The 110,100-nt window shown below is 66.0% G+C and carries 120 protein-coding genes, 2 tRNA genes and 1 pseudogene (1 of these 123 running past the window's edge); 54 read left to right on the top strand and 69 right to left on the bottom strand.

Going from position 1 to position 110,100, the window contains the following annotated elements:
* The first annotated feature begins 96 nt into the window (after positions 1–96).
* A complete protein-coding gene (locus BM167_RS10595) occupies positions 97–924 on the top strand; it encodes a hypothetical protein (protein WP_143095494.1) in 828 nt (275 codons plus the stop codon).
* A gap of 392 nt (positions 925–1,316) precedes the next feature.
* On the opposite strand, the gene BM167_RS10590 is transcribed toward BM167_RS10595, so the two are convergent.
* Positions 1,317–1,391, bottom strand: a tRNA-Val gene (locus BM167_RS10590).
* 282 nt (positions 1,392–1,673) lie between these two features.
* On the opposite strand from BM167_RS10590, the gene trpD reads away from it, so the two are divergent.
* The 4 genes from trpD to trpG are packed head-to-tail and all read left to right on the top strand — an operon-like array spanning position 1,674 to position 5,658.
* The gene (gene trpD, locus BM167_RS10585) at positions 1,674–2,711 is read left to right on the top strand and encodes an anthranilate phosphoribosyltransferase (protein WP_092892238.1); all 1,038 of its coding nucleotides are present in this window, start codon (positions 1,674–1,676) and stop codon (positions 2,709–2,711) included.
* A gap of 3 nt (positions 2,712–2,714) precedes the next feature.
* A complete protein-coding gene (locus BM167_RS10580; RefSeq protein ID WP_092892236.1) occupies positions 2,715–3,401 on the top strand; it encodes a phosphoribosylanthranilate isomerase in 687 nt (228 codons plus the stop codon).
* On the top strand, positions 3,398–5,041 hold the full coding sequence (trpE, locus tag BM167_RS10575; RefSeq protein WP_092892234.1) for an anthranilate synthase component I: 1,644 nt from the start codon (positions 3,398–3,400) through the stop codon (positions 5,039–5,041). Before BM167_RS10580 ends, trpE begins: the two co-directional genes overlap by 4 nt.
* On the top strand, positions 5,038–5,658 hold the full coding sequence (gene trpG / locus BM167_RS10570) for an anthranilate synthase component II (protein WP_092892232.1): 621 nt from the start codon (positions 5,038–5,040) through the stop codon (positions 5,656–5,658). The genes trpE and trpG overlap by 4 nt, the downstream gene beginning before the upstream one ends.
* A gap of 25 nt (positions 5,659–5,683) precedes the next feature.
* Here the strand turns inward: trpG and BM167_RS10565 are convergent, their stop codons facing one another.
* Positions 5,684–6,505: a phosphatase PAP2 family protein gene (locus BM167_RS10565; RefSeq protein ID WP_143095493.1), complete on the bottom strand. Its 822-nt coding sequence runs from the start codon at positions 6,503–6,505 to the stop codon at positions 5,684–5,686.
* Between the two features lie 129 nt (positions 6,506–6,634).
* On the opposite strand from BM167_RS10565, the gene BM167_RS10560 reads away from it, so the two are divergent.
* On the top strand, positions 6,635–7,183 hold the full coding sequence (locus BM167_RS10560; protein WP_092892228.1) for a metal-dependent hydrolase: 549 nt from the start codon (positions 6,635–6,637) through the stop codon (positions 7,181–7,183).
* A 290-nt stretch (positions 7,184–7,473) separates the two neighbouring features.
* On the opposite strand, the gene BM167_RS10555 is transcribed toward BM167_RS10560, so the two are convergent.
* Positions 7,474–7,716 (bottom strand): DUF8029 family protein, encoded by a 243-nt coding sequence (locus BM167_RS10555; RefSeq protein WP_245781341.1) that lies wholly within the window; start codon positions 7,714–7,716, stop codon positions 7,474–7,476.
* 514 nt (positions 7,717–8,230) lie between these two features.
* Between BM167_RS10555 and BM167_RS10550 the strand changes: the two genes are divergently transcribed.
* The 3 genes from BM167_RS10550 (at position 8,231) to BM167_RS10545 (ending at position 12,744) form a co-directional block, all read left to right on the top strand.
* Positions 8,231–11,350 carry an adenosylcobalamin-dependent ribonucleoside-diphosphate reductase gene (locus BM167_RS10550; RefSeq protein WP_092892226.1) on the top strand — a complete coding sequence of 1,040 codons (3,120 nt, stop codon included), beginning with the start codon at positions 8,231–8,233 and terminating at the stop codon, positions 11,348–11,350.
* Positions 11,351–11,439: 89 nt separating this feature from the next.
* Positions 11,440–11,556 carry an HVO_2523 family zinc finger protein gene (locus BM167_RS18925; protein ID WP_342708171.1) on the top strand — a complete coding sequence of 39 codons (117 nt, stop codon included), beginning with the start codon at positions 11,440–11,442 and terminating at the stop codon, positions 11,554–11,556.
* Positions 11,557–11,706: 150 nt separating this feature from the next.
* Positions 11,707–12,744: a phytoene/squalene synthase family protein gene (locus BM167_RS10545; protein ID WP_092893072.1), complete on the top strand. Its 1,038-nt coding sequence runs from the start codon at positions 11,707–11,709 to the stop codon at positions 12,742–12,744.
* A 7-nt stretch (positions 12,745–12,751) separates the two neighbouring features.
* Here the strand turns inward: BM167_RS10545 and cruF are convergent, their stop codons facing one another.
* The 4 genes from cruF to BM167_RS10525 form a co-directional block, all read right to left on the bottom strand.
* A complete protein-coding gene (cruF, locus tag BM167_RS10540; protein ID WP_092892224.1) occupies positions 12,752–13,609 on the bottom strand; it encodes a bisanhydrobacterioruberin hydratase in 858 nt (285 codons plus the stop codon).
* Positions 13,602–14,444, bottom strand: a complete 843-nt coding sequence (locus BM167_RS10535) for a prenyltransferase (protein WP_092892222.1) — start codon at positions 14,442–14,444, stop codon at positions 13,602–13,604. The genes cruF and BM167_RS10535 overlap by 8 nt, the downstream gene beginning before the upstream one ends.
* Before the next feature lies 1 nt (position 14,445).
* The gene (locus BM167_RS10530; RefSeq protein ID WP_092892220.1) at positions 14,446–15,948 is read right to left on the bottom strand and encodes a phytoene desaturase family protein; all 1,503 of its coding nucleotides are present in this window, start codon (positions 15,946–15,948) and stop codon (positions 14,446–14,448) included.
* A gap of 62 nt (positions 15,949–16,010) precedes the next feature.
* Positions 16,011–16,862, bottom strand: coding sequence for a hypothetical protein (locus BM167_RS10525; protein ID WP_092892218.1), 852 nt, complete (start codon positions 16,860–16,862; stop codon positions 16,011–16,013).
* Positions 16,863–16,964: 102 nt separating this feature from the next.
* On the opposite strand from BM167_RS10525, the gene BM167_RS10520 reads away from it, so the two are divergent.
* Positions 16,965–17,666: an SDR family oxidoreductase gene (locus BM167_RS10520; RefSeq protein ID WP_092892216.1), complete on the top strand. Its 702-nt coding sequence runs from the start codon at positions 16,965–16,967 to the stop codon at positions 17,664–17,666.
* A 78-nt stretch (positions 17,667–17,744) separates the two neighbouring features.
* Entirely contained in the window at positions 17,745–18,566 is an 822-nt protein-coding gene (locus BM167_RS10515; RefSeq protein ID WP_092892214.1) for a ZIP family metal transporter, read from the top strand.
* Here the strand turns inward: BM167_RS10515 and BM167_RS10510 are convergent, their stop codons facing one another.
* The 3 genes from BM167_RS10510 to BM167_RS10500 all read right to left on the bottom strand — a co-directional run bounded on the left by BM167_RS10510 (position 18,567) and on the right by BM167_RS10500 (position 21,284).
* Positions 18,567–19,883 (bottom strand): hypothetical protein, encoded by a 1,317-nt coding sequence (locus BM167_RS10510; protein WP_092892212.1) that lies wholly within the window; start codon positions 19,881–19,883, stop codon positions 18,567–18,569.
* A 61-nt stretch (positions 19,884–19,944) separates the two neighbouring features.
* Positions 19,945–20,265 (bottom strand): DUF8060 family membrane protein, encoded by a 321-nt coding sequence (locus BM167_RS10505; RefSeq protein ID WP_092892210.1) that lies wholly within the window; start codon positions 20,263–20,265, stop codon positions 19,945–19,947.
* A complete protein-coding gene (locus tag BM167_RS10500; protein WP_092892208.1) occupies positions 20,262–21,284 on the bottom strand; it encodes a DUF7490 domain-containing protein in 1,023 nt (340 codons plus the stop codon). Before BM167_RS10500 ends, BM167_RS10505 begins: the two co-directional genes overlap by 4 nt.
* Before the next feature lie 107 nt (positions 21,285–21,391).
* Here BM167_RS10500 and BM167_RS10495 point away from each other — a divergent pair, with 107 nt between their 5' ends.
* On the top strand, positions 21,392–21,796 hold the full coding sequence (locus BM167_RS10495) for a universal stress protein (RefSeq protein WP_092893071.1): 405 nt from the start codon (positions 21,392–21,394) through the stop codon (positions 21,794–21,796).
* 1 nt (position 21,797) lies between these two features.
* Here BM167_RS10495 and BM167_RS18495 read toward each other — a convergent pair whose 3' ends face one another.
* From BM167_RS18495 to BM167_RS10475, 5 genes are all read right to left on the bottom strand, one after another.
* Positions 21,798–21,962, bottom strand: a complete 165-nt coding sequence (locus BM167_RS18495) for a hypothetical protein (protein ID WP_177213333.1) — start codon at positions 21,960–21,962, stop codon at positions 21,798–21,800.
* A 65-nt stretch (positions 21,963–22,027) separates the two neighbouring features.
* A complete protein-coding gene (locus tag BM167_RS10490) occupies positions 22,028–23,365 on the bottom strand; it encodes an ornithine cyclodeaminase, nickel-pincer nucleotide-dependent (protein WP_092892206.1) in 1,338 nt (445 codons plus the stop codon).
* 103 nt (positions 23,366–23,468) lie between these two features.
* Entirely contained in the window at positions 23,469–23,963 is a 495-nt protein-coding gene (locus BM167_RS10485) for a hypothetical protein (protein WP_092892203.1), read from the bottom strand.
* Positions 23,964–24,097: 134 nt separating this feature from the next.
* On the bottom strand, positions 24,098–24,964 hold the full coding sequence (locus tag BM167_RS10480) for an alpha/beta hydrolase (RefSeq protein WP_394327241.1): 867 nt from the start codon (positions 24,962–24,964) through the stop codon (positions 24,098–24,100).
* Between the two features lie 137 nt (positions 24,965–25,101).
* The gene (locus BM167_RS10475; protein ID WP_092892199.1) at positions 25,102–25,449 is read right to left on the bottom strand and encodes a DUF8159 domain-containing protein; all 348 of its coding nucleotides are present in this window, start codon (positions 25,447–25,449) and stop codon (positions 25,102–25,104) included.
* Positions 25,450–25,940: 491 nt separating this feature from the next.
* Here BM167_RS10475 and BM167_RS10470 point away from each other — a divergent pair, with 491 nt between their 5' ends.
* Together BM167_RS10470 and BM167_RS10465 are read left to right on the top strand one after the other, a co-directional pair.
* A complete protein-coding gene (locus tag BM167_RS10470; protein WP_092893070.1) occupies positions 25,941–26,735 on the top strand; it encodes a CBS domain-containing protein in 795 nt (264 codons plus the stop codon).
* Between the two features lie 500 nt (positions 26,736–27,235).
* A complete protein-coding gene (locus BM167_RS10465) occupies positions 27,236–29,851 on the top strand; it encodes a PAS domain-containing protein (protein WP_245781340.1) in 2,616 nt (871 codons plus the stop codon).
* Between the two features lie 409 nt (positions 29,852–30,260).
* On the opposite strand, the gene secY is transcribed toward BM167_RS10465, so the two are convergent.
* The 25 genes from secY to BM167_RS10335 are packed head-to-tail and all read right to left on the bottom strand — an operon-like array spanning position 30,261 to position 44,570.
* On the bottom strand, positions 30,261–31,727 hold the full coding sequence (secY, locus tag BM167_RS10455) for a preprotein translocase subunit SecY (RefSeq protein WP_092892195.1): 1,467 nt from the start codon (positions 31,725–31,727) through the stop codon (positions 30,261–30,263).
* Positions 31,728–31,730: 3 nt separating this feature from the next.
* On the bottom strand, positions 31,731–32,237 hold the full coding sequence (locus BM167_RS10450; RefSeq protein WP_092892193.1) for an uL15m family ribosomal protein: 507 nt from the start codon (positions 32,235–32,237) through the stop codon (positions 31,731–31,733).
* Positions 32,234–32,698, bottom strand: a complete 465-nt coding sequence (locus BM167_RS10445; RefSeq protein WP_092892191.1) for a 50S ribosomal protein L30 — start codon at positions 32,696–32,698, stop codon at positions 32,234–32,236. The genes BM167_RS10450 and BM167_RS10445 overlap by 4 nt, the downstream gene beginning before the upstream one ends.
* Positions 32,698–33,345, bottom strand: coding sequence for a 30S ribosomal protein S5 (locus BM167_RS10440; protein ID WP_092532628.1), 648 nt, complete (start codon positions 33,343–33,345; stop codon positions 32,698–32,700). The genes BM167_RS10445 and BM167_RS10440 overlap by 1 nt, the downstream gene beginning before the upstream one ends.
* Positions 33,342–33,896: a 50S ribosomal protein L18 gene (locus BM167_RS10435; protein WP_092892189.1), complete on the bottom strand. Its 555-nt coding sequence runs from the start codon at positions 33,894–33,896 to the stop codon at positions 33,342–33,344. The genes BM167_RS10440 and BM167_RS10435 overlap by 4 nt, the downstream gene beginning before the upstream one ends.
* Before the next feature lie 2 nt (positions 33,897–33,898).
* A complete protein-coding gene (locus BM167_RS10430; RefSeq protein WP_092892187.1) occupies positions 33,899–34,351 on the bottom strand; it encodes a 50S ribosomal protein L19e in 453 nt (150 codons plus the stop codon).
* Positions 34,348–35,055, bottom strand: a complete 708-nt coding sequence (locus BM167_RS10425) for a 50S ribosomal protein L32e (RefSeq protein ID WP_092892185.1) — start codon at positions 35,053–35,055, stop codon at positions 34,348–34,350. Before BM167_RS10425 ends, BM167_RS10430 begins: the two co-directional genes overlap by 4 nt.
* Positions 35,056–35,592, bottom strand: coding sequence for a 50S ribosomal protein L6 (locus BM167_RS10420; RefSeq protein WP_092892183.1), 537 nt, complete (start codon positions 35,590–35,592; stop codon positions 35,056–35,058).
* A 4-nt stretch (positions 35,593–35,596) separates the two neighbouring features.
* The gene (locus tag BM167_RS10415; protein ID WP_092892181.1) at positions 35,597–35,989 is read right to left on the bottom strand and encodes a 30S ribosomal protein S8; all 393 of its coding nucleotides are present in this window, start codon (positions 35,987–35,989) and stop codon (positions 35,597–35,599) included.
* 3 nt (positions 35,990–35,992) lie between these two features.
* Positions 35,993–36,169 (bottom strand): 30S ribosomal protein S14, encoded by a 177-nt coding sequence (locus BM167_RS10410; RefSeq protein WP_092532646.1) that lies wholly within the window; start codon positions 36,167–36,169, stop codon positions 35,993–35,995.
* The gene (locus BM167_RS10405) at positions 36,166–36,687 is read right to left on the bottom strand and encodes a 50S ribosomal protein L5 (protein ID WP_092892179.1); all 522 of its coding nucleotides are present in this window, start codon (positions 36,685–36,687) and stop codon (positions 36,166–36,168) included. The genes BM167_RS10410 and BM167_RS10405 overlap by 4 nt, the downstream gene beginning before the upstream one ends.
* Positions 36,684–37,394, bottom strand: a complete 711-nt coding sequence (locus BM167_RS10400; RefSeq protein ID WP_092892177.1) for a 30S ribosomal protein S4e — start codon at positions 37,392–37,394, stop codon at positions 36,684–36,686. Before BM167_RS10400 ends, BM167_RS10405 begins: the two co-directional genes overlap by 4 nt.
* Positions 37,391–37,753 (bottom strand): 50S ribosomal protein L24, encoded by a 363-nt coding sequence (gene rplX / locus BM167_RS10395; RefSeq protein WP_092892175.1) that lies wholly within the window; start codon positions 37,751–37,753, stop codon positions 37,391–37,393. The genes BM167_RS10400 and rplX overlap by 4 nt, the downstream gene beginning before the upstream one ends.
* Positions 37,754–37,756: 3 nt before the next feature.
* Positions 37,757–38,155 carry a 50S ribosomal protein L14 gene (locus BM167_RS10390; protein ID WP_092532658.1) on the bottom strand — a complete coding sequence of 133 codons (399 nt, stop codon included), beginning with the start codon at positions 38,153–38,155 and terminating at the stop codon, positions 37,757–37,759.
* On the bottom strand, positions 38,155–38,481 hold the full coding sequence (locus BM167_RS10385) for a 30S ribosomal protein S17 (RefSeq protein ID WP_092892173.1): 327 nt from the start codon (positions 38,479–38,481) through the stop codon (positions 38,155–38,157). Before BM167_RS10385 ends, BM167_RS10390 begins: the two co-directional genes overlap by 1 nt.
* Complete coding sequence (locus BM167_RS10380; RefSeq protein WP_092892171.1) at positions 38,472–38,888, bottom strand: ribonuclease P protein component 1; 417 nt, start codon at positions 38,886–38,888, stop codon at positions 38,472–38,474. The genes BM167_RS10385 and BM167_RS10380 overlap by 10 nt, the downstream gene beginning before the upstream one ends.
* Before the next feature lie 44 nt (positions 38,889–38,932).
* Positions 38,933–39,148: a 50S ribosomal protein L29 gene (gene rpmC, locus BM167_RS10375; protein ID WP_092892169.1), complete on the bottom strand. Its 216-nt coding sequence runs from the start codon at positions 39,146–39,148 to the stop codon at positions 38,933–38,935.
* A 3-nt stretch (positions 39,149–39,151) separates the two neighbouring features.
* Entirely contained in the window at positions 39,152–40,090 is a 939-nt protein-coding gene (locus BM167_RS10370) for a 30S ribosomal protein S3 (RefSeq protein WP_092892167.1), read from the bottom strand.
* A complete protein-coding gene (locus BM167_RS10365) occupies positions 40,090–40,551 on the bottom strand; it encodes a 50S ribosomal protein L22 (RefSeq protein WP_092892165.1) in 462 nt (153 codons plus the stop codon). Before BM167_RS10365 ends, BM167_RS10370 begins: the two co-directional genes overlap by 1 nt.
* A 3-nt stretch (positions 40,552–40,554) precedes the next feature.
* Positions 40,555–40,980: a 30S ribosomal protein S19 gene (locus BM167_RS10360; RefSeq protein WP_092892164.1), complete on the bottom strand. Its 426-nt coding sequence runs from the start codon at positions 40,978–40,980 to the stop codon at positions 40,555–40,557.
* Positions 40,981–40,983: 3 nt separating this feature from the next.
* Positions 40,984–41,712: a 50S ribosomal protein L2 gene (locus BM167_RS10355; protein ID WP_092892162.1), complete on the bottom strand. Its 729-nt coding sequence runs from the start codon at positions 41,710–41,712 to the stop codon at positions 40,984–40,986.
* Positions 41,713–41,714: 2 nt separating this feature from the next.
* Positions 41,715–41,966, bottom strand: a complete 252-nt coding sequence (locus BM167_RS10350; protein ID WP_092892160.1) for a 50S ribosomal protein L23 — start codon at positions 41,964–41,966, stop codon at positions 41,715–41,717.
* Positions 41,963–42,709, bottom strand: coding sequence for a 50S ribosomal protein L4 (rpl4p, locus tag BM167_RS10345; RefSeq protein WP_092892158.1), 747 nt, complete (start codon positions 42,707–42,709; stop codon positions 41,963–41,965). The genes BM167_RS10350 and rpl4p overlap by 4 nt, the downstream gene beginning before the upstream one ends.
* Before the next feature lie 3 nt (positions 42,710–42,712).
* Positions 42,713–43,729 (bottom strand): 50S ribosomal protein L3, encoded by a 1,017-nt coding sequence (locus BM167_RS10340; protein ID WP_092892156.1) that lies wholly within the window; start codon positions 43,727–43,729, stop codon positions 42,713–42,715.
* Between the two features lie 4 nt (positions 43,730–43,733).
* Positions 43,734–44,570 carry a putative RNA uridine N3 methyltransferase gene (locus BM167_RS10335; protein ID WP_092892154.1) on the bottom strand — a complete coding sequence of 279 codons (837 nt, stop codon included), beginning with the start codon at positions 44,568–44,570 and terminating at the stop codon, positions 43,734–43,736.
* 232 nt (positions 44,571–44,802) lie between these two features.
* Here BM167_RS10335 and BM167_RS10330 point away from each other — a divergent pair.
* Positions 44,803–44,873, top strand: a tRNA-Gly gene (locus tag BM167_RS10330).
* Between the two features lie 58 nt (positions 44,874–44,931).
* Here the strand turns inward: BM167_RS10330 and BM167_RS10325 are convergent.
* From BM167_RS10325 to BM167_RS10310, 4 genes are all read right to left on the bottom strand, one after another.
* Positions 44,932–45,672, bottom strand: a complete 741-nt coding sequence (locus BM167_RS10325; RefSeq protein WP_092892152.1) for an acetoacetate decarboxylase family protein — start codon at positions 45,670–45,672, stop codon at positions 44,932–44,934.
* A gap of 115 nt (positions 45,673–45,787) precedes the next feature.
* The gene (locus tag BM167_RS10320; protein ID WP_092892150.1) at positions 45,788–46,882 is read right to left on the bottom strand and encodes an ATP-binding protein; all 1,095 of its coding nucleotides are present in this window, start codon (positions 46,880–46,882) and stop codon (positions 45,788–45,790) included.
* A 128-nt stretch (positions 46,883–47,010) separates the two neighbouring features.
* Positions 47,011–47,286 carry a hypothetical protein gene (locus BM167_RS10315; protein WP_092892148.1) on the bottom strand — a complete coding sequence of 92 codons (276 nt, stop codon included), beginning with the start codon at positions 47,284–47,286 and terminating at the stop codon, positions 47,011–47,013.
* A 117-nt stretch (positions 47,287–47,403) separates the two neighbouring features.
* A complete protein-coding gene (locus BM167_RS10310; protein WP_092892146.1) occupies positions 47,404–47,601 on the bottom strand; it encodes a hypothetical protein in 198 nt (65 codons plus the stop codon).
* Between the two features lie 127 nt (positions 47,602–47,728).
* Here BM167_RS10310 and BM167_RS10305 point away from each other — a divergent pair, with 127 nt between their 5' ends.
* The 3 genes from BM167_RS10305 to BM167_RS10295 all read left to right on the top strand — a co-directional run bounded on the left by BM167_RS10305 (position 47,729) and on the right by BM167_RS10295 (position 49,569).
* On the top strand, positions 47,729–48,046 hold the full coding sequence (locus BM167_RS10305) for an MTH1187 family thiamine-binding protein (protein ID WP_092892144.1): 318 nt from the start codon (positions 47,729–47,731) through the stop codon (positions 48,044–48,046).
* Between the two features lie 70 nt (positions 48,047–48,116).
* Positions 48,117–49,061, top strand: coding sequence for a methenyltetrahydromethanopterin cyclohydrolase (gene mch, locus BM167_RS10300; protein WP_092892142.1), 945 nt, complete (start codon positions 48,117–48,119; stop codon positions 49,059–49,061).
* A gap of 4 nt (positions 49,062–49,065) precedes the next feature.
* Complete coding sequence (locus BM167_RS10295) at positions 49,066–49,569, top strand: double winged helix-containing putative transcriptional regulator (protein ID WP_092892140.1); 504 nt, start codon at positions 49,066–49,068, stop codon at positions 49,567–49,569.
* Here BM167_RS10295 and BM167_RS18785 read toward each other — a convergent pair.
* From BM167_RS18785 to BM167_RS10265, 5 genes and pseudogenes are all read right to left on the bottom strand, one after another.
* A pseudogene (locus tag BM167_RS18785) lies at positions 49,552–50,098 on the bottom strand (RNA-guided endonuclease InsQ/TnpB family protein); the annotation flags it as partial. The gene BM167_RS10295 and the pseudogene BM167_RS18785 sit on opposite strands and share 18 nt — an antisense overlap.
* Positions 50,099–50,292: 194 nt before the next feature.
* The gene (locus BM167_RS10280; protein ID WP_092892136.1) at positions 50,293–51,489 is read right to left on the bottom strand and encodes a M14 family zinc carboxypeptidase; all 1,197 of its coding nucleotides are present in this window, start codon (positions 51,487–51,489) and stop codon (positions 50,293–50,295) included.
* A 324-nt stretch (positions 51,490–51,813) separates the two neighbouring features.
* Positions 51,814–52,641, bottom strand: coding sequence for a DUF7662 domain-containing protein (locus tag BM167_RS10275; protein WP_092892134.1), 828 nt, complete (start codon positions 52,639–52,641; stop codon positions 51,814–51,816).
* An 81-nt stretch (positions 52,642–52,722) separates the two neighbouring features.
* A complete protein-coding gene (locus BM167_RS10270; protein WP_092892132.1) occupies positions 52,723–54,342 on the bottom strand; it encodes a GTPBP1 family GTP-binding protein in 1,620 nt (539 codons plus the stop codon).
* A 171-nt stretch (positions 54,343–54,513) separates the two neighbouring features.
* On the bottom strand, positions 54,514–55,023 hold the full coding sequence (locus tag BM167_RS10265; RefSeq protein WP_092892130.1) for a J domain-containing protein: 510 nt from the start codon (positions 55,021–55,023) through the stop codon (positions 54,514–54,516).
* 81 nt (positions 55,024–55,104) lie between these two features.
* On the opposite strand from BM167_RS10265, the gene BM167_RS10260 reads away from it, so the two are divergent.
* On the top strand, positions 55,105–55,302 hold the full coding sequence (locus BM167_RS10260; protein WP_092892128.1) for a hypothetical protein: 198 nt from the start codon (positions 55,105–55,107) through the stop codon (positions 55,300–55,302).
* A 33-nt stretch (positions 55,303–55,335) separates the two neighbouring features.
* On the opposite strand, the gene pyrF is transcribed toward BM167_RS10260, so the two are convergent.
* Positions 55,336–56,151, bottom strand: a complete 816-nt coding sequence (gene pyrF, locus BM167_RS10255) for an orotidine-5'-phosphate decarboxylase (protein ID WP_092892126.1) — start codon at positions 56,149–56,151, stop codon at positions 55,336–55,338.
* 89 nt (positions 56,152–56,240) lie between these two features.
* On the opposite strand from pyrF, the gene BM167_RS10250 reads away from it, so the two are divergent.
* The gene (locus BM167_RS10250; RefSeq protein ID WP_092892124.1) at positions 56,241–57,761 is read left to right on the top strand and encodes a sensor histidine kinase; all 1,521 of its coding nucleotides are present in this window, start codon (positions 56,241–56,243) and stop codon (positions 57,759–57,761) included.
* 3 nt (positions 57,762–57,764) lie between these two features.
* Here BM167_RS10250 and BM167_RS10245 read toward each other — a convergent pair whose 3' ends face one another.
* Positions 57,765–59,297, bottom strand: coding sequence for an amidohydrolase (locus BM167_RS10245; protein ID WP_092892123.1), 1,533 nt, complete (start codon positions 59,295–59,297; stop codon positions 57,765–57,767).
* Positions 59,298–59,397: 100 nt separating this feature from the next.
* Here BM167_RS10245 and hmgA point away from each other — a divergent pair, with 100 nt between their 5' ends.
* Positions 59,398–60,633: a hydroxymethylglutaryl-CoA reductase (NADPH) gene (gene hmgA / locus BM167_RS10240; RefSeq protein WP_092892121.1), complete on the top strand. Its 1,236-nt coding sequence runs from the start codon at positions 59,398–59,400 to the stop codon at positions 60,631–60,633.
* A 13-nt stretch (positions 60,634–60,646) separates the two neighbouring features.
* On the opposite strand, the gene BM167_RS10235 is transcribed toward hmgA, so the two are convergent.
* The gene (locus BM167_RS10235) at positions 60,647–61,006 is read right to left on the bottom strand and encodes a hypothetical protein (protein ID WP_092892118.1); all 360 of its coding nucleotides are present in this window, start codon (positions 61,004–61,006) and stop codon (positions 60,647–60,649) included.
* A 105-nt stretch (positions 61,007–61,111) separates the two neighbouring features.
* Positions 61,112–61,645 (bottom strand): DUF5817 domain-containing protein, encoded by a 534-nt coding sequence (locus BM167_RS10230; RefSeq protein WP_092892116.1) that lies wholly within the window; start codon positions 61,643–61,645, stop codon positions 61,112–61,114.
* Between the two features lie 96 nt (positions 61,646–61,741).
* Here BM167_RS10230 and BM167_RS10225 point away from each other — a divergent pair, with 96 nt between their 5' ends.
* Complete coding sequence (locus BM167_RS10225; RefSeq protein ID WP_092892114.1) at positions 61,742–62,095, top strand: cupin domain-containing protein; 354 nt, start codon at positions 61,742–61,744, stop codon at positions 62,093–62,095.
* Positions 62,096–62,242: 147 nt separating this feature from the next.
* Here BM167_RS10225 and icd read toward each other — a convergent pair whose 3' ends face one another.
* Together icd and BM167_RS10215 are read right to left on the bottom strand one after the other, a co-directional pair.
* Positions 62,243–63,505 carry an isocitrate dehydrogenase (NADP(+)) gene (gene icd, locus BM167_RS10220; RefSeq protein WP_092892112.1) on the bottom strand — a complete coding sequence of 421 codons (1,263 nt, stop codon included), beginning with the start codon at positions 63,503–63,505 and terminating at the stop codon, positions 62,243–62,245.
* 187 nt (positions 63,506–63,692) lie between these two features.
* Entirely contained in the window at positions 63,693–64,400 is a 708-nt protein-coding gene (locus BM167_RS10215; RefSeq protein WP_092893069.1) for a hypothetical protein, read from the bottom strand.
* 124 nt (positions 64,401–64,524) lie between these two features.
* Here BM167_RS10215 and BM167_RS10210 point away from each other — a divergent pair, with 124 nt between their 5' ends.
* The 3 genes from BM167_RS10210 to BM167_RS10200 all read left to right on the top strand — a co-directional run bounded on the left by BM167_RS10210 (position 64,525) and on the right by BM167_RS10200 (position 67,128).
* On the top strand, positions 64,525–65,412 hold the full coding sequence (locus BM167_RS10210; RefSeq protein ID WP_092892110.1) for an isoaspartyl peptidase/L-asparaginase: 888 nt from the start codon (positions 64,525–64,527) through the stop codon (positions 65,410–65,412).
* Positions 65,413–65,473: 61 nt separating this feature from the next.
* Positions 65,474–66,409 carry an oxidoreductase gene (locus tag BM167_RS10205; protein ID WP_092892108.1) on the top strand — a complete coding sequence of 312 codons (936 nt, stop codon included), beginning with the start codon at positions 65,474–65,476 and terminating at the stop codon, positions 66,407–66,409.
* An 86-nt stretch (positions 66,410–66,495) separates the two neighbouring features.
* Positions 66,496–67,128, top strand: a complete 633-nt coding sequence (locus BM167_RS10200; RefSeq protein WP_092892106.1) for a DsbA family oxidoreductase — start codon at positions 66,496–66,498, stop codon at positions 67,126–67,128.
* A 43-nt stretch (positions 67,129–67,171) separates the two neighbouring features.
* On the opposite strand, the gene BM167_RS10195 is transcribed toward BM167_RS10200, so the two are convergent.
* The 5 genes from BM167_RS10195 to BM167_RS10180 all read right to left on the bottom strand — a co-directional run bounded on the left by BM167_RS10195 (position 67,172) and on the right by BM167_RS10180 (position 71,289).
* A complete protein-coding gene (locus BM167_RS10195) occupies positions 67,172–68,317 on the bottom strand; it encodes an NAD(P)/FAD-dependent oxidoreductase (protein ID WP_092892104.1) in 1,146 nt (381 codons plus the stop codon).
* A gap of 1 nt (position 68,318) precedes the next feature.
* Positions 68,319–68,483, bottom strand: coding sequence for a hypothetical protein (locus BM167_RS18490; RefSeq protein ID WP_177213332.1), 165 nt, complete (start codon positions 68,481–68,483; stop codon positions 68,319–68,321).
* Positions 68,484–68,485: 2 nt separating this feature from the next.
* Positions 68,486–69,868, bottom strand: a complete 1,383-nt coding sequence (locus BM167_RS10190; protein WP_092893068.1) for an aspartate aminotransferase family protein — start codon at positions 69,866–69,868, stop codon at positions 68,486–68,488.
* A gap of 78 nt (positions 69,869–69,946) precedes the next feature.
* Positions 69,947–70,837, bottom strand: a complete 891-nt coding sequence (locus BM167_RS10185; protein ID WP_092892102.1) for a dimethylarginine dimethylaminohydrolase family protein — start codon at positions 70,835–70,837, stop codon at positions 69,947–69,949.
* A complete protein-coding gene (locus BM167_RS10180; protein ID WP_092892100.1) occupies positions 70,834–71,289 on the bottom strand; it encodes an Lrp/AsnC family transcriptional regulator in 456 nt (151 codons plus the stop codon). The genes BM167_RS10185 and BM167_RS10180 overlap by 4 nt, the downstream gene beginning before the upstream one ends.
* A 179-nt stretch (positions 71,290–71,468) precedes the next feature.
* Here BM167_RS10180 and BM167_RS10175 point away from each other — a divergent pair, with 179 nt between their 5' ends.
* The 9 genes from BM167_RS10175 to BM167_RS10135 all read left to right on the top strand — a co-directional run bounded on the left by BM167_RS10175 (position 71,469) and on the right by BM167_RS10135 (position 83,097).
* Positions 71,469–72,485, top strand: coding sequence for an ABC transporter permease (locus tag BM167_RS10175; RefSeq protein ID WP_092892098.1), 1,017 nt, complete (start codon positions 71,469–71,471; stop codon positions 72,483–72,485).
* Entirely contained in the window at positions 72,485–73,312 is an 828-nt protein-coding gene (locus BM167_RS10170; RefSeq protein WP_092892096.1) for an ABC transporter permease, read from the top strand. The genes BM167_RS10175 and BM167_RS10170 overlap by 1 nt, the downstream gene beginning before the upstream one ends.
* Before the next feature lie 186 nt (positions 73,313–73,498).
* A complete protein-coding gene (locus BM167_RS10165) occupies positions 73,499–74,668 on the top strand; it encodes a polyamine ABC transporter substrate-binding protein (RefSeq protein ID WP_092892094.1) in 1,170 nt (389 codons plus the stop codon).
* Positions 74,669–74,671: 3 nt separating this feature from the next.
* A complete protein-coding gene (locus BM167_RS10160) occupies positions 74,672–75,805 on the top strand; it encodes an ABC transporter ATP-binding protein (protein WP_092892092.1) in 1,134 nt (377 codons plus the stop codon).
* Positions 75,806–75,854: 49 nt separating this feature from the next.
* Entirely contained in the window at positions 75,855–77,363 is a 1,509-nt protein-coding gene (locus BM167_RS10155; RefSeq protein WP_092892090.1) for an aldehyde dehydrogenase family protein, read from the top strand.
* A 113-nt stretch (positions 77,364–77,476) separates the two neighbouring features.
* Positions 77,477–78,904: an aldehyde dehydrogenase family protein gene (locus BM167_RS10150; RefSeq protein WP_092892088.1), complete on the top strand. Its 1,428-nt coding sequence runs from the start codon at positions 77,477–77,479 to the stop codon at positions 78,902–78,904.
* Positions 78,901–80,055 (top strand): saccharopine dehydrogenase family protein, encoded by a 1,155-nt coding sequence (locus BM167_RS10145; RefSeq protein ID WP_092892086.1) that lies wholly within the window; start codon positions 78,901–78,903, stop codon positions 80,053–80,055. Before BM167_RS10150 ends, BM167_RS10145 begins: the two co-directional genes overlap by 4 nt.
* Entirely contained in the window at positions 80,055–81,527 is a 1,473-nt protein-coding gene (locus BM167_RS10140; RefSeq protein WP_092892084.1) for a CoA-acylating methylmalonate-semialdehyde dehydrogenase, read from the top strand. Before BM167_RS10145 ends, BM167_RS10140 begins: the two co-directional genes overlap by 1 nt.
* A 4-nt stretch (positions 81,528–81,531) precedes the next feature.
* A complete protein-coding gene (locus BM167_RS10135; protein WP_092892082.1) occupies positions 81,532–83,097 on the top strand; it encodes an amidohydrolase in 1,566 nt (521 codons plus the stop codon).
* A 7-nt stretch (positions 83,098–83,104) separates the two neighbouring features.
* Here the strand turns inward: BM167_RS10135 and BM167_RS10130 are convergent, their stop codons facing one another.
* Positions 83,105–83,533, bottom strand: coding sequence for a winged helix-turn-helix transcriptional regulator (locus BM167_RS10130; RefSeq protein WP_245781353.1), 429 nt, complete (start codon positions 83,531–83,533; stop codon positions 83,105–83,107).
* A 103-nt stretch (positions 83,534–83,636) separates the two neighbouring features.
* Here BM167_RS10130 and BM167_RS10125 point away from each other — a divergent pair, with 103 nt between their 5' ends.
* The 3 genes from BM167_RS10125 (at position 83,637) to BM167_RS10115 (ending at position 86,008) form a co-directional block, all read left to right on the top strand.
* Positions 83,637–84,575: a ring-cleaving dioxygenase gene (locus BM167_RS10125; protein ID WP_092892078.1), complete on the top strand. Its 939-nt coding sequence runs from the start codon at positions 83,637–83,639 to the stop codon at positions 84,573–84,575.
* A complete protein-coding gene (locus BM167_RS10120; protein WP_092892076.1) occupies positions 84,575–85,231 on the top strand; it encodes an alpha/beta hydrolase in 657 nt (218 codons plus the stop codon). Before BM167_RS10125 ends, BM167_RS10120 begins: the two co-directional genes overlap by 1 nt.
* 129 nt (positions 85,232–85,360) lie before the next feature.
* Positions 85,361–86,008: a metallophosphoesterase family protein gene (locus tag BM167_RS10115; protein WP_092892074.1), complete on the top strand. Its 648-nt coding sequence runs from the start codon at positions 85,361–85,363 to the stop codon at positions 86,006–86,008.
* Positions 86,009–86,053: 45 nt separating this feature from the next.
* Here the strand turns inward: BM167_RS10115 and trpB are convergent, their stop codons facing one another.
* Positions 86,054–87,208, bottom strand: coding sequence for a tryptophan synthase subunit beta (gene trpB, locus BM167_RS10110; RefSeq protein WP_092892072.1), 1,155 nt, complete (start codon positions 87,206–87,208; stop codon positions 86,054–86,056).
* Between the two features lie 137 nt (positions 87,209–87,345).
* Between trpB and BM167_RS10105 the strand changes: the two genes are divergently transcribed.
* Both BM167_RS10105 and BM167_RS10100 read left to right on the top strand, forming a co-directional pair.
* A complete protein-coding gene (locus tag BM167_RS10105) occupies positions 87,346–87,936 on the top strand; it encodes a hypothetical protein (RefSeq protein ID WP_092892070.1) in 591 nt (196 codons plus the stop codon).
* Positions 87,937–87,992: 56 nt separating this feature from the next.
* Positions 87,993–88,571 carry a DUF2238 domain-containing protein gene (locus tag BM167_RS10100; protein WP_092893067.1) on the top strand — a complete coding sequence of 193 codons (579 nt, stop codon included), beginning with the start codon at positions 87,993–87,995 and terminating at the stop codon, positions 88,569–88,571.
* Between the two features lie 37 nt (positions 88,572–88,608).
* On the opposite strand, the gene BM167_RS10095 is transcribed toward BM167_RS10100, so the two are convergent.
* Positions 88,609–91,671 (bottom strand): PAS domain-containing sensor histidine kinase, encoded by a 3,063-nt coding sequence (locus BM167_RS10095; RefSeq protein WP_092892068.1) that lies wholly within the window; start codon positions 91,669–91,671, stop codon positions 88,609–88,611.
* 143 nt (positions 91,672–91,814) lie between these two features.
* On the opposite strand from BM167_RS10095, the gene map reads away from it, so the two are divergent.
* Positions 91,815–92,705: a type II methionyl aminopeptidase gene (gene map, locus BM167_RS10090; protein WP_092892066.1), complete on the top strand. Its 891-nt coding sequence runs from the start codon at positions 91,815–91,817 to the stop codon at positions 92,703–92,705.
* A 54-nt stretch (positions 92,706–92,759) separates the two neighbouring features.
* On the opposite strand, the gene BM167_RS10085 is transcribed toward map, so the two are convergent.
* Complete coding sequence (locus BM167_RS10085; protein ID WP_092892064.1) at positions 92,760–92,957, bottom strand: DUF7835 family putative zinc beta-ribbon protein; 198 nt, start codon at positions 92,955–92,957, stop codon at positions 92,760–92,762.
* Positions 92,958–93,060: 103 nt separating this feature from the next.
* Here BM167_RS10085 and BM167_RS10080 point away from each other — a divergent pair, with 103 nt between their 5' ends.
* From BM167_RS10080 to BM167_RS10070, 3 genes are all read left to right on the top strand, one after another.
* On the top strand, positions 93,061–93,627 hold the full coding sequence (locus BM167_RS10080; RefSeq protein WP_092892062.1) for an HIT family protein: 567 nt from the start codon (positions 93,061–93,063) through the stop codon (positions 93,625–93,627).
* A gap of 65 nt (positions 93,628–93,692) precedes the next feature.
* Positions 93,693–94,670: a cation diffusion facilitator family transporter gene (locus tag BM167_RS10075; protein WP_177213331.1), complete on the top strand. Its 978-nt coding sequence runs from the start codon at positions 93,693–93,695 to the stop codon at positions 94,668–94,670.
* 101 nt (positions 94,671–94,771) lie between these two features.
* On the top strand, positions 94,772–95,230 hold the full coding sequence (locus tag BM167_RS10070; RefSeq protein ID WP_092892060.1) for a response regulator: 459 nt from the start codon (positions 94,772–94,774) through the stop codon (positions 95,228–95,230).
* A gap of 43 nt (positions 95,231–95,273) precedes the next feature.
* Here BM167_RS10070 and BM167_RS10065 read toward each other — a convergent pair whose 3' ends face one another.
* Positions 95,274–95,870 (bottom strand): S24/S26 family peptidase, encoded by a 597-nt coding sequence (locus BM167_RS10065; protein WP_092892058.1) that lies wholly within the window; start codon positions 95,868–95,870, stop codon positions 95,274–95,276.
* A gap of 96 nt (positions 95,871–95,966) precedes the next feature.
* Here BM167_RS10065 and BM167_RS10060 point away from each other — a divergent pair, with 96 nt between their 5' ends.
* The 3 genes from BM167_RS10060 (at position 95,967) to BM167_RS10050 (ending at position 98,254) form a co-directional block, all read left to right on the top strand.
* On the top strand, positions 95,967–96,374 hold the full coding sequence (locus BM167_RS10060) for a GNAT family N-acetyltransferase (RefSeq protein WP_092892056.1): 408 nt from the start codon (positions 95,967–95,969) through the stop codon (positions 96,372–96,374).
* Positions 96,375–96,423: 49 nt separating this feature from the next.
* On the top strand, positions 96,424–97,368 hold the full coding sequence (locus tag BM167_RS10055; RefSeq protein WP_092892054.1) for a zinc-binding dehydrogenase: 945 nt from the start codon (positions 96,424–96,426) through the stop codon (positions 97,366–97,368).
* Positions 97,369–97,495: 127 nt separating this feature from the next.
* A complete protein-coding gene (locus BM167_RS10050) occupies positions 97,496–98,254 on the top strand; it encodes a ZIP family metal transporter (RefSeq protein ID WP_092892052.1) in 759 nt (252 codons plus the stop codon).
* Positions 98,255–98,275: 21 nt separating this feature from the next.
* Here BM167_RS10050 and BM167_RS10045 read toward each other — a convergent pair whose 3' ends face one another.
* Positions 98,276–99,529, bottom strand: a complete 1,254-nt coding sequence (locus BM167_RS10045; RefSeq protein ID WP_092893065.1) for a tRNA (N(6)-L-threonylcarbamoyladenosine(37)-C(2))-methylthiotransferase — start codon at positions 99,527–99,529, stop codon at positions 98,276–98,278.
* A 111-nt stretch (positions 99,530–99,640) separates the two neighbouring features.
* On the opposite strand from BM167_RS10045, the gene BM167_RS10040 reads away from it, so the two are divergent.
* Positions 99,641–100,864: a PQQ-binding-like beta-propeller repeat protein gene (locus BM167_RS10040; protein ID WP_092892050.1), complete on the top strand. Its 1,224-nt coding sequence runs from the start codon at positions 99,641–99,643 to the stop codon at positions 100,862–100,864.
* A 36-nt stretch (positions 100,865–100,900) separates the two neighbouring features.
* Here BM167_RS10040 and deoC read toward each other — a convergent pair whose 3' ends face one another.
* Positions 100,901–101,539, bottom strand: coding sequence for a deoxyribose-phosphate aldolase (gene deoC, locus BM167_RS10035; protein ID WP_092892048.1), 639 nt, complete (start codon positions 101,537–101,539; stop codon positions 100,901–100,903).
* 56 nt (positions 101,540–101,595) lie between these two features.
* The gene (locus tag BM167_RS10030) at positions 101,596–101,826 is read right to left on the bottom strand and encodes a hypothetical protein (protein WP_092892046.1); all 231 of its coding nucleotides are present in this window, start codon (positions 101,824–101,826) and stop codon (positions 101,596–101,598) included.
* Between the two features lie 57 nt (positions 101,827–101,883).
* Between BM167_RS10030 and BM167_RS10025 the strand changes: the two genes are divergently transcribed.
* The 5 genes from BM167_RS10025 to BM167_RS10005 all read left to right on the top strand — a co-directional run bounded on the left by BM167_RS10025 (position 101,884) and on the right by BM167_RS10005 (position 107,028).
* Complete coding sequence (locus BM167_RS10025; protein ID WP_092892044.1) at positions 101,884–102,723, top strand: DUF63 family protein; 840 nt, start codon at positions 101,884–101,886, stop codon at positions 102,721–102,723.
* 205 nt (positions 102,724–102,928) lie between these two features.
* Complete coding sequence (locus BM167_RS10020) at positions 102,929–103,792, top strand: ATP-dependent ribose-1-phosphate kinase (protein ID WP_092892042.1); 864 nt, start codon at positions 102,929–102,931, stop codon at positions 103,790–103,792.
* 49 nt (positions 103,793–103,841) lie between these two features.
* Positions 103,842–104,354 carry a hypothetical protein gene (locus BM167_RS10015; RefSeq protein WP_092892040.1) on the top strand — a complete coding sequence of 171 codons (513 nt, stop codon included), beginning with the start codon at positions 103,842–103,844 and terminating at the stop codon, positions 104,352–104,354.
* 496 nt (positions 104,355–104,850) lie between these two features.
* Positions 104,851–105,579 carry a guanosine phosphorylase gene (locus BM167_RS10010; protein WP_092892038.1) on the top strand — a complete coding sequence of 243 codons (729 nt, stop codon included), beginning with the start codon at positions 104,851–104,853 and terminating at the stop codon, positions 105,577–105,579.
* Complete coding sequence (locus BM167_RS10005; RefSeq protein ID WP_092892036.1) at positions 105,580–107,028, top strand: universal stress protein; 1,449 nt, start codon at positions 105,580–105,582, stop codon at positions 107,026–107,028.
* 21 nt (positions 107,029–107,049) lie between these two features.
* Here the strand turns inward: BM167_RS10005 and BM167_RS10000 are convergent, their stop codons facing one another.
* Positions 107,050–108,255, bottom strand: a complete 1,206-nt coding sequence (locus BM167_RS10000; RefSeq protein ID WP_092892034.1) for an NAD-binding protein — start codon at positions 108,253–108,255, stop codon at positions 107,050–107,052.
* A 98-nt stretch (positions 108,256–108,353) separates the two neighbouring features.
* Here BM167_RS10000 and BM167_RS09995 point away from each other — a divergent pair, with 98 nt between their 5' ends.
* Positions 108,354–109,583, top strand: a complete 1,230-nt coding sequence (locus BM167_RS09995) for a DUF8167 domain-containing protein (protein WP_092892033.1) — start codon at positions 108,354–108,356, stop codon at positions 109,581–109,583.
* Positions 109,583–110,100 carry the beginning of a DUF8167 domain-containing protein gene (locus BM167_RS18485; RefSeq protein ID WP_092892031.1) on the top strand. 688 nt of this gene lie beyond the right edge of the window, so the window shows 518 of its 1,206 coding nt (coding positions 1–518); its start codon is at positions 109,583–109,585; the stop codon falls past the right edge of the window. Before BM167_RS09995 ends, BM167_RS18485 begins: the two co-directional genes overlap by 1 nt.

The raw sequence follows: 110,100 nt of genomic DNA, 5'->3' as shown, positions 1-110,100 counted from the left end.
TAGAAACTGACCGTCAGAAGGCATACGAGACAGCACAGCCGACAGTCGCCGCTACATGGCCAGAGCGTTATGTGTCTCTGACGTGTCACTACGGCCATGCCACAAACACACACACCCACCCGACGGCGATTCGGGCAGGGTGTCGTCGGTGTGGGCGTCCTCGGGAGTCTGGGGACGCCTACCCCGGCGACTGCGTCGGCGACGACGGACGAGGGCGACCTGCATACGCTCACGATTACCGCGAACGGGCCTACCGACTACGCGTTGAGCGTCGCGGGCGCGCTCGAAGCCGACCGGACGGGCGGGGACTTCCGCGCTGACGATGAGACGGCCGCCCGAGTCGCGGACACAGCGGTCGGCGAGTGGGTTACCGAGACACTCACCCCCGAGACGGCGGGCGGGCCCATCTACGTGGGCGACCGGTTTTTGGTCGGGTGTGGCGGCGCGCCGATGTGTCTCGACGTCCAGCCCGACCCCGAGGCGGCGAGTGGCGCGGGCGGGCATGCCGATTCAGATATCGATATCGACGTCCACGTCTACGTGAATGGCGAGCGCACCGGCGACGAGAACGTGACGGCCGTCTGCGGCGACACCACGCCGTATTCGGTGACGATTGCCGCCAACGGCCCCCTGGAGTACCAGCTCAAAATCCCCGGCGGAGGCGTCGCCGCCGACACGCGGTGGGGGGACTTCCGCGCCGACGACGAGGTGTCGATTCGCGAGATTCGGGGTGTCCGGCACGTCTCCGAGGGAGTGGGCCCGCCGCGCGAGCAGATGGGTGACCAGCACTTTCTCGGGCATCGATACCGGTTCTGTGGTAAGGTGGAGACGTTTTGGGTCGAAGCGCACCCCTTCGCCGACGCGAATGTGTACGTCGATGAAGGAGTGGGGGTGCTTCGGGAGAGTGCGTGTGGGTCCGAGTGAGAGGAGAGACGCGGAGCGTTACTGCGGCGAGACGCGCCCGGGGATGTTGGCTCGGACCACGATTTCACTCTTCAAGGTCCCCTCGTGTTCGAGGAGAGCCTGTGGTCGAGAGCCGGACACTGCTGGTCCGGGTCGGTAATGTAGCACCCGCAGAAGTCGCAGATGGGGGGCTCCAGTTCGACGGTCCGGCTCACGCCGACCACCCCCTACTCTCGAAGTGGTTAGTTGAAAGAGAATTGACTAAACAGCCGATATCACGTATAAGAGAGTGGGTTGGGGCAGATTTGAACTTTGGTCGCTCTGCTCGCGTCGCTCCCGAGTTCAAAATCTCCCGTACCGTCTTCAATTCCACGGACTCCTCGCTTCGCTCGTCGTTGCGAGGAATCAGAAAATGGGTTGGGGCAGATTTGAACTGCCGGCCTCCTCCATGTCAAGGAGGTGTCATAACCAGACTAGACCACCAACCCGTCCGGTTCGTGCGTGCTGACGCGCCCTGTCTGAGCGCATTAGTTCGTATCCCGGGGACGTAATTGAAGGTTTCGGATTGGATGTCCGTCTCCCGATTTCGCCGATCGAGAACCGCACGGTGGACCGAGACGGCGATTCCGTGCTTCGAACTCACACCGAGATTCGTCACCGTTCCGCACGAATTTGGCGTCTCCTCGCCGCCTCCCTTCACCTCCGACACGCTTAAGCCGATGAACGAATTTGTACATTGTATACCGAACCAGTACATCGGTGGTCACCACATGACGCTTCAGGATTACATCGAACGCGCGACGGAGGGCGAGGACCTGACGCTCGAACAGTCTCGCGAGGCCGCACGCCTCGTCTTCGAGGACGCGACGGAGGCGCAGATCGGTGCGCTTCTGACGGCGCTCAGATCGAAAGGCGAGACCGAGAGCGAGATTGCCGGATTCGCACAGGGGATGCGCGACGCCGCGCGGACCATCGAACCCGACCGGAAACCGCTGGTCGACACCTGCGGCACCGGCGGCGACGACTACAACACCATCAACGTCTCGACGACCAGCGCGATAGTCGCCTCCGGGGCGGGCGCGGCCGTCGCAAAGCACGGCAACTACTCCGTCTCCTCCTCGTCGGGGAGCGCGGACGTTCTCGACGTCGCGGGCGTGAACGTCGAGGCCGAACCGCCGTCCGTCGAGGAGGCCATCGAACGCGACGGCATCGGCTTCATGCTCGCACCGGTGTTTCACCCCGCGATGAAGGCCGTCATCGGCCCGCGAAAGGAACTCGGCATGCGCACTCTGTTCAACGTCCTCGGCCCCCTGACGAACCCCGCGGGCGCGCAAGCGCAGGTTGTCGGCGTCTACGACCCCGACCTCGTCCCCCTTCTGGCGCGCGCACTCTCGCACATGGACGTCGAACGCGCCCTCGTCGTCCACGGATCCGGCATGGACGAGATCGCCCTCCACGACGAGACGGTGGTCGCCGAAGTCGACGGCGACACCATCGAGGAGTACACGCTCTCGCCCGTCGATATCGGGCTGGACTCCGCGCCCGTCGAAGCGGTCGGCGGCGGCACCCCCCAAGAGAACGCGGCGGACCTGCGCGGCATCGTCCGCGGCGACGTGACGGGTCCAAAGCGGGACATCATCCTCGCGAACGCGGGCGCGGCGGTGTACGTCGCCGGACTCGCAGACTCCATCGCGGAGGGCGTCGACGTCGCCGCCGAGGCCATCGACTCCGACGCGGCGGCGGCAAAACTCGAAGACCTCCGTGCGGACGCGGACGACGCCGACGCCGAATCCGAGGTGGAGGCGTAACCCGTGGTGCGGGTGAAAGTCTGCGGCGTCACGACCGAATCTGACCTCCGCGCCGTCGACGACGCCGGTGCGGACGCCGTCGGCGTCATCTCCGAGGTGACCGTGGACACGCCGCGCGAGGTGTCGCTCTCGCGCGCCTCGACGCTGTTCGACGCCGCACCGCCGTTCCTCACGACGACGCTCGTCTCGATGCCGTCGTCCGCGACCCGAGCGGTCGAACTCGCGGCGGCCGCCTCGCCCGACGTCCTACAGTTGCACGGCGATTTCGAGGCGGACGAGTTCCAGCGAATCAGCGCGCAGACGGACGCCCGCGTCGTCGCAGTCGTCGACCCGGACTCGTCCGCCCGCGCCCGCGCCATCGCGCACGTCGTCGACGGCGTCCTCGTCGATTCCGTCTCCGACGACGGCGCGGGCGGGACGGGCGAGACCCACGACTGGGCGGCGACGGCCGAGGTGGTCGAGACGCTCAACGCGCCCGTGACGCTCGCGGGCGGGTTGACGCCAGACAACGTCGCCGAAGCGGTCCGGACGGTCCGACCCTACGCCGTCGACGTGGCCAGCGGTGTCGAAGCCGAGGGCGGCGTGAAGGCCCACGACGCGGTCCGAGCGTTCGTCCGAAACGCGACGGCGGCGGGCGACGCCCTCGAACGACGCGACGGGCGAGACGAGAGAGAGGAGGCCACGTCGTGAGCGACGACCCTCCTTCGACCGTCTCGCTCTCTCGGTCGCGCGAGGAGTTCGCGACGCTCCTCGATGACCGGGACGACCGAGTCGTCGCGCACCTGACCGCGGACCTGCCGACCGCGTCGCCGCTTGCGGCCTACGCCGCCCTCTCTGACCGAAGCGACTACGGCTTCCTCCTGGAGAGCGCCGAGAAGACGCCCTCCTCGGACCCCGACGGCGCGTTCGCGGCCGACGGGGGCGCGGACACCGACAGACACGCGCGGTACTCCTTCGTCGGCTACGACCCCGAAGCCGTCGTCACCGTCGGCCCGGACGGAACCGACGTAGAGACCCTCGGCGGGCGCGCCGCCGAAGTCGTCGAAGAGGCCTGTTCGGACGCTCGGCGCGAGGACGAGGCGAGCGACGACGTCCTCGACCACCTGCGAACCGCGCTCCCGAACCTCCCGCGCGCTGGCTTTCCCGAGGACGAACGGCAACGGCTCCGAGGCGGACTCGTCGGATTCCTCGCGTACGAGGCGGTGTACGACCTCTGGCTCGAAGAAGTGGGCGTCGAACGCCCGGACTCGCCGGTCCCCGACGCAGAGTTCGTCCTGACGACGCGGACTGTCTCGTTCGACCACGCCGAGGGGACGGTCAGACTGGTGTTTACGCCCGTTGTCGGTCCCGACGACGACGCCGACGCGGTGTACGACGAACTGCTGTCTGAGGCGCGCGCCGTCGCCGAAACGCTCGCGGCGGCCGAAGAGCCCGAGACGGGCGGGTTCGTCCGGTCGGGCGAGACGGCCGGCCCGCAAGCGGAGTACGAAGACGCCGTCCGGCGGACGAAACAGCACGTCCTCGACGGCGACATCTATCAGGGCGTCGTCTCCCGCGTGCGCGAACTCCGCGGTTCCGTCGACCCGATGGGACTGTACGAGGCGCTTCGGGAGGTCAACCCCTCGCCGTACATGTATCTGCTCCGCCACGACGACCGAGTCGTCGTCGGTGCGAGTCCGGAGACGCTCGTCTCCGTGCGGGGTCGGCGCGTCGTCTCGAACCCCATCGCGGGGACGTGCGCCCGGGGGACGAGTCCGGTCGAGGACCGCCGCCTCGCCGGCGAGATGCTCGCGGACGCGAAGGAACGCTCCGAGCACACGATGCTCGTGGACCTCGCGCGCAACGACGTGCGCCGCGTCTCGGAACCCGGAAGCGTCCGCGTCGAGGAGTTCATGAACGTCCTGAAGTACAGCCACGTTCAACACATCGAATCGACCGTCACCGGGCGGTTGGCGGCCGAGAACGACGCCTTCGACGCCACCCGGGCGACGTTCCCCGCGGGGACGCTCACGGGCGCGCCGAAGGTGCGCGCCATGGAGATAATCGACGAGCTCGAACTGACGCCCCGCGGCGTCTACGGCGGCGGCGTCGGCTACTACTCGTGGTCCGGCGACGCCGACTTCGCGATCGTCATCCGCACCGCGACGGTCCGACGAGGGGCCGACGAGGACACCATCACGGTCAGGGCGGGGGCGGGCATCGTCGCCGACAGCGACCCCACCTCCGAGTACGAGGAGACAGAACAGAAGATGCGGGGCGTCCTCGCCGCAGTCGAGCGAATCGAACGCGAACCCGACGAGTCCGCGGCGGCCGGGGGGGTCCCCCGATGACGCTGCGACTTCTCGTCGTGGACAACTACGATTCGTTCACGTACAACCTCGTCGAGTACTTCTCCGAGCGCAGAATCGATGGCGACCCCGTCGAGGTGGTCGTCCGGAAGAACACCGCCTCTATCGAGGAGATTCGGAGCCTCGACCCGGACGCGATAGTCATCAGTCCGGGGCCGGGCCACCCGAAGAACGACCGCGACGTGGGCGTGACGACGGAGGTGTTGACGACGCTCTCGACGGAGGTTCCGACGCTCGGCGTCTGTCTCGGACTCGAAGCCGCGGTGTACGCCTACGGCGGCACCGTCGGCCACGCGCCGGAACCCATCCACGGCAAGGCGTACCCCGTCGACCACGACGGACGCGGCGTCTTCGCGGGTCTCGAACAGGGCTTTCAGGCGGGACGATATCACTCGCTGGTCGCCACCGAGGTGCCCGACTGCTTCGAGGTGTCCGCGACGACGGACCACGAGGGAGTCGACTTGGTGATGGGTATCCGCCACCGCGAGTACCCGATAGAGTGCGTGCAGTTTCACCCCGAGAGCGTTCTGACCGCCGTCGGTCACGACGTCGTCGCCAACTTCCTGCGAACCGTCGTCGCAAACCGGGTCGTCGCCTGAAATCCGACAGAGCGGTCGCCCGGCACTACGCGACGCGTTTGACGAGTTTCGGAGCCGAGAGTATCGCCGACGTCACGACGCCCGCGAGGATAACCACCGCGACGGGCGGGGGACTGAGTCGCGTCGCCACGTACCCGACGACTGCGAGGAGGGGGAGGACGCCGACGACGAGGACGGCGCGACCGCGGCGCGACCCGACAGACGGGTAGCCATCGAGAAGTTCCCACGTCAGGGCCCCGCCGACCGACGCGCCGAAGACGGCCAGTCCGTCTCCGCTGCCTCCGCTGACGGCGAGGGCGACGGTGCCGACTGCGGCGGCCAACCAGAACGCCTTGCGCGGGACGTGTTTCGTCAGCGATAGCCCGCCGAGCAGGAACAGCGACCCGAACAGGACGCCCGCGACGACGTCTCTCACGTAGTGAACGCCCAAAACGACCCGAGAGAGCGAGATGAGAGAGACGACCACTGCGGCGGCGGCGAACCGCACGCGCCACGTGCTCTTCCGCAGGTCGTACGCCAGCAGGCCGTAGGCGACAGTCGACATCGTCGCGTGTCCGCTCGGGAACGCGAACCCGGACGCGGGGATGGCCGCGACGTCCACCGACGGCCGCGGTTCGCCGAAGAACGCCTTCAGAGCGACGACCAACCCGGCACCGGCGACGGCCACTCCGAGCGAGTGCGCGCCGCGTTTCGCGTCGAGGAACCAGTAATCGAGGGTAAACGCCACGAGCAGGAAGCCGACGCCGCCGAAGAACGTGATAACGAAGAAAACGGGTAGTAGCTCCGACGGAATCAGCTGACGGATAGTGTGGCCGATCTCCTGTCCGACGACTCCAGTCTGACTCATCTCGGTCACGGTATGGCTGAGACGTCCTTGTAGGTGGTGGCTTTGCCGTCCCGAGCGTCGCCGCCGCGGGAGCCGACCCCGCGAACCTGCCACCAACTACATCCTGCTTCCGCGTCCTATCGGGACTGCATGGTGGACATCATCGGTCACATCGGAATGGGGCTGATATGGCTCGTCGTCGTCGGCTGGCTCGTGTACGACGACCGAACCGCGCTCGGATTCGTGGCGCTCGGCGTTCCGTTCTCGCTCTTACCGGACGTCGATCTCTGGCTGTCACAGGCGTTTGCGGGAGTCAAACACCACGGCGTCGTTCACACGGTGCTTTTCGTGAGCGTCGCCGCCGTCGCCATCGGCGCGGTCCTCGGTAAGTGGGTCGTTCCGTGGCTCGAAGACAACTATATCTCGGCGACCGGCGTCGGGAACCGCTACGCCTACGGCATCGGCGCGGTGTTCGTCGCCGGTCTCGCCCATCTTTCGGCCGACATCCTCTCGGCGCCCGACATCGCCGACTCCATCGAGCCGTTCTGGCCCCTCTACCGGCAATCGCTCGGAATCGACGTGATCTGGTACAACAGCCCCGTCGCCAACTGGGGGCTGTTCCTGGGCGGACTGGCGTTCGCGGCCGCCCTCTGGTGGCAGGCCGACCACGACGACACTCGCTCGGCGACCCGAACGTGAGGGTCGGTGGTCCGGGCACGAGGCTCGGTGATTCGTCCGATACCGCGGCGTCGGTGCGGGTGGGCTACCCTCTCGCTGGGTTCGCTCGGCGCGTTCGACGCCGTCGGACCGCGTAAAACTGTGGTAACGTCTGCGGCGAGAACGGCACCCGCTATCGACTGGTACGTGCGTGTACGTTCACGACGACTCGGTTCGGAACTGTCGCGACCGGAACGGCCAGGCGTGGTCGGAACGTCCGGTCGAGTCGGAACAGCGAAGCGGCCGAATTCGCCGCGTGACGGGCTTCGGGTTCAGAGGACGTTGATGCCCAGCGTCGAGAGGAGAAACAGGAGGGCGATGATCACGACGGCTATCGTCACGAGTCGCCACGCCACCTTGAGGACGATGCGTCCGACGAGGACGACGACGCCGATGGCGACGACGGCCACGAGCAACTGACCGAGTTGGGTCTCTAACAGTCCGCCCAGTTGGAGGGGGAGCGTCGCCCACGCGGCGAGCATCTGACCGAGGACCGACGCGAACGGGAGAGACATATCGAACATTTCGACGTGAGAGAGAATAAGTCTGTGGGAGTATGTATACGCGTCCCGACTGACCGGCGAACGGACGGTTTCGCGGCCGCCGCCGGAGAACTCTCCGGAACCTATCAGCTGTTCGACCTCTGGTTCTTCGACGGGGGTACATATACGAACTCGCGTCGCGTGCTCGCCGGTCGTCGGAGTCGAAACCGGGCACCGAACCCCCCATCTGTTCTTCTGGACGCGGCGGTCCCGTCTCCCGATTTCGTTCTCCACGAGACTACTTTCACCCCGGTCTGAATACTGTTATGTCCGGCCGGGCCGTACGGACGTACCGTACTGTGGATGCGGGCGAGCGGGGTTCGGAACGCGTGACAGATTTGTGAGGCTTTCTGTCCGCCAGTGCCTGATACCGAAGCCTTAACGGACGCGCCTCCATTCACAAGCCATCGTTACAATGAACGGAACTGAGTTAGCCATCGGATTCGAAATCACCCGGCACCGGGGTGCTGGGACGGGGGTACAGTAGATGAGTCGCTCGGATATCTCGGCGGACGAGCTGCAGTTGCCGATAAAGCGCACCGAGGGGGAGACGCTCGAGGACCGCCTGACCGCCAACGCCTACCACAACATTCTGCCGGCGCGCTATCTCCGAAAGGACGCCGACGGCGAACTCGTCGAGTCCCAAGAGGAACTGTTCGCTCGCGTCGCGAAGAACATCGCACTCGCGGAAGCCGTCTACGAGGCGGACCGGCGCGACACCGACGTCACCGTCACGCCCGACCAACTGAAGCCGGGACACCCGCGGCGCGACGAACTCGCCGCGGAGGTGTTCGGGACGGGGACTACCGCAGAAGACGACGCGGAGACGACGCTTTCTGTCTACAACGTCAACAAGTTCGCGTACGACACCATCGTCCCCGAACTCCCCGACGAGATTCGCACCGAAGTCGAAGCAAAGCGCGAGGAGTTCCAAGAGATGATGGAGTCGCTCTCTTTCATGCCGAACTCGCCGACGCTCATGAACGCGGGCGACGAACTGCAGCAACTCTCTGCCTGTTTCGTCGATTCGCCCGGCGACGACATCACCGACATCCACCAGACGGCGAAGGAAGCCGCCGAGGTGTTCCAGTCCGGCGGCGGGATGGGGTACGCCTTCTGGAAACTTCGCCCGTACGGCGACGCCGTCGGTTCGACCGGTGGCATCGCCTCCGGTCCCATCACGTTCATGCGGACGTACGACCAGATGTGCGAGACCATCGCACAGGGCGGCGCGCGCCGCGGTGCCCAGATGGGCGTCATGCGCGTCAGCCACCCCGACGTCATCCAGTTCATCCACTCGAAGAACAAGGACGTCTCTCTCGCGCACTCGCTTCGCCTGAACGACCCCGACGACTTCACGCACAACTCCTTTGCGGACGCACTCGAAGAGGCGCGCGAACTCATAGACGAGGAGGGGCGCGTCCCCAAGCATCTCCGCAACGCCGTCGAAGGTCACCTCTCTAACTTCAACATCTCCGTCGGCGTCACCGACGACTTCATGGACGCATTGTTCGAAGGCGAGGAGTTCACCTTCACGAACCCGCGAACCGAGGAACCGCACGTCGCGACGCCGGAGACCAAAGAGATATACGACATGTTCGGTCTCGGCGAACACGTCGAAGTCGGCGAAGTTCTCTCCGTTCCGGCCGAGGAACTGTGGGACCACATGGTCGAGGGCGCGTGGGAGAACGGCGAACCCGGCGTCATCTACCTCGAACGCGTCAACAAAGAGCACTCCTTCGACGTGGAGGAGCACCCCGACCACCGAATCTTGGCGACGAACCCCTGCGGGGAACAGCCGCTCGAAGAGTACGAAGCCTGCAATCTGGGTCACATCAACCTCTCGACGGTCGCGGGCGGCGACGCGCCCGACTGGCGCGTCTGGTACGACGACCACGGCGACGATTACGACACCTTCGACGACGCCGTCGACGCCTTCCTCGAAGAGGCCATCGACTGGGCGGAGTTCGACCACCGCATCGAGTACGGCACGCGCTTCTTGGAGAACGTCGTCACGATGTCGGACTTCCCCGTCGAGAAGATAGAACAGAAGGTGCGCGACATGCGCAAGATCGGCCTCGGCATCATGGGGCTGGCGCAACTGTACATACAACTCGGCATCGAGTACGGCTCCGACGCCGGAAACGAAGTCGCAGAGCAGTTGATGACCCACATCAACCACGAGTCGAAGTGGGCCAGCCACGAACTCGCGGAGGAACGCGGCAACTTCGCCGACTGGGGCGACTCGAAGTACGCGAACCCCACGGAGTACCGCGAGTGGTTCGAAAAGCAGACCGGCCTCGACGCCGACGACTGGGCGGAGGGCTTCGCGCTTCGGAACCACAACACGACGACCATCGCGCCGACGGGCACCACCTCGATGATCGGTAACACGACCGGTGGCTGTGAGCCCATCTACAACGTCGCCTACTACAAGAACGTCTCCGACGACGTGCAGGGCGACGAGATGCTCGTCGAGTTCGACGACTACTTCCTCCGCGTCTTGGAGGCCAACGACATCGACGTAGAGGAGGTAAAGCGGGAGGCCCAAGAGCAGATGTCGAAAAACGAGTTCGACGGCGTCTCCTCGCTTTCGACCGTTCCGGCGGCCATCTCCGAACTGTTCGTCGTCACCTCGGACCTGACGGGCAAACAGCACGCCGCCGTGCAGTGCGCCTGTCAGAACGGCGTCGACTCCGCCATCTCGAAGACCTGTAACTTCCCGAACTCCGCGACGCGGGAGGACATGGACGAGGTGTACCGCTACATCTACAAGAACGGCGGCAAGGGCGTCACCGTCTACCGCGACGGCACCCGCTCGAAGCAGGTGCTGACGACGCGCGCGAAGAACGCCGACTTCGCCGACGAGGGCGAGGCCGCGGAGACTCTCGTCGAACAGATGGAAGAGGTGTTCGGCGGTCTGGAGGGCTTCCTCGACAACGAGAACGTCCGCGCCGCACTCGACGGCGAAGTCGAACGCCTCCTCGCGGAGGCCGACGGCGACGTGGAACTCGGCTCGAAGCGTCCGCGTCCCGACGTCCTCTACGGCGTCACCCAGCGCATCGACACGGGCTACGGGAAACTGTACGTCAACATAAACGAGGACGCGAACAACCAGCCGTTCGAACTGTTCGCCAACATCGGCAACTCCGGCGGTTTCACCGCGTCCTTCACGGAAGCGCTCGCAAAGACCATCTCGACTGCGCTCCGGACGGGCGTGGACCCGAGCGAAATCGCGAGCGAACTGCAGGGCATCCGCAGCCCGAAAGTCGCCTGGGACAAAGGCGAGCAGATAAACTCCATCCCCGACGCCATCGGCACGGCGATGCGCCGCTATCTCGACGGCGAGATAGACGAGGGGTACCCACAACAGCAGAACCTGACCGAACTCTCCCGCGACGCCGGCGCCGGCGACACCGAACCCGAAGCCGACGGCGGCGCGGCAGTCGCGGACTCCCCGGACGCCGCCGAGGGCGCACAGGCCGACGCGATGGACGACTTACTCGCGGCGGGCGAGAGCCCCGAGTGTCCCGAGTGCAGTAGCATGACGCTGTACTACTCCGAAGGCTGCAAGACCTGCGAGTCCTGCGGCTGGTCGGAGTGTTGAACTGAGCGAGACGCCGTCGTTTTTCTCTCTTCTTCTCTTCCCGACGCCGGAAAGAAACAGTGACGTGCGGCGCGCCCGTCGTCGTCGGTATGGACCCGTCGGGCCGCCCCTGCCCACTGTGCGGCGAATCGATGCACCGTCGCCACTGCAAGTACGTCTGCCCGCGACACGGCGTCGTTTACGACTGTAGTGACACGTTCTGGTAATTTCGAGACGACCGCGCAGTCGTCCGATCCCAGTCTCAAGAACGTTTCGATCCGACACCAACTGTTATGTCGTTGTAATCACTAGACAGGTAGTACCATGTCTGAGGGGACGAGTGTTCAGGGAGACGTGTGGCCGCGACTACGTCGACGATGGTGAGGCGTGACCACGTCCGACAGAGCAAGGAGATACAACGCAAGACGGGAAAGACGTTTCATCTCGCGACGCGCGTCCTCCCGCGGCGAGTCAGGCGCGCGACGTACGTACTGTACGCGTTTTTTCGCGTCGCGGACGAAGTCGTAGACGACGCCGACGGCGCGACGCCACGAGAGCAACGGGCCGAGTTAGAGCGCCTCCGAGAGGCGGCTCTCGGACGGCGAGAAACGGACGACCCGGTGCTCTCGGCGTTCGCAGAGTTGTGTGCTGAGTACGACGTGCCCGACTCCGACGTGGACGTGTTCGTCGACGCGATGCTGTCGGACATCGAGACGAGTCGATACGAGACCTACGAGGAACTGGAAGCGTACATGGACGGGTCGGCGGCGGCGGTCGGTCGGATGATGACCGCCATCATGGACCCCGGCGACGCGGCCGAACGGAAGGCGCTTCCGCACGCGACGGCACTCGGCGAGGCGTTCCAGATGTCGAACTTCCTGCGCGACGTGCGCGAGGACATCGTCGAACGCGACAGAGTCTACCTCCCCGGAGAGACGCTCGAACGACACGGCGTGACCGAAGCGCAACTGCTCGCGTTCGACTGCGACGAGAACTTCCGCGCGGCGATGCGCGAGGAACTGCGCCGCACGGAGGAACTCTACCGACGGGGGGTCGCCGGTATCCGACATCTGCCGGACGACTGCCAGTTCGCCGTCTTGCTCGCGGCGGTGTTGTACGCGGACCACCACCGAGAGATTCGCAAACGTGACTACGACGTGCTCTCTACGACGCCGTCTCTCTCCACCGATCGAAAACTCCTGTTGCTCGCGAAGACGCGGCTCTACTGGGCGGTCGAACGCGACCCGGAAACCGTCTTCCGGAAGGTGAGCGACGTTCCGTACCCCCGAGAGACCGCTCGCGGGAGGCGCGAGCACGGCCCCTCGGGTCGGGAACCGTCGTGGTCGCTCGCCGCGCCCGCCGTCGTCGGCAGGCGCGTCTCCGATTGGCTTCGGTACTTCACGCGAGGGGAGTAGCGACCGTTTACCGTCCGATATCGAGAAGTCGCGAGTCGAACCGGTCGGTCGAAAGCAGTCCGACGCCGAACAGCGCGGCGACGGCCACCGGAATCCAGTTGCCGAACCAGGCGTTGATGCCGCCCCAGAGGATGACGAAAGAGACCATGTCGTCGAGCATGAATTCGCAGCGTTCGAGCCGGGCGACGAGTGCGCGTCGGTCGTACGCCCAATCGAGGACGGCGACGGCGACGCTCGCGCTCAACAGCCATCCCGCGTAGTTCGAGAGCGGGACGCCGTAGAACGCGCCGCCCCCGGGGTAGACCCAAAAGCCGAGTCCGACCGCTCCGGGGTCTAAGACGAGGTCCATCGCCAACACCGTCGCGACGACGGTGAGGAGTCGAACCGCCCCGTTCCGCGCGCGTTCTCCGAGCAGTAACAGACAGAGCAGATAGGCGTTCATCACCAACGGCAGGAAGAACACGGGCAAGCCGAGGGGGATGCCGCCGAGCGTCGGTCCCAACTCCACGCCGTAGAAGAACTCCCCGTAGGGAAGTCCCGTGCGGACGCCGACGTACTCGATTCCGTAGGCGTACAGCGCCAGAATCGACACGCCCGTCGCCGCCCGCCGGTCGGTCAGCGGAAACGCACCGACGACGAGGGGAGCGCGCATGACGAGCGTTCCGAACAACACGAGCGCGGGGTTGAACGCGAGCGGGTCCGGCAAGAGTCCCTCGGCGCTCGCGACGAGCAGTATCGCGCCGTTCAGCGGGAAGACCACCGCGACGGTAAAGCGGTTCTCGCGGACGAGTCGGTCCAGTGTCCGCTCCCACTCCGCGCGCGTCTTCGGGAGTCGGTCGGCCAACGCCGTGTCTGACTCACCCATTGACCAGCCTCCAAAGCGCGCCGAGGGTGAGCGTCGCCCCGACGACGGTGTTCAACACGGGGTACCACCAGTACGCGCGTTCGACGTCCACGTCCGACCGGAAGACGGCCGCGACGGCGACGGGGTACGCAGACAGCACCGCGCCGAGGCGCACGTCGACGAGTGCGAAGCCGACGGCGGCGGCGGCCCAACAGCCGAAACAGTACGCGTACGTCCGTCGCTCGCCGAGGAACGTCGCGGTCGTTCGGATTCCGGCCGCGCGGTCCGGTTCGACGTCGGGAATCGCAGAGAACGTGTGCATCCCCATCGCCCAGAACCACGCGCCCGCGAGGGCGGCGGCCGGGGGGTGAGAGCCGGAGACGGCAGCGTAGGCGGCGGCACCGGGGAGGATGTACAGGCCGTTCGAGAGGGAGTCGAGAAACGGCGTCGTCTTGAACCGAAGCGGGGGTGCGCTGTACTCCGTCGCGAGGAAGAGAAAGCCCGCGAGGTACGGCCACGCTAGCGACGGGAGCACGGCGAACGGTACCGCACCGAGCAGTCCGCAGGCGACGACGACTGCCCTGACGACGCCGTCGTCTCGCCACCGCGCCTCCTTCCGCTCTTTCTTCGGGTTCGACTCGTCTATCTCGGCGTCGAAGGCGTCGTTGACGCCGTAGAGGTAGACGTTCGCCGGGAGCAGGAAGTACGCGACGGCGACGGCGACGCCGGGGTCGTACAACTCGGGGACGGTTTCGGCGGCGAAGGCGACGCCGACGAGCATCGGCCCCGCGAGGTAGAGCCAAAACCGGGGGCGAGAGAGCGTCAGGAGGTATCTGAGTCGTCCGGCCGCCGCCATCTCAGTCGATTCGCTCCGCCATCGCCTCGGCGGTCAGTTGCCCGCTTATCAGACACATCGGCACGCCGATGCCGGGCGTCGTGAACGACCCGGTGAAGTAGAGCCCCTCTACCTCCTTCGAGTGGTGCGGCGGGCGGAAGAGCGCGGTCTGTCGGAGCGTGTGCGCCAATCCGAGCGCCGTCCCCTGCGTGCTGTTGTAGCGGTCGGTGAAGTCGTCGACGGAGAACGTCTCCTCGACGACGATTCGGTCTCTGAGCTCCACTCCGGTGTTCTCCTCGATGTCGGAGAGGACGAGTTCGCGGAACTGCTCGCGCCTCTCGGGGGTGTCTTCGAGTCCGGCGGCGACGGGGACGAGCGCAAACAGGTTGCTGTGACCCTCGGGCGCGACGGTGTCGTCGGTCTTCGAGGGGACACAGAGGTAGTACGCGGGGTCCTCGGGCCACGACGGCTCTTCGAATATCGTCTCGAAGTGGTCGTTCCAGTCCGTCGGGAGAACGAGCGTGTGGTGTTCGAGGGGTTCGACGTCGCCTTCGACGCCGAGATAGAGGAGGAAAGCCGAGGGGGCGTACGTCCGCGAGTCCCAGTAGTCGGCGTCGTACTGGCGCTTTTCGGGCGGAAGCAGGTCCATCTCCGTGTGGCGGTAGTCCGCGTCGCTGACGACGTAGTCGGCGTAGAACTCCTCGTCTCCTTCCGTCCGCACGACGAACGCGCCCTCCCGTCCTCGAATCTCCGAGACGGGCGTGTCCGTCCGGAACGTCACGCCGAGTTCCTCGCCCAGTTCGGCGATGCCGTCTACGACGCCGCCGATGCCTCCCTCGGGGTAGTAGACGCCCATGTTGAAATCGACGTGGCTCATCAGGTTGTAGAGCGCGGGCGTGTTGTTCGGCGCGCCCCCGAGGAAGACGAGAGTGTACTGCATTATCTGCTGGAGTTTCGGGTGGTCGAAGTAGCGTTCGACGTGGTCCTGCATCGACCCGATGAGAGAGAGCCCCCACGCGTTCTTCGCGACGGTGAGGTCCAGAAAGTCCGAGAGCGTCGTCCGGTCCTCGTAGACGAAATGCTCCATCCCGAGTTCGTAGTTTCGCTTCGATTTGCGGAGGTAGTCGTCGAGTTTCTCTCCCGCACCGGGTTCGTACGACTCGAACGTCTCCTTGTTCACCTCCAAATCGGGGACCATATCGACCCTGTCGCCGTCTTTGAAGAAGATGCGGTAGTTCGGGTCGAGTCTCGTCAGTTCGTAGTAGTCCGAGGGAGTCCGATCGAACCGCCCGAAGAAGTCCTCGAACACGTCGGGCATGAGATACCACGACGGACCCATGTCGAACCGAAAGCCGTCCCGTTCGAGACGACTGGCCCGCCCGCCGAGTTGCTCGTTTTTCTCCACGAGAGTCACGTCGGCACCGGCGTCGGCGAGGTAACACGCCGTCGAGAGGCCGCCGAACCCCCCGCCGACGACGACGACGGTAGCGTCCGCGAGCGAACGCAGGTCAGATAGAGAGTTCACGTACCGGGTTACGGACGTGGAAAGTATAAAGGAACTGACTACAGGCGGGCGGAGTCCGTGACTTACGCCGCGACTCGATAACCGTTCGACCGTCGGCCGGACTCGAAGAGAGCGACGTAGGGAGCGCCCGTCTCCTCGTCCGGACAGTCGGCGGTGGTTCGGACGGGGAACGTCTCGCCCGTGAGGTTCGCGCCGCGGATGTGGAGTCGAACGGGGTACGTCTTCGTCTCGAACCCGAGGACGTGGTCGTTGTAGCCGTCGTCTACGTACGCGTCGATATCGGCGTCGCGTTCCGGTCGGCCCGGTTCCGACGGCGGCGCGAACTCGCTCCAGTCGCCCGCGGCGCACACCCCGTAGTTCGGCGTCTCGACGCGTTCCGGAAGCGGCGTCGGGTTCGTCACGACGACGGACGCGACTCGCATCTCCTCCTCGTGAGATTCCGTATACTCGACGTCGCTCGCCGGGCGCAGTTCGTACGTGAGACCGCCGGTTGCGACGTCGACGACGAGGACGACGGCGACGCACGCCGCGACGACGCCCACCGCGTACGTCGCCTGCCGCCCCGTGACGAAGCGGTCGTCCTCGTCGAGGCGGGTGCGGGCGAAAAACAGGAGGCCCGCGGCGACCAACAGGCCGAGAACGGTCGAGAGGTCGCCCACGTCGAACGTGCTCACCGCGTCGAAGAACAGGCCGACGCCGGAGACGACGAGGACGCCGTACCCGAGGAGCGTCAGTTGGTAGTCGTCGGTCCGTTGAGAGAGAGCGAACACGCCCGTCAGAAACAGCAGTACGAGCGCAGTCTTCGAGACGGGCGAGTACCCCACCTCGACGTTGAAGACGAAAAACAGCACCGCGACGGTGGCGAGAGCGGCCGCCGCGGCGTTGAACAGCGTTTCCGAGTCGATATCGACCATACGCGTTCGTTCAGTTCGACGGACAAATAGCTCGCGTTAGGACAAACGGCCGTTTCAGCCTCGGCGGACTGGTTTTACCTCCTCCGCGACCGAATCGGGCGTATGGACGTACTCGGGGAGACTGTCGTCGTGACGGGAGCGAGTCGGGGCATCGGCGAGGCGGTACTGCGGGAGTTCGCGGCGGCGGGCGCACACGTCGTCGGGTGTGCGCGCGACGCGGACGAACTCGGGGATGTCGTCGAATCCATCGACGAACCGGGGTCGGCGACGGCGGTTCGCGCGGACGTCCGCGACGAGTTCGACGTAGAGCGACTGATGGCGACGGCCGCCCGAGCGAACGACGGAAACGAAATCGCCGTCGTCGTCCCGTGCGCGGCCGTAAATCACGGGTCGCCCGGGTCGATGCCGGTCGGCGAGGAACCCTACGCGCGGTTCGACGACACGATGCGGACGAACGTCCGCGGCGTCTTCGCGGCCGTCAAAGAGTCGCTCCCGCACCTCCGCGAGAGCGGACGCGTCCTCGTGCCGTCCGGCTCCATCGCCGCCGACCCGAAACCGGGGATGGGGACCTACGGCGTCTCGAAAGCGGCCGTCGAGGGGGTTGCCCGCCAGTTCGCCGCCGACACCGAGGCGGCCGTGGGCGTCCTCGACCCGGGGTTCGTCGCGACGGACCTCTCGGGCGGGCAGGGCAGAGACCCGAGCGACGTCGCGCCGATGTTCTCGTGGGCGGCGACGGACCTCCCGGCCGAGGAACTCGACGGAGAGCGCATCGACCTCCGGACGTGGAAACGGGCGTCGCGGTGACGAGTCGGTCCGACGGCCGACTCCCGCCTCGAACTCGACAGCGTGACTGTTATTAACCTCAATGCTCAAGTTCACATAGTGAACCGGATATCTCGTCTCGGCTTGGTAATCACCGGGGTGTTGGCGGCGTTCTCCGTGTACGCGGCCGTCTCGGGGTCGTGGAAACTCCTCGGCATCTCGTGGGTCGCGTTCCTCGCGATGGCGCTTGCGGCACCCCTCGGCGCGCGTGCGGTCGGCGAACAGGCCAACGCGTTAGTGTGGGGGTACGGACTCGCGAGTGGCGCGATGGTGACGAGCGCTGCGGTGTTTCTCGTCCCGCAGGCCGTCGGACAGCACCCGCAGTGGGGCGGGTTCGGCATCGCGTTCGGACTGCTCGCGGGATTCGCCTCGCACACCGTCGGTCACCGACTCGCGCACATGGACCTCCCGATGGACCGCACCGTGGCCGAACTGACCGCGCACGCGTTCTCCGCGGGCGCTATCATCGGTATCATCTACGGAAACATGCCCGAACTCGGTCCGCTTCTCGGCGTCGCCATCGTCTCGCACAAAGGACCCGCGGGGTACGCCGCCGCGCGACGCCTCGCCGCGGACGCGCGCCCCGTCTCCGTCCTCCTCGTCCCGGCGTCGGGCGTCGGCATCGCGGCGATTCTGTCGAGTACCGTCGCCATCCCAGCCGCCCCCCCGATTCGGGGACTCGTCTTCGGGTTCGCCGCGGGCGTGTTCCTCCACGTCGCGATGGACTTTCTCCCCCGGTGCGAAATCGGCAGCGAGATTCACGACCTGTTGACGGTGAACGGCGACGCGCACGCCCTCTTGGACAGACTTCGAATCCACGCCGTCGCCAGCACCGCCGTCGGCGGCGTCGTCGTCCTCCTCGCGTGGTTGGCGGTCGTCTGATTACCGCCGAGACCGCGGCCCGAGATAGCCCCACGCCTGCAGTCTGTCGCCCTCGCCGTCCGTCCACCGTTCGCCGATGTCGTCCCGGTAGTAGAGGTTGGGGACGATGATGTCGTCTATCCGCCCGTAGCACTGCGCTCTCGCCTCCCGCATCGTCTCTCCTTTCCCCGTCACGACGAGAGGCATGCCGCTCTCCCCGGCGACGCGCCACTGCCCGTCGAGCCTTTTTGCGTCTTCCAGATGGATTCCGTCGCGGCTCTCGGTGTCGAAGACGACCGCGGCGTTCCGAGAGTTCTCGTCGTACGTCTTTTCGTCGTCGAACGGGAACGGCGGGAGGACGACCCTGACGCCGACTTGGAACCCCCGGTGAACCTCCAGTTCGGGGTCGTTGCCGTGCGCGAGGTCGTAGAAGAACCGCCCGGTGTCGGACTCGAACGACTCCTCCTGCAGGGCGATGGTCGGGTAGCCGAACCGCGGGGTGAACTCCAAGGGGTAGATACCGGTCTCGTTGACGATGCAGTTCACGTCGATACTCCCGACGTACCCCTCCGCCGCGAGCCAGCGTTCGAGTCTCCCGAGGGTCTCTTCGAACAGTCTGTTCCGACCGCCCCAGAACATCGAGGTGCCCATCTCACCCGTCGAGGGGCCGATGTTCCCCGGAAACAGTTTCTTGTGCTCGAAGTTGAAGTTGACCTGGTCGATGAACCGGTCGCCGTCGAAGAACCCGCAGATGGCGATTTCCACGCCCTCGACCTTCCGCTGTAACTGAAAGCCCTTCATCCGGTGTCCCCACGCTTTCTTGTAGGCGCGGAGGACGTCCACGACGTCGCTGCCGTCGTCCTCGTTGCCGACGTAGAGGAGTCGCTTGACGTTTTGTACCTCTCCAAGCGGCTTGATAACGTACGGCGCGGGGTTCTCTTCGACGTGCTGGATGCCGGCGTCGAAGTCCTCGAAGACGTGGTGGTCGATAGTCTCGACGCCGTGGTCTTCGAGGATGTCCATCGCGTACCCGCGGTCCTCCTCTAAGCGGTCGGTGTTCGGCGTCCCGCCGACGACGGCCTTGCCCTCCGCGCGGAGGTCCCGCGCCAACCGGCCGGTACCGACGTCGGACCCGACCCAGACGTCGTCGAAGATGATGACGTCGGCCCACTCCACCTCCGCGCGCCAGTCGTCGGTCTTGGGGACGAACCCGTCGCCGATTTCGCGGTCGCTCTCGGCTTCGATGTAGTACTTGACGTCGTGGCCCTCTCGGTGAACCTGCCACGCGAGGTCGGTTATCAACGCGGCGTCGGCGGAGACGAAGAGGAAGTCTGCCATGTGGCCTCCGACGCGAGGCCGTGTGAAAAGCGTGTGCAGTATCGTCGGCAGTCCGTCGCCGTCAGCCCTGCAGTCGCTTCAGTTGGAGCGAGACGCCCAACGCGGCGACGAGCAAGACGACGAGGTTGAACGCCGCGAGAAACGGCGCGCGGTACTCGGGGGTGACGAAGGTGTGTATCGTCCGCGTCACCGCCGAGTACAACTGGAAGACCGAAACCAGCGCGACGAGTATCAACCCCGCGAGAACGGCGTAGTTGAGGTACCGCTTCAGCGTCTCCGCCGTGGACCGGTCGTCCTCCGCTGCGGCGGCCTTCTCTCGCGCGTTGCCGTTCGGTTGGGTGTCGGTGCCGTCGCGGTCTGAGTCTGCGTTAGTATCCGTCATTGGGTCCACCTCCGAGCGAGAAGCGCCGACGCGAGGAGTGCGACGAGGGCGGCGACCGGGCCGAATCCGGGCGTGGACGTCTCCGTTCCGTACGCCGGCGATTCGGTGTACTCGCCGCGGCCGTCGCTCCCGCCGCCTTCGAAGTCCTCCACGCGGAGTTCGACGTCCTCTTCGGTCTCGTTGACGCTGATTCGCTTCGTCGGGTCTAAGTTCGCCGCCGTGCGGGCGGTATCGACGACGACGCCGTCTTTCAGCAACACGGCGTCGACGTAGTAGTTGTAGTTCCGCGGGACGGTCACCCGCGTCGTCGTCGTCGCCGTCCGCCCGGGACGAATCGCGCCGACGTCCGTGGCCGTCTGGGCGGCGACGATGTTCGAGTCGGCCTGCCGGAGGACGAACCGCACTCGAAGGTCCTCCGACCGGCCGTCGCCACTGTTCGTCAGCGACGCGGCGAGTTCGAGCGTCGTCCGGTTGTTACCGGCGTCGGCTTCCGCGACGGAGAACGAGAGTGGCGGGAGCGCGTCGCCCTCCGAGAACCGGACGTCGGTCTGGGCGTACGCGGGCGTCAACGCCTCCAGACCGCTCACCGTCTTGCCGTCCTCGTCCACGCGGCGGTCGTCCTGATAGAGCACCGTCTCCACGTGGTAGCCGCCTTCGCGTTCGACGGTGACGTTCGCTGTCACGGAGGTTTCGGCCTCGTCGCGGAGGGTGCCGACGCGTACGGTCTGGGTCGTCTCGACGAGGCCCGACTCCGCGTCGACGGCGCGGACGAGGAGCGTGACGTTCTCCGTCGGGTTCCCGCGGTGTTCGATTCGCGTGTCCACCGAGAGGGTGACCGTCCCTCCGCGGACGTCTGCGTCGTCGGCCCCGATGTTCACCTCCGAGATGCGGACCGGTCCCGGTCGGACCGGGTCGTCTTCCGTCGGGTCGGCGAGGACGCCGGGGAAAGCCACCGAAGCGAGGAGGGCAACGAGGACTACCCCGACGGCCGCGCCTGCCAGGGCGGCGTCGCGGTTCATACGACGACCGACAGGAGTTCGTGGTATATATCTTGTGTACGTTCGGTCACGGGAGAACGACCGCCGGCGACGACGTACTTATCACGTATCTGGACGACCTGACCAGTATGACCACGTACGTACTCGGGACGAACTCGGTCCACCGAAGCGCGAAACTCTGTGACTACCTCGACGGGAGACTCGACGACGGCGACACCGTCCACGCGGTAAACTCCCACGTCGGGGGCGACCAGACGGACGGCAAAGACACCCGAGACGGCAACGACGCGCTCAACGCGGTCAGTTCGCGCCTCGGCGCTATCTGCACCGTCGAAACCCACCAGTTCGTCCGCGGCAACGACCCGGCGACGGACCTCATTCAGTGCGCAGAGGAGGTGGACGCGGACGAACTCGTCATCGGAATCAGAAAGCGCAATCCGACGGCGAAGATAGTGTTCGGAAGCACGGCACAGGACGTCCTCCTCAACGCGAACGTTCCGATGGCCGTCGTTCCGCTGGAGACGGTGGAGTGAGTCACGCGGCCGGTTCGACGGCCGCCTCTCCGCAGTGCGGACAGTGCTCGTACCGTTCCGTCAGCCGTTTCTCGCAGGCGCGACAGACGTACTCGTCGCCGTCCCCGCCCGTGAACGACCGCTTCGTCTCCTCGAACTTCTTTCCGGCTTCCCTGAACAGGCCCATCCCCTCAGAGAGGGTCGGAACTCGAATAAGCGTTGGGCCGACCGCTCGCGGGCCGACGACGGTGGTCAGTTCCCGCCGCAGGGGTGTCCGCCGCCGTGGTCGGAGTCGTCATCGGCACCGCCGTCGGTCTCGTAGTAGCCGTCGCCGTCCGTCTCGCCCTCCGCCGCGGGACCGAGAATCTTGTCCGCCAGCGTCGGGACGAACGTGCCGATGTCGGTCACCATGCCGATGGCTTGGGAACTCCCTCGGTCGAGAAGTTGCGTCACCGTCGCGGGGTTTATGTCCACGCAGACGACGCGGACGTCCGACGGGAGGCAGTTGCCGACGGCGACGGAGTGAAGCAGAGTCGAAAGCATCAACACCATGTCGGCCTCGTGGGCCTGTTCGCGGATGGCGTTTTGCGCCTCCACCGCGTCGGTGATGGTGTCGGGGAGGGGACCGTCGTCGCGAATCGACCCCGCGAGGACGTACGGCACGTCGTTTTCGACGCACTCGTACATCACGCCCTCTTCGACGAGTCCCTCGTCTACGGCCTCCGCGATGCCCCCGGCGCGGATGACCTCGCTTATCGTGTAGATGTGGTGTTTGTGGCCCTTCCGGGGGTGTTCCATCGTCTCCATGTCCATGCCCAGAGAGGTGCCGTAGAGGCCGTGTTCGATGTCGTGGGTGGCGAAGCCGTTGCCCGCCGAAAGCATGTCGACGTACCCCTCGCGGATGAGGCGCGCGAGGTCCAACGCCCCGCCCGAGTGGACGAGTGCCGGGCCGGCGACGACTAACACCTTCCCGCCCTCGGCTTTCGTCTCCTCTATGGCCTCTGCGACCTGTTCGATGAGCGATTCGGAGGGTCGCTCGGAGGAGACGCCGCCCTGCATGAAGCCGAACGGACCCGAGGAGTCGCGGGGGCGTTCGGGCGGTTGCACGCGGATGCCCGCCTCGTCCGTGACGACGAGGTCACCCTCCTCGATACCGTTCAGCACCTTCGTGTACGCTCGCGGTTCCTCTCTCCCGTCCGGGTCGGGTTCGAGAACTATCGCGCAGTCCATCTCGATGTTCTCGACGCCGATCCACTCGCCGTCGTATCGGACCTCCGTGGGGTGGTTGGTCGTGGAGTAAAAGCCGTGCGGGACGACTCTGTCGGCGGGCGCGGGTTCGACGTGCGCGTCCACCGGGTCGGTGAGGTTCGCCCCGTTTTGGTGCAGTTCGTGGAGAATCTCCTGCAACGTCTCCTGCGTGTCGGCGCTTATCGACATCCGACAGTACGACGTCTTGTCTTTGTGCTTTCCCACATCGAACTCCTCGACTTCGAACGACCCATCGAGGTCCATCACGATACCGAAGGCTCGTTGCATCATCCCCGAGTCGATGATGTGGCCTTCGAGTTCGACAGTTCGCGTCGCGGTCATCGGTTGAGGGTCGCGCCCCGCGGTCAAGAAGGTCACGCACGCGTCCGAATCCGCCGAGACAACGGAGGGCGTCGAAACCGCCGCCGGGGTCCGCTTCGGACGCTCAGAACAGGAAGCCCTTGAGCACGTTCGCGACCGACCAGACGAGTTGCGAGACGACGTTCCCGGATTCGCCCTCGATCCTGATGTCGTCGTTCACTACGGCGGTGCCGAACGCGTCGGCGGGGTTGGGCGACTCGACGATTCGCTCGACTGTGGCGCGGTCGGTTTCGAAGCGGACCGTCGCGTCCGAGTCGGGGTCGGGCGAGATATCGACGATGCGCATCTGATCGTCGAGGGCAAAGGAGAACGACTCCACCGCGGCACCGTCCGAGATGTAGGCGTTCACTCGCTGGCCGGCGAGGAGACTCTCCGCGACGCCGAGGTCGAGCGACGCCGCCTGTTCGTTGTACAGGTCCGCCATCGCGACGAACGTCTCGTACGTGGAGGGTTCGGCGTTCGATTCGTCGCTCTGGGCCGCGGCGGGCACCGCGACCGCCGAGAAGAGGAGTAACGCGACGAAGACGGCACTGACTGTCTTGCGAATATGAATAATCACGACGGAGATAGGAACGTCGTCCGAGGAGATAGAGATATCGGTGGTCGGCGTTCGTCCGCGGGGGCGCGTCTCCTCACGACGGGTGCGGCGAGAGGTCGAAGACTACACCCGAACTCACCTCCGGTCGACGGGACTCAAGAGTCGAGGACGCCGTCGAGGAAGGCGACGCCGTGACCGACGGCCTGCGCCAACTGCGCGCCCTCGTAGAAATCGAAGTGGGACGCGGGCAAGCGAACGAACGTCGCGTTCGACACGGAGTCCGCCGCCGACTCGACGGACGCGGCGGGGACGATATCGTCTCGGGTTCCGGCGACGAACATGACCGGACAGGCGATGGATTCGGCGTCGTCGCCGGCCGAGAACGTCGCGAGAGAGAGCAGCGACCGGGCGGGCAGTCGGTTCTCCCACTCGGAGGTCGGGGGGACCAAATCGAGGTAGCCCGCCCGCGCGCCGGGCGTCGAGAGCAACGCCGACTCCTCGGGGTCGCCCGTCACGGAGACGGTGTGCGGCCCGGCGACGAGCGACTGGACTCTGTCGCGGACGCCCGCGAGGACGCCTTTCGCGAGGTATCCGTAGCCGTTCGCGGTCAGGAGCGACCGCCCCGAGAGGACGGGCGTCTGTGCGACGACCGCTCGGACGCGGGCGTCGTCCGCGGCCACGTCTAAGGCGTGTCCGCCGCCGAGTTCGGTCCCCCAGAGGACGAGTCGCCCGGTGTCGAGGCCGTCTCTCTCCCTGACGCCCGCGATGGCCGCCTCCCAGTCGGTTCGCTGCCGCGACGGGGAGACGAGGTTTCTCGGTTCCCCCTCGCTGTCGCCGTGGTTCCGGTAGTCGAACAGGAAGACGGCGTAGCCCGCCTCGGCCAGTCGCTCCGCGTACGCCGGGAGTCCGAACGACCGTTCGGAGGCGATGCCGCCCGCCATGACGACGACCGGCGGGTCGGCCGGACGGTCGGGGCGGTAGAGCCACCCCGTACAGCGCTCTCCGGCGCTCTCGAAGCCCATCGTCACCTTCGAGAACTCGTATCTCGACGGGTGGCGTCGCCGACTCGACGCTCGCTCCGACGTTTTCTCCGTCGTTCCGTCTCTGACTCGCTCTCGTCGCTCTGCGCGCTTCCAGTCGCCGCGGCAGGTGGGTCGGCTCATTCGTCTCCCTCCAGCGTGTTCAACACGAGTTCCGAGAAGTCCTCGTCGCTCAGTTCGTACCGGTCGTACTTCCGGAACCAGTCGGCTTCGGCGCGCCACGTCCCCTGGACGTCGCCCTCGGCGCGGAGGACGGTGGCGTCGACCCGTTTCGGCTCCCACTGGTCGGCTTCCACTCGCCCGACGAACGTCCTGAGGGCGCGTCCGATTTCGGTGTGGTTCACGCTCTCGCCGGGAAACGCGGTCAGATAGACGAGTTCGACCCTCTCTTCGCCCGTGTCCAGCGACTCGACGCTGATTCCGTTGCTCCGGAGTTCGCCCTCCACGCCGGTGATTGCGCCGTTCATGATATCCGCTTCGGAGGGCAGCGGCTAAACGTTTGCCGCGCGACAGTTCGTGAGAAAACGAAGCCACCCCGCGAACGGTCGAGACCGGAACTCCGAATCGGTAGGCGGATTCAGACCCGGTAGGGTGGGACGGAGACGGAGACGCCCCGGGGAGAGCGTTCCGTCTGGGGTGTCGCCGCGCGTGCGGCGCTCGACTGCCCGCCGGACGAGAGACGACGCCCGACGGCGGCGTTCGCGGGGAACGCCTCGGCACAGTGTGGTGGATGGTCGCGTGCGTTCGCACGCGAGTGAACGTCCGGGGAGACGTCCGTGCCACGTCGGCACCGTGGACGCAGGGTTGGGGAAGCCACGTCCGCTCACCGACATCTGAGAGTGTCCCGGGATGTTACATAAACCTGCCCGCCCGATTATCGCGTGTGAAAACGAACCCCGGCTCCGAACGGGGGGTCGATTATAGGGTCTCTGAGAACCAACGGGAGGTGATGCCCCCGATGGAGTTCGACGACATCCGCGTCGAGGCTTACATGACAGAGGCGGTAGAGACGACCCACCCCGACGAGTGGGTTACCGACGTCGTCGACCGATTGCGGTCTCAGTCTCGGTACGGGGGCTTGCCGGTTCTCGACGACGACGGCCGCCTCGCGGGGTTCGTCGGGGCGATAGACCTACTCGGCGTCCACGGCGACGAATCAGTTCGCGCGGTGATGAGTCGGAATCTCGTCGTCGCGCGCCCGGAGATGACCCTGCAGGACGCCGCCCGAGTCATCTTCCGGACGGGCCACCAGTTTCTCCCCGTCGTCGACGACGAGGAGGCGTTCCTCGGCGTCGTCTCGAACGCCGACGTGGTTCGGAGTCAGATCGAACGCACCACGCCCTCGAAAGTCGAGAGCACCCGGCGGATGCTCGAATCGACGCACGACGCCGCCGTCGGCGTCGAGGAGGACGTCGTCGTGATCTCAGAGCTGATACCCACCCAGCGAGAGGTGTACGCCGACGAGTTAGACGGCCGCGCGTACGAACTCGAACACGGGCTCGCAGAACCGCTTATCACCCTCGTCTACGGGGAGGAGACGCTCCTCGTCGACGGCCACCACCGCGCTCTCGCGGCGCGCGAACTCGACATCGAGGAGATGCGCGCTTACGTCCTCGTCGTCGACCCGACGGAGGTGCCGAATCTCGGCCTCCGGAAGATAGCGCGCCTCGGCGGATTGGACTCGCTGGCGGACGTGGAGGTGAACGACGACGGCCACCATCCGTTAGTCGAGATGACCGAATTGGGGGCGTAGTAGCCAGTTTCGCGGTTTCGACTGCTTCCGCGGACCGGAAACGGAGCGTGTGAGTACCGACCTCCGATAGACCTCGTAGTGACGTCGCCCGCGTCGCATCGCGTACGTCGCCGACGTATGCCGCGTCTTCGTCCGCGGGGCCGACCGTACGCCGTTGGACTACCGTACCCTGATTTTTGGGCGGCTTCGTTGGCGTCGAGACCAGCCGGTTCGTTTTCGTGCCGTGTTTCCGTGTTCTCGTTGGTGCGAGTGAAAACGATGCCGGGTACAGCCCCGCGAAGATGCAGACGACGAGTCGGGCCACAGTCACTCATCCACGGACGAAGTAGAACGACCGTTCCCGTGTCCGTACTCTCCTTACCCGGCATCTGTCAGCAACTCTTTAAACTCTGATTACCTTGATTAGCTAACGATTCAGAGCTGTTTCCCACATCATCCACATGTTTCCTGATTCAGAAATCCGCGTTCTCCACGTCGACGACGAGTCGGATTTTGTTGAAATGGCCGCAGAGTTTCTGCGGCGCGAAGACGACCGGTTCGTCGTCGAAACTGCCGCCAGCGCGAGCGAGGGACTGTCGCTCCTGTCCGACGACGAGTACGACTGTGTCGTCTCGGACTTCGATATGCCGGGGCAGTCCGGTCTCGAGTTCCTCGAGGCGGTTCGCGATGATCGGCCGGACCTGCCCTTTATCCTGTTCACGGGCAAGGGTTCCGAGGAAGTCGCCAGCGACGCCATCTCGGCCGGCGTCACCGACTACCTCCAGAAGGAGTCCGGCACCGATCAGTACGCGGTACTGGCAAATCGGATCGCCAACGCCGTCGAGCGAGAGCGGTCGCGCCGGCTGGTCGAGCGCAACGAACGGCGCCTTCGGGAGTTGATCGACTCGCTTCCACTGCTTCTCCACGTCGTCGATTCCGACGGGACGTACCTGCTCGCAAATCAGGTACTCGCGGATTTCCACGATACGACCGCCGCAGACATCGAGGGCAGTAACGTCGCCGACGTGCTTCCCGATGCGACGGCCGAGGAGTTCAACGAGAACGTCGCTGCTGTGCTCGACGAAGGGCGGATGAAGAGTTTTCCGGGCATCGAGATACCCGACTCGGACGGCGACGTCCACATCTTCGAACCGCGGATGCTCCCCTACGACTTCGGTGAGACCGGCGGACGGGCGGTGCTCGGAATCGCCACCGACGTTACTGACCAGCGAGAACACGAACGTGAACTCGAGCAGAAAGAGCGTCGCTACCAGGCTATCTTCAACGACCCGAACATCCTCGTCGGACTGCTCGACACCGACGGCACAGTCCTCGACATCAACCAGACGGCGATGGACTACGTCGATGTCACTCTCGGCGAGATCACGGACGAACCGTTCTGGGACGCCCCGTGGTTCGGGCACTCCGAGAGCGTTCGACAACAGATCAGAGACTGGATCGATCGCGCGGCGGGCGGCGAGTACGTCGAGTTCGACCTCGACCTCGTCGACCCCAGTGGTGATCCATACGTCATCGAGGGCGTGATCAGACCGGTCACGGACGACGACGGCGAGGTCGTCTCGCTGATCATCTCCGATCGCGAAGTCACCGACCAGCGGAAGTACCAACGGGAATTAGAGGAGGCCAACGCCGTCCAGTCGACGCTACTGGACACGCTCCCGGTGGGCGTCCTCGTCGAGGACGCCTCGCGGGATGTCGTCACCGTCAACGACCGTTTCTTCGACCTCTTCGACTTACCGGGGATACCCCACGAGATCGTCGGTTCCGACTGCTCTGCGCTCGCTGTGGATGCCGGCGAGATGCTCACTGAACCGGAGGCGTTCGTCGAGCGAACCGAGGGACTCGTGACCGACGGCGACCCGGTGCAGAACGACGAAATCCGCCTTCGCGACGGCCGGACGTTCACGCGAAGCTATCAGCCGATCGAACTCCCCGAGGGCGAGGGTCATCTCTGGGTGTACCGCGACGTCACCGACGGCAAGCGACGCGAAACCCGGCTCGAATCCCTCAACACGACGACTCAAGATCTGATGGCTGCGGAAACCCGCGACGAGGTCGTCGAGATCGGTGTGAACGCGGCAGCCGAGGTTCTGGGGATGGAAGCAAGCGCCATCCACCTATACGACGACGCGAGATCGGCGCTCGTGCCGCGAGCCGTTACGGACACCGTGTACGACCTCATCGGCGATCCACCGGCGTTCACGGAGAGCGATAGCATCGCGTGGCGAGTCTTCGAAGCCGGCGAACCGCTGGCCGTCGACGACATCCACGACGATCCGGATATCTACAACCCAGAATCGTCTATCCGAAGCGAACTCCACCTCCCGATCGGCGACTACGGAACCTTGATTGCCGGCTCGGAAACGCCAGCGGCTTTCGATCAGCAAGACCTCGTGTTCGGCGAACTGCTCGCTGGAAACGTCGAATCGGCACTCGAACAGGTCGAACAGACAGAACAGTTACGCGCCCGCGAAGGGGAACTGATGCGTCAGAATGACCGCTTGGAGGCGTTCGCCAGCCTCGTCAGTCACGACCTCCGGAATCCGCTCCAGGTGGCCGAAGGGCGACTGGAACTGGCCCGCGAGACGTGTGACAACGAGGATCTGGACGCAGTCGATCGCGCGCTCGGACGGATGGACGCGCTCATCGACGATCTCCTGACACTGGCCCGCGAGGGAGACCGCGTGCAGGAACTCGAGCCGGTCGATATCGGCGACCTCGCGCGGCGATGCTGGGCCAACGTCGAGACGGAGGACGCGACGCTCGACGTGACCGCCGAAACGAAGACCCGAGCCGACCGGAGCCGCCTGATGCAGATGTTCGAGAACCTCTTCCGAAACGCGATCGAACATGGTGGTTCCGACGTAACGGTGACGATCGGTGAACTCGCCGGTGGATTCTACTTCGAGGACGACGGCCCCGGAATTCCCTCGGAGGATCTGGAGACTGTCTTCGACCCCGGATACTCGACTACGCGGAGAGGAACGGGATTCGGTCTCAGCATCGTGAAGGAGATCGTCAACGCCCACGGTTGGGAAATCGAGATTACCGACGCCGACGGCGAAGCCAGCGGAGCGCGTTTCGAGATCACCGGCGTTTCGACCTTTCGAGCTTGAATTTCTCTCACCCCTGTTGGGTCGGACGTCCTCCGCGTGGGTGATCCGTCCGGGTCCACCGAGGAGGAGTCGGGTTCGGAGACATCTCGGGCCCTGATGCCGTCCTCTTTCTCCACTACTTCACAAAGTCGCCGACGGAAGCGACCGTGGCTCCAGAACTGGTGGGTCCCCTCGTTCACTCTGCACGAGTGCTTCTGCAGGACATCCGAACGGTCGCCGACGATCACCGTTCCGACACCGAGACCGTGCAGCCACTCCGCGAAATCCCCGGCGAGCGCGTCTTGGGGGCGTGAGACGCGTGGTGCGAGGTACACTGATGGCTCTACGGTGTTTCTGTGACGGCGACCGGCGATGATGAAAGCGTAATGAAGAATCCGGGACCGAATCCCGGTTTCGTTACGATGTAACGTTAATCGCCGAACATCTGGCGCATCATCGGGTGCATCTCCATGAGTTGCTCCTCTGCAATCTCCTCGTACAGTTTGTACGTGATAGAGACCGTAAGCAGCAGTCCCGTCCCGGAGACCTGACCGATGGTGCCGAGCATGTTCGCCATGACCGCGAGCAGACCGACGAGTGCGCCGCCGATGACGGTCACTTGCGGGATGTACCGCTCCATCACCTTCTCTATGACCTGCGGGTTCCGTCGGAAGCCGGGAATCTGCATCCCGGAGTTTTGAATCTGCTGTGCGGTCGACTCGGGGCCCATCCCCGTCGTCTCGACCCAGAAGATGGCGAAGATAGCGCCACCGACGATCATGAACGTCAGGTCGATGAGCACGCGGACGATTATCTGGGCGGGGTCCGCGGAGGTGAACCCGAGGAACCACATCCAGTCTGCCCGCGATTGAATCGGCGCGAGGTAGTAGAACAGGCCGCCCGTGACCTGTCCGCCGTTGTACGCGCCGAGCCACGCGGGCATCGCGCTCCACGAGTTGTTCAGGATCTGACCCAGGAACTGGATGTTGGCCTGAAGCGCGCGGACGAGGATCATCGGCAGGACGCTCGCGTAGATGAGCTTCACCGGGAAGCGACCGCGGGCACCCTTCACGCGGGCGTGCGAGAGGGGTATCTCCACGCGGACGCTCTCTGCGTACACGACGATTGCGAAGATGAGCACCGTCGTGACGAGCGCGAGCAGTTGCCCCTGTCCGAGGAAGATGTCGGACAGTCCGCCCGGCGAGAGCGGCGACCCGATGTCTGCGGCACCGGTGAGGATGCCGAACCACGTCGGGAAGAACCCGGAGTTACCCCCGAGCGCCTGCCAACTGAACAGTCCGGCGACGAGCTGCTGGCTGACGCCTGCGATGATGAACAGGCCGACACCGGAGCCGACCCCCCACTTGCTCACGATTTCGTCCATGAACAGGATGAGGACGCCGCCGACGAACATCTGCGCGAAGATGAGCGTCTTCACGCCACCGACGCCGATGCCGAACGACTGCGCGACGGCCTGATCCGCGGGCAGGAACCCGCCCGCAAAGACCATCGGCAGCCCGGTCAGACAGATCATCACGACGACCAGAAGCTTCTGCAGGCCCTGGTACAGCACCTGGTCGCGCGGGTCGTCCGTGTCTAACCCGAGCAGGTCGGCGCCGCCCAAAAGCTGCAGGACAATGCTCGCCGTGACGATGGGACCGATACCCAACTGCAGTATCGACCCCTGCTGTCCAGCGAGAATACTTCGGAACTGTCCGAACAAGTCAGTCGAAGACGTCGTGTCCAGTCCGAATAGCGTGACGTTCGTGAGGAAAAAGTACATCACGAGGATGCCGGCTGTCCAGACGAGCTTCCGGCGGAACGGAACGTGTCCCTCCGGACGCTGGACTGCGGGCATCCGCGTCAGCACCGGTTCGGCGGCCTCCTTCCATCCCATGATTTACTCGTCGGAGCCTTCCTCGTCGTCTGTGTTATCTTCTTCGGCTTCGTCTTCTGCCTTTCTCTCGGCTCGTTCCGAGAGTTCGGCGCTACCGTCTGCCGATTCGATGAGCTCGACCGCACCCGAGGTGAACGCGTCGGCGACGACGTGCAGTTCCTGTCGGACCTGCCCGCCGCCGAGCACTTTCACGACGTCGACGTCGTGGCCGTCCTCGGCCACGTCGCGAGCGTCGATTTCGTAGGCGTCGCCGTCTTTCTCCGCGAGGCCGTCGGCCGCGAGCAGCGCGGCGTCTTCGTCCAGCTTTTGGACTTTGACCTCGACGACGGTGTCTTGGGCGTCTTCCGGGCGCGTGAAGCCGTGTTTGCCGAGCGGTTCGTAGTTGTGGAACTCGTGTTTGTCGCGTCCCGCACGGCCGCGGCCGCCACGGTGACCGGCTCCGCGCCGGTTCTTGTGACTGCCGCCGCTGTGGGTGCGAGACCCGCGCTGGCGTCGTTTCTTGGACGTCATCGCATATCCTCCAGCAGTTCGTCTATCTGCTCTGTGGTATGCTTTCCGAGTTGACCGCCCTCTTTCGTGACGTGCTTTTGGCCGCGGTGGCCGCCGCGCGGCGGGTGCAGTCGGAGCACGGGCGAGACGCCCTGTTCGCGGAGCGTCGTCTCCTCGTCGACGATGGCCTGCGCGAGCGCAGACAGGTCGTCGTAGTCGGTGTTCTCCGAGACCCACTCGTCGTCCACGTCGGCCGCGCCCTCTTCGGGCTCTGCGCGCTTTCGCAGCACGGTCTCGACGGCGTCGACGGTGGGCTCACCGTGTGCGACGTAGTCGTTGACCTTCGTGATCATGCCGCGGTACGTCTCCGTCTCCGGGACGAACGTACAGTGGTTGACGCTGTGGACGTTCAGCATCTTCAGCGTGTCGCGGACGGCGTCGCTCATGTTGACGTCGCCGCGGAGTTGGACGATAGCCTGCATTATTCGTCCGCCTCCTGCTGAACTCTCCGCGCACGGCGGGGAACCCGGGACTGCGACGCGTTCTGCAGCGCGTTGTACGTCGCCTTCGCGAGGTTGACCGTCGTACGGGTGTTGCCGTTCGAACGGGTCCAAGCGTCCTGCACGCCGGCCAGTTCGAGGATGTTGCGGACCGTCTCCGCGGCCGCGAGACCGAGACCCTGCGGGGCGGGCATGATCTCGACCGTCACGGAGCCGGCCTTACCGGTGGCCTTCCGAGTCAGCGAGTTCACGCCGCCCGCGGAGTCCTCCCACGAACCCGACCCGCGGTCGACTTTGATCATGTTGAGCTTCGCCACGCCGATGGCCTTCTGGATGGCCGATCCGACCTGGTCGTCTCGCGCCTCGGCGTAGCCGAGATAGCCGTCGCGGTTACCCACTGCGACGACGCAGCGGAACTTCACGCGCCGACCCGAGTCGGTCATGCGCTGGACCATGTTGATGTCGAGAACCTCGTCGTCCAGTCCGGGGAGGAGCTGGTCGACGATTTCGGACTCCTTGAGCGGAAGTCCGGTCTCGAGCGCTTGGTCCATGGACGTGACGTCTCCGTTCTGTACCATGCGGCCGAGCCGCGTGCGCGGCTCCCAGCCGTTGTCGTTACGTTGGCTCATTCGTCCTCCTGAAGTCGCGCGAGCACGTCGTCGAAGTGCTCGGGCAGTGTGGTGGCGTCGAACTCCCCGCTGTAGAGCGGCTCGTCGAGCTGTTCCGCGTAGTCGGCGATGTGCTCGCCGCGGTTACGCGGCCACTCGGCGTGTACCGCTTCGTTGTGGGGGATTTCGAGCCCTGCGTCGATTGCACCTTCCTGTACTGCGAATACCTTGTTGCCGGGGGTAGCCGTGTTGAGGCCGATGTCGAGGACCGCCTCCTCGAGACCGGCTTCGCGTGCGCGCAGGCCCGCGAGATACCCCGTGAGGTACGCGCTGGGGATGTTGCCCGTGGGGGCTTCCCAGCCGTACTCTTCGAGGTCCTCGGAACTTGCGGCAGCGTGCGTCGTGTCGCCGTCCGGACTGGGCGAGACCAGCTGCGCCCTGATGTGCTTGTTGCTCACGCGAGCAACGAGGCGGGGCTTGCCCGATTTCAGCAGGCGCAACCTTTGGTGGTAGTCCGTCCGAACTTCGCGGCGGCGACGCATAGGCACCTTGTAGCGTGGTCCTGTCGCCATTGTTAGATCTCCACGTCGTAGTTGTTCTTGATGTACGATTCGAGTCGGTCGACGCTGTCGAACTCGCCGCCGGACGCCTTGTTGTACAGCGTGCGGTACTGCGTCGGCGTCAGCGGTCCGTCGTCCCGAAGCTCCTTCAGGCGACGGCGCTGGGCGCGGATTCGACTGACCCACTCGTCTTTCTTGTTCTTCCGGCCGCCGGCCTTCCCTTTGCGGGAGCCGGGGCCTTTGCGGTGGCCGTAGGCGCGCTTTTCCGCGCGCTCGCGGGCACGACCCTTGGAGTTGCTCTTCGCGTCTTCGACGCGAATCGTGCCTTGATCGACGAGTTCGCGGATGTCCTCGCGCGTGATGGCCTCTGCAATCTCTGCCTGTTCCTCGGGGTCGAACCAGATGCGGCTCTTGCCGACGTCCAAGACGTCGGAAGCCATCCGGCGCTGTGCCTTCAGATCGGTCATTCCTCACTCACCTCGACTTCGACGTAGGTGGGGTTGAGGACGCGAATCTCGCGGTCCTCGGCCTCCTCCTCGATGCGCTCGCGCTTGCGAGCGCCGACGGCGGAGGCGATGCGGACGGCCTCGGTGGCCGGGTCGACGCCTTCGAGGTCGTCCGTGTTGTGCACGCGGACCTCCTCGAATCCGGAGGGGTGCAGGTTTCGAGCGGCCTTCGGCGAACGGAAGCCCGCTTCGACCTTCGGACCCTTGCCTTTGACGCCGCGGCGCTGCTTCGAGAGGCCGCCGCGCGGGCGCCGCCACGATTCGGGCGTGCGCTTTTTCTTGTGGTAGTCCTGTCGCCGGAAGGCGGGCTTGCCCTCGCGGTGCTTCTGTGCGAGTGCGGCCGCCTTCTCGTCGTCGAGTTCGGGCGTCTTGTCGGCGTGGCCGCGGGGACGGAGTTCCGTCTCGACGTCCTCCTCGGCGTCGGCTTCCTCTTCGCCTTCGTCTTCGACTTCGGCCTCGGTCTCTTCTTGGACTTCGAGTCCGCCGACGTCGGCCTTGATGCGGGCCGCGAGGGCGTTACCGATGCCGTCCACGTCGGCCAGTTCCGACTGGCTCGCCGCCTTCACGTCTTCTATCGTCTCGTAGCCAGCCTCGTTGAGCGCCTCGGCTTTCGAGGGCCCGACGCCGCTGATGTCTTCGAGTTCCTGGATTTCGTCGTCGGACATTTAGGCACCACCCAACTGTGGCTTCTCTGTGATGTAGACACCGTCTTGGAACACGCGCTGGTCTTTGTCCTTGACGCGCGTGAGCTGTTCGATGTCTGCGGCGGTCTGTCCGACGTCCTCCTTGGAGGGGCCGGACAGCGTGATGTCTTCGCCGTCTATCTGTACGTCTGTCGCACCGCGGATCTTCGCGCGCCGCGGCGCTTTCTCGCCGAGGAAGTTCTCGATGACAACCTCGCTTCCGTTCACGTTCACTTGCATCGGGAAGTGGGCGTAGAAGACTTCCATCTTGTACTCCCACCCCTCGGTGACGCCGTGAAGCATGTTGGTCACGTGGCTCTCGAACGTTCCAACCGTGGCGTTCGTCTTCGCGTCCGACTCGTCGGATTCGATGACGACGGAGTCGCCATCGACGCTGACGCTGATGTCGGGATACCAAAGCGTCTTGGTGACGCTGCCGTTCGGTCCCTCCACGGTAAGATCGAGGTTCTTCACCTCGGCCGAGACGTCGTCCGGAATGTCGATTTCGATTCGGTTCATTGGCTCAGTAGACGTAGGCGATTACCTGACCACCGATGCCCTGTTCGCGGGCATCGTAGTGGCTCATGACGCCGTGACTCGTCGTGACGATGAGCGTCCCGTAGTCTCGGGCGGGGAGGAATCGCTTCTCCCATTTCTCGAACTCATCTGCGCCCGCGGAGTAGCGGGGCTTGACGGCGCCACATTCGTTGATTGCGCCTTTCAGTTCGACCTCGAACGTACCGGCTTTGCCGTCGTCGACGAACTCGAAGCCGTCGACGTACCCGCGGTCGTAGAAGACCTCGAGCACGGAGCCGATTACGTTAGAGGCGGGCTGTACCGTGTGGGACAGATGCCCGACGCTCTCGGCGTTGTTCACGCCTGCGAGAGCGTTAGCGAGTGGGTCGTTTCCTGCCATAGTCTATCGGTACTTCTTGAATCCCATGCTGCGAGCGACCTCGCGGAAGCACTGGCGACAGAGGAAGATGTCGTATTTGCCGACGAGGCCCTGCTTGCGGCCGCAGCGGCGACATTCCTTCTCTTGGCCAGTACGCCGCGCGGCGTGCTCGCCCGTCTGTTCTGTTTCGCTTTCGCTCATTCTGTGACCTCCACGTCGAAGTTGGATTCGACGAACGCGACGGCGTCGTCGACCGTCATGCGGTGTGCGTTCGGAATCGAGCGCGTGACCTTGTCACGCTTCTTCACTCGGTATCCGGGGCGGACGAGGTTGACCGTCACGTCCAGCCCGTAGATACCGATCTGCGGGTCGTACTCCTGGGAGGGGAACTCGGTGTGTTCTTCGACACCGAAGCTGAAGTTCCCCGTCTCGTCGAACATCCTCCGTCGGAGGTTCGCGAGAGGGAGTGCGGTCTCGAGGAACTCGACTGCCGTCTCGTCGCGGAGGGTGACCTTCGTACCGATGGGGTCGCCCCGACGAGCGCCGAACGGCGTCGCGTCGCTCGATGCGAGCGTCTGCACGGACTGTTGGCCCGTGATGTCCTCGAGGATGTCTTCCGCGTTCGCGAGTTCGCGACCGCCTTCGCCGACGCCCATGTGGACGACGACCTTCTCGATCTGCGGTTCGCGCATCTCGTGGAACTCTGCGGATTCGCTCATTCCTCATCACCCGTGAAGTTCTCGTCGATGACGACGACGTACTGTTCGACGGTCTCGAACGCTCCGTCCTCGGTCTCGACGGCCACGGCGTTGTCTCCGCTGCCGGGCGTGACGATGATCTCCGAGACGGTGCCGACTTCCCCCGAGTGGGTGCCGTCGACGGCCGTCACGAGTGCGCCTTCCTCGTAGGGGAAGTGAGCGACGATCTCTTTGGTCTCGTTGTCGACGACGAGAGAGTCGCCGGTGTGGTAGTCGGCTGCCTCGTCGTCGCCTTCGAGACGGATGTTCGCGCCGTCGTGGAGCGTCAACTGCGTCGCGCCGCCCGAGACGTTCTGCTTGCGAACGATCTTGCCGAGACGGCTGTCGGCCGAGTCGGCGTCGATGGGGGTGAGCGCGAGGCGTCCGCCCTGCTCGGGGAAGACGCGGAAGTGCTCTCCTCTCTGGGCGAACGAGACGATGTCGAACATCCCGACGGGACGTTGTTCGTCGCTGACCGTGTCGCCGTTGATGAGGACGCTGCCCTCGTTGAGCGCGTAGCGCGCTTCCTTTTTCGAGTCCACGTAGCCGAGCACGTCGCGCAGCAGAATGAGCAGGGGGACCCCCGACTCACCGTGCGGTCCGGCACCGGCTTTGACCGTGAACGTGTTCTCTTTCCGCTCGATCGGCCACGAGTTCGGGGCCGACAGTCGTTTCTGGTGTCGCGTCATTCGTTATCCTCTCCTTCTTCGAGACGCGCCTCGCGGAGTTCGTCTTCGAGGTCCAGTTCGACGACGCGAAGGTTGCTCGAATCGAGCGGGCGAGGCGTTTCCTCGCCGTCGGCCTTCGCGACGGTCACGTCTTCGACGTGAACGACCGCGTCTTTGAGGTCGACGGAGACGACTTCGGCTTCCGTTCCGGCGTGGTCGCCGCGGAGCACTTCCACCGTGTCGCCGACGTTGACGCGGACGCTTCGCTGTCCGTACTCGTCTCTGAGGTCGCCGGACAGCGTCGCGCGGACCTGCTTTTGCCGTTCGTGCAGAGGCGCGTTCTGCGTCTGTTTTCGCTGTTTGTTTGGTTGTGTCGTCATTGTCTATACGATCATCGTCGCTGTGGACGCGATGCTTCCGAAGCGCTCGGCAACTTCGCGCGCGATGGGGCCTTTGATCTCGGTCCCGCGAGGCTCCTCCATCTCGTCGATGATGACGGCGGCGTTGTCCTCGAACTTCACGCGCGTGCCGTCGGGCCGGCGGATGGATTTCCGCTGGCGAATGATGACGGCTTCGAGCACTTGGCGACGCATCTCCGGCGTCCCCTTGGTCACCGAGACGGTGACCTTGTTACCGATGCCCGCTTTGGGCTGTCGATTCTTCGTTCCCGAGTAGCCGGCCACGCTTATGACCTTCAGTTCGCGCGCGCCGGTGTTGTCGGCGCAGTTGATGAGCGAACCTCGGCCGACGCCCTTCGTGACGTCTGCCTTCAGTGCTTCCATCAGTCGTCACCTCCGACGACTTCGACCACGACGTGAGCCTTGGTCTTCGAAAGCGGTCGGGTTTCTGCGATGCGCACCGTGTCGCCCTCCGCAAGGTCCACGCACGGCGGTGCGTGGGCGGGGATGCGACTACGCCGCTTCATGTAGCGGTCGTACTTGGGGACGCGAACGTCGTATTCGCGTTCCACAACGACGGTTTTCTCCATATCTGTGGAGGCGACCGTACCCTCGAGCGTCTGTCCTCGCACGGAAAGCGTCCCGTGGAACGGACAGTTCTCGTCGGAGCAAGCCTCCTCCGGTTCTTCTACGTTCAGTCCTATCGCCATGTTGAGTCACCTGCCTTCTCTGTTCGCAAGGCGGGTCGTGAGAGCAGACGTGCGCCATCCACCGTAACGTAGGCCGCGCCCTGGCAACCGTCAGACTGACCGGCGAATGAGCCGGCAGTTTCCGAGGGAAGTTTGGACGCGGTCCCCGACGCCTTCTCGACGTCGGCGGCTTCATCTGTATGCACGGACCCCGTATCGGGGTCTGTCGACGGAATCTCGAACCGCAGAGTCGTTCCCTGCTTCGGCACTTGACTGACCCGACTCCCCGTATCGACGTGCAGCGTACGCATCGTCTCGACGACGATACGCCCCGCTATCCCGACCAAGTCGGGGTTCGCGGCGTCCACGACCTCCACGCGGAGGCCGTTGAGTTCGTGTCGCGTGAGGGTTTCGGGTGTCAGTGCCATCGTTCGATATTCCTCGTCGGAGTCGCCAGACGCAGGCGGCCCGACTAGTTTTCTTCGTCGAAGTCGCCTTCTTCGCGCTGAATCGTCTTGATGCGCGCGATAGTCGACTTCAGTTCGCTGACGCGACCGGGGTTCTCCGGCGCGCCGCCGGCCGCCTGCACGGCCTTCGTGTTCAGCAGTTCGGTTTCGAGGTCCTCGACTTCCGCCTCCCGTTCGGCGGGAGTCATGTCTCGGATCTCTTCAGGGTAGAGTATCGCCATGGATTACTCCTCCGTTTCCTCTTCGTCGGCGTCGGCGTCGCCCTCGTCTGCCTCTTCCATCTCGGCAACGAGGTTCTCGGCCTCTTCTTCGACGTCTTCGTCGAGTTCGTCGAGTTCCTCCTCGTCGGGTTCGTCGACCTCGACTTCCTCCTCGCCTTCGGTGGCGGGAGCCTCGTCGGTGGCTTCGACGACTTCCTCGACGATCTCCTCGTCGATGACCTCCGATGGGTCCTCGTCGGGAACCTCGACGTCTTCCTGTTCGACATCGGGGACTTCCTCGGGTTCGTCTTCGAGGAGGTCCTCGACGCCTTCGGTCTCTGCGGCCTGCTCGACGGGTTCGACCTCGGCCTCGTCGTCGATCTCGAAGTCGTCGGGCAGTTTGGCTCCCGGCGGGATGATCTTCACGTTCACGCCGATGGTGCCGAGTTTCATCACGGCGACGCCCTGACCCTCGTCGACGATGGTCTGGGCGGGTTCGCCGTTGTGCTTGATGTAGCCGCGGTTGAACTTCTCGACGCGCGAGCGTGCGCCCGTGACCTTCCCCGCGAGGACGATTTCGGCGCCGAGTGCGCCGGCGTCCATGATGCGGTCGATGGTCGTGTGACCCGCCTTACGGAAGTACCAACCGCGTTCGAGCGCGTTGGCGAGGCGGTCGGCGACGATTCGCGCGTTGAGGTCGGGTTCGTCGACCTCTTGGACGTCGATCTGGGGGTCGTCGAGGTTGAATCGGTTCTCGAGCGCTTTGGTCACCTTGCGGATGTTCTTTCCGCCCTTACCGATGACCATACCCGGCTTCTCGGCTTTGAGGACTATCTGCGTCCCCATCGGGGTCTTTGCGACCTCCATGCCGCCGTAGCCGGCGCGGCCGAGTTCGTCCGCGAAGAACTCGTCTATCTGCGAGCGCTGAAGTCCGTCTTCGATGAACTGGTGTTCGTCAGCCATTATTCTTCGACCTCCTCGACGATGAGTTCGACGTCACAGAGCGTGGTGTTGAACGGGTCCGCACGGCCGAACGCGCGGGGCTTTCGGCCCTGCTGTTCGCCCACTTTGTGTGCCGCGACGTGCATGATCTCCATCGAACGCCCGTCGAACCCCTGTTCGTCGGCGTTCGAGGCGACGTTCTGAAGGAGTTCGAGAAACGCCTTCGATGCCTTCTCGGGGTAGCGCCCGGCGTCCCAGCCCTCGATGTCGGAGCGGTGTCCGACACCGGTGTTGTGCTGTTTGAACGGGACGGAGCGGTCGCCGTCGATGACGGCCTCGAGGTACTCCTCGGCCTCCTCGACGGTCATGCCCTTGATGGCACGCGAGATGGCCTTACTGTGCTTGAGGCTTACGGGCCGGTCGCGGAGCATCCCCTTGGAGGTGGTGTCCGCGTCGGCCTCGACGCTGTAGTTGATTCCCATGGGTTATTTGAGCGGTACGAACTTCGAGGACCGGGTCGCGCCGATACCGGCCTGCCCGTGTTCGACCGAGTTACGAGTCAGCTGGAACTCGCCCAGATAGTGCCCGATCATCTCGGGTTCGATGCGGACGCGCTCGAACGACTGCCCGTTGTAGACCGCGAACGTCTTGTCGACGAACGACGGCAGGATGGGCATGTCGCGGAGGTGCGTCCGGAGGGGCGAGTCGGCCGTCTCCTGTGCGTCCGCTTCGCGAGCTTCTGCACGGAGCTTCTCGTGTTGGGTCGAGAGCCCTCGCTTGATGGTTCGCCGCGTGCGTGCGGGCAGCAGTTCCACTACCTCTTCGAGCTCCATCTCCTGCAGCTCGTCGAGCGTGTAGCCGCGGTAGGTGAACTCCTCACCTTCACGGCCGGTACGGTATTCCGAACTCATGGTTTAGTTGCCTCCTTTGCCGCCGCGACCGGTGCGCTTGGAGGCGATGTCGCCGACCTTGCGTCCGGGCGGTGCGTTGCGCGAGACGGACTTCGGGCGGCCGGGGTGCTGGCGGCCACCGCCACCGAACGGGTGGTCGACCGCGTTCATGGCGACGCCGCGAACCCGCGGCCACTTGATGCCTCGCGCCTTCATCTTGTGGTGTTTGTTTCCTGCTTTGACGAACGGCTTTTCGGTGCGGCCACCGCCGGCGACGACGCCGATGGTAGCGCGGCACTCGGGGTTCAGCCGCTTGACCTCGCCCGAGGGCAGCTTGACGACCGCGACGCGGCGGTCGTGGGTCAGAAGCTGCGCGCTCGTGCCCGAGGCGCGGGCGAACTTCCCGCCGTCTCCGACTTGGCTCTCGACGTTACAGACCGGGACTCCTTCCGGAATCTCGGCCAACGGGAGCGTGTTGCCGGGTTTGATCTCCGCGGAGACGCCGACTTGGATCGTGTCGCCGACCGCGACGCCCTCGGGTGCGAGGACGAGACGCTGGTCGCCGTCGTCGAACTCGACCGCCGCGACGGGTGCGCTGCGTGCGGGGTCGTGTTCGATGTCGACGATCTCGCCGGAGATCGTATCTTCCTGTTCGGACTTCTTGTGCGACAGTTCGGCCTTGTAGCGGTGCGACGGCGCCCGGAACGTGGGCGTGCCGCGTCCGCGACGTTGGCCCTGAATTCGTCGTCCCATTGTTAGAACACCCCAATTCGAGAGGCGACTTCCTGCGCGTCGTCGTCCTCGCTCAGACGGACGGTTGCCTTCTTCGTGCCCTTCGGGGTCACCTGCGTGTTGACCTTCTCGATGGACACCTCGTAGCGCGATTCGATCTCTTCGACGATGTCGGGCTTGGCCGCGTCGAGATCGACGATGAACTGGAGCTTGTTGTCGAAGTCCATCTCGTTCATCGCCTTCTCGGTGACGAGGGGGTGACGGATGATGCTCATCGGTCGGCCACCTCCTCGAGGGCGCTCTCGGTAAAGACCGTCAGGCGACCGGCGTGCGTGCCGGGCGCGAGGTCCTCCGCGTCGACCCCGGAGGCCGTCGCGACGTCCACGCCTGCGAGGTTACGCGCCGCCTTCGACGGTTCCTCGCTCGTGACGAACAGGATAGACTTCGGGCGCGTGTACTTGCGACCGCGGGCCTTCCCCTGTCCGGCCTTGATCTTCTTGTTGTCCTCGGAGTGTTCGACGTCCGCGTAGACGCCGACGGATTCGAGGAAGGAGACGACCTCCTTCGTCTTCACGAGGTCCTCGAACTCGTCGGAAACGACGAGGGGGAGTTCGACGCCGTCGTCGAACCGGTGTCCTCGCTCTGCGACGAGTTCGGGGTCCGCCGTGGCGGCGAGTGCCGACCGGACGGCGAGTTTGCGCTCTTTCTTGTTGATGTCCTTCCCCTGCTCTTTCTCGGCCTTCGGCGGGTGCGCCTTGCGGCCGGAGACTGCGTGCGGGACGCGTCGGGCGACGCCGTTCTGGCGCGGGTCGTGGGACATGCCGCGACCGCTACCCATGGACTCTGCGGGAGTCCGCATCCCGGCGTAGGGGTCGGAGCCGTACGCCTGCTTTCGGTTGGCCTGCGCGGCGAGGACTGCACGCTTGATGAGGTCCGGACGGTAGTGCGTCTCGAAGACCTCGGGCAGGTCGAGCGTGCCCGCCTCTTCGCCGTTCAGGTCGCGAATTGTTGCCTTCATTGGTTATCCCTGGTTCGATGCCGTAGAGACGTAGCGCACCTCGGGGTCGAGGCGCGGTTGGTCGTTCGGTCGGACGGCCGGGCGGAAGCGCAGGAGGCGCTTGTTCGGGCCCGGCAGCGAACCCTTCACGAGCGCGTACGAGCCGTCGATTTCGCCGTAGTTGACGAAACCGCCGTCTACGGACGCCTCGTCGCCCTCACCGATGTCGATGAGGCGCTTGTTGAGTTCCGTCCGCTGGTGGTAGCCGGTCTGTCCCTGCTGGGGGACCGTCGAGCGAACACGCGAGGGGTTCCACGGACCGAGGTTACCGATTCGGCGCCGCCATCCCTGACGTGCGTGTTTGCCCTTCCGCTTTTGGACGCCCCACCGCTTGACGGGGCCTTGGGTACCTTTCCCCTTCGTGACGCCCGCGACGTCGAGATACTCGCCTGCGCGGAACACGTCGGACATCGCGTGCTCGCCGCCCTCTTCGAGGAGGTCGAGACCGAAGTCCAGCCGTTCCTGCAGGGAGCCACCGCCGATGCGGTTCTCCATGACGTCGGGCTTCTTCTTGGGGATGTTCTTCATTGAACCGGGGACCGTGTGAGCGATGAGACGCAGGTCGTCGACTTCGCCCTCGTCGAAGAGAGAGCGGAGTTCCTCTGCGTCGTCCTCGAAGCTGTCCTCGTTCGGGAGGTCGAGGACGCGGTCGAGTTCGTCGTCGAACTCGGACGCCCAGACTTCGGTCACCGGTTGCGTTCCGTACGCCGTCTGCTTGTAGGCTCGAAGGGCCACCGCGCGCATGGGTGGGGTCTCGACGACGGTCACCGGAACAGCCTCCTCCATCCCTTCGCGGGGGGAGTCGGACTGGTCGTTGACCATCATCACTTGGGTCATTCCAGCTTTGTAGCCGGCGAAGCCCTGGAGACCCGGCGACCCGTCGTCGTCGGGCCACGAGCGGATGCGCGGGATTTCGGAATCCACACGCTTGCGCGGGCTGTAGCCCATCGAACCCTTTCGTGGTCTGCTTGGTTGTGGCATGTTTTCACTCCGTGAGAGTCAGGGGGGAGAGGGACGCGAACATCGCTTCTTCGGTTCGCACCACCTCGCTGCCCTGTCGCGGAATCGTATTGAGCCAGAGGTCGAACCCCGGACCGTCGGAGGGTTCGACTGACACCTCCTCGGCGTCGATGCCGAGGATTTCCGGAAGCCCTCGCCCGGGCGACCCGAAGACGACGGTCGCTCCCGCCCGCTCGATGCGGGGCGAGAGGTCCGCCAGTCTTCCGACCGTCAACGGTTCCCCGAAGCGCGACGTCGCGATGGCGACACCTGCGTCGGGGCGGTCGAGCGCTTCTTCGAGGCCCGCGCGGGACACGTCGAAACCCGGGAGGGGTTCGTCGACGATCCGCGCACGGACCGGTTCTCGCGAAGAGATCCTGATGGCGACGCGCTCCCCCTCTCGCACCTCCATATCCGATGGGGTGTAGAGGGAGACCGGGTGTTGCATTCCGCAATTGACCCGAACGCGACCGTCAGGTCCGACCTCGGTCACGATTCCCTGTTGTAACGACCCCGAATCGTCTGATTCGGAGCCGGTCGTAGACGGGACGCGCAGGGGTGGTAAGACACCGACGTACTCCAGTTCCTCGCGCCGCCCCCACACCTCCTTTCGGAGGTACGGCGGCGTGGCGGCGTACCGAAGCACGGTTTCGACGAACCCGCCTCCCCAGCGCCGTTCGCCTTCCCCGTCGGGGAAGACGACGAGCCGGTCTGCCCGGAACACCGTCGCCGCGCGGGCGACGTAGCCGATTTTGCGAGTTGCCTCGCGTTTGTCTTCGGCTTCCCGGACGAGGGAGGACGGCACGAGTACGCTGAGTGTCATACCGGGCCCTTCATCGTCACGTCTAGACTGTACTCCCACTACCTGAAGCGTGATTAAAAGCCTAGCGACTCGCGCTTCGGGCTGTGAGGGCTTCACACCCCCGTCGCCGGGACTTTCGTGTGTGGATGAACCACGGGACGAACACCCACGTTATCGGCCGATTTTCGCCCCGATTCGCAAGTCTTATTTATGAACCCGGCATTACCGATTAATGCAGACGCAGACCACACACGCGCTGGTAGTGTAGTGGTATCACGTGACCTTGCCATGGTCACAACCTGGGTTCAAATCCCAGCCAGCGCACTTCTCTCGAACCAACACCGTCGAGCGATAGGTACGGTCCCGTCTCGACTCACGTTCGTTACACCGCGTTCCCGGCCCCGAACACCACCTCGCCGTCGGCGTAAAACCGGCCGAACGCTCGGTCGCCGAGTTCGAGTCCCCGAAGCGTCTCGGCTTTCGGGTGGTCTCCCAGAGAGTAGGCGAACCGGCGACTGAAGGGCCACGCGCCCATCTCTCCCGACAGGTCGCCCCGAGTTCCGAGGAGTGAGCCGTCCATCTCCGTGTAGGCGGTTATCGTCTCCTCTCGCGTCACGGTCGGCGGTTTCTCCACCGCCATCGTGACGACTCGTTCGCCGTCCGCCGTAACCGTCGTGCGCCGGTGTCCGTCTTCCTCCGTTATCTCTACCTCGGCGACCACCTTCGGGTAGCCCCATATCTCGTCGCCGAAGGCGCGGGCCGGTTCGGTCGTGACCGGCATGTACCAGACGTATCCCTCGATTCCCGTCGGCACGGAGAGAGACGCGACGCCGGTGCGGGAGTCGGGCCTCGCGGCGAGGATGACGGCGAACTCGTCGTACGGGTCGAGAGCGCCGCGGCCGATGTCGTGGTATTCGACGCTCAGAAACCCGACCGCGCCGGTGCCGAACCCCGCACGCACCGGGGAGAGTCCGGGCGGCAGGAGGTCCGCGACCCGCGTCCGGGACGCCGGGAGGACGACGCCGGACATCGTCGCACGCGTGTACGCGGGGAGTTCGACCGTCTGTCCCGTCGAGAGAGTCACCTCGTCGCCGTTCTCGAATGGGGGCGCGTCGCGTTTCATCGTAGTCACCGTTCGGGCGTGACCGCCGTGTGCGCTTCGGTCTCACGACCGCGCGGGCGTCGTCGTGCGTGCGCGCGGAACAAACAAATGTCTGGGTCGAATCCGTCGGCGACCGCTACTCCGCCCGCGGGAGTTCGACGCTGAACACGCTTCCGTCGGGCCCGGTTTCGGTGAGTTCGACGCTCCCCTCGTAGCGTTCCGCCAACCGCCCGATGATGGTCAGACCGATTCCGTGGTCTCGGCCGCCCGTCGTCGTGTCGAAGAGTCCGTCGCGTTCCGCCTCCGGGATGCCGGGGCCGTTGTCCGCGACGCGGACGACTACCGTCTCCTCCGTCGTCGATACCGTCACGGAAACGCGCGGCGTCGGAGCGTCGTTGTGCTCTACGGCGTTCGAAAGCAGGTTCGAGAATATCCGTCGAAGTAGGTCGTCCGCGCGAACGTACGTCTCCTCGGCCTCGGGAACGGTCACGTCGGTCTCGACGCCCTCGTAGCGGTCGGTTATCTTGACGAGTTCGTCGTTCAGCACCTCGCTGAGATTCGTCCGATGCAGGATCGGTTCCTCTTCGACGGTCCGAAGCAGTATCCGCACGTCCTTCGTGACTCTCGTGAGGTCCGTGGTCTGCCGACCGATGATGCCCGCGTACTTCCTCGTCGGCGTTCCCTCCTCGGAGGTGTCTTCGAGCAGTTCCGCGTACCCCTCGATGACGTTCGCGGTGTTCAAAACCTCGTGGCGAAGCAACGCGTTGAGGTAGTCGAGCAGTTCTCGTCGGTGTTCGAGTTCCTCGGCACGGACGGCGGACCGTTGGGCGACCGCCTCTCGGTGAATCGCCTTCGCCTCGTAGAACCCGATGAGAAACCCGGTACCGCCGCCGAGACTGGCGGCCCACCGCAACCATCCGACCATCTCGAACGGGGTGGCCGGGGGAATCGCGAGCATCATGCCGACGTTGACGGCGACGAAGACGACGGTTCCGCCGAGACACCACTTCAGAACTCGGTCCTGTCGCTCGGGCGAAAACGGGCGTCGAGAGAGTTCGTACCCGCCGACGAGCAATCCGAGGGCGGCCGGTATCCCCGTCGCGAGTCCGATGACGAACTCGGGAGACATCGGGTACGGCCCGAGAGAGACGACGAGGATTTCGATACTGATAACGGCGGCGAATATAAGGCCGAAAAGCATCACGAGCACGGGTTCCCGAGGCCTCTCCATTATCCGGCCTGATAAATATCGAACATATACATAATACTACCTATACGGTGGCTGGTATATACGTGCTCAGCGGTCGTCCGACCGCCCGGTCGTCTCCGAGAGCGCAGAAGCGACCCGAGGCGCGCGACTCACTCCTTTTCGATACCGAGTCCCAGCGTGTCCGCCGTCTCCACGCGCGCGAGTCCGTCTCTCGAACAGAGCGTCGAGACGTTCTCTTCGGGAAGTGTCACGAGAAACGACCCGAAACGGAGTTCGTCCTCTATCGACCCTCCCACGTCTTCGAGCGTCGATTCCATCGCGGCACGGTTCGCCCCCGCGTCGCCGTCGGGTTCGACGACGAGCGACGCCGTCTCGTCGGGCATCGGGTCGTCGCACATTCGTCGAACGGGGTGAGAGAGGTACATACGCCGGGGAGACGGACGCGAACGCTAAAAAGAGGGCGCTCGCCGCCGACGCCCGACTCGCGGGTCGGCCCGAAACGGTCGGGGCGAACCTGCGCGCGCGACGCTTCGACTGTTCGATTAGCGGACGTCCGTTCTGCCGTCGATTTCTGCGGTGGCGCGGCGAGGCGACACCTCGGCGGTGGGGCGGGCGGGTGCGGGTCGAGAGCGTTCGCTTGCGGCCGTCTCGGGCCCCACGTCGACGTCGGGGCGCGGGTCGACGACGGCGCGCGGGCGCCGTCGCGGGACGGTGCGGTGGAGAGACGATGTGGAGGTCATAGGGGATATACGAGCCCGCAGAGCATAAAGTCAGCGTACGGTTTAATTCCTCGATGGGTGAGTGTACGAGTTACGCTACTCTCCGCGGGGGCGCACGCTCAAGGTCCGGCCGCGCGTACGTCGGCGCATGACAGTTGTCGCCATGTTGAGCGTCGCACCGGTCGTCGAGGGGAGCATGTCCGACCAAGTAGCGAAGGCGGTCGCCGCCTTAGACGAGTTCGACGTCTCCTACGAGACGAACCCGATGGGGACGGTGATAGAGGCGGACGACGTGGGTACTCTCTTCGACGCCGTCGAGGCGGCCCACGAGGCGGTGGACGCCGACAGAGTCAGCACGGTTCTGAAGATAGACGACAAACGCGCCTCCGACGCGAGCGCCGCCGACAAAGTCGCGGCGGTAGAGGAGCATCTCGGCCGCCCCGCAAAGCGGGAGAGAGACGAGTAACCGTCGCTCTCGGTTCCCGTCCGTCGCCGAACTACCAACTCCTTTAGGACGTGACGACGAACCACCGCCCATGGAATCTATCAATCGGATGGCCGTCGAACTAGTCGACGAGGCCATCGACTTCGCCGACGAACTCCGCGTCGTCCCCTACGAGTTGGACTCGGGGGCGACGGTGCTCGACTTCGGCGTGGACGCGGAGGGCGGCGTCGAGGCGGGACTCCTCCTCGCGGAGATACAGACGGCGGGTCTCGCGACGGTGCAGACCCGGATGGACGAGGTGGCGGGCGCGCCGATACCCCACGTCGAACTCCAGACCGACCACCCCGCAGTCGCGGTGCTCTGCTCGCAGAAGGCCGGATGGGAACTCACCTTCGAGGACCCCGAGTTCGACGGACTCGGCTCCGGCCCCGCCCGCGCCCTCGTCGGCGAGGAAGACGAGTTCCAGGCGGTCGGCTACTACGACGAGTTCGACCTGACCGTGTTGGCGGTCGAAGCCATCGACCTGCCGGACGACAACGTCGCAGAGCACGTCGCCGAGACGGCGGGCGTCGAACCCAGCGGCGTCTTCTTGCCGACGTTCGCCTCCGGGTCCACCGTCGGAAGCGTCACCACCGCGGCCCGCGCCGCCGAACTCGCCGTCTTCCGCCTCTTCGAGTTGGGGTACGACCCGCGGGACATCCTCTCGGCGTTCGGGTCGGCACCGCTCGCGCCCGTCAGTTACGACGAGGGCGTCGCGATGGGCCGGACGAACGACGCACTCGCGTACGGCGGCGAAGTCCACCTCACCGTCGCCGAGGAGTTCGATGAGTTCGACCGGGTGCCTTCCACCGCACGCGAGGAGTACGGCAAGCCGTTCGAGCAGATATTCGACGACGCGGGGTGGGACTTCTACGACGTTCCCGCCGAGGTGTTCGCACCCGCGAAGGTGACCATCGACGTGGTGAACGGGCCGACGCACGTGTTCGGCGAGACGGACGAGGAACTCCTCGCGGAGTCGTTCGACCTGCGGACGTAGGCCCGTGAGGTTCAAACTCGTCCCCGCTCCCCCGGCGTCTCTGGACGGGGTGCCCGACGCGCAACGCGCCGTCCCTCTCGTTCCCGGGTCCGAAGACGACTGCTGTGCGCGCTTGATGCGCCGCCTCGACTTCCGGAGTCGGGACGTCGCTCGGACGTGGCTCACTTTCCTGCGCGCTCTCGAACTCGCGGCGAAAACCGAGTCGGGGAGTTTCGTCCGGCGCCGAACCGACCCGACGCCCGCCCACCTCCGCCGGGCGTTCCGCGAGCGAATCTTCGGGGCGCAGGAGGTGCTCTCGATGCTCTCTGCGGACCCGACGACCGCAGACGAGGCGTTCGAGGCGTTCGAGGACCGGGTTCCGACGTGGGAACACCACAAGAACCCCGACGAGTGGCGGGTGATATGGCGCGACCGAACCGAGACGGTACTCGAGTGGTTCGTCCTGTTGGGCGCGGCCGAAAAGCGAGACGGCGGGTACGTGCTGGCGGAGTCAGTAACCCACGACTGAAGTCGTGGGCTTGTCAGTGGACTCGCCTTCTGCCGTCGTAACGACGGAGGCGTGGAAATCGCCGTTCAGGTTCAGCGTCCCTGACGGTAGCGCACACTGACAGGGTGCGCCTCCACCCGAAGACTTCTGCCCCGAGTGGAGTCTCTTGAGAATTTGCGAGCGATGTTCTTGCTCGCGTTGTAATCCGCGTTCAGTTCGTACTCGCACTTCTGACACACGAACCGGTGCTTCGACCGCCTATTTTCTCGTGGGTAAACCCACACGACGAACACCGCTGAGACGTATCTGCGGGACTCACCTGCTCGACCTCGATATCGAACATCTCAGCCTTGTACTCGACGTACTGGCAGAGGCGTCGGAACGCCCATGCGTGGAATCGCTTCGCACCAGCCATCCGCGTGCGAATATCGGTCAGATTCTCGAACGCGATATGCGTACACTCGTGGTTGCGGGCTTCTTCGAGAATCCGGTTCGAGGCTCGGTGTAGTTCGTCCTGCATCCAACGGTGTTCGCGGTCTTTCATCGACTGATTATACCACTGGCATGCGGGAGTCGGCCTACTATCGTTCGTGGTTTGGTTCGGGGCTTGTTGGATTCTTTCTACGGCTACAGCCGTGGGCTTCCTCCTTGCATCTCTGTGAGAGAGACCGGAAGTTCGCGTACCGGCCGGTGCGGGCGGAGTCGGATTCTCGCGCCGCAAAAATAGTTCCGTCGGGAACCGAACTACTCGACGGGGAAGTAGTCGCCGCGTTCGGGGAGTTCCGTCACGTTGTCCGGGTCGACGTCGTACAGCGATTCGTTGGCGGTCGCCTCCACGACCGAGAGGAGGCCGTCCATCGCCTGTTGGATGCGGTACTCTCGATCGCCGAGCGTTCCCTGACTCAACTCGAAGAGGACGCTTCCGAGTCCCTGCAGTCCGTAGCCGTTGCGGGCGATGCCGCCGTACGTTCCGCCGGGGTACCGCGTGACGTTGGCCTGGTCGTACTCGGAGAGTTCGTCGTATATCGTGTACGCCATCTGCTTCGAGAGGTTCTGCGTGTCATCGGAGACGCCCTCGTTGATGGGCCAAAACACCGAGGCCGTCACGATGTCGCCTCCGCCGGGGTCGTCCGGGTCCGGGGGATACTCGCTCTCGGGTTCCCGGTCTGGGTTCTCCGGGTCGAACTCGAAGTCGTAGTCCACGACGTACTCGCCCTGCCGGTGGAAGTCGATGATCCACTCTGGGTCGCGTTCGTCGACCATATTGAGCATCGCCCGCGATTCGGGCACCGGGTTCTCCGGATACTCGTCGGGGGCGGTCTGGTAGGTCGGACTGTCCTCCCAGTCGGGCCAGTGATACCGGTTGATGTCCCACCCGATGTTCGGTTCGCCGGCGGTGAAGAAGCCGGCGTCGCCGCCGAAGATGTCGTCGCCCGAACCGCGTTCCGGAGCGTCGGTGTCGACGTTGTACCGCTGGCGAGCGACGAACCCGTCCGGGTTCACCCGCGGGACGATGTTGACTGCGACGTGTTTGAGCCACTCTCGACCCTCCTCTTCCTCGTCGAGGAGGTAGTGTGCGGCCGACAGAAGGCCCTCGTCTACGATAATTTCGTCGCCGTGTTGGCTGGCTACCGCCGCCACTTCGGTCGGGTCCTCGGCGTCGGGACTGACGAGTCGAATCGCCCAGAGGGGACGACCCTGGTTCGACTCGCCGATCTGTTCGAGGCTGACCCAATGAGAGTACGTGTCAGCGAGGCTCTCGAGGATGGTCTGCAGTTCGTCGTTGTCCAGAAGGTCGTCGTTCGCGAGGTAATCGAGAGCGATTGTCTGTTCGTCGTAGTCGTCGTCGTTGCTTGTAGCGAGAGCAGGTGCCGAACCGAGCGAACTCAGTCCAACGACCCCGCCGAGCGCTTTAAGCGTTGTCCGTCTGTCAAGTTCCATCTGCAAATTGTAACGCAGCGTACAGTAATATAAAATTTATCCTACATTATCGGAGAATAGATAGTCCATGTTTAATGTTCGAAAACTCCCGGTCGTCGTTGCACCTGACTACGATTAACCGTAGTTTTATGCACCTACAGAGCTAAAGCGCCCGGTCTCACTGAACGAGGGCTGAGAGCGAGAACGTATATATTCGTCAAACTGTCGTATCACGTATAATAAACTGAGTCTGGTAGTTCGCGGTGAAATAACGTCGAAAAGAGACTAGACCGGGGGTCTTTCCCCCGTCGCGTGGCGCCTCCGTCGTGAGGCGCGCCTCGCCCGTCAGCGTCCGTCGGGAATGCGTCGCTCGAAGATGACGAGTTCGTCGCCGAGCGATAGCGACGCCACCTCGTACCCCGCGTGCAGCCAACTCCGTGCGTGGGGGTGAGACTCCTCGCTGTTGGTCCACCACTGCCGCCAGTTCCGCGCGGAGTCTGGGACGGCCGCGCCGAGGACGGCTTCGAGTTCCGCAAAGGAGAGTCGGACCCGGTCGAACTCGTGGCCCGCGAGATAGTCGTACAGCGCTCTGTACTTCCCGCTCGGCGGTGACCCCGTCCCCTCGGCGTTCGCCGGCGTTCTCGCGTCCGCGTCGGCCATCGCGTCGGCGAACGCCTCGTCGCCGCCCTCGCGGTTCCACGCGGCGTCGAACGCCGACAGCAGGTCCCCGCGGATGACGCGGCGAAGCGCCGCGTTCTCCGCTTTCGTCCCCTCGAAATCGGCCGTCGAGTGGAGGTGGACGTGGACGTCCCGCCCCGCCCGGGCGGCGTGGAACACCTCCGTGTTCACCCGGCACGCCCGTCGGTCGCCGCCCTCGAAGCAGTCGGCGGGCGCGACGTCTCCGTAGCCGTCGGTGAACTGCTCTCCGAGGTCGGACGCCTCGCCGACGTACACCGCTTCATCGTCCACCGTGACGAGGTAGACGCCCGGACGCGACGCTCGGTCCGAGCGGAGTTCGAATCGACAGAACGGGCCCCACCCGTCGGGGTGGACCGAACTCTGTTCGTGTGCGCCGTACTCTCGTTGTGGGACGGCGACGGCGACGACGCCGCCGTCGGTTCGGTCGGGGTCGAGGCGACCGACCGTCTCGAACTCGTACCCGCAGACTTCCATACGTCGCCTCTCTGCGGCACGTATAAAAACGTTCACTCGTTCGTGAACGAACCGGCGGCTCCGCTCGTCACGTCGCGGTGGTCAGTCGCCGGTCACGTCGGTGACCGTCCCGACGCCTTTCGACCGGCCCTCGCGGAAGACGAACCGTTGGCCCTCCTCGACGAGATACGGGCGGAACTTGAACTCCACCGTGGCGGTTCCGGTGTCGCCCGGGAGCAGTTGCCCCCCCTCGGGGTGGAAGACGACGGCCTCGCTCAGCGTCTCTAAGTGGACGACCGGTTCGTAGCCGTCTTGGATGCGCGTCGGGTGGTTCAAAACCATCACCTCCGCCTCGAACGACCGGACCGGGTTCGGGTCGGCGTCCGCCGGCACGAGCACCATCCCGCGCTCTAACTCGGCCTCTTTGATTCCCTTGAGTGCGATGCCGACGATGCGTCCGGCCGTCGCGCGGTCCACTCTGTGATAGTGCATCTCGATGGAGCGAACCTCCACCTCGCGGAACGACCCGTCGGGCATCGGGCCGACGAGGAGTTGGTCGCCCGCCTCGACGCTGCCCGAGTTGACCGTCCCGGAGGCGACGGCGCCGACGCCCGTCACGGAGTACGAGCGGTCGATGTACATCCGAAAGTCCTCGCGGGCCTCCGAGACGGTTTTCGGCAGTCCGTCGAACAGGTCGTCTAAGGCGTCTATCCCCTCCATCGTCACCGCACTCGTGCGGACGACGGGGACGACGGAGTCGCTTATCTCCTCTATCGCCGTCTCGACGCCGTAGCGTTCGACCGAAAGCGGCGTCCGACCCACGTCCCGCAGGACTCTCTCGACTTCCCGTTCGACTTCGAGGGCGCGGTCCGCAGACACCGCGTCCGCCTTGGTGATGGCCACGAGCGTCGGTAGTTCCATCGCCAAGAGGATGCCGAGATGCTCCCGCGTCGTCTTCGTCGGCCCGTCGTCGGCGGCGACGACGAGGAGGCCGTAGTCGAGTCGTTGCCCGACGAGTCCGCGAATCGTCGTCCGAAGCCACGGTTCGTGACCCACGGTATCGACAAAGGAGACGAGGCGGTCCGCCTCTTGGACGATTCGCGCGCGGTCCGACTTCCGGTGGGGGTTGTCCATGTGGACCGGCCCCTCCTCGTCGTCGAAGCCGTAGACGGCGTACGAGAGGTCCGCAGACAGGCCGCGTTCGACTTCGTGCGGTTGCACGTCGAGGAACCCGCGGGTGCTCCCCTGTCCGTCGTCGGCCTGTCCGGTGACGAGAGACCCCACGAGCGTGGACTTCCCGTGGTCGACGTGACCCGCGGTGCCGACGACGATGTGGTCGTCGTCGACGTCGAGGACGGCACCCTCACAGATGGTGGCGACGCCGACGAGTCCGCGCTCTGCGCCGTCCTCGCCGACGCCCCACGTCTCTACGTCTTCGATGTGTGCGCCGGCCTCTTCGGCCAGCAAAGAGAGGACGTCCATCGATTCGGAGAACGCGGCGGGGGTGATGCCCGCGATGCCGCCGTCGTCGGTGACGCCGACCACGTACGTCGCTGTGCCGTCGCCGGACAGGACGCGGTGCCGGAGTTGGGCGGCCAGACTCTCCATCCGCCCGTCCACGAGGTGGACGTCTCGGGAGAGTCGCTCCTTGAACTCGATGCTGCCTCCCTCCTCTTCGCCGCGCTGTAGGGCCTTTTCGAGTACGGCCCGGTCCGCGCTCATGGCCGCGGGTAGGTAACCGTCCGCTAAAACCCTTTCCGTGATGTGGTTATCCATATCACAATAGAGTACTGCTCTCACGTCGCCGCTACGTACGGTATCGAGCGTGGGATGACATTCTCTATCACGACTACGTTCGTCCGCGGCGACTCCTCGCGACGGTCGAATCGAAGGTCAGTCGCTGAGCCGTTCGTACGCGCGGTTGACGCGCTTGAAGCTCTCCTCGTCGCCGGAGTCGGTGTCGGGGTGAACCTCTTTGACCCGAGAGCGGTAGGCCCGCCGCACCTCGTCGTCGCTGGCGTCCGAATCGACGCCGAGCGTCCGACGGGCCTCGGTCTCCGACGGTTCGTCGGAGCGTCGCGGTTCCGCGGCCGTCCGCCGTCCGCCGTCCGTCGTCCCGCCCGCGCCCGTCGCCCGCCGACCCGGTCCGAAGCCCGCGAAGTCGTCGGGTCCGCGCGCCGCGTCGGCGGCCCGTCGGTCTCTCCGCGCCCGGCGGCGCGTCCGCCGCCGAGTCCGCTCTTCGAGGCGGCCGGTGGCGTCGTACCAAAGGAAGTAGGTGACCGCGCCGAACGGCACCGCGACGAACAGGAGAAACGGCTGGTAGGCGAACGCGAGAACGACGAGAAGCGTAGTGAGACCTGTAAACACCGCGGCGAGGCCCACCAGAAGCCGGTCTCTGTCCACGGGCGGAGTTAGGAGCGAAGGACCGTAAGCGTCTCGCCGCCCGGCCCACGGAGTCAAGTTCCGCGAGTCCGTCCCTCCGGTATGAGTCAGTCCAGCCTCTGTGAGGTGTGCGAGTCGCGACCGGCCACTAACGTCTGTCCCCGGTGCGGCGCACAGGTGTGCGACCGAGACTTCGACTCCGAGCGACAGATGTGCGCGTCGTGCGTCTCCTCCATCGAAGGCGAGGACGACGTCAGCCCCGGATTCGACGGCCCCGGCGGACCGGGCGTGAGCGACTGAGTCCGGGCCGGACGCCGCCTCGGTCCGTCGCCGTCACTCCGCCGTCTCTCGGTACTGGTTCAGCCGCTTTTTCAGTCGGCGGGCCGCTTGGCCCGCCGCCTTCGCGAACGTCTCTTCTCTGTCCTCTCCGGCGAAGATGATGCCCCGCGAGGAGTTCACGAGGCCGACGCCGTCCGCGAATCCGTACTCCACCGCCGCCTCCGCGTCGCCGCCCTGCGCGCCGATTCCGGGGACGAGAAACGGGAGGTCGGGAACCTGTTCGCGGAGCGATTCCAGCTCCTCCGGCGCCGTCGCGCCGACGACGAGTCCGACGTTCCCGTGTTCGTTCCAGATGTCGGCGAGTGCGGCGACGCGTTCGTAGACTGACTCTCCGCTCGACAGTTCGAGGTCCTGCAAATCCGACCCCCCCGGGTTCGAGGTGCGACAGAGGACGAAGACGCCCTTCTCGGACCTGTCGAGGAACGGCTGCAGCGAGTCGCGACCCATGTACGGGTTGACGGTGATGGCGTCGGCGTCGTCTAAAAGCGCCGCGTACCGACGCGTCGTGTTGCCGATGTCGGCGCGCTTCGCGTCCAGCAAGACGGGCACGTCCTTCCCGTGGGCGTAGGCGATGGTCTCTCGCAGCGACCGCCACCCCTCGGCGTCCTCGTAGAACGCCGCGTTCGGCTTGTAACAGGCGGCGTGTTCGTGCGTCTCGTCGATGATTCGCCGGTTGAACGCCCACCGCGGCATCTCTTTGTCCCGCAGGTGGTCGGGGATTCGCGAGAGGTCGGGGTCCAAGCCGACGGAGACGACGCTGTCGGTTCGGTCGATACGGTCGCGGAGGCGGTCGAAGAACGACTGCGGCATCGGCGTTGCTGTGCGCCGCGGCGACAAGGGGCTTTCTCTTCTCTCGCGCCGCCAGATTAATAACGCCCATCGCGAATGTTTTGTCGAACGTGACGAACCCACGGGAACCGGCCGAAACGTCGGATTCCACGCACGATACGTCCGATTCGGCGGCGGCCGACGGGGACGACGGCCGGACCGTTCTCGTCGTCGGTGCGGACGACGCCGCGGACGCGGCAGCGACTGTTCTCGACCGACGGGGGACGGTGATTCGCCGTCCCGAGAGCGACGAACCGCCCGAGGCGAGCGACGCCGACTGCGCCGTCCTCTCGGAGGCGTCGGTCGGTCTCTCGTCGCCGACGTTCGACGCTCTCTGCGACCGTCTCCCGGTCGTTTTCCTCGGTGCGCCGACGGATGAGACGACGGCCGCCGAGGCGTTGTCCGCGGGGGCCGCCGAGTTCGTCCCGCCCGCCGACGCCGCCGACGGACGGGTTCTCGACGCTCGGGTCTCGGGGGTCGTCGCCCGCGCGCGACGGGACCGACTCGCCGCCGACCTCGCCCGCGAGCGAAGCATGCTCGACGCCATCTTCGAGACGATACCCGCTCACCTGTACGTGAAAGACGAGGAGGCGAGACACCTCCGCGTGAGCGAAGCGTACCTCGACGACCCGACGGCGTACATCGGGCGGACGGACGACGAGATTCACTCGCACGGTCACGCCGAGGAGACGCACGCCGACGACCGCAGAGTCATCGACCGCGGCGAACCGATACTCGACAAGGAAGAACGCGTCATGTCGTCGGACACGGACGAGTTCTCCGTTCGACACCTCCTCAGCGAACACGGCGAGGAGGCGGACGTCTCCGAGAGTTGGGTGCTCACCTCGAAGGTGCCGTGGCGCGACGACGACGGCGAAATCTTGGGTCTCGTCGGATTCACCATCGACATCAGCGAGCGAAACGAGTACCGAAAGCGACTCGAACGCCAGAACGACCGGTTAGAGGAGTTCGCGCGCGTCGTCAGCCACGACCTTCGGAACCCGCTGAACGTCGCGCAGGGCTATCTCGAACTGCTCGCGGACATCGTCGAAGACGAGACGGCCGCGGCGTACACCGACCGAATCGACGGCGCTCACGGGCGGATGAACGAACTCATAGAGGACGTTCTCTCGTTGGCCCGCCGGGGCGAAGTCGTCGACGACCCCGAACCGACGGCGCTCGCGGCCGCCGCCGCGAGCGCGTGGGAAGCGGTGGCACCCGCGGGCGAACTCGACGTCCGAACCGGCGCGGCGACGGTTCTGGCCGACGAGGGACGACTCCGGGCGTTGCTCGAAAACCTGTTTTCGAACGCCGAGGAACACGGGAGAGACGAGAGAGCGGTCACCGTCACGGTCGGTCTCTTAGACGGGGGTGACGGTTTCTACGTCGCGGACGACGGCCCGGGCGTTCCGGAGTCGGACCGCGAACGCGCGTTCGAACCGGGACAGACGACGGCGGAAGACGGAACCGGGTTCGGGCTGGTCATCGTCCGTCGAATCGCCGAGGCGCACGGGTGGTCGGTGTCCGTGACGGACGCCGCCACCGGCGGCGCGCGGTTCGAGTTCCACGGCTGCGACGTTCGGACGGACTGACGCTCAGCGCCCGTCGTAGACGACGGTTCCGCCGACGACGGTGGCCGCCACGTCGATGTCGCGGATGCGGTTCGGTCGGTCCCACGGCGACTCCTCTAAGACGGCGAGGTCGGCCGCCGTCCCGGATTCGACCGTGCCGATGCGGCCCTCGTCGAATCCGGCGTAGGCCGCCCCCGACGTGTACGCTCGGAGAGCCTCGGTCACGTCGAGTCGTTGGTCCTCGTGGGGCGCGTTCACCGCGTGGTGGACGCCGAGAAGCGGGTCCAACGGCATGCAGTCGCTCCCGAACGCGAGGGGAACGCCCGCAGACCGGAGCGCTCCGTAGCGGTTCGTCTCCGTCCGCCTCTCGCCGATGCGCGACTCGTAGAGGCCGCCCTCTCCGGCCCACTTCAGGAAGTTCGGCTGTACCGATGCGACGACGCCGAGTTCGGCGATGCGTTCGACCGTCTCGTCGTCGGTCAGTTCCGCGTGTTCGACGCGGTGTCTCGACTCGCCGGGGTCCCCGCAGGCCTCGTAGGCGTCGAGGACGGCGTTCACCGCCGCGTCGCCGATGGCGTGGGCCGACACCTGCAGGCCCGCCTCGTCGGCCCGTTCGACGAGCGCTTCGAGTTCGTCGGGGGCGACGACCCACTGGCCCGTCTCGTCGGGCGCGTCGTCGTACGGCTCTGTGAGTTTCGCCGTCCGCCCGCCGAAACTGCCGTCGGTGTACGTCTTGATGGCGCCCGCGCGGACCATCCCGTTTCCGTGGTTCGTCCGCACGCCGACGTCGAGTAGCGAGTCGAGGTGGTCCGACCAGTAGTTGATGCGGACCCGAAGCGTCAACTCGTCCGACCGGTCCAGATTTCGGTACACCGCGGGCGCGTAAGACTTCCGGACCATGTCGTGGATTCCGGTCACGCCGCGTTCGTTCGCGTGCGCCTGTGCGGCCCGGACGAGTCGCTCCATCTCCGCCTCGTCGGGTTCTATCTCCTCGTACAGCACGTCCACCGCCTCCTCGACGAGGACGCCCGTCGGGTCACCGCTCTCCCGTCGCACGTCGTCTGCGGGCATCTCCGCGGCGTGTCTGTCGAGGGCGACGCCGTTGACCGACGCGACGTGCATGTCCTCGCGGAAGGCGGCGACCGGTCGGTCGTCGGAGACGGCGTCCAACTCCGCGCGCGTGAGGTACCGCGCGTCGTCCCACGCACTCTCGTCGTAGCCGAAGCCGAGCACCCACTCGTCGTCCGTCGCTTCTGCCCTCGCGCGGAGTCGTTCGACGCACTCGTCGGGACCCGACGCGCCCGAGAGGTCGGCGTGGACGAGCGACCGCCCGACCATCGGGAGGTGCGTGTGAGCGTCGACGAAGCCGGGGAGGACGACGCGCCCGTCGAGTTCTATCGTCTCCGTCTCGGTACCGACGAGAAACGACACGTCGTAGGAACTCCCGAGGCGGACGATTCGGCCGTCGCGGACGGCCACCGCCTCGTGCGTCTCGTCCGGATTCGCGAGGGTGTGGACCGCTCCGTCGAGGAGAACGAGGTCCGCGGCGTCTGTCATGTGCGACGTGGCGACGGCCGCGGCCAAAACGGTTGGGGATGGACCGCGACGACCCGCCCAATGGGTAACTGTTAGGACGGCCGCCGGGAAACGAGGGGACATGACCGACGAGACGGACTCCGCCACCGGGGACGCGGCGGCCCTCGCCGAACGCGTCCGCGACGGCGAACTGCGACTGCACGAGTTAGAAGAGCACGCCGACGCCGACACGGCGGCGGCCGCCCGTCGAATCCTCGTCGAAGACGCCTCGGGCGCGTCGCTCGATTCCGTCGGCGACTACGCCTTCCCGGCCGAGGATGCGGACGCGAACATCGAGAACATGGTCGGCGCGGTGCAGGTTCCCCTCGGCGTCGCCGGACCGGTCCGGGTAGACGGCGGCGAACTCGACGGCGAACGATATCTCCCGCTCGCGACGACGGAAGGCGCGCTCTTGGCGAGCGTCAACCGCGGGTGTTCGGTGTTGAACGCCGCTGGCGGCGCGTCCGCGCGCGTCCTCAAGTCGGGGATGACCCGCGCGCCCGTCTTCCGCGTCGCCGACGTGGTGGAGGCGGAAGCGCTCGTCGAGTGGGTCCGCGACAACAGGGACGCTCTCGCCGAGGCCGCCGAATCGACGACGAGTCACGGCGAACTGCGGGAGGTGACACCGTACGTCGTCGGCAACTCCGTCTACCTGCGATTCAGATACGACACCAAGGACGCGATGGGGATGAACATGGCCACCATCGCCACCGAGGCGGCCTGCGACGTGGTCGAAGCCGAGACCGAAGCCGAACTCGTCGCCCTCTCGGGCAACCTCTGTTCGGACAAGAAACCCGCCGCCATCAACGCCGTCGAGGGGCGCGGCCGAACCGTCAGCGCGGACGTCCGCATCCCCCGCGAGGTGGTCGAAGACCGACTCCACACGACGCCGGAGGCCGTCGCGGAACTGAACACGCGGAAGAACCTCGTCGGGTCGGCGAAGGCCGCGAGTCTCGGCTTCAACGCCCACGTCGCGAACGTCGTCGCCGCGATGTTCCTCGCGACGGGACAGGACGCGGCGCAGGTGGTCGAAGGGGCCAACGCCATCACCACCGCCGAAGTCAGAGAGGACGGCCTCTACGTCTCTGTCTCTCTCGCCAGTCTCGAAGTCGGAACCGTCGGCGGCGGGACGAAACTCCCGACGCAGGCCGAGGGGTTAGACGTCCTCGGACTCCGCGGCGGCGGCGACCCTCCGGGGTCGAACGCGGACGCTCTCGCCGAGTCTATCGCTGTGGGGTCGCTGGCGGGCGAACTGTCGCTTCTCTCCGCACTCGCGTCGCGGCATCTCTCCAGCGCTCACTCGGACCTCGGGCGCTGACGGGCGCGGGTTCTCACGCCGACGTCCCGATTCCCAACCGTTCGAGCGGTCGCACTAACGCGGCGGTTCCGACGACGAGAAGCGCCACCCCGACGACGAACGGCGGCGTCCCCGTCGGCGTCGAGAGTCCGAGAGAGACGCCGACTGCGGTCAGAAGCCAGCCGACGCCGGTGAGAGAGAGGCCGAGTCCCCGGCGACGCTGGCCGTGGACGACGGCGGCGGTGGCGAGAACGGTGTAGCCCGCGAGAAAGGCCCCGCCCGCGACGACGAACCACCTGGCCGCGACTGCGGCGACGGCCCCGCCGACGAAGAGTGAAAAGACGAGTCCGCGGACGGTTCGCGCGGCGTAGGCTGCGGCCCGTGCGTCGCTCATGACGGCACGTCGGCGGCGAGGGGAGCAAAGCGTTTCGCTCCGTCGCCGGGACGCGTCGCCTTTCCGCTGTGCTCTTTGCGGCTCCGACGCACGCGCTGTGCGGACTCAGAGGAGTCGGTACCGCCCGCGCGACTCGGAGGCGTCGCCGCGCCGCACGAGTCGGTCCAACACGTCGCGCGCCGTCTCGCCGTCGATACCCTGTGATTCGGCGTACGCGGCCACCTCGTCTTCGGTCGGTCGGTCACCCTCGCGGAGGGCGTCTTTCACCGCGTCGACGCGGTTCGGAGATTTCGTCTGCGTCCCCGCCGTCGCGCGTTCGCCCGCCTCGTCTACGGCGTCCGCGTCGAGGCCGGAACCCTCCAGATACTCCGCGTCGCCGATGCCGGACTCCTCGACGAGTCTCTCCATGTCGGCGACGTGAGCCGTCTCCGCGAACGCCTCGCTGTTTCCCTGTTTCTTCGCCAACAGGGCCGCCCGCGCCTGCCGTGCCGCCTCTCTGTCGTCCTCTTCCGCGAACCGGCGAAGCTTCTTCGTCCGGTGAGTCTTTCCGCACCGGGGACAGTTCGCCGACTTCTGGGCGCGGGGGTCAGAGAGCAGCCACATGTTCCCGCACTCGTTGCACCCGACCACGGCGTACATACCGTCGCTTCCGCGCCGTCCGGTTTGAATGTTGCTTCGCGCCCGCGACGTCGCCGCCTTCCCGACGCTTAAGGCCCACGGCTGTGACTCTCTCGCATGGAACGCGTCTCAACAGACGACGTGGAGTCGGTCGAACCGGTGTCGGGCGTCGGACTCTCCGTCCTCGCGCGAACCGAGGGGATGAACGTCCAACGGTTCGCCATCGAACCCGGCGCGACGGTTCCGACGCACAGTCACGAACAGGAACAGGTCGGATACGTCGTCTCCGGCGAACTCACCTTCCTCGTCGGTGACGGTGAGGACCCGACAGAGGTAGTCGTCCGCGAGGGCGACTCCTTCGCTCTCGCGGCCCACGAGACGCACGGCGCGGAGAACCGCGGCGACGTGACCGTCGAGGGCGTCGATATCTTCAGTCCGCCTCGCATCGCCGCCGACTGGGGCGACGAGTAACCGCGCGACTCCGCGTCGAGAGGGAACGAAAAATCGAGCGACTGTTTCGTCGGTACCGAGCGAAGCCCGGTAGGCCCGCGAATCGGCGTACGCCAATTCGCGAACGTCGCCAGAAATCCGATATTTCTGGCTGCTCAACGAGTTCGCCTAGGCTAACTCGTTGATGTTCTCGACGACCTTGTCGGCGAACTCGGAGGTGGCAAGCTTGTTGCCGCCTTCGATCTGCCGTTCGAGGTCGTACGTCACGTCGCCCGAGGAGATGGTCTCCTCTACGGCGTCGCGGATGAGTGCGCCGGCGTCGTTCCAGCCCATGTACTCGAACATGAGGCGGCCCGAGAGAATCATCGCCGTCGGGTTCACCTTGTCCTCGCCCGCGTACTTGGGCGCAGAGCCGTGAACGGGCTCTGCGAGACAGAGACCGTCGCCGAAGTTCGCGCCCGGCGCGATACCGAGGCCGCCGATTTGGGCGCCCGCGGCGTCGGACATGTAGTCGCCGTTGAGGTTCATCGTGGCGATGACGTCGTACTGGTCCGTCCGGGTGAGAAGCTGCTGGAGCATGTTGTCCGCGATGCGGTCCTTGACGACGAGTTTGTCCTCGGGCTTCTCGCCGTCGTACTCCTCCCAAAGTTCGTCCTCGGTGATGGTGACGTCGCCGAACTCCTCCTCTGCGAGTTCGTAGCCCCAGTCGCGGAACGCGCCCTCGGTGAACTTCATGATGTTACCCTTGTGGACGAGCGTGACGGAGTCGCGGTCGTTTTCGAGGGCGTACTCGATGGACTGGCGGACGAGACGCTTCGTGCCGAACTCGGTGATGGGCTTGACGCCGATACCGATGGGGCCGTCGTGAAGCTTGTCGCCGACGTCCATCTCGTCTGCGAGGAACTGCTTTACCTGCTGTACGTCGTCGGTTCCGGCCTCCCACTCGATGCCGGCGTAGACGTCCTCCGTGTTCTCGCGGAAGAACACCATATCCATCGCTTCCGGGCTCTTGACCGGCGAGGGGACGCCGTCGATGTGGTAGGTCGGACGGACGTTCGCGTAGAGGTCGAGCTTCTGACGGAGCGCGACGTTCAGCGAACGGAACCCGGCGCCGACGGGCGTCGTCAGCGGGCCTTTGATAGCTACGCGGTGGTCCTTGATGGCCTGCACCGTGTCCTCGGGCAGGTTCTCGTCGTACTTCTGGCGAGCGGATTCGCCGGCGTAGACGCGGAGCCACTCGATGGAACGGCCGGTCGCTTCCGCGGCCGCCTCGAGCACCTTCTGTGCGGCGGGACCGACGTCCGTGCCGATACCGTCGCCGTGGATGATGGGGACGATGGGGTTGTCCGGAACCGCCAGCTCACCGGTCTCCTCGTCGGCGAGCGTAATCTTCTCCCCCGACTCGGGGGCCTCGATTTTGTCGTAGCTCATGAACAATCCCCTGTTTCCCCACCGAGCGTAAAGTGCTACCGTTATCGGCTCGAACGGCGGGAGACGAAACCGGTCTCACGGCGGCGTGGGAGCGTCTGTCACGATATCTCGCTATCGGGTCGGAGTCCGGAACCCGCGGATTCTCTCGCCGTCGCGACCCGTCGGCGTCGCCGCCTCTCCCCGCCGGTCAGTCGCGAACCGCGCCGACGAGTGCGCGCAACTGCTCGGGTCCGTTTCGGAGAAGTGCCCGCGGAAACCGTCGCCGCGACCCGTCGAGAGCGCGGTCCAAGGCGGCGGACGCGTCCTCGAAACAGCCCGTCCCGTGCCCGAAGAGGATTCGCTCTGGGTCGAACTCGGTGAACGTCTCTCGCGGCGGGAACAGGCGTGCGGTCAGAAAGAGACCGACCCGTTCCTCGCCGACGGGCGTTCCCTTCGCCGAACTCACCACGTCCGGCACGTAGAGCGTGCCGTCGCTCTCGCGGTAGGCGACGGCTTCGCGCCACCCCGGGAGCGGGTCGAGGCGGCTGATTCGGAACCCGGAGTCGCCGAGTTCGCCGTCGTACCGCCGGACTCTCGCGTCGATTCGCTCCTCGATGCGGTCCATCCACCGCGGAACGTAGACCGGAACGTCGTGGCGCCGGGCAAATACACCCGCGTCGCGGGCGTGCCAGTTCGAGCAGACTGCGACGCCGACGACGGTTCCGAGGTCACAGACGAGTTCGTCGACGCCCGGCGCGTCGATGGGGTCGAACAGCCAGACGCCCCCGTTCGATCCCCGGAGGGCGTGACACGCCCGCCGTCCGTCCTCCTCGGGGTGCGGAAGCCATCCGACGCCGCCGTCCCACTCGTCTACCGCTTCGAGGCCGGTGGGCGAGGAACGGTCGTACATCGACATACCCGGACGCTCGCCGCCCCGGCCGGTGTCTCTTTCGGTGAGTCGTCGAGTAGTTCCACCGACCGTCCCCGCGGCGTCGTCCGATACCGGCACGACTTTTCTCCGGGGAGTCGCAGCCTCGACCATGCGAGTAATCGTCCACGGTGGTGCGGGCGGCGTCCCGGACGAACCGGAACCGCGACAGGAGACGCTCGACGAGGCGGCGAACGCGGGCGCGGGGGCCGAAACCCCCGTCGACGCCGTCGAGGCGGCCGTCCGAGTGCTGGAGACGGACCCGGCGTTCAACGCGGGCGTCGGCGGCGCGGTCCAGTCCGACGGCGTCGTTCGGACCGACGCCGGCGTGATGACGAGTGACAGAGAGGCGGGTGCCGCCGCGGGGATGGCCGGCGTCGAACACGCCGTCTCCGTCGCCCGCGGGGTGATGGAGGAGACGCCGCACGTCCTCGTCGCGGGCGACCCGGCCGTCGATTTCGCGGCGGACTTCGGCATCGAGACGGACGCGGACCTGTTTACGACGGAGACGCGAGAGCGGTGGGAAGACGCCGACCCGCCGGAGGGGTCGACGCGGGACCACCTCGCGTGGTTGGACGCGCGGTTCGGCGAGACGACCGCCGACCCGACGGACGAGGCTGACCTCTCGGACCACGACACCGTCGGGGCCGTCGCCTTCGACGGAGACGACTTCGCCGCCGCCACCTCGACGGGCGGCCGGTGGTTCGCTCTCGCGGGCCGCGTCGGCGACGTGCCCCAGATCGGATCGGGCTTTTACGCCTCCGCCGCGGGCGGTGCGTCCGCGACGGGCGCGGGCGAGGACATCGCGAAGACGACGCTCTCTCGGCGGGCGGTTCGGCATCTCGAACGCGGACTCGACGCCCAGACGGCGGCGGAGACGGCCATCGCGGAGTTCGGCGAACTCACCGGCTCGGAGGCGGGCGTCATCGTCCTCGACGACGAGGGAGTCGGACGCGCGTTCAACTCCGAAGGCATGCAGACCAGCGTCACGCGAACGTAGCCCCGAGACCCGTATTGCTGCCTCCACGGCCCTTTACCCGCTTCGGACCGTACGCCGGGATATGTCAAGCGAGTGGACAGCGGCGGAGATGCCGGACCTCTCCGGTAGTCGAGTCGTCGTCACGGGCGCAAACAGCGGTCTGGGGTTCGAGGCGACGAAGGCGTTCGCTCGGAAGGGCGCACACGTCGTCATGGCCTGTCGGAGTCGAGAACGCGGGCGCGAGGCGATGCGGGGCGTTCGAGACGAGGTTCCGGCGGCGTCGCTCACGCTCGGAGAACTGGACCTCGCGGACCTGGACTCGGTGCGCGCGTTCGCGGAGACGTTCGACGAGGAGTTCGGGGCGCTGGACGTCCTCTGTAACAACGCGGGCGTGATGGCGATACCCCGCCGAGAGACGGAGCAGGGGTACGAGATGCAGTTCGGCGTCAACCACCTCGGCCACTTCGCGCTCACCGGACTCCTCTTCGACGCCCTTCGGGAGTCGTCGGGCGAGTCGCGCGTCGTCACCCAGTCGAGCGGAGTCCACGAGAACGGCGAGATGGACTTCGACGACATCGACGGCGAAGACGGATACGACGAGTGGGAGGCGTACGCCCAGAGCAAACTGTCGAACCTGCTCTTCGCCTACGAGTTACAGCGACGACTCGACTCCGGCGGAATCGACGAGGTGACGAGCGTCGGCTGTCACCCCGGATACGCCGCGACGAACCTCCAGCGACGCGGCCCGGAGATGTCCGGGTCGAAACTCCGCCTCGCGGCGATGCGCGTCGCCAACGCCGTCGTCGCCCAGAGCGCCGAGATGGGGTCGCTCCCGATGCTGTACGCCGCCACCGCGGACGACGTGGAAGGCGGCGACTACGTCGGCCCGACCGGACTGATGGGCATGCGCGGCTACCCGGGGAAAGTCGAGTCCAGCGACCTGTCTCACGACGAGGACGACGCCCGCCGACTCTGGGACCTCTCGGAGGACCGCACGGGCGTCGCGTTCGAACGCTGAGGCGGGGCGGCGTCGTCACCGCTGGTGCGCCGGTAACTCACAGCCGGGCCGCCTTCTTTTATCCGGAGGGCCGACGACGACACAGTATGAGCCAACAGCAGTCCGACCGAATCACCGTCTACGCCGACTACGTCTGTCCGTTCTGCTATCTCGGCCGGCGGTCGCTGGCCCGGTACCAAGACTCCCGCGAGGAGGAACTCGAAATCGAGTGGCATCCCTTCGACCTGCGGAGTCAGAAGCGCGACGCCGACGGCACCATCGACCACTCCGTCGACGACGGCAAAGACGAGGAGTACTTCGAACAGGCGAAACAGAACGTCCGCCGCCTCGCCGAGAAGTACGACGCCGAGATGACGCTCGAACTCTCCCGGGACGTCGACTCGCTTCCGGCACAGACCGTCTCGTACTACGTCAAAGAGCACTACCCCTACGAGACGTGGCTCGACTTCGATACGGGCGTCTACGAGGCGCTTTGGGAGGACGGCCGAGACATCGGCGACGAGGACGTGTTGTTCGAACTCGCCGAGGACGCCGGTATCGACGGCGAGGAAGTCCGCTCCGCACTCGACGACGAGAACCTCAGAGCGGAGGTCCGTCGGAAGTTCACCGAAGCGCAACAACAGGGCGTCACGGGCGTGCCGACGTTCGCGTACGACGGCTACGGCGCCCGCGGTGCGGTGCCGCCGGAACACCTGCGCCGACTCGTCGAAGGGGCCTGAAACCGACTCGTCGAGGCCGTTCCGTTCTCGTCGCCGCTCTCTCCTAGGAGTCGCCGTCGCTGATGCTGTGGAACTCGAACTCCGCGGAGCGACTGTCGAACCGGTCCAGACGGAACGGGTCGAGCGAGAACGGGGCGTCAGCGCCGGTCAGAAGCGACCGAACCGCCGTCGCGGCGACGGGCGCGGTCATGATGCCGCGGCCGTGGAACCCGGTCGCGACGACCAACCCCTCGGGAGCGTCCGCCGGGGCGTCCACGATGGGTCGGGTGTCGGGCGTCGCGGCGTCCACGCCCGCCCAGTGGTCGACCAGCCTCGGGTCGTCGAAGCCGGTGAGAAACGTCGGAACGAGAGCGCGAACGTGGTCGCGGAACGCCTCGTCGCTCTCCCGACTCGCGCTCTCGGGGGCGTCTTCGGCGACCGACCACCCGCCGACGAGGAGGTCCTCGTCGTTCTGCATCCGCCGGAAGTAGACGTGTTCGCCCGGCACCCACCCCATCGGGTGGTCCGCGGTCAGTGGCGGGTCGGGGCGGTACACCGCACACTGCGTGCGGTACGGTCGAACGGGCAGTCGGAGATGCGGCGCGAGCAAATCCGGCGTTCGCCACCCGGCGGCGGCGACGACGGCGTCGCTCTCGCGGACCCCGTCGGTCGTCTCCGCGCCCCGGACGACGCCGTCTTCCGCCGCGAGGCCGGTGACTTCGACGCCCGTCTCGAACGTCGCACCCGCGTCGGACGCGTCGGCGGCCAGCGTCTCCGCGAACGTCTCGGGGTCGCAAAACCCCGTCTCGTCGTGGCGGACGACCCCGGCGAACGACGAGAAGTCGAACCGCGGATAGGCCGACGCGGCCTCCGCTGCGTCGAGGAATTCGAGCGCGACGCCCTCTCCCGTGAGTCGTTCGACGCGGCGGCGGGCCTCTCCCTCCCTCTCGGGTGAGACCAGTTCGACGCTCTCACTTTCGACGTACGAGAAGTCGCGGGTCCCGTCGTACTCGCGGAAGAAGTCGTTCGCGGCGGCGGCGATAGCGGGATAGTCCGTGTAGGACGGTGCCATCGTCACCTCGCCCGCGCCGCGGGCGGTCGCTCCGGCGGCGACGCCGGTCCGGTCGACGACCCGAACGTCGTGGTCGGATGCTAGCGTCCGCGCGACCGCACAGCCGATTACGCCCGCGCCGACGACGAGGACGCGGATATCAGCTCACCTCAGTTCGAACAGCGTCCGCTCTCGCGTCGGTCGCGCGTTCGCCGTCCGCCCGCACGATGGTCGCCACGAAGTCGTACCCCGATTCGAGGGCGGAGAGTCGGTCGTCCAGCCACCCGCCCCGTCGTTCGCTCTCGGTGCGTCGGTCCCGACTCATCGTCAGTACTCGTGGTCGACGCGGCGGAACGCGTCTTCCGCCACCTCCAGTGCGTGGTCGACCTGTTCTTCGGTGTGCGTGTAGGTGGTGAAAAAGCGCTCGCCCTGCATCGGGTTACCGAAGAGGACGCCTCCCGCGGCCGATTCGAGCCACCAGTCGGCGAACTGCTCTTCGTTCGCCTTCCACGAGTCGCGGTAGGAGTGGATGTCCGCGTCGGTCATGTACACCTGCCCCATCGACCCGACGTGTTGGACGTTTGCGTCTATCCCCACGTCGTCCGCGACTTCCTGCAGACCGGTAAACAACCGGTCGCCGAGTCCGTCGATGTGCTCGTACACGTCGCGTTCGTCGAGGATTTCGAGCGTCTTCAGACCCGCCGCGGCCGCGACGGGGTGGCCGTTGTAAGTGCCGCCGTGGAACGCCGAGGAGTTCCACTTCGACTCCTCTTTCTTTTTCGGCGGGATTATCTCCTCCATTATCTCCGTCTTCCCGCCGAACCCGGCGACCTGATAGCCGCCGCCGGCGGCTTTCGCGAACGTCGTCATATCCGGCGTGACGCCGAACCGCCCCTGGGCGGACTGCGGGCCGAGGCGGAAGCCGGTCATCACCTCGTCCCAGATGAGGACGATTCCGAGTTCGTCGGTCAACTCGCGCAGGAACTCGTGGTAGCCGTCGCGTGGCTTGAGACACCCGCAGGAGAACATCACCGGTTCGATGATGACGGCGGCCGTATCGTCGGCGTGCTTCCGGAGAATCTTCTCTGTCGCCTCCTTGTCGTTGAACGGGAACGCGACGACGGTGTCGCTCACGGCGTCCGGGATGCCCGTCCCGTACGAGACGGTGTTGGGTTCGTCCGCCGGTCCGAGCGCTTCCTCGCTGGCGTAGACGCTCTGGAGCGCGTAGTCGTGCGCACCCGCGTATCCGCCCTCCGGTTTGGCAATCTTGTCCTTCCCCGTGTACGACCGGGCGACGCGGATGGCGTGCATCGTCGCCTCCGTTCCGCTGTTCGCCATCCGGACGCGTTCGATGGACGGAGTCATCTCGACTACCTTCTCCATGAACTGGATGGCGACGGGTTGCGGCGTCGCGGTCAGGTCGCTTTTGTCTACCTGCCGTTTCACCGCGTCTTTGACCTCCGGGTGGCCGTGCCCGAGGATTATCGGGCCCAACGCGAGGAGGAAGTCGAGGTACTCGTTGTCGTCCATGTCGTAGACGTACGAGCCGTCTGTCTCTTCGACGTAGAAGGGGTACGGGTCGAACGACCGGACGTTCGACTCGACGCCGAGCGGCGTTACCGATTCGGCCCGTTCGTGGAACGCTCTGCTCTTTTGGGTCCGCTCTTCGAGCGGTCGGGCGTGGTCTCGCTCATTGTCACCGAGGCTCATCATCTCCGGCGACGGAGTGTGTTACAATAAATCTTTGGCAGTAAACGAAACTAACCGAAATAGATTCGACTCACGCCGCTACTCTCCGTCAACAGTTCGTTCGAGCGGGAGGACCAGGCCTTTCGGGCCGCCGCCCGCCTTCCGAATCTCGCGGGTGTTCACCGCGTGAACCTCGAAACCGCGGTCCTCGAGTTCGGCCTGCACCTCGTGGTTCCCGGCCGGGAAGACGACCGTTTCGGGTTCGACGACGATGGTACTCGTCGCGCGATTCCGCTGTTCGCGCATCGGGACGGCGATGGTCTCGATGCCTCTGTCGTGGAGGGTGTCGAGGAACTCGGGTTGGGTGGCCGGACTGTACACCAACGCCAAGTCCGGCGCGACCATGCTGAACACGAGTGTGAGATGCGTCTGGCCGGTGCTTTCGGTACTGCCGAAGATGGGAACCTCGATGACCTCGATTCCGTAGCTTTCGAGAACGGTCCGAATCTGGCGGATTCCAGACGCGTTCGTCGTCTGAGAGCGCCCGATTGCGACCGTGTCCGAGTCAATCCACACCATGTTCCCGGCCTCGAACCCCCCCGCGCCGTGGACGGTGTGGTAGATGGGGATTCCGAGGTCGATGGTCCGTTCGGAGAGGCGTCGCTCTTCGCCGTGTCGCGTCTCTTCGACCATCTTGCCGACGACCATGCCGCCCTCGATGGCGAACCCGACGTCCCGGACGAAAAGCGACTCCGCGAGTTGGTCGCGCGCGCCCCCGAGTCTGTGGACGGTCACGCCGTGCGATTCGAGGATATCGACGAGTTCGGCGTGTTCGTCGGCGGCCCGTTCCTGGCGCGGGAGTCCGTCCCAGTTCCACGCGTCGGGGTCGACGACGGTGTTGAACTCGGGACCGGGTTCGTGGACGAGAACGCGTTCGAGGCGGCCGACTTCCGACCGAACCGACGGTTCGAGGTCCCAGACTGGGTTCATTCGTCGCGTACCTCTAAGGTGTGTTCTTCTTTGACGCTCCGGAGGGCGACGTCCGTGGCGGTGTCTTCGACCCCCTCGTACGTCCCGATTGTGCGAAGCAGGTCCGTCAGCCCCTCTCTGTCGGCGACGCGGACTTTCAACAGGAGGTCGGAGTCGCCCGTAATCTCGTGTATCTCCTGAATCTCCGGCCGTTCGACGAGGTGTTCTGCGACTTCGGAACTCCGACCGGCGGCCGCGTCCACCCGAACGAACCCCACCTCGTCCGCGCCGAGAAGTTCCGGGTCGAGCACCGCCCTGTACTCTCGGATGTACCCCTCGGCTTCGAGTTTGTTCGTTCGTTCGTGAATCGTCGCCGTCCCCATGTCGAGACGCCGGGCAATCTCCGAGAGCGCCGCCCGTCCGTCCACCTGGAGAATCGAGAGAATCTTCCGGTCGACTTCGTCCAGATCCATAAGGCCGCTTACGCTACCCCGTCCCCTATGTGTTTTCCTCGGTACCACGCTAATCTATAGCTAGGTTGGGCGCTCGCCGATATAATATTTCTCACTCGGGCGGTTGATCCGTATATCCTCTCCTCGTTCCCCTGACAGACAAAACATATTTCACACTTCCTCCGAAACGGCTGGGTAGCATGGGAAGTGACACGAACACACGGTTCGATGTAACACGGTCCACGGGGACTCTCTTCGGGCGACTCCGCCAGAACCGGTGGACCGGACTCATCGTCAACCTCGCACCGAGCGGATTCTGGCTCGGCGTCTTCTTCCTCGCGCCGTTGGCTGTGATGTTCTTCTACAGCTTCGGCCAACGAGGGGCGTTCGGAGAGGTGTTGCTCGGTCAGGAGTACCTCGGGCTCCAGCAGTATCGGACGTTCTTCGTTCCGGGGGACGCGACAGTTCCGGAGGCGGCGTGGTTCACCGTCGCGTGGCTCGTCGAGACGCTCGTTCCGTTCGAGTTGTCGCTGGCGGCGCAACAGCCGACGCCGTTCGTCCGACTCATGTTCAAGAGCATCGGATACGGCGTCGTGGCCACCCTCGTCTCCTTTCTGCTCGGCTACCCGATGGCGTACTACATCGGTCGCCTCGCCCCGAAAGAGTACCAGAACCTGCTCGTCGTGTTGGTCATCGTGCCGTTCTGGGCGTCGTTCCTGGTCCGAATCTACGCGATTCAACTGCTCTTGGCCTCGAACAGCGTTCTGACGACGGCGCTCGGCGTGCTCCCGTTCTACGAGGCGGGCACACCGCTCATGAACTCCCGGTTCGCCGTCCTCCTCGGACTGGTGTACATCTGGGTCCCGTTCATGATTCTCCCGGTGTACTCGAGCATCGAAGAGGTCGATTTCGAACTCCAAGAGGCGGCGATGGACCTCGGCGCGGACCGGTTCGAGGCGTTCTACCACGTCGTGTTCCCCCTGTCGAAACCCGGCGTCGCGGCCGGGAGCATCCTCGTTTTCATCCCCAGTGCGGGCGCGTACGTCATCCCCGAACTGCTCGGCGGGACCGACAGCCAGATGATAGGGAACTTCATCGCCGACCAGTTCGGACAGGCGGGCAACTGGCCGCTGGGTGCGGCCGGCGCGTTCGTCCTCATGGGCGTGATGCTCCTCAGCATCGCCGCCTATCAGCGCTCGGGAGGTGAACTCCTGTGATGGCGTCGCTTCGGCGCGTCCGGTCGAAACTGTTCGAACGAGGCGGCGGCGCCCTCGCTCTGCAGACCGTGTTGATGTACGTCTTCCTGTACACTCCCATCGCGGTGCTCGTCGCCCTCTCGTTCAACGACTCCCGCTACGCGGTCGTCTGGCAAGGATTTACGACCGAGTGGTACGCGGCGCTCCTGCAAGGGCAGACGGTGGCTCGCGTCGATCCGAACGCGGCGTGGTCCGCGCTCTCGCACTCGATAGAGATAGCCGTCGTCGCCGTCTTCTTGAGCACCATCTTCGGGACGATGCTGGCGTTCGCGCTCGACAGGTACGAGTTCCCCGGCAAGCGACTGTTCACCGGCGTCGTGTTCATGCCCATCATCATCCCGAGCATCGTGATGGGTATCTCGCTGCTTCTGTTCTTCAACATCGTCGGGATGACCCTCGGCATCTCCACCGCCGTCATCGGCCACGTGGCGTTCGGTATCAGTTTCGTCGCCGTCGTCGTCTCGTCTCGGCTCCGAAGCTTCGACAGGACGTTGGAGGAGGCGGCGAAGGACCTCGGAGCCAACGAACTGGAGACGTTCCGCTACGTCACGCTTCCCGTCATCAAACCCGGCGTGATGGCGGGCGCGCTCCTCGCGTTCGCGATGAGTTTCGACGACTTCGTGGTGACGTTCTTCATCATCGGAAACGACAACACCCTCCCCATCTACTTCTTCGGGATGGTTCGACAGGGCATCTCTCCGGGCGTGAACGTCGTCGCGACGCTCATCATCGTCTCCACGATGGTGCTCGTCCTCCTCGCACAGCGGTTCCAGGGCCCGACGTGGTGACCGCTCGCACCCCCGGCCTCTCGGTGACGAGCGAACCGTGACGCGTCGGCCGTCTCGTCCGGCTCTCCCCGAAACCTCGACCCGGTACGCCGCGCGTTATTCGAAGAACTATCATCGAAAACCCGTTGCATCCAAAATATTTATGTTTCACACTTCCATCTGACACACGAGAGACGGTGACAATTGATGCCACAGAACGAACCACGACGTAGCAATCGGCGGAGTTTCCTCAAGCGAACGGGCGCAGTATCGGTCGGTATCGCGGGACTCGCCGGATGTACCGGCGGTGGCGGTTCCGGCGACGAGTCGGACGGCGGCGGCTCCGACGGTGGGAAGTCGACCGACGGCGGTTCGAACGGGGAACTGGAGCAGACTCTGAACATCTTCCAGTGGACCGACTACTGGCCGGACGGCTTCATCAGCGGGTTCGAAGAGGAGACCGGCGTCAACGTCTCCGTGTCGAACTTCGCGTCGAACGAGGAGATGTTCAACGCGCTGAAGGCCGGCGGGACGGAGCAGTACGACCTCATCTTCCCGAGCGACTACATGGTGAACGTCATGGTCGATCAAGAGATGATTCGACCGCTGAACCTCGACGCCATCCCGAACTTCTCGAACCTCTCTGGCCGATTCGAGGAGGCCCCGTACGACCCCGGCGAGAAGCGGTACTCCGCGCCGTACCAGTGGGGAACGTCGGGCATCGCTTACAACGAGAACATGACAGAGAGCGTCGACACCTCCTCGTGGGAGGTGATGTGGAACGGGGACTATGCGGGCCAGATGACGATGCTCGACGACATGCGCGAGACCATCGGCGCGGCTCTCAAACACCTCGGCTACTCGCTGAACACGAAGAACGAAGACGAGATTCGAGAGGCGAAGGAACTGCTCATCCAGCAAAAGGAGCTTCTGAAGACGTACGACTCCGCGAACTTCCCGACCAACCTCATCAACGAGCAGGCGAGCCCGGTCCACGCGTGGTCCGGCGGTGCGTTCCAAGCCTACTGGGAGACGTGGAAAGAGGGCGAGGGGTCGCCCATCCACTACTCTGTCCCGAAGGAAGGCGGCGTCGTCTGGGTTGACACCGCGGCGGTCACGAAGGAGGCCAGCCACCCCAACGCGGCGCACGCGTTCATCAACTACTTCCTCGACGCCGAACACGGCGCGGAGATTACGAACTACACCTACTACGGGAGCCCGAACGAGGCGGCAAAAGAGCACATCGCAGACGAGATTCTCGAGAACGAATCCATCTACCCGAGCGACGAGACGATGAGCAACCTCGAATTCATCCAGAACCTCGGTCAGGCGACCACCGTGTACGACTCCGCCTGGCAGGAGATAAAGAGCGCCTGACGGATGACCGAGTACGACATTCGACTCGAGGGCGTGACGAAACGGTTCGACGACGTCACCGCCGTCGAAGACGTCGACCTGACGGTCGAATCCGGCACGTTCCTCACGCTCCTCGGTCCGAGCGGATGCGGGAAGACGACGCTGCTTCGCTGTATCGACGGCTTCGAGACGCCGACGGAGGGCGAGGTGTACATCAAAGACGACCTGGTCACGCGCACGCCGCCTTTCGAACGGGACACCAGCATGGTGTTCCAGTCGTACGCGCTCTTTCCGCACATGACCGTCGGAGAGAACGTGGCGTTCGGGCTTCAGATGAAGGGCATCCCCGGCGAGGAGAGCGACGACCGCGGCGGAATGGGGGGCTCTCTCAAGCGACTCATCCGGCGGGAGAACTCCTCCGTGGTCGACGAACGGGTGGCCGACATGCTCGAGCTGGTCGAACTGCCCGACACGCAGGACCGAGCCATCGACGAACTCTCGGGGGGCCAACAGCAGCGTATCGCGCTCGCCAGAGCGCTCGTGACCGAACCGACCGTCCTCCTCTTGGACGAACCGTTGGGCGCGTTGGACCTGAAGCTCCGAAAGAACATGCAGGTCGAGTTGAAGAACCTGCAGGAGGACCTCGGGATAACGTTCGTCTACGTCACCCACGACCAAGAGGAGGCGCTCACGATGAGCGACGAGATAGCCGTGATGAACGACGGCGAGATAGAACAGCTCGGCACGGCGACGGAGATATACGAGGAACCGGCGACGGAGTTCGTCGCGGAGTTCATCGGCGAGACGAACCTGATACGCGGCAGATACCGCGAGACGGACGACGGCGCGGTCGTCGAACGCGAGGGCCGCGAGTACGTCGTCCCGAAGACGGCCGAGGCGCGAGGCGACGTGGCGTTCGCGGTCCGCCCCGAGAAAGTCCGCCTCGGAGCCGAGGCCGACGGCCTCGACAACCGCTTCGAGGCGACGATAGTCGACGAGATATACAAGGGCAACCTCGGCAAGTTCGTCGTCGAACTCGACGACGGGCAGGAACTCACCGTCGATATGCAGATTCGCGACCAGGGCGACTACCACCAGGTCGGCGAGGCGGTCCCGGTCGGCTGGTCGGCGTTGAACAGCGTCGTGCTCACCGAGTGACGACGGACGACGAACGATTGGGCCGGTGTCGGCCCGTTTTCGATCACAGATGCAATTTACAGACACGCTACGAGAGAATCACGCACAGGCGCGAGAACGAATCGATGACCTCGAATTCGAGGCGTACGTCGGCGGAGAGAGCCGACCCGCGGCGTCCGGCGAGACGTTCGCGCCGCGGGACCCCGCGGTGGACGAACCCATCGCGGACGTGTCCCGCGGTTCGGCCGCCGACATCGACGCCGCCGTCGAGGCGGCGGAGACGGCCGCAAACGGCGAGTGGGGCGACCTGAGCGTCGCGGAGCGGTCGAACCGCATCCGAGCGTGGGTCGATAGACTCCGCGACGACGTCGAGGAACTCGCACTGTTGGAGACACTGGAGGTCGGCAAACCGCTGGCGCACGCCCGCGCGGACGTAGAGAACGGGCTGGACTTCTTCGAGTACTACGCGAGCGTCGCACTCGCCCAAGAGGGCGAGTACGTCCCCACGGGCGACGACACGCACGCGTACGTTCGGAAGGAGCCCTACGGCGTCACCGGGCAGATTCTGCCGTGGAACTACCCGGTTCTCCTGATGGGCTGGAAAGTCGGCGCGGCGCTTGCGGCGGGCAACACCTCCGTCTGCAAACCGGCCGAACAAGCGCCGCTGGCCGTGATTCGAGCCGCACAGCTGTCGGAGGGAATCCTGCCCGACGGCGTCCTCAACGTCGTTCCCGGCTTCGGTGAGGAGGCTGGGGAACCGCTGACCGTCCACGACGGCGTGCGCAAACTGTCCTTCACCGGTTCGGTCCCCGTGGGCAAATCGGTGATGCGCGCGGCGGCCGACTCGGTGACGCCCGTGACGCTGGAACTCGGCGGCAAGAATCCGTTCGTCGTCCTCCCCGACGCGGACGTAGAGGAGGCGGCGGTGACGGCCGCCACGGGCGGACTGTACAACGCGGGGCAGTCGTGCGACTCCGCCTCGCGCGTCATCGTCCACGAGGCGGTCAAAACGGAGTTCATGGAGCACTACCTCGCGGCGTACGACGACTGGGAGCCGAGCGACCCGCTCTCGGAGGGGGCGGCGATGGGACCGCTGGCGTTCGAGAGACACCACGACACCGTCTCGGAGTACGTCGACGTCGCCCGAGCGGAGGGTGCGACCGTTCGACGCGGCGGTGGACGACCGACGGACGGCGAACTCGACGCGGGGTGGTTCTACCGGCCGACTGTCGTCGACGACGTGACGCCGGAGATGCGCATCGCACAGGAGGAGGTGTTCGGACCCGTCCAGTTCGTCCTCACGGTCGATAGCTACGAGGAGGCCATCGAAGTCGCAAACGGCGTCGACTACGGGCTGGCGGCGGGCGTCGCGACGGGCGACCCGTCGATGGCGCACCGCGCGGCCGCCGACGTCGAAGCGGGGAGCGTCTGGGTGAACCAGTACTTCGGGACGGTTCCGGGGACGCCGTTCGGCGGCTTCAAGCAGTCCGGCGTGGGCCGCGAGTGCGCCCGACAGGCCCTCGACGAACACGTCCGGACGAAGTCCGTCAACCTCGCACTCGACGACCCGCCGTACTGAAACGGCACTATTATCCTCTAACCGCCATCCAGCCGAACGAATTTCGGATAACGTCCGCGAACGAGGAAACTTTTTTCACGAGCGTTACTGTATGTCGCGTGAGGACGCAACCCATGCGACAGCTATACATCGACGGAGAGTGGGTCGACGCCGACGCCACAGAGGGAATCGACGTCGTCTCACCCGTGACCGGCGAGACCATCGACACGGTGCCGCAGGCGTCCGATTCGGACGTCGCCGCGGCCGTCTCGGCCGCGACGCGGGCACAGCGCGAACTGGAGGAGATGACGGCCTACGAACGCGCGGACGTGCTCGGCGAGGTGACCGAGTACTTCGAGGAGCACGAGGACGAAATCGCCCGACAGATAACCGAAGAGGAGGGCAAACCGCTCCACGAGTCCTACGAGGAGACGGAGTACGTCATCGAGTCGAGCGACGACTACGCGCACGACGCCATCCGGCTTTTCGGCGACGTCGTCCCCTCGGAGCACCGCGACCGGTTCGCCTACACCCAGCGCGAACCGTACGGTCCCTGCGCGGTCATCTCGCCGTGGAACTTCCCGCTTGAAGTGCCCGGCGGCAGCATCTACTCCGCCGTCGCGACGGCGAACCCCGTCGTGTTCAAACCGGCCGAGGAGACGCCGCTGACGGCGTACCACATCGCGGAGGCGTTCGACCGGTCGAGTCTCCCCGACGGCGCGTTCAACCTCGTCACCGGAGACGGCGAGACGGGGGCGTCGCTCGTCGGAAACCGAGATATCCGCCTCATCGCCTTCACCGGCAGTAGCGCCGTCGGACAGGAGATAGCCAAAGTCGCCGCCGAACGCAACGCGCAGTGTCTGTTGGAGATGGGCGGGAAAGACCCCATCGTCGTCCTCGACGACGCCGACGTGGACCACGCCGCAGAGAGCATCGTCGTGGGGAGCAACTGGAACGCGGGGCAGGTGTGCTGTGCGACCGAACGCGTCATCGCCACCGAGGGCGTCCACGACGAACTCGTCGACGCCATCGTCGAGAAGACGGAGGAACTCGTCCTCGGTGACCCCTTCGAGGAGGGCGTGGACGTGGGACCGATGATTTCGCAGCGAATCCAACGGAAGGCGGTCAACCACCTCGAAGACGCCGTGGACAAGGGCGCGACGGTGAAGACGGGCGGCGGCACGGACGGCCTCTACTTCGAACCCGCGGTAGTCGACGACGTCACAGAGGAGATGGACGTCTCCTCGGAGGAGACGTTCGGTCCGGTCACGCCCGTCATCACGGCGTCGTCGTACGACGAGGCCATCGAAATCGCGAACCGGTCGCCGTACGGCCTGCAGGCGGCCGTCTTCACCGACTCTCTCGAACGCGCGCACGACGCCGCGAACCGCATCAAAGCGGGCGGCGTGTTCGTAAACGAGACGAACAACTACTGGGAACGACTGCTCCCCTTCGGCGGGTACAAAGAGAGCGGTTCCGGCGGACGGTACGGAAGCAAGTGGCACCTCGAATCTATGACACAGACGAAATCAGTTATGATGAACTACGGAGGCGGCGAATGAAAGTCACGGCACTCGGCGGGTGCGGCGCGATGGGTCGCGCCACCTCGTGGGAACTCGCGACGAACGACGACGTGGACGAACTGCTCGTCGCCGACGCGGACATCGACGCCGCGGAGGCGTTCGCCGCGGAACTGCCGGGCGACGTGGGAACGGCGAAGGTGGACGTCACGGACCACGACGAACTCGTGGAGACGGTGGCCGACAGCGACGTCGTCGCCAACGCCCTCCCGTACGCGTTCAACGTGGACGTGATGGAGGCGTGTCTCGACGCCGACGCCCACTACCTCGACTTGGGCGGCCTCTACCACAAGACGCAAGAGCAACTGGAGTACGACGAGAAGTTCGACGACGCGGGTCTGACTGCGGTTCTCGGCATCGGCGCGAGTCCGGGACTGACGAACGTCGCCACGGCGTTGGGCGCGAGCAGACTCGACGAAGTCACGGAGATTCACATCCGAACCGGCGCGAAAGGCGGCGGCGAGGGGTTCGCCTACTCGGCGAAGACCATCCTCGACGAACTGACGATGGAACCCGTCGTCTTCGAGGACGGCGAGATTCGCTCGACCGAACCGCTCTCCGGCCGCGAGACGTACCGAATGCCGGACCCCGTCGGCGAAGTCGAGGGGTTCCACAGCATCCACTCGGAACTGGCGACGATGCCCGAGACGTTCCCGGGCGTCGAAGCCGTCGACTTCCGGGTGGCGTTCTCCCCTGACTTGGTGAACATCTGCGACGTGCTCATCGGACTGAATCTCACCAGCGAGGAGACGGTCGACTACAAGGGAGTCGAGACGTCGCCGCGGGAGTTCCTCGACTGGCACCTCGACCGCCAGCCGAAACCCGGCGCGGTCGAAGAGTGGAAATCGTTCCGCATCGACGTTCACGGCGTCGAAGACGGAGAGTCCGCGCATTACCGCTACAGTACCGTCGTCGAGTCGCGTCTCGACGACTGGGGTCTGAAAGCCACCGCCGTCTGGACCGGCGTCCCGATGGGGTTGGCGGCGGCGGTGGTCGGGCAGGGCGATGCACTCGACACCGGCGCGAAACCGCCGGAATCGGTTCTTGACCCCGAACAGTTCGTCGACGAACTCGCCGAACGCGACATCGTCATCGAAGAGGAGAAACGGGCCGTCGAGGCGGTGGCGGACTGATGAGTCCGAAACAACAGGCCGGCGACGCCGTCCGCAACTACGTCGGCGGTGAGTGGGTCGGTGTCGAGGGCGCGGAGACGGTGGCAGTCGAGAATCCGGCGACCGGCGAAACCGTCGCCGAGACGCCGTACAGCGACGCGGAGGCCGTGGACGGCGTCGTCTCGACGGCCGCAGACGCGTTCGAGTCGTGGCGCTCTACTCCGGTCGAAGAGCGAATCCAGCCGCTGTTCCGCCTGAAGTCGCTGTTAGAGGAGCAGATCGACGAGATAGCCGACGTGGTGGCGACGGAACACGGAAAGACGGTCGCGGAGGCGCGCGGCGAACTCCGTCGCGGCATCGAGAACGTCGAAGTCGCCTGCGGGGCACCCTCGCAGATGCAGGCGGGCCACCTCGACTACGCCGCGCCCGGCATCGACGAGACGGCGTCCCGGCAGGCGGTGGGCGTGTTCGCGGCGATAACGCCGTTCAACTTCCCGGGGATGATTCCGCTCTGGTTCCTCCCCTACGCGGTGGCGACGGGCAACGCGTTCGTCCTCAAACCGAGCGAACGGACGCCGTGTACGGCCCGGGAGATACTCCGCCTCGTCGACGAGGCGGGGTTCCCCGACGGCGTGGTCAACCTCGTCAACGGCGGCCCGGAGACGGTGAACGCCCTCATCGAACACGACGACGTGGCGGGCGTCTCCTTCGTCGGGTCGACTCCGGTCGCAAAGCACGTCTACGAGACTGCGGCGAAAAACGGCAAGCGAGTGCAGGCCCAAGGCGGCGCGAAGAATCACATCGTCGTCTCGGACGACGTGAATCTGGAGTTCGCCGCAGAACAGACCGTCTCCTCGGCGTTCGCGAACAGCGGTCAGCGCTGTCTGGCGAACCCCGTCGCCGTCGTCCACGACGACGTGTACGAGGAGTTCACCGACCTCGTGGTCGAGTACGCCGCCGAGATGACCGTCGGCGACGGACGCGACGAGGACACCGACATGGGACCGTTGGTCTCGGCCGACGCGCGAGAACGCGTCCTGAACTACGTCGAGACGGGCGTAGAGGAGGGCGCGACCCTCCGCTTGGACGGCAGAGACGCGGACGTTCCCGAGACGGGTCACTTCCTCGGACCGACGGTGTTCGGGGACGTGAACCCGGACGCGACCATCGCCCGCGAGGAGATATTCGGCCCGGTGCTCGCACTGATTCGCGCCGCGGACTTCGACGAGGCGCTATCGGTCGTCAACGCGAGCGAGTACGGCAACGCCGCCAGCCTGTTCACAGAACGGGGCCGCGAGGCCCGCCGGTTCCGGCGCGACGCCGAGGCGGGCAACCTCGGGGTGAACGTCGGCACCGCCGCGCCGATGGCGTTCTTCCACTTCGGCGGCGAGAAGGGATCGTTCTTCGGCGACTTACACGCCCAAGGCGACGACGCGTTCCGGTTTTACACCGACGAGACGGTGTACATCGAACGGTGGCCCGACGGGGAGTGAGACGGTGAGAAACGAACTCCTCCTGTCGGACGGCACGGTCCACGTGTTCGATGACGCCCGCACCCGCGCGGAGTCGGTGCTGTTCCGCGACGGGCGCGTCGCCGCCGTCGGCACCGACCGAGAGGCGCGGGCCGCCGCGTCGGACCCGGAGGTGGTCGAACTCGACGGGCGGCCGGTCCTCCCGGGGTTCAACGACGCCCACGCGCACTTCCTGTCTGTCGGCATCGACCGACTCGAAGCCGACCTCTCGGCGGCGGAGACGCGCGAGGCGGCGATAGAACTGCTCGCGGAGGAGGCCGAGGGCCGCCCCGCCGGAGAGTGGGTCGTCGGACACAACTACGACGAGAGCACCTGGCCCGACGACGAGGGCATGCTCACCCGAGCGGAGTTGGACGCCGTCAGCGACGACCATCCCGTCGCGGCGTTCCAAATCGCGGGCCACGCCGTCGGCGTCAACGGACGGGGACTCGACCGACTGGACCTCTCGGGCGTCGAACGCGACGTGCGAACGGCGGGCGGCGACCCGACGGGCCTGCTCGTCGAGGACGCCGCCGGAACGGTCAAGCGAGCGACGTTCCCGTCGGGCGAACGCGCCCGCGAAGCGTTGGGGCTGGCGGGCGAACGCGCCCTCGAACTCGGCGTCACCTCCGTTCAACACGTCTCCGGACTGACCGCGCCCGCCGACGATGGCAGTCCCATCCAGCGCGCGTTCTTCGACGCGTGGCGAGACGGGTCGCTCCCGGTCAGAGTCACCTTCTACGTCCACTCGGGGAAGGCCGAATCGCTCTCCGACCTCGAACTCGCGAGCGGGTTCGGCGACGAGTGGCTCCGCGTCGGCGGCCTCAAGACGTTCTCCGACGGCGCGTTGGGGGCGCACACGGCGAAACTCTCGTACTCGTACCCCGGCGAACCGGAGAACGACGGGACGTGGACGACGAGTCCGGCGGAACTCGAACGCCTGTTCGGACTGGCCGCGGAGTCGGACCAGCAGATAGCGACGCACGCGTTGGGCGACGAGGCCATCGAGACGGTCCTGTCGCTGTACGAGTCGTTCGACGACGACTACGTCCGCGACGCCCGGCTTCGAATCGAACACCTCGAACTCGCGACGGACGACCACCTCGAACGAATCGAGGAGGCGGGTATCGTCGCGAGCATGCAGCCGAACTTCCTCCAGTGGGCCGGGGAAGGCGGCGTCTACGAACGCGTCCTCGGTTCGGACGCCCGCGGCGCGAACAACCGATTTCGGGACGTTCTCGACGCCGGACTCACGCTCGCGTTCGGGAGCGATACGATGCCGATGAGTCCCCTCTACGGGATTCACCACGCGGTCAACGCGTCCGAACCGAGCCAACGACTCGACGTCGCGGAGGCCGTCGAAGCCTACACTCGGGGGTCGGCGTACGCGGAGTTCGCGGAGGACAGAAAGGGGCGTCTCGAACCGGGGATGTTCGCCGACGCCGTCGTCCTCGACGACTGTCCCTTCGAGAACCCCGAGCGAATCGAGGATATCGAAGTGGACGTGACCGTCCTCGACGGACGCGTCGCGCATCGGCGCACCGACGCCTGACGACCGGCTACTCGGCTTCGGCTTTCGCCTTCTGCGTGGCCGGTTCGCTCTCCGCGTCGTCCTCGTTCGTCGATTCGGCGTCCGCCACGTCGGCCGGGTCCTCGCCCGCGGGCGGGGAGTCCAACCACTGGTCGGCCCACGCCTCTATCTCGTCGAACACCGGACAGAGCGACCGTCCCTTCGGCGTGAGCGAGTAGAACGTCGCCACGGGCGCGTCCTCCTCCAGTCTGCGGTTGACGAATCCGAGGTCCTGCAGGTCGTCGAGGACGCGCGAGAGCGTTCGCGAACTGGCGTCCGTCGACCGCTTCAGTTCGTTGAACCGCTTCTCCCCGTCTTGGAGGTCGTGCAAGACGATGAGTCGCCACTGAGAGCCGATCTGTTCGAGTGAGTCGATGACGACGCACGCCTCCTCGCTGTATTGGTCTTCGGGGGACACTAATGTCACCTGGTGACGGGTACGTCCGGGAACGGCTATATGGTTTCGGTTCCTTACCTGGTAACGTAAGGAAACCGGCGACCGCCGGTCCGCTACGCTCACCATGCACACCGAAGGAATCCACCACGTGACCGCCGTCGCGGGCGACCCCCGAGAGAACGTCCGGTTCTACGCCGACGTCCTCGGTCTCAGGCTCGTGAAGCGGACTATCAACTTCGACGACACATCGACGTACCACCTCTACTACGGCGACGAAACCGGTTCGCCCGGCACCGCGATGACGTTCTTCCCGTTCGGCGGCGGACGGTCGGGCCGCCCCGGGCGCGGACAGGCCGTCGCAACCGCCTTCGTCGTTCCTCCGGGGAGTCTCGACTACTGGGCGGACCGCCTCTCGGAGAACGGCGTCTCCGTAGAGGAACGGATGGAACGCTTCGGGTCGGGCGTCCTCGCGTTCGAGGACGCGGACGGCCAACCTCTCGAACTGGTCGAGGGCGAGACGGACGTCGAACCGTGGGCCGACGGCCCCGTCCCGGTGGACCACGCCGTCCGCGGATTCTACGGCGTGACGCTTCAGTCGGCCGCGACCGACTCCACCGGTCGCGTCCTCGAACTCCTCGGATTCGAAAGAGAGGGCGAAGGCGACGGCCGAATCCGGTACCGTTCGGCGGGCGACAGGGCGGACGTCGTGGACATCCTCGAACGCGAGAGTCCGCGCGGGCGACCCGGCGTCGGCACCGTCCACCACGTCGCCTTCCGCGCGGCGGACGAAGAGGAGCAACTGGCGTGGCGCGAGGAACTGTCGAACGCGGGCCAGAACGTCACCCCGCAAAAGGACCGCCGGTACTTCCGGTCCGTCTACTTCCGCGAACCCGGCGGCATCCTCTTCGAGATAGCCACCGACGGGCCGGGGTTCACCCGCGACGAGTCCGTCGCCGACCTCGGGTCGTCGCTGCAACTGCCGCCGTGGGTGGAAGACGACAGAGAGCGAATCGAATCGACGCTCCCGTCTCTGGACGCCGAGGTACGGGAGGTCGGTAACTGATGGCGGGCGGAGACGCCGCCGACCCCCACGGCGACCAACCGATTCGGACGGCGGGCGAGTCGTTGGAATCCGCCGACGCCGCCGTCGTCCTCGTCCACGGACGCGGCGCGACGGCCCAGGGGATGCTCCAGTTCACCCAAGAGTTCCACCGCGAGGGACTCGCGTACGTCGCCCCGCAGGCCGAGAGAGGGACGTGGTATCCGAACCGGTTTCTCGCGCCGATAGACGCGAACGAACCGCATCTCTCCTCTGCGCTTCGGCACCTCGATAGCGCGGTCGAGACGGTCGAAGACGCCGGCATCCCCGCCGAGAAGACGCTCCTCGTGGGGTTCTCGCAGGGGGCCTGTCTCGCCTCCGAGTACGTCGCGCGCAACGCGCGTCGCTACGGCGGACTCGGCCTCCTCGCGGGCGGCCTCATCGGCCCGGAGGGGACGCCCCGCGACTACGACGGGTCGCTCTCGGGGACGCCCGTCTTCCTCGGCGTGAGCGACGACGACCCCCACATCCCGCTCGAACGCGCAGAAGAGACGGTCGAAACCCTCGAACGCATGGACGGCGACGTGACGTTTCAGGTGTACGAGGGACTCGGCCACGGCATCTTCCCCGACGAGATAGAACACGTCCGCCAACTCGTCGCGAACCTCCTCGACGAGTAGCCGGCGGATTCGCGCGACTCTCTCACCGATTTCGTATATCGTCATTCAGTGTATGGTGAACGTCAGTCCCCGGCGGGGCGGCTCTCTCGACAACCACCGATAAGGGGACAGCGACAGTACGACGACGTGATGCTCGTCCTCGGGGACGCCCACGCCGACGACCCGGACCGGAGAGAGTCGCTCCGTGCGGCCTACCGCGCGGCGGACGAAGACGCCGCGCTCCAGGTCGGTGACCTCCTGTGCTACGACCTGCCCGCGCCGACGTGGTTCGTCGCGGGAAACAACGAGGACTTCGACGTGATCGACGCCCTCCGGCGCGGCGACGCGACGCTTTCGACCGCCGAACGACCGCACCTCCTCGCGAGCACCGCGGACGAGGTGGCGGGCCTCCGCGTGGCGGGACTCTCCGGCAACTACGCGCCGACGAAGTACGACAACTCGCGGGCGGAACTGACCGGCGGGCGGCGGCGACATTTCGTCCGGTCCGAGGTCGAACGCGCGAAGTCGCTGTCCGACGTGGACGTGTTCCTCTGTCACGAAGCGCCGCACGGACTCCTCCGCGTCGGCGGCGGGCGCGACCCCGGATGCGCCGCGGTCGACGAGATACTCCGCGCCGTCGAACCCGAACTCTGCCTCGTCGGACACCACCACCGCCACGCCGAGGCGACGTTCGGCGACGTCCGCGTCGTCAGCCTCGTGCCCGTCTGGGAGGGGTACTACACGCTCGACGCCGAGACGCTAGAACTGGACCGCCACCCCGTTCCCGACGCGGTGTAGGGACGCCGACGGCGGAGACGAGGCCCCGCACGGACGCGTCACCCCTCAGAGGTCGAACTTCTCGGCGGCGGTTTCCATGTCCTTGTCGCCGCGCCCCGAGAGGTTGACGAGAATCGTGTCGTGGTCGCCGGACTCGGCGAGTTCTATGGCTCTGGCGACCGCGTGACTCGATTCGAGCGCCGGGATGATTCCCTCCGTCTCGCTGAGTTCGCGGAACGCCGCGAGGGCTTCGTCGTCGGTCACGCCCGTGTACTCCGCGCGGCCGATAGCGCGGAACATGGCGTGTTCGGGCCCGACGCCGGGGTAGTCCAGACCGGCCGAAACCGAGTGAACCGCCACGTCGTCGTCGATGACGCGCGTCCGCATTCCGTGGATGACGTCGTCTCTCCCCTCCGCGAGGGGCGCGGCGTGACGCTTCGAGTCGGAGCCCTCGCCGCCGCCTTCCGCGCCGTAGAACTCGACCGAGTCGTCGTCGCGGAACGCGTGGAACAGGCCGATCGCGTTCGACCCCCCGCCGACGCAGGCCACCGCGGCGTCCGGCAGTTCGCCCGTCCGGTCGAGGAACTGGTCGCGCGCCTCGCGGCCGATGACGCTCTGGAAGTCCCGGACCATCCGCGGGAACGGGTCGGGTCCGACGACGCTCCCGACGAGATAGTGCGTGTCGTCGATGTTCCGTGCGAAGTCCTCCAACGCGGCGTCGACGGCGTCGGCCAGACCCACGCCGCCGCGGGTCACCTCGTTCACCTCCGCGCCCATAAGCCGCATCCGGAAGACGTTCATCTGCTGTCGCCGCACGTCTTTTTTCCCCATGTATATCTCCGTGTCGAGGTTCAGAAGCGCGCCGACCATCGCCGTCGCCGTCCCGTGTTGGCCCGCACCCGTTTCGGCGATGAGGCGCTCTCTCCCCGCTTTCTTCGCCAACAACGCCTGTCCGAGCGCGTTGTTTATCTTGTGTGCGCCGCCGTGGAGCAGGTCCTCCCGCTTGAGGTAGATGTCCGCGCCGTATCGGTCGCTGAGGTTGCGCGCGTAGTAGAGGGCTGTCGGCCGCCCCGCGAACGTCTCGAGCAGTTCGCGGAGGTCGGTTCGGAACTCGTCGGTGTTCGAAATCTCGTCGTACCCGTTCGCCAGTCGTTCGAGTGCGTCTTCCAGTGCGTCGGGGACGTGTCGTCCGCCGTACCCCTCGAAATCGCCGTCGGTCATAGACGCACCCTCGCTCCGCTGATTTATAAAATATGTTCGTGATGGTCGCTCGCCGTCGGTGGCGTCGCCGGGCGTGCGGCCCCGACGAAGTCCGGGCGGCCACAGCCGTTTATTCGTTCGACGTACACGTATCTCGTATGTCGCTACCGGACAGGGTGGTCCGTTCCGACCGACGGAACACAGTACTCGGCTGGGCGCTGACAGGGGCCGTCGCTCTCGGCGGGGTCGAGAGCCTCCTCACGGGCAGTGTCGTCTGGGGCGGGTTCGCCCTCGTCGTCGCCGCCGTGACGGCCGCGCCTGCGCTTTCGGCCCGGGACTGGACTGTCATCGTCCCGTGGCCGCTTCCCTTGTTCGCCGCCCTCGCCGTCCTCGTTCGGGCGTTCGACGCCTATCCCGAGATAGCGGGGTACGTCGGCATCGCGACGCTGGCTCTCGTCGTCGTCGTCGAACTCGACGCGTTCACGCCGGTCGAGATGAGCCGACGGTTCGCCGTCGGCTTCGCCGTTCTAACGACGATGGCGTTCCAAGGGCTTTGGACCGTCGCGCAGTTTTACTCGGACCGCTGGTTCGGAACCGCGCTCTTGCGCTCGCAGACCGAACTCCAGTGGGACTACGTCGCGGTGACGGCCGTCGGCTTGGTCATGGGCGTCGTCTTCGAGCGGTATCTCGAACAGTCCGCTCGGTCCGACCCCGCCGAACGGCCGTCCGATTCGGGTGGTGCGTCGTGAAACTCAGCGGTCTGTCGGAGGGCGACGACGACCGAAGCCGACTCCTCGTGCGAGCGATGCAGTTCGTGCTTTTCGGACTCGTCGTCTACGGGGCGGCGACGCTCCAGTTGGGGATGGTCGCAAACGGGCTACTCGCTTTGGCCGTGACCTTCCTTCCGGCGGCGCTTCGCCGGGAGTACGGCTACACGATGGCTCCCGGACTCGTCCTCTGGATAACCGTCGCCATCTTCCTCCACAGCGTCGGTTCGCTCGGCCTGTACGACCAGTTCTCGTGGTACGACGAGATCACCCACACCGTGTCTGCGACCATCGTCGCCGGAATCGGCTACGCGGCGCTTCGGGCGTTCGAGCGTCACTCCGACGACATCGACGTCCCCTCCGAGTTCAGGGCGGTGTTTATCGTCGTCTTCGTCCTCGCGTTCGGCGTGATCTGGGAGGTGTTCGAGTTCGGAGCGGTGTTCATCGCCCAACTGCTCGGTGTCTCGTCTCCGGTGACGGTGTACGGAATCGACGACATCGTCACGGACATGATGTTCAACACCGTCGGCGCAGTCCTCGTCGCGGTCTGGGGCACCGGCTACTTCGGCGGCCTCGTGTCGTTTCTCAGACGACGGCTCGAATCCGAGGGCGGCTAGCGCCTCTCGCCGCGTCGGGGGTCGCCGAGAGACGCGGTCACGACTGTTCGTCTGACGCCGCCGGGAGGGTAAACGAGAACGTCGCGCCCTCGCCCGGTTCGGAGTCGACCCGCACCGTCCCGCCGTGACGCTCCACGATTCGCCGACACAGCGACAGGCCGATACCCGTCCCGTCGTGTTCGTCGCGGGTGTGTAGCCGTTGGAACACCTCGAAGACGCGGTCTGTGTGTTCGGGGTCGATACCGATGCCTTCGTCGCTGACGGAGACGCGCCAGTACGCGCCCTCGCGTTCGGCGGTGATATCGACCCGCGGCGGGCCGTCGCCGCTGTACTCGATTGCGTTGTCGAGCAGGTTCTGAAACACCTGCCGCAGTTGGCTCGCGTCGCCGCGAACCCGCGGCAACTCCTCGGACGTAATCTCGGCGTCCGTCTCCTCGATTCGCATCTGCAGGTCGTCGCGCGTCTCTGCGAGCACCGCCGCGAGGTCCACCGGTTCGAACGGGTCGCCCTCCGTCTCGACCCGAGAGTACGTGAGTAACGCGTCTATCATCTCGCGCATCCGCTCGGCCCCGTCGACGGCGAATTCGAGAAACTCCGCGCCGTCCTCGCCGAGGGCGTCCCCGTAGCGGCGTTCGATGAGTGAGAGATAGCTCGTGATCATCCGGAGCGGTTCCTGCAGGTCGTGCGACGCCGCGTACGCGAACTGTTCTAAGCGCTCGTTGGACTCCTCTAGCTTGCGTCGGTACTCTCTCCGATCGGAGATGTCCGTCATCGTGACGACTCCGTGGGTCACGTCGCCCTCCTCGTTCGGAACCGGCATCCCGAGCGTAGCGACGATACGGCGTTCGCCGCCCGCGGACTCGATTTCGAACACGTCGGGGTCGGTCACCTCCTGCCCGTCGAGTACTCGGGTCATCGTCATCTCCGCCGGAGCGACGGGGTCGCCAGTATCTGCCCACCAGATCGGATACCGCTCGTAGTCGGCGACGCCCTCGGCGGCGAAGATGTCTCGGCCCCATATCTCCTTGGCCCTGTCGTTGGCCTCGACGATTCGCCCGTCGGCGTCCGCGACGATGACGCCGACGGGGAGGACCCGAAACAGCGATTCGAGCTGGTTTTTCGTCCGCTGGAGTTCCTCTTCGGCCTGCTTTTGTTCCGTGATGTCGGTAATCGCGCCGGGGAAGGTGACCGGGTCACCGCTCTCGTCGCACTCGACGCGGCCGCGGGCGACGACCCACCGAACGTCTCCGTCGGCGCTTTTCACCCGGTACTCCGCCTCGTACTCCCCGCAAGAGTCCATGGCCGCGTCGATGCTCGCTTCCACGCGTTCGCGGTCGGCCCCGTGAACCGACGACAGGAACCGCTCGGCCGGGACGCCGTCGCGCGCCGCCTCGGGGTCGATATCGAACAGGTCGGCGAAGGAGGCGCCGACGGCGACCCGGTCTTCGGGGACGCGCCACTCCCACGTGCCGACCGCACCGGCCTCCGCCGCCGCCTCCAACTGAGATTTCGCCTCCTCTAAGTGCCGTTCGTACCGCTTGAGTTCGGTGACGTCCTGGGACATCCCCAACGCGGCGAATATCTCGCCGTCCGTGTCGCGAACCGGGACGAAGTGGAATCGGTGCTCTCGCCCGTCGATCGTACTCGTGAACGTGGCGGACTCGCCGTCGAGAGCCGCCTCGTAACGGGGGGCGACGACCGCCTCGATGTCCGGCGGGAGCGCGTCCAGAGGCGCTCCTTCGAGGGTCTCTCGCCGCACGTGGGAGTCTCCTTCCAACTCGCCGCCGAACGTCGTGTAGTTGAGGTTCTCGTCGACGAGGGCGACGACGCCGTTCGGGAAGTTCTCGATGAGCGTCCGGTACTCGCCTTCCGTCTCTTCGAGTCTGCGTTCGCGCTCCTTTCTGTCCGTGATGTCGCGGAAGTAGACCGACAGCCCCGTCTCCGAGGGGTACGCGTGGATTTCGAACCACCCGTCGAGCGGGTCGGGGTAGTGTAGCTCGAAATGCGTCGCCTCTTGGGTTTCCATGGCCGTCTCGTACTCCGCTCGCAGTTTCGAGTCGCTCGCCCACTCGAATCGGTCCCAGATTCTCTCTCCGACGAGTCCCTCCCCCGAGACGTCGATCAACTCCTCGGCCTTCTCGTTAGCGTAGGTGAACCGCCACTGGTCGTCGAGCGCGTAGAACGCGTCGGTGATGCGCCCGTACACCTCGTTCATCTCCGCGGAGAGTTCGTCCCGTCGCCGTTCGAGTCGGCGTTCACGTTCCTTGAGGTCGGTGACGTCCTCGGCGGCCGTGACGACGCGGTCCACGGCCCCGTCGTCGGCCAGTATCGGCGTCGCACTGATGGAGACCCAGCGGGACTCGCCGTTCGGCAGTTCGACCCGGAAGACGCGCTCTTCGACCGGTTCCTTCGTCTCGCGCACCCGGACCGAGGGCCGTTCGTCCGTCGGCACCGGTCTGCCGTCTTCGTCGTAGAGGGCGACGTGAGAGGGCGGGAACGCCGCGCGTTCGACCTCCGAGAGGTCGGGGATGTCGAGGACGTCCCGTATCCGCTCGTTCGTTCTCGTCACCTCGCCGTCCCGGTCGAACACGACGATGCTGACGGGGATGGTTTCGACGATTCGGTCGGTCAGGTCGCGTTCTCGCTCCAGTTGCCGTTCGCGGTCGTGGAGGACCCCTTCGGTCCCCTCGCGGCCGGAGATGTCGCGAACGACGCCGACCGTGCCTCGAAACGTCCCGTCTTCGACGAGGAGACTCGCCCGCAGTTCGCAGGGTATCGTCCCGCCTCTCGCGGTCCGAATGGCGAACTCGTAGGGGTCGTTCAGGCGGCCGTCGGACGCGAGTTCGTCTCGAATCTCGCGCTCGATTCGCTCGACGTCGTGGTCGTCGAGGACGAGAGAGACGTGCGCGCCGAGGAGTTGCTCGCGAGAGTAGCCGGACATCTCGACGACGGCGTCGTTGACGGCGACGAACCGCCCGTCGGCGTCGAGTTGGTAGATGGCGTCGTCGACCGTGTTGACGAGCGTTCGATACTGAGCTATCGTCCCTTCGTCGTCTGCGTCCCCCCGAAAGACCGCAGCCCTGTCTCCTCGTTCGCTCATACAGAGCGTGTGGCCATCGAAACGGATAAACTATCTTCCGTCTCCGCCGAACGGTCTCCCCTGGGCCTCTCTCGGCACCGCCCCGACCACCGGACGACGCGGCGTCCGCAACCTCTTTCAGACGGTCACGCGAAGGCGCGAGCATGAGTATCGGACCTCTCGACGACGAGACAGTCGAGAACTACCGCGAGGCGGGGCAGGTTCTGAGACAGGTGTTAGACGAGGCGGCCGAGATGGTCGAACCCGGAGTCAAACACCTCGAAGTGGCCGAGTTCTCCGAAGAACGCATCCACGAACTCGCCGACGGATGCGCCTTTCCCACGAACATCAGCGTGAACGAGGAGGCGTCGCACGCGAGTCCGGGCCGCGACGACGACACCGAGTTCGGCGACGACATGGTCTGTCTCGACTGCGGCGTCCACGTCGACGGCTACATCGCCGACGCCGCGGTGACGGTTGACCTCTCCGGAAACGACGAACTGGTCGAAGCCGCGGAGGAAGCCCTCGACGCCGCCCTCGACGCCGTCGAACCGGGCGCGGAGACGGGCGAAGTCGGCGCGGAGATAGAAGACGTCATCCGCGGGTACGGCTACACCCCCGTCCTCAACCTCTCTGGACACGGCGTCGCGCAGTGGGACGCCCACACGGGGCCGAACATCCCGAACCGCGGCACCGAACGCGGCGTCGAACTCGAAGTCGGCGACGTGGTGGCCATCGAACCGTTCGCCACCGACGGCCGCGGAAAAGTCACGGAAGGGGCAAAAGAGGAGATTTACAGCCTCGAAAACGACCGGTCGGTGCGCAATCGCTCCGCCCGGCAGGTGCTCGAACAGGTGACAGAGGAGTACAAGACGCTCCCGTTCGCCTCGCGGTGGATAGACTCCCCGCGCGCGGAGATGGCCATCCGACGCCTCGAACAACAGGGCGTCCTCCACGGCTACCCCGTCCTGAAAGAAGACGACGGCTGTCTCGTCAGTCAGGCCGAACACACCGTCATCGTCACCGAAGACGGCTGCGAGATTCTCACCGAGTAGGCTCTCTGACTCACCACCGCGGCCGTCGCCGCCTCCGGCGTCGTCTCCCTCGACTCACGCCGTGTTCATCCGGGTCACCGTCTCGGTTCCGCACGCGGCGCAGACGGAGATTCGATACGGTTCGCGGGAGTACGCCGCCCGTTCGGGGTCTCTGTTCTCCGCGCGCAGTTCGACTCGAACCCGGTGCGGCGTCTCTCGGCCGCAGTGGTCGCACGGTTCGGTCAGTACGGAGGGGTCGGGGCTGACGGCCATCGCGAGTAGTACGGCCGCCCGAGACATGAACCTAGCCAACAGTCAGCGAGTGTCACAGTCGCTTCCCGCCGACACTAAGCCGACGCGTTTCCACGGGGCGTCCATGGACCAGTTGTTCGCGCCGTGGCGCATCGAGTGGGTCGAACGAGACGGCGACGACGAGGAGTCGGAGGGGTGCCCGTTCTGCGCCCTTCCCGAACGCGACGACGACAGGGAGAGTCGCGTCGTCGCTCGAAGCGACCACGCGTTCGTTCTCTTGAACAACTACCCGTACAACCCGGGCCACGCGATGGTCATCCCGTACCGCCACACAGGCGAGTGGGACGACCTGACGGACGCCGAACTCCTCGACCACGCGAAGTTGAAGGCGGCGACGCTCTCGGCGTTCGACGCCGCGATGGAACCCGACGCCGCCAACGTGGGCGAGAATCTCGGCGGCGGCGCCTCCGGGGGGTCCATCGACGACCACCTCCACACCCACGTCGTCCCGCGGTGGGACGGCGACACCAACTTCATGCCCGTCGTCGGCGACACGAAAGTGCTCGTCGAAGCCCTCGACGACACGTACGACCGCCTCCACGAGGCGTTCTCGTCGCTCGACGCCGCAGAAGGAGACGACGACTCACTCGCGGACGACGAAGCGGTCCCCCTCTCGTTCGACGCCGACTGACCCCCCGACGCCCGCGGGGACGCCCGTCCGAAGTGCCTTTGTCCCTCGATGAGTAGTCATCACCGATGGAGGGCACCCGAAAGGCCGTGATTCGACGGGTCGGACTCGTCGTGTTGGCGGTCAACGTCGCGTTGGTGGTCGCGAAGGGGGCCGTCTGGTGGGCGACGGGGAGTCTCGCTATCGGGTCCGAGGCGGTCAACAGTCTCGCTGACGTGGCCTACAGCGTCATCATCGTCGCCGGGTTGTACCTCACCACGCAACCGCCCGACTTCGAGCATCCGCACGGACACGAACGAATCGAACCGTTCGTCGCCCTCTTCGTCGCTCTCGGCGTCTTCGCCGCGGGGGCGGGCGTCCTCTGGAACGCCACGACGACGGTGCTGAACGGAACGTACGGACGAAGCGCCGGTCTGACCGGCGTCGTAGTCCTCGTGGGCACCGCCGGGGTGAAGTACGGCCTCTATCGCTACTGTCTGGCCGTCGGCGAGGGCCGTCGGTCGCCCGCTATCGTCGCCACCGCGAAGGACAACCGAAACGACATTCTGACCGCGGGGGCCGCCCTCGCGGGCGTCGTCGGCGCGGCCGTCGGCGTCCCCGTCCTCGACCCGATAGCCGCGGGCGTGGTCTCTCTGGGCATCCTCTACACCGGCTACGAAATCGTCCGCGACAACCTGAACTACCTCGTCGGCGCGGCACCGCCGGAGGAACTGCGGGCCGAAATCCTCGGGCGCGCACTCGCGCATCCGGACGTCCGCGGCGCGCACGACGTGGTGGCGCACTACGTCGGCCCGGAGATAGACGTAAGCCTCCACATCGAAGTCGAGGGCGACATGACCCTGTTGGAGGCCCACGACATCGAGTCGGAGGTGGTGGCGACCATCCGCGAACTGCCCGACGTCGACGACGTGTTCGTCCACGTCGACCCGAAGGAACTCGGCGAGTGGAAAGAAGACGAGGAGGCCGAGCGACTGGCCCGGTTCCGGACGGCGACCGAGGAGGCACAGACGAACGCCCGCCGGACGTCGCCGCCGACCGAGAAGTAGACGCAGGGCGGTCCCGACGGTCCGATACCCACGTGATTCTGTCCGAGACATTCTCTCCCGACAGATCAAGAGTTATAGTGCTCTGATTGAGAGTAGCGGTAATGTCTTCAGAGGACGGACGGGAGTGCGACCCGATCGAAATTCTGTTGGTCGAACCCAGCCCCGGGGACACCCGTCTATTCACCGAATCGTTCGAGGACGCGAAGATCCGAAACAGCATCCACGCCGTCTCGGACGGCGAGGAAGCCCTCGATTTCGTCTATCGACGCGGCGAACACGCGGACAGTCCGCGCCCCGACCTCGTGCTCCTCGAACCGCAGTTGCCCGGCGACGACGGCATGGCGGTGTTGTCCGAGTTGAACAACGAACCGCTACTGGCCGATGTTCCCGTCGTCATCCTCACGAGTTCGGACCTCGGCGAAGAGATAGTCAAGTCGCACGGCCTCGAAGCGGACCACTACATCCGAAAGCCGGTCGCACCCGACGAGTTCATCCGTTTTGCGCAGTCGGTCGAACGGTTCTGGATCTCTATCGTCCGCCGGTCGTCGACGGCCGACTGAAGGGGGCCCCTCGGCTCCGTCGTACGACTCCGCGGCGGCGCGGTCAGGCCTTCCCCGCCAGCAAGAGGCGGATGTAACCGAGATACGGCACGCGAATCTGCGCTTTCGCGACGACCCACTCCGCGCGGACGGGACCGGAGGCGATACCGCTGACTTGGTCGTACATCTCGTTGTTGTCGCCCAACGTGATGTAACCGTCGTGCGGTGCCGGACAGTTCACGAGTTCCGCGCAACTGTCGACTCCGGCCGGGACGTGGTTCGGGTCGGCCCTGTCGTACCAGTTTTCGCCGTCGGACACCCGAAAGCGCGCCCGGTGGATTATCGGCGACCCCCGATTTCCGGGGGCGTCGTAGACGACGACGTCGCCCGGTTCCGCGAACCGACTGTATCCCTCCGAGGCGTCGGACGTGACGACGCCGTACTCGTCTGCGGCGGGACCGGCGAACCGTTCGGCGTCCGTCACCACGACGAGGTCACCTTTCGTCATGTGCGGTTCCATGCTCGGACTCTCGACTGCGACCATCGGCGGCCAGACGCCGGTCGCACCGAACAGCAAGAGACCGACGAGAACCACCGCGGCGACCGTCTGGAGGAAGTCGCGGACGTAGATGGGGAGGTCGGGACCGGGCGTGTCGTCCATCGAACTCCTCTCTGCGGTCGAACGGAAAAGGGTTGGCGGTTCCGCCGGTCACTCTCGATGACAATTCACTTCTCCGGGCTCCGCGTCCGCCGGGGCATGGACGACGCCTACGAACTAGTCCGTAAACTACCCGACGCGGAGACGTTCTGCGAACTCCGCGAGGCGGCCGGGATGTCCCCGCGGAGCGTCGAGGGCGCGCGGGCGGGCCTTCCGAACACCGTCTTCGGAGTCAGCGTCCGCCGCGACGGCGAGACGGTGGGGATGGCCCGCATCGTCGGAGACAGAGGAACGGTCTACCAGATTGCGGACATGGCGGTTCGACCGGCTCACCAAGGCCGGGGTCTCGGCACCGCGATGATGGACGAACTCGTGGCGTATCTCGACCGCGAAGCGCCGCCGAACGCCTACGTGAACCTCTTTGCCGACGTGGACGGCTTCTACGAGCGGTGGGGGTTCGAACCGACCGCGCCCGCGTCCCGCGGGATGTATCGTCGGACCGATTGAGACGCCTTCGGCCCCACCTTATACCCCGCTTCCGACCGTATCCGAGCGCATGGACGCGATGGTCATCACCGACTTCGGCGGCACCGACGTCTTCGAACGGCGCGACGTGGAGAAACCCTCTCCGGACCCGACGGAGGTTCTCGTGAAGGTACACGCCTCGTCGGTCAACCCCGTCGACACCAAGATTCGGCAGGCCGGGTCGTGGGCCGGAATCTCGCCGCCGACGGTCATCGGCTACGACGTGTCGGGCGTCGTCGAGGCGGTGGGCGAGTCCGTGACCGACTTCGAAGTCGGCGACGAGGTGTTCTACACGCCCGAGATATTCGGCGAACAGGGGAGTTTCGCCGAGTACCACGTCGCCGAGGAGTCCATCGTCGCGCGGAAACCGTCGACCCTCTCGCACACCGAGGCGGCGGCGCTTCCCCTCGCGGGCGGCACCGCGTGGGAGGCGATGGTCACTCGCGGCGACGTGGGTGCGGGCGAGACGGTGCTGATTCACGGCGCGGGCGGCGTCGGCGCGCACGCCGTCCAGATTGCCGACGCCGCCGGGGCGCAAGTCGTCGCGACGACGAGTCCCGAGACGGTCGAACAGACGGAAGAACTCGGGGCTGCCCGCGCCATCGACTACGAGTCAGAGGATTTCGCGGCGGTGATGAACTCGGAGTTCGAAGACCCGGCGGACGCGGTGTTCACCACCGTCGGCGGCGGCACGTTGGCCGAGAGCGCCGAGGTCACGCGGCCGCACGGCCGGATGGTGACCATCCTCGAACCGGAGGGCGAGTGGGGCGCGGCCTACCAGAAGAACTTCACCGTCCACATGCTGTTTCTCGAACGCGCCCGCCACTACCTCGACGGCCTGCGCCGCCTCGTCGAACGCGGGCAACTCGAACCGGTCATCGACTCGGTGGTACCGCTCGAAGACGTGGCGGAGGCCCACGAGATGGTCGAGGAGGGCGGCCTCACCGGGAAAGTCGTCCTCGACGTCACGGCGTGAGACCCCGTGGGCCGCCCGACGCGGTCCAGCGACGGCACGGAGAGCGGTCGGTTCGGCGGCGGCCGCGGAATACGTCGATTCGGCGGCAAAAACCGATAACAGTTTACTCGGACAATAGGTCGGCGTGATGTTTCACGGCATCGCGGGGCCGGTCGTCGCTCAGGCTTCGAATCCGAGCGGCTCGGTCGGCGGACTACTCTCGAACCCCTGGTTCTACGCCGCGTTCGCCGCCGTTTCGCTCACCGTCGGTGCGGCCGTCGGCGTCTGGAACCCCCCGGATCGGGGGTGGCAGGCGGGACTCCTCGCCGTCGGCGGCGGGTCGCTCGTCGTCTCGTTGGCATTCGAGTTGTTCGACCCCGCCGTCCGGAACATCGGCGAGTGGAACGCGTCGGGATTCTTCCTCTTGGGCGTCCTCGCGTTCGGCGGACTGGACATCCTCATCGACCACCTGATGAACGACGAATCCGAGGAGAACGGGGTGGGTCTGTGGGCGAGTGTGACGACAGACGGCATCCCCGAGAACGCGGCGATGGGGTCGCTGCTGGTCGGGAACGTCTCCGGCGCGACGGCGTTTCTGTTCGCGTTGGTCGTGACGAACGGTTCGCAGTCGATGATGTCCGCGACGAACATGTCCGAGAACCGCGGCAGGGACAAGACGTTCGCGGCGTGGGCGGTGACGGCGTTCGTCGTCGGCGGGTCGGTGATGCTGGGCTACTGGTTCATCCCGCCCCTGCCGGACTTCTGGCTCGGAGTTGTTCGCTCGTTCGCCGGTGGCGCGATACTGGCGTCGCTGGCGGGCGAAATCTACCCCGACGCCTACGAACAGGCGGGTCCGGTCGTCACGTTGGCGACGGCCGCCGGATTCCTCGGGACGTTCCTCCTCTGAGCGTCTCGCGCACGCGCCGGTTCAGACCGGCGTTCCGAACGCGTAGACCGTCTGGTGACTCGTCACCTCGACGCTCAAGAAGTCGCCGGGTTCGACGCCGTGGTCGGAGGCGTTCTGGACGATGATCTGTCTGTAGGCTTCGTCGCGGCACTTCACGGAGTCGCCGGTACCCTCCTCGACGGCCATCACGCGGTGCGTCTCGCCGACCATCTCCTCGTACGCCTCGGCGACGATATCCATCTTCAACTCGGACATCTCCTTCGAGCGTTCCTTTTTGAGAGTGCCGCCGAGGCCCTTCATCTCGGCGGCGTCGGTGCCGGGGCGCTTCGAGAACCGGGTGATGTTCACCTTCTCGGGGCGGACTTCCCTGAACAGAGCCATGCTCTGGGCGTGGTCGTCGTCCGTCTCGGTCGGGAACCCGACGATGAAGTCCGTAGAGAGCGTCCAGTACTCCAACTCCCGGTCGAACGTCTCGACTATCTCGACGAACTTCTCGACGCGGTGTTGGCGGCGCATCTCCTCTAGCACCGTATCGGACCCCGACTGGACGGGCAGGTGGATGAAGTTGTACAGGTTCTCGTGTTCGTCGAACACCGCCGCGAGTTCCTCGTGGATACCGTGAATTCCGCCGGGGTTCGCCATGCCGAGGCGGACGCGGAAGTCGCCGTCTATCTCGGAACAGATTCGGTCGAGCAGTTCCGGAAGCTTCCGGTCGCCGTCGTCCCAGCCGTAGACGCCGGTGTCTTGGCCGGTGATTCGAATCTCCTTCGCTCCGGCGTGGACGAGTGCGCGAGCCTTCTCGACGTTCTCCGTGACCGACGGCGAGTCGACGCGGCCGGTGGCGAACTTCGTGATGCAGTACGAGCAGTTCGACATACAGCCCCGAGCGATGGGGAGGATGCCGACGACGCCGTCTAAGACGGGTTCGACGCCGGGGCCGGGCGTCGGACACTCGCCGTTCGTGACGGCGGTGGGGACGTCGTCCCAGTGGAGAATCTGGGCGTCCACCTCCTCCTCGCGGAACTCCTCGCCTTGCGCCAGCGCCATACAGCCGGTGATGATGAGGTCCGCCGTCTCCGCCTCCAGTTCTTTGGCCCGGCGGAGCATGTTCCGCTCCGTCTTCTCCACGACCGTACAGGTGTTCATGATGGCGACGTCGGCTTCCTCGGGCGCGTCGACGCGGTAGTGCCCCGCGTCGCGAAGCGCGCTCTCGATGGCGCGGCTCTCGCCGCGGTTCGAGGTACAGCCGTACGTCTCGATGTGATATCGGGCCATTCGGTCGTCGTGAGATATCGGTTCGGCGGCCAAAAGCGCGACGGTACGGGCCGAACGAGGGCGGAGAACGTTCCAGAAAGAATATACTTTCACCCCGAAAACACGAGACCGATGCCCTCCCACACGTCCAGACGCCGCTTCCTCGCGGCCGTCGGCGCGGCGGCCACCGCCTCTCTCGCCGGGTGCGTCGATAGCGCCGACGAACTCGACGGCGACTTGGGCGACGGCGCACCCGTCCCCGACGACGCGACGACCGATTGGCCCCTCCCCCACTTCGACGCGCAAGCGACGAGTTACAACCCGAACCCCGTCGGTCCGACGGAGAAACCGACCGCCCGGTGGAACGTGGAAGGCGGGTGGCCCACCGGCCGCATCGCCGTCGTCGGCGACACGGCGTACGTCCCTCTCGCGGAGAGCCTTCGCGCTCTCGACACCGCCTCCGGCGAGGAACGCTGGCGCGTGGGGGAGCGAACGGACACCGACACCAACTACGGGTCTCCGCAGTTCACCTCGCCCGCCGTGGTGGACGACACCGTCTACGTCGGGACGGCGGACCGACGCGGCCTTCTGGCTCTCGACGCCGAGACGGGCGAGGAGCGCTGGCGGTGGGTGCCGGGAGACAGAACGGACGTTCGCACGCCGGCCGTTCCGGCCGACGACGGCGTCGCCGTCGGAACCGACGATGGACTCGTCGCCGTTTTGGACTTCGAGACGGGAGACCCCATCTGGACGTTCGAGGTGTTCGGCGAGGTGTCGAAACTCGCGTTCCCGTTCAACTCGCTGTACGTCGGGACGACGGGCGGCGAGGTGTACAACCTCTACGACGGCCGCGGTCTGTGGCGGCGGAAACTCGGCGGGTCGATAGAGGCACTCGCCGTCCAAGGGTCGAACGGCGTCTACGCGGGGACGTTCGGCGGCGGCGTCTACCGCCTCTCGGGCGGCGCGCACACCGGACGGACGCGGTGGCGCGCCGAGGACGGCCCCACGGCGCACGGCGCACTCGCACTCGCGGACGGCATCGTCGTCGGGACGGACCTCGCGCGGGCGCGAGGACTCGACCACCGGACCGGCGAGGTGCGCTGGGAGATAGCGGGCGACTTCGGCGCGCCGCCCGCCGCCTCGGGGTCGGTGGCGTACCTCGGGGGCGAGGACGGCGTCGTCGCGGCGAACCTCGACGGCGGGGTCGGCGTCGGCGACGCTCGATTCGGCGCGAAGCGGTGGTCGGTCTCCGTTGAGGGAACGCCGACGACCGGCGTGAGCGTCGCCGACGGCGCGCTTTTCTTCGCCACGCAGGGCGACAAAAACGCCGAGTCGCGTATCTACGCGATGGAGTGAGAGAGGGCCGAACCGGCGTTCGAACGGGACCGCGCGTCAGGAGTCGGGATGCCCGGCGACGAGTTCGACGCCCGAGGACGCGCCGATGCGTTCGGCTCCCGCCTCGAACATCGCCATCGCCTCCTCGTAGGAACCGACGCCGCCACTCGCCTTCACCGGGAGATACTCGGCCATCAGTTCCACGTCTTCGACCGTCGCGCCCCCATCGGCGAACCCGGTGGAGGTCTTCACGAAGTCGGCGTCGGCATCGACGGCCGCCTCGCAGGCGCGGCGTTTCTCCGCGTCGGTCAGGAGAGCCGTCTCGATTATGACCTTCACCGGAATCGGGACGGCCGCGACGACTTCCGCGATGTCCTCGGCGACGGCGTCGTCGTCGCCGGCTTTCAGTCGCCCGACGTTGATGACCACGTCGAGTTCGTCGGCGCCCGACCGCCACGCGTCGGCGGCCTCCTCGTGTTTCGCGGCCGTCGAGTGCTGGCCGTGCGGGAAGCCCACGACGGTCGCGAGCGTCACGTCCGGCGCGTACTCGGCGGCCTCGGCGACGTAACACGGCGGGATGCAGGCGTTCATCCCCTGCTCTTCGGCGTCGTCTAACACCCGTTTCACGTCGTCGAGCGTCGTCTGCGGGCCGAGTACCGTGTGGTCTATGCGGGCGGCGAACTCCGTTCGGTCCATGCGCGGGGCGACGGTACGGCGGGCCAAAAACGCGCCGACTCGCCCGGTTCGGGGCGCTACCGGTCCCGGAGGGTCTCGAACGCCCACCAGACGGCGGAGATGCCCACGGTGGCCCACCCGAGAGGGACCACCGCGGACCGCACGAACTCGGCTGAGAGCGCTCCGACGGCGGCGAGAGCGACGAGCGTCGCTAAACTCCCGAGGAGCATGAAGAGCACCGCCCATCCCGGGCTGAACTCGGGGAGACCGGATTCGACGTCGGTCGGCGAGTCGTCGTCGGTGACCATACGACACCGTCGGCGACCTTCCGTAAGGCTTTCACGCCGCCCCCGCGCCCCTCCGGCATGGCGATACTTCCGGACGGATTCGCGCTTCCGCCGCCGACGTACCTCGCTCTCCTCTTCGTGGCGGGCAGCGTCGTCGGACGCGAGGCGTACCAGAGACGCCCGGCGGTGACGCCCCACCGCATCCTCGCGTTCGCGCCGTGGATGGTTCTGGGCTCGGCCCTCCACGTCCTGTTCGTCCTCGACGCCCTCCCCGGCGTCGTCCGCCCCCTCGCGGGGACGCCCGCGGTGTACGTCTCGGTGGCCATCCTCGGCGTCGCGACGTGGGTCGCTTCCGACGCCGTCTCGTCGGCGGGCGCGGCGTCGGCGGGCGCGGACGACTCCGCCGCCCGCATCCTCGGAGGCGTCGGTACGGCTCTCGCTCTCGCGGCTTCCGCGGCGGTTCTCCTCGCCGGCGCGTCCGACGGGACGCTGTCGCCCTCGGTTCCCGTCATCGGCCTCGTCGCTTCGGCCGCCGTCGCCGCCGTCGCGTGGGCGGTTCTCGTTCGCGCGCACCCCCCCGCGGCGGTCACGGGCGTCGTCGGCGGACTCGCCGTCTTCGGTCACAGCCTCGACGCCGTCTCGACGGCCGTCGGAGTGGACCTGCTCGGCTTCGGCGAGCGAACGCCGCTCTCTCGGTTCATCATCGAGTTCGCTCACGGACTGCCGACCGACCCCTACCTCGGCGGCGGGTGGCTTTTCGTCCTCGTCAAACTCGCCGTCGTCTGCGGCGTCGTCGCCCTGTTCGCCGACTACGTCCGCGAGGAACCGACCGAGGGCTTTCTGCTCCTCGGGTTCGTGGCGGCGGTCGGACTCGGCCCGGGCGCGCACAATCTGCTTCTCTTCACCGTCGCTGGATAACATCCGTCGGCCTGCCGAGGGTCCCTCGGCGCCGTCATCGGACGGAATCCGACTGCTCGCCGAACGGGGTTCGGCAACGTCACCAGAACGCGAAGCGTTCCGGTTGGCGGACGAGACGCGAAGCGTCTCGTCAACGTCGCCGGGTAGGCTTCCCCTACCCGCCCGACGCGAGCGTTTTTACACGCGGCGCGTGACCTGCGGTCAGATGCCCCGTATCGTCTGTGCCGGTCACCTGAACTGGGACGTGCTGTTCCGCGTCGACGCCCTCCCACAACCCGACGGCGAGGCGACCGTCCGCGATAGAACCGCCTCGGGCGGCGGAAGCGCCTCGAACGTCGCCTGCGGACTCGTCGATTTGGGTGCGGAGGCGTCGCTTCTCGGTAGCGTCGGCGACGACGACCACGGCCGGACCGCCCGCGAGCAACTCCGCTCGAACGGCGTCGACTGTGACAGCGTCGTCACCGTCCCCGACGGGGAGACGGCGACGAAGTACATCGTCGTCGAACCGAGCGGCGAAGTGATGGTCCTGGGCTGCGCCGGCGCGAACGAGGCGTTCGACGCCGACGACCTGCCGGACGCCGAACTCGAACGCGCTGACCACCTCCACCTCACGAGTCAGCGACCGGAGACGGCGACGGAACTCGCGCGGCGGGCTCACGACGCCGGACTGACGGTGAGTTTCGACCCCGGCCGACGCATCGGCGAGCGGGCCTACTCGACCGCGATTTCGACCGTCGATTACCTGTTTCTCAACGACCGCGAGGCCGCACTCGCGCTCGACGCGTTCGAGTTGGCCGAACAGACGCTCGTTCTCAAACACGGCCCCGACGGCGCGGAGGTCAGAGACGACGGCGACCGAATCGCACATCCGGGCTACCCCATCGACGCGGTGGACACCACGGGTGCGGGCGACGCCTTCGCCGCGGGGTTCATCGCCGAACGGACCGCCGGTGCCGACTTCGAACGCGCCCTCGCGGTGGCGAACGCCTGCGGCGCGATAGTCTCCCGTTCGCCCGGTTCGCTCGGGACGCTCTCGCGGGATGCGGTCCGGTCGTTCCTCGGCGAGTGACCGACCCGGAACCGTGCCCTTATGAGTCGGCATCGCGTGGGTCTGACGAATGCCACCCGTCGCCCTCGCCGTCGTCGGCCTGTTCGACCCCGGCGAGGCACCTCTGTTTATCGCTCTGTGCGCGCTCGCAGGTCTGATCGCGTCTCTCGCGATGGATCTCTCGATGATTCAGCAAGAGGAAGGGTTTACCCCCGCGTACGTCGCCACGTCCGTCCTCCTGCGAATCCCGCCCGACGACGTCGGGTTCGTGGGCGCGAACGTCGTCCACCACGCCGTGGGGGTTCTCGCGGGGGCGATGTACGCCGTCCTCTATCTGCTTTGGGCGGCGTTTCTCCCCGTCGGGCCGGTCGTGGGGCGTCTCGGCGTCGTGCCGCACGTCGTCGCCGTCGTCGCCGTCGTCCTGTTCATCTACTCGTTTTTCGCGTACTTCGTCCTCCCGCGCGCCGGACGGACGATATACGAGGAGCGCTCGACTGCGGTCTGCGGCCAGTGGCTCCGCTCTTCTCTCGTCTTCGGCGCGGGACTCGTCCTCGTCGCACCGCTTCTCACGTCCGTCGTCTGAGCCGCACCGCTCGGCGATGAGGATTTGACCGCTCGGTTCCGAGCGGCAGCTCTCGGGTCGGGCCGCGAAAGGGGGAAGGGGGGAATGGGAAGGAAGGGGGACGGGTGGGCCGCCGGGACCGTCCGTGAGACGCGACCACCGGACGGCGGGCGCGGGAAGGGGGATGGGGGGACGGGTCGGGGGAGACCCGTGAACGACCGCACGTCCGGGAGGCGCTCGCCGCACCGACGGGAGACCGCCGCACCGTTGCGGAGCGGCGAGGGCGGGCGGAGCACGGGGGAGCGCTCCGCCGACCGAATCCATCGTTTCGACGACCACGGGTGGTACCCGGCGGCCACCTACACATCAGAGGGGGACATAGTTAGTTACGTGCAGGTTAGCCGACGGTAATCTCGTCGAACCACACGTTAGGCGTGGTTAAACTCCTCGTAACTGACCCGTCTCGACGGAGTACCGGACCGCGGCGCTTTTGACGTACAGACGAGACGACGTGCGTATGGCAAAACAGCCCCACCTACTCGTGTCGGAGGGAGACGTAAACGACATCGCACTCGTCCCGGGCGACCCCGGACGCGTGGACCGAATCGCCGGGCAGTGCGAGGATGTCGAAGAGGTGTCGGCCAACCGCGAGTACAAGATAGTCAACGCGACGTACGAGGGCGTTCCGCTCACCATCTGTTCGACGGGTATCGGCTGTCCGTCCGCCGCCATCGCCATCGAGGAACTGTCGCGCGTCGGCGTCGATACCGTGATTCGCGTCGGTACCATCGGCGCACTCCAAAGCGACATCGAAATCGGCGACATGATAGTCGCCACCGGCGCGGCGAAAGAGGAGGGCACCTCGAAGCGCTACGAATCGGCGGTCTACCCCGCGGTCCCGGACTACGAGGTGCTCACCTCTCTTGTCGATTCGGCCGAGGAAAACGACGAGGACGTCCACGTCGGCCCCATCGTCTCGGACGACGCGTTCTACAACGAATCCGACGACTACGTCGAAGACTGGGAGGACGCGAACTTGCTCGCCATCGAGATGGAGGCCGCGACGGTGTTCGCTCTCGCCCGACGAAAAGGGATGCGCGCCGGGGCCATCTGCACCGTCGACGGCAACCTCGTCGAGGGGACGCAGAAGGGCGCGGACGGAGAGGAGGAACTTCCCGAGAAGGCGAAGAACAACGTCGAGCGCGCGATTTCGCTCACCCTCGACGCGGTGACGACGCTCGCGTAGATGAACCCGCTTCGGAGCCTCCTCGCGTGGATTTCGGCCGCTCTCTCCCGATTCCGTCGGGTCGAGCGACGAGAGGCTTCGGAGTTCCGCCGGTGGCTACAGAACACGAACAACCTGCTTCACCTCATCGTCGCGGTCCTCGTTCCCCTCCTCATCGCGTTCGTCACCTACCTCTCGAACGCTCTCTCGACGTTCTCGTTTCTGCTCTTCCCGCCGCTTGCGGCCGGGACGTTCACGCTGTTTTCGGACCCCGAGGGCCGGTACTCGAAACCGGGGAAGTTCGTGGCCGGACTGACGCTCGGAGCGCTCTGCGGACTCGCGGCGTTCGAGTTCGCGGAACTTTTCTCCGGTCCGGCGGGAGACGCGTTCGTCCGCCCCGAGAGCGCCGGACTCGCCGTCTTCTTGACCGCGTTGGTGACGTGGGCTGCGGACGTCGAAGCGCCCTCCGCGTTCTCGACTGCGCTCTTGACGCTCGTCGCCGGACAGGTCGACCCCGTAGCCTACGTGGTGAGTATCTTCCTGTCGTCCAGCATCGTCGCCGTCGTCTTCGTCGTCTGGCGGTCGCGGTTCTACGAACAGCGCGCACGGTACCTCTACGAGACGGTCCGCGGCGACGACCACGTCCTCGTCCCGATGCGCGGCGAGACGGCCGCCCAGACGGCGCTTTTCGGCGCTCACCTCGCGGCCGCCCACGAGGCCGGAAAGGTCGTCCTCCTCGACGTCGTCCCGCCGGAACGGGTCTCTTCGGGCCCCGAGGCGAGTCCCGAGGGAGAGGAGTTAGACGCCGCTGGACCGTCCGGCGAGGAGACGCCTCGTTCGCGCGAGACGGACGAGGCGATAGAGCGACTGGAGTCGTGCGCCTCGGAGATACGAACCCACGTCGGCGTCCCCTGCGAAGTCGTCGTCGCGTCGGGAGAGCCGGTTCCGACGACGCTCGAAACCGCCGAGAACGCGAACTGTGACCTCGTCGTGACGCCGTACGAGGAGGACCGCGGGACGCTCTCGAACTACGTCGGCGGCGTCTTCGGCGGCCGGTTGGACGCCGTCGCGTTCAAGTCCGCGACCGAGACGCGGCGCTGGCGGCGCATCCTCGTCCTCGTCGCGCGGCCGGGCGATACGGCCCACGCGATGATAGATTTCGCGACGAGACTCGCCGGTCGCAGCGGTATCGTCAGCGTCACGACGTGCATCGCGAAGGAAGTCGAACGCCGCGCCGCCGAAAGCCGACTCGCGAACCTCGTCGAGACGGCGGAGGGACCGATAGAGACGCGCGTATCGCGGTCGGACGTGTCGTCGTTCGTCCGCGCCAACGCGTCGGGCTACGACCTCCTCGTCATCGGGTCGAGTCACGAACGGTCCGCCGCCTCGCGGTTCGTCTCCCCGCCCACGTTCCGACGCATCCACGAAGCCGACTGCGACGTCGCCGTGTTCAACCGCGGGAACCCCTGACGCTCTCACCGCCCGCACCGTCTACTCCGCGTCGGGCGTACCGTCCGAGGAGTCGGGCCCGTCGCCCAACAGACGCCGTTCGAGTTCCTCGACGTTCTCGCCGCCGAGCGCGGACTCCGCGAGGAAATGCGCTCCGAGCGATATCGGGCTGATGACGGTGTCCGCTCCGGCGCGCTTCAGTTTGTCCGCGTTCTCGCGTTGGGTCACCGCCGCGACGATAGTCACGTCGGGGTGGAGTTCCCGCGCCGTCAGTATCGCGAGCGCGTCTTCCGCGTCGTTGTTCGTCGCGGTGACGACGGCCGACGCCGTCTGTATCCGCGCCGTCCGTTGCGTGTCCTCGTCGCTCGGGTCGCCCGTGAGGACGGTGTAGCCCCGTTCCGTGAGGCGGCGCGCGCGTTCCTCGTCCGGCGTCACGACGACGGTGTTCGCGCCCGCGAGTTCTTCGAGTATCGGTTCCGTCAGATCCCCGTGGCCGAGGACGAGGACGTGGTTTTCGAGGAGTTCGAGTTGTTGTTCGGTCATGCGTCCGAGTGCTTTCGACAGTTGCGTTTCGATGAGCGGAGAGAGGACGACGCCGGCCACCGCCGCGAACGAGGAGACGGTGAGCACGAGCATCGACAGCGTGAACAGTTCGCCGACGGCCGTACTCGGCGTGATGTCGCCGTACCCGACCGTACTCCCCGTCACGAGCGAGAAGTAGAACGCGTCGAGCAGGTTGTTGACGCCGTCGAAGTGCTCCTCTCTGAGCGTGAACGTCCCGATGGTTCCGTACGCTTGCGACCCCGCGAGCGCGCTCAACGCGGCGATTTGGGTCGTCGTCACGTCCATCTCGCGGTCGAACGACTGCCGGTTCAAAACGAGGAGGACGAACGCGACGACAGAAAGCGCCAACAGCGGAACGGAGCGACTGGCCGACTGTATCAGAGACTGCGCCACCGTTATCGGGAGGAGTGCGAGGGCGGCGTACAGCGCGGCCCGAAGTCCGCGGCGGAGGCCGAACGCGCTCAAGAGGAGCAAGAATCCGGTGATAGTGCCGGTGAACGCGGTAATCTGCAGGACGATGTCGGGAACCGTGACGCCGAACAGGACGGTACTGCCGCCGCTCAGCCCCGCGCCGATGTTGACGACACCGGTGGCGACGGCCAAAATCCCGACGACGAGCGTCGAGAGAAACGACGCGCGAGTCCCGACCCACCGCGCGTACTTGCCCGCCCATTCGGGTGCCATGTCCCTTCGTGACCACCGCCCGGCATAAAGGCCGTCGAACCGCGGCGTCCGCGCGCGGATACGGAAACAGTAATCTATCCGGAGTATCCGTACGTCGTATGGCATCACTCCCCCTCGAACTCCTCTACGGACTCTACCTCGGGGTGCTCACGGGATTCGTCCCCGCACTCATCGCGTGGGCGTTGGGATTCGGTTTCAAGTACTTCACGGGCATCACCATCCCCGGACTCGGTGTCGTCGGCCTCGGCGTCGCCATCGCGGGCCTCAACGGCGGCCTGTTGGCGCTTGCTGACCCCTCTCTGACGGGGTCCGAGAGCCAAGTGCGTCTCACCGTCGCTCTCCTCGTCGTGTTGATGGTGACGCTGTACGCGCACGGCCAGGGAGACAAGATGGGCGAGAACCTCCCGCGGCGACTCTCGTTCGGACGGTTCGCCGCTCGGACGCTCTCTGCGGACGTGGTGGAGCTAGTCGGCGGCCGCGGGCAGGTGCGCGTCACCGTCGTCGGCGACGTGGCCGACGTCGAGGGGTATCCGCCGCTTCCCGCGGACCTCAGAGAGAAGATTTCGACGGGCGAGTGGACGTTTCCCGCCGACGTCCCGGTCGACGAACTGGAGACGAGGTTCGCAGACCGCCTCCAGACCGAGTTCGACCTCGCCGACGTGTCGGTGACGCTCGACGAACGGGCGCGGGCGACAGTCGCCGCCGCGCCGCCGATGAGCGGACTCTCGAAGCGACTCGCCGCGGGCAAGCGCGCCATCTCGGTGACCGCACTCGCGCCCACGGGCGTCGCCCGCGGCGACGAAGTGACGGTGTTCGCGGGCGGCGACGCGTTCGACGCGACGGTGTTCGGCGTCGTGGACGGCGAGAAACCGGTCGCGAAACCGAGCGCCGACGCGGCACTCGCGGACGGCGGCACGGACGAAGACGTGCCGCCGCCACCGGAGACGGTTCCGGCCGCCGCGGGCGGGGAGTGTCGCGTGACCCTCGCGGTGGACCGCCCGACGGCCACCCGACTCGTCGCGACGGACGTAGACCGTCTCGTCGTTCGGTCTCGCGGGGTCCGAAGAGAGTTCGAGTTGATAAACCTGCTCCGCCGCGCCGGGAAGCGCTTCCGGCGACTCACCGTTCGAGAGGGCGGAGCGCTCGACGGGTCGACGCTGGGCGAGGCGACGGTCCGCGACCAGTTCTCCGTGGCGGTGTTGGCCGTCCGCCACGAGGGTCGGTGGTCTCTCGCCCCTCGCGGAGAGCGACGAATCGAGGCGGACGACGACGTCATCGCCGTCGGAAGCGCGACAGATCTGACGGCGTTCGCGGAGGCGGTCGCGTGATGCAGTTCCCGCAACTCGGCCTCGCCGACGTCGGTATCGACGCGGAACTCGCGGCTCTCGTCGGCGAGGTACTCGGCCTCGGCGTCCTCGCGGCCGTCGCCGCCGCCGCCGCGGCACTCGTCTACCGCTGGTACACCAGAGAGCGCATCCCGGCGTGGATAACGGCGATGGTCGGCGGGTCCGCCGTCGCCGTCTCGCGACAGGCGGTCGGTCTGTTCAGGGCCGCGACCGACCCGATGGTCGGTTCGCCCGCGGTGTTCGAACCGACGACGATGCTGGTCAACGTCTCGGCTCTCGGTCTCGCCGTCCTCGTCGCACCCACGGGACTCGCGATCGGCGACCGAATCGCGACCAACGTCTTCGCGGTGTCGGGGGCGCACGAAATCGACGCGGAGGTCAGCCGCCTCGTGCGGACCGTCGGCCGCGTCCGCGGCATCGAACTCCCCGAGTCGACCGACGACATCGACGACATCGACGGCTACGAACCCGTCACCGAGGAACGGAAGGCCACGCTGGC

The organism is Halopelagius inordinatus, from assembly GCF_900113245.1.
Lineage (GTDB): Archaea > Halobacteriota > Halobacteria > Halobacteriales > Haloferacaceae > Halopelagius > Halopelagius inordinatus.
Note: the sequence above shows the minus strand (reverse complement) of the source record. Positions and strands in the feature narration are given on the sequence as shown.

Bases quoted from the DNA above. Each gene is read 5' to 3' on its own strand.
- BM167_RS10365 (WP_092892165.1), bottom strand. From the start codon at position 40,551: ATGGGAATCAACTACAGCGTCGAGGCCGACGCGGACACCACCTCCAAG.
- rpl4p (WP_092892158.1), bottom strand. From the start codon at position 42,709: ATGAAGGCAACAATTCGCGACCTGAACGGCGAAGAGGCGGGCACGCTC.
- BM167_RS10040 (WP_092892050.1), top strand. From the start codon at position 99,641: ATGCCCTCCCACACGTCCAGACGCCGCTTCCTCGCGGCCGTCGGCGCG.
- BM167_RS10020 (WP_092892042.1), top strand. From the start codon at position 102,929: ATGCCCCGTATCGTCTGTGCCGGTCACCTGAACTGGGACGTGCTGTTC.
- BM167_RS10080 (WP_092892062.1), top strand. From the start codon at position 93,061: ATGGACCAGTTGTTCGCGCCGTGGCGCATCGAGTGGGTCGAACGAGAC.
- map (WP_092892066.1), top strand. From the start codon at position 91,815: ATGAGTATCGGACCTCTCGACGACGAGACAGTCGAGAACTACCGCGAG.
- BM167_RS10075 (WP_177213331.1), top strand. From the start codon at position 93,693: ATGGAGGGCACCCGAAAGGCCGTGATTCGACGGGTCGGACTCGTCGTG.
- BM167_RS10205 (WP_092892108.1), top strand. From the start codon at position 65,474: ATGTCAAGCGAGTGGACAGCGGCGGAGATGCCGGACCTCTCCGGTAGT.
- BM167_RS10335 (WP_092892154.1), bottom strand. From the start codon at position 44,570: ATGACACTCAGCGTACTCGTGCCGTCCTCCCTCGTCCGGGAAGCCGAA.
- rplX (WP_092892175.1), bottom strand. From the start codon at position 37,753: ATGACGACACAACCAAACAAACAGCGAAAACAGACGCAGAACGCGCCT.
- BM167_RS10320 (WP_092892150.1), bottom strand. From the start codon at position 46,882: ATGGAGAGGCCTCGGGAACCCGTGCTCGTGATGCTTTTCGGCCTTATA.
- BM167_RS10480 (WP_394327241.1), bottom strand. From the start codon at position 24,964: ATGGGCTTCGAGAGCGCCGGAGAGCGCTGTACGGGGTGGCTCTACCGC.
- BM167_RS10430 (WP_092892187.1), bottom strand. From the start codon at position 34,351: ATGACCGATCTGAAGGCACAGCGCCGGATGGCTTCCGACGTCTTGGAC.
- BM167_RS10325 (WP_092892152.1), bottom strand. From the start codon at position 45,672: ATGAAACGCGACGCGCCCCCATTCGAGAACGGCGACGAGGTGACTCTC.
- BM167_RS10545 (WP_092893072.1), top strand. From the start codon at position 11,707: ATGGTGAGGCGTGACCACGTCCGACAGAGCAAGGAGATACAACGCAAG.
- BM167_RS10045 (WP_092893065.1), bottom strand. From the start codon at position 99,529: ATGGCCCGATATCACATCGAGACGTACGGCTGTACCTCGAACCGCGGC.
- trpD (WP_092892238.1), top strand. From the start codon at position 1,674: ATGACGCTTCAGGATTACATCGAACGCGCGACGGAGGGCGAGGACCTG.
- BM167_RS10565 (WP_143095493.1), bottom strand. From the start codon at position 6,505: ATGAGTCAGACTGGAGTCGTCGGACAGGAGATCGGCCACACTATCCGT.
- BM167_RS10050 (WP_092892052.1), top strand. From the start codon at position 97,496: ATGTTTCACGGCATCGCGGGGCCGGTCGTCGCTCAGGCTTCGAATCCG.
- BM167_RS10235 (WP_092892118.1), bottom strand. From the start codon at position 61,006: ATGAGCGACGCACGGGCCGCAGCCTACGCCGCGCGAACCGTCCGCGGA.
- BM167_RS10520 (WP_092892216.1), top strand. From the start codon at position 16,965: ATGGACGTACTCGGGGAGACTGTCGTCGTGACGGGAGCGAGTCGGGGC.
- BM167_RS10595 (WP_143095494.1), top strand. From the start codon at position 97: ATGCCACAAACACACACACCCACCCGACGGCGATTCGGGCAGGGTGTC.
- BM167_RS10085 (WP_092892064.1), bottom strand. From the start codon at position 92,957: ATGGCCGTCAGCCCCGACCCCTCCGTACTGACCGAACCGTGCGACCAC.
- BM167_RS10230 (WP_092892116.1), bottom strand. From the start codon at position 61,645: ATGTACGCCGTGGTCGGGTGCAACGAGTGCGGGAACATGTGGCTGCTC.
- BM167_RS10280 (WP_092892136.1), bottom strand. From the start codon at position 51,489: ATGGAACTTGACAGACGGACAACGCTTAAAGCGCTCGGCGGGGTCGTT.
- BM167_RS10435 (WP_092892189.1), bottom strand. From the start codon at position 33,896: ATGGCGACAGGACCACGCTACAAGGTGCCTATGCGTCGCCGCCGCGAA.
- BM167_RS10440 (WP_092532628.1), bottom strand. From the start codon at position 33,345: ATGAGCCAACGTAACGACAACGGCTGGGAGCCGCGCACGCGGCTCGGC.
- BM167_RS10115 (WP_092892074.1), top strand. From the start codon at position 85,361: ATGCTCGTCCTCGGGGACGCCCACGCCGACGACCCGGACCGGAGAGAG.
- BM167_RS10500 (WP_092892208.1), bottom strand. From the start codon at position 21,284: ATGAACCGCGACGCCGCCCTGGCAGGCGCGGCCGTCGGGGTAGTCCTC.
- BM167_RS10560 (WP_092892228.1), top strand. From the start codon at position 6,635: ATGGTGGACATCATCGGTCACATCGGAATGGGGCTGATATGGCTCGTC.
- BM167_RS10170 (WP_092892096.1), top strand. From the start codon at position 72,485: ATGGCGTCGCTTCGGCGCGTCCGGTCGAAACTGTTCGAACGAGGCGGC.
- BM167_RS10425 (WP_092892185.1), bottom strand. From the start codon at position 35,055: ATGTCCGACGACGAAATCCAGGAACTCGAAGACATCAGCGGCGTCGGG.
- BM167_RS10030 (WP_092892046.1), bottom strand. From the start codon at position 101,826: ATGGTCACCGACGACGACTCGCCGACCGACGTCGAATCCGGTCTCCCC.
- BM167_RS10105 (WP_092892070.1), top strand. From the start codon at position 87,346: ATGTCGCTACCGGACAGGGTGGTCCGTTCCGACCGACGGAACACAGTA.
- mch (WP_092892142.1), top strand. From the start codon at position 48,117: ATGGAATCTATCAATCGGATGGCCGTCGAACTAGTCGACGAGGCCATC.
- BM167_RS10510 (WP_092892212.1), bottom strand. From the start codon at position 19,883: ATGGCAGACTTCCTCTTCGTCTCCGCCGACGCCGCGTTGATAACCGAC.
- BM167_RS10350 (WP_092892160.1), bottom strand. From the start codon at position 41,966: ATGAGCATCATCCGTCACCCCCTCGTCACCGAGAAGGCGATGAACGAG.
- BM167_RS10150 (WP_092892088.1), top strand. From the start codon at position 77,477: ATGCGACAGCTATACATCGACGGAGAGTGGGTCGACGCCGACGCCACA.
- BM167_RS10360 (WP_092892164.1), bottom strand. From the start codon at position 40,980: ATGAGTTCGGAATACCGTACCGGCCGTGAAGGTGAGGAGTTCACCTAC.
- BM167_RS10070 (WP_092892060.1), top strand. From the start codon at position 94,772: ATGTCTTCAGAGGACGGACGGGAGTGCGACCCGATCGAAATTCTGTTG.
- BM167_RS10390 (WP_092532658.1), bottom strand. From the start codon at position 38,155: ATGGAAGCACTGAAGGCAGACGTCACGAAGGGCGTCGGCCGAGGTTCG.
- BM167_RS10505 (WP_092892210.1), bottom strand. From the start codon at position 20,265: ATGACGGATACTAACGCAGACTCAGACCGCGACGGCACCGACACCCAA.
- BM167_RS10180 (WP_092892100.1), bottom strand. From the start codon at position 71,289: ATGGATCTGGACGAAGTCGACCGGAAGATTCTCTCGATTCTCCAGGTG.
- BM167_RS10420 (WP_092892183.1), bottom strand. From the start codon at position 35,592: ATGAACCGAATCGAAATCGACATTCCGGACGACGTCTCGGCCGAGGTG.
- BM167_RS10495 (WP_092893071.1), top strand. From the start codon at position 21,392: ATGACCACGTACGTACTCGGGACGAACTCGGTCCACCGAAGCGCGAAA.
- BM167_RS10550 (WP_092892226.1), top strand. From the start codon at position 8,231: ATGAGTCGCTCGGATATCTCGGCGGACGAGCTGCAGTTGCCGATAAAG.
- BM167_RS10005 (WP_092892036.1), top strand. From the start codon at position 105,580: ATGAACCCGCTTCGGAGCCTCCTCGCGTGGATTTCGGCCGCTCTCTCC.
- BM167_RS10225 (WP_092892114.1), top strand. From the start codon at position 61,742: ATGGAACGCGTCTCAACAGACGACGTGGAGTCGGTCGAACCGGTGTCG.
- BM167_RS10260 (WP_092892128.1), top strand. From the start codon at position 55,105: ATGAGTCAGTCCAGCCTCTGTGAGGTGTGCGAGTCGCGACCGGCCACT.
- BM167_RS10525 (WP_092892218.1), bottom strand. From the start codon at position 16,862: ATGGTCGATATCGACTCGGAAACGCTGTTCAACGCCGCGGCGGCCGCT.
- secY (WP_092892195.1), bottom strand. From the start codon at position 31,727: ATGGGATGGAAGGAGGCCGCCGAACCGGTGCTGACGCGGATGCCCGCA.
- BM167_RS10060 (WP_092892056.1), top strand. From the start codon at position 95,967: ATGGACGACGCCTACGAACTAGTCCGTAAACTACCCGACGCGGAGACG.
- BM167_RS10410 (WP_092532646.1), bottom strand. From the start codon at position 36,169: ATGAGCGAAAGCGAAACAGAACAGACGGGCGAGCACGCCGCGCGGCGT.
- BM167_RS10385 (WP_092892173.1), bottom strand. From the start codon at position 38,481: ATGGCGATAGGACTGAACGTAGAAGAACCGGAGGAGGCTTGCTCCGAC.
- BM167_RS10200 (WP_092892106.1), top strand. From the start codon at position 66,496: ATGAGCCAACAGCAGTCCGACCGAATCACCGTCTACGCCGACTACGTC.
- BM167_RS10445 (WP_092892191.1), bottom strand. From the start codon at position 32,698: ATGCAGGCTATCGTCCAACTCCGCGGCGACGTCAACATGAGCGACGCC.
- BM167_RS10370 (WP_092892167.1), bottom strand. From the start codon at position 40,090: ATGGCTGACGAACACCAGTTCATCGAAGACGGACTTCAGCGCTCGCAG.
- BM167_RS10305 (WP_092892144.1), top strand. From the start codon at position 47,729: ATGACAGTTGTCGCCATGTTGAGCGTCGCACCGGTCGTCGAGGGGAGC.
- BM167_RS10270 (WP_092892132.1), bottom strand. From the start codon at position 54,342: ATGAGCGCGGACCGGGCCGTACTCGAAAAGGCCCTACAGCGCGGCGAA.
- BM167_RS10160 (WP_092892092.1), top strand. From the start codon at position 74,672: ATGACCGAGTACGACATTCGACTCGAGGGCGTGACGAAACGGTTCGAC.
- BM167_RS10175 (WP_092892098.1), top strand. From the start codon at position 71,469: ATGGGAAGTGACACGAACACACGGTTCGATGTAACACGGTCCACGGGG.
- BM167_RS10450 (WP_092892193.1), bottom strand. From the start codon at position 32,237: ATGACGTCCAAGAAACGACGCCAGCGCGGGTCTCGCACCCACAGCGGC.
- trpB (WP_092892072.1), bottom strand. From the start codon at position 87,208: ATGACCGACGGCGATTTCGAGGGGTACGGCGGACGACACGTCCCCGAC.
- BM167_RS10165 (WP_092892094.1), top strand. From the start codon at position 73,499: ATGCCACAGAACGAACCACGACGTAGCAATCGGCGGAGTTTCCTCAAG.
- BM167_RS10475 (WP_092892199.1), bottom strand. From the start codon at position 25,449: ATGAACGGCGCAATCACCGGCGTGGAGGGCGAACTCCGGAGCAACGGA.
- BM167_RS10275 (WP_092892134.1), bottom strand. From the start codon at position 52,641: ATGGAAGTCTGCGGGTACGAGTTCGAGACGGTCGGTCGCCTCGACCCC.
- hmgA (WP_092892121.1), top strand. From the start codon at position 59,398: ATGACCGACGAGACGGACTCCGCCACCGGGGACGCGGCGGCCCTCGCC.
- BM167_RS10400 (WP_092892177.1), bottom strand. From the start codon at position 37,394: ATGACGCGACACCAGAAACGACTGTCGGCCCCGAACTCGTGGCCGATC.
- BM167_RS10315 (WP_092892148.1), bottom strand. From the start codon at position 47,286: ATGTACCTCTCTCACCCCGTTCGACGAATGTGCGACGACCCGATGCCC.
- BM167_RS10555 (WP_245781341.1), bottom strand. From the start codon at position 7,716: ATGTCTCTCCCGTTCGCGTCGGTCCTCGGTCAGATGCTCGCCGCGTGG.
- trpG (WP_092892232.1), top strand. From the start codon at position 5,038: ATGACGCTGCGACTTCTCGTCGTGGACAACTACGATTCGTTCACGTAC.
- deoC (WP_092892048.1), bottom strand. From the start codon at position 101,539: ATGGACCGAACGGAGTTCGCCGCCCGCATAGACCACACGGTACTCGGC.
- BM167_RS10465 (WP_245781340.1), top strand. From the start codon at position 27,236: ATGGCCGCAGAGTTTCTGCGGCGCGAAGACGACCGGTTCGTCGTCGAA.
- BM167_RS10155 (WP_092892090.1), top strand. From the start codon at position 75,855: ATGCAATTTACAGACACGCTACGAGAGAATCACGCACAGGCGCGAGAA.
- BM167_RS10185 (WP_092892102.1), bottom strand. From the start codon at position 70,837: ATGAACCCAGTCTGGGACCTCGAACCGTCGGTTCGGTCGGAAGTCGGC.
- BM167_RS18495 (WP_177213333.1), bottom strand. From the start codon at position 21,962: ATGGGCCTGTTCAGGGAAGCCGGAAAGAAGTTCGAGGAGACGAAGCGG.
- BM167_RS10125 (WP_092892078.1), top strand. From the start codon at position 83,637: ATGCACACCGAAGGAATCCACCACGTGACCGCCGTCGCGGGCGACCCC.
- BM167_RS10380 (WP_092892171.1), bottom strand. From the start codon at position 38,888: ATGGCACTGACACCCGAAACCCTCACGCGACACGAACTCAACGGCCTC.
- BM167_RS10190 (WP_092893068.1), bottom strand. From the start codon at position 69,868: ATGAGCCTCGGTGACAATGAGCGAGACCACGCCCGACCGCTCGAAGAG.
- BM167_RS10340 (WP_092892156.1), bottom strand. From the start codon at position 43,729: ATGCCACAACCAAGCAGACCACGAAAGGGTTCGATGGGCTACAGCCCG.
- BM167_RS10215 (WP_092893069.1), bottom strand. From the start codon at position 64,400: ATGTCGATGTACGACCGTTCCTCGCCCACCGGCCTCGAAGCGGTAGAC.
- BM167_RS10490 (WP_092892206.1), bottom strand. From the start codon at position 23,365: ATGACCGCGACGCGAACTGTCGAACTCGAAGGCCACATCATCGACTCG.
- BM167_RS10415 (WP_092892181.1), bottom strand. From the start codon at position 35,989: ATGGCAGGAAACGACCCACTCGCTAACGCTCTCGCAGGCGTGAACAAC.
- BM167_RS10210 (WP_092892110.1), top strand. From the start codon at position 64,525: ATGCGAGTAATCGTCCACGGTGGTGCGGGCGGCGTCCCGGACGAACCG.
- BM167_RS10000 (WP_092892034.1), bottom strand. From the start codon at position 108,255: ATGGCACCCGAATGGGCGGGCAAGTACGCGCGGTGGGTCGGGACTCGC.
- BM167_RS10025 (WP_092892044.1), top strand. From the start codon at position 101,884: ATGGCGATACTTCCGGACGGATTCGCGCTTCCGCCGCCGACGTACCTC.
- BM167_RS10100 (WP_092893067.1), top strand. From the start codon at position 87,993: ATGCAGTTCGTGCTTTTCGGACTCGTCGTCTACGGGGCGGCGACGCTC.
- pyrF (WP_092892126.1), bottom strand. From the start codon at position 56,151: ATGCCGCAGTCGTTCTTCGACCGCCTCCGCGACCGTATCGACCGAACC.
- BM167_RS10010 (WP_092892038.1), top strand. From the start codon at position 104,851: ATGGCAAAACAGCCCCACCTACTCGTGTCGGAGGGAGACGTAAACGAC.
- BM167_RS10405 (WP_092892179.1), bottom strand. From the start codon at position 36,687: ATGAGCGAATCCGCAGAGTTCCACGAGATGCGCGAACCGCAGATCGAG.
- BM167_RS10245 (WP_092892123.1), bottom strand. From the start codon at position 59,297: ATGACAGACGCCGCGGACCTCGTTCTCCTCGACGGAGCGGTCCACACC.
- BM167_RS10055 (WP_092892054.1), top strand. From the start codon at position 96,424: ATGGACGCGATGGTCATCACCGACTTCGGCGGCACCGACGTCTTCGAA.
- BM167_RS09995 (WP_092892033.1), top strand. From the start codon at position 108,354: ATGGCATCACTCCCCCTCGAACTCCTCTACGGACTCTACCTCGGGGTG.
- BM167_RS18925 (WP_342708171.1), top strand. From the start codon at position 11,440: ATGGACCCGTCGGGCCGCCCCTGCCCACTGTGCGGCGAATCGATGCAC.
- BM167_RS10015 (WP_092892040.1), top strand. From the start codon at position 103,842: ATGCCACCCGTCGCCCTCGCCGTCGTCGGCCTGTTCGACCCCGGCGAG.
- rpmC (WP_092892169.1), bottom strand. From the start codon at position 39,148: ATGGCGATACTCTACCCTGAAGAGATCCGAGACATGACTCCCGCCGAA.
- BM167_RS10065 (WP_092892058.1), bottom strand. From the start codon at position 95,870: ATGGACGACACGCCCGGTCCCGACCTCCCCATCTACGTCCGCGACTTC.
- BM167_RS10355 (WP_092892162.1), bottom strand. From the start codon at position 41,712: ATGGGACGACGAATTCAGGGCCAACGTCGCGGACGCGGCACGCCCACG.
- BM167_RS10535 (WP_092892222.1), bottom strand. From the start codon at position 14,444: ATGGCGGCGGCCGGACGACTCAGATACCTCCTGACGCTCTCTCGCCCC.
- BM167_RS10310 (WP_092892146.1), bottom strand. From the start codon at position 47,601: ATGACCTCCACATCGTCTCTCCACCGCACCGTCCCGCGACGGCGCCCG.
- BM167_RS10145 (WP_092892086.1), top strand. From the start codon at position 78,901: ATGAAAGTCACGGCACTCGGCGGGTGCGGCGCGATGGGTCGCGCCACC.
- icd (WP_092892112.1), bottom strand. From the start codon at position 63,505: ATGAGCTACGACAAAATCGAGGCCCCCGAGTCGGGGGAGAAGATTACG.
- BM167_RS10095 (WP_092892068.1), bottom strand. From the start codon at position 91,671: ATGAGCGAACGAGGAGACAGGGCTGCGGTCTTTCGGGGGGACGCAGAC.
- BM167_RS10140 (WP_092892084.1), top strand. From the start codon at position 80,055: ATGAGTCCGAAACAACAGGCCGGCGACGCCGTCCGCAACTACGTCGGC.
- cruF (WP_092892224.1), bottom strand. From the start codon at position 13,609: ATGGGTGAGTCAGACACGGCGTTGGCCGACCGACTCCCGAAGACGCGC.
- BM167_RS18490 (WP_177213332.1), bottom strand. From the start codon at position 68,483: ATGAGTCGGGACCGACGCACCGAGAGCGAACGACGGGGCGGGTGGCTG.
- BM167_RS10470 (WP_092893070.1), top strand. From the start codon at position 25,941: ATGGAGTTCGACGACATCCGCGTCGAGGCTTACATGACAGAGGCGGTA.
- BM167_RS10120 (WP_092892076.1), top strand. From the start codon at position 84,575: ATGGCGGGCGGAGACGCCGCCGACCCCCACGGCGACCAACCGATTCGG.